Here is a 113,501-nt window from a genome sequence, read left to right as displayed (position 1 = left end):
TCCCCTCCGGCGGAACAGACACGTACGTACTAAGTCGAGCTTAGCTGTACTGGTGGGGTTAAAGCGACGGGTGTGGCTAAACGGACGACTAATCCGCAGCTGCACCCATCGCGGCCGAGCGCGACTTGGCGGCATCCAAGGCATCGAAGAACGCCGTCCGCAGGCCGCCCGCTTCGAGCTGACGCAGTGCCGCAGCCGTCGTTCCGCCCGGTGACGTCACCGCGGCGCGAAGATCCGTCGCGCTGTCGCCGGTGCGATCGAGCATCGCTGCGGAACCGACCATCGTCTGCACCACCAATTCGGTAGCGACCGGGCGCGTCAGGCCGAGACCGACTCCCGCGTCGATCATCGCTTCGGCGACCAGAAAGAAGTAGGCCGGGCCGGAACCGGAGACAGCCGTGACCGCGTCGATCTGCGATTCGGGAACCGTGACCACCTTGCCGACGCTGCCGAGGATGCCGCGTACGAGCTCGAGATGCTCGGCCTTGACGTGCCGTCCGGGCGAGAGCACGCTCACGCCCTCCCCGACCAACATGGGGGTGTTCGGCATGACGCGGATGACCGGGAACCCTGCGGGCAGACGCGTTTCGAAGAATCCCGTGGGGATTCCCGCCGCAAGGGAAACGATCAATTGTTCGAGGTCGCCGTCCAGATCGACCTTCGTCAACGCCGTGAGCGCTGACTCGACGTCGTTCGGCTTCACCGCGATGACGATGACGTCCGCACCCTCGGCGGCATCGGCGACCGTGCTGACGCGGATGGAGTATTCGGCGATCAATTCGTCTGCGCGAGGCTGATATTGCTCGGCGACGACCAGATCCTTGATGGCGTGGCCGGCCTGCAACAGCCCGGAGATCAGCGCCTCGCCGATCTTGCCGCCACCGATAATCGCAATTCTTGTCATGGCGAACAGCCTGCCACGACCGCAGCGATCGACCCTAGCGGGGCATCATCGCCAATTGACGACTCTGGACGACGACTGCGCCCGTCGAATCGAGAACAGCATGATCCTCTTCGAACCACGTGCTGCCCAGAACATCCGAGCTCGCCCGCACGCGAAGCCATCCCGGCGTCGGCAGTCGGCGCAGGTACGTCGTCAACTGCACGGTCGGCGCCCACCCGAACAGGCCGCGGTTCATCGTCACCGGCGCGCTGATGTCACCCGCCATGATCGCGAACAGCACAGCGGTGTCGAGGTCGTTTTCGTCCTCGGGTCGAGGACGGACCCACATCCTGACCTCGGCCTCGCCTTGGCTGCCGGTCAGGAAGTGCGCCGAGGTGGTGTCGATTCGCATGTCGCAACCCTGACCGACATGCACGACCTGCGCCATCGGGTGATCGCCGATGACTGCCACCGCACTCTCCGGCGGTTCCGGTGACATGTCGTCGATCGACGAGGCCGTGACGAAGGTGGGGTCGCCGTCATCGGGGAATCCGAGCGTGACCGCCGCGCGAACAGCGCTGCGACCCGCCTGGCTCAACTCGACGTCGAACAACGCGACCTGGCGTCCCTGCTTTCGGACGATCACCTCCAGTTCGACTTCACCCGGATCTGGGGCCGACAGATAGTTGGCGCTCACCGCGAGTGGCTGCATCTTCAGAAGCGAGTCGTTCTCACCTGCGCCGTCTCGCAGACATCGACGCGCTGCAGCGGCGCACACAGCCATCATGGAGCCGCCGTGCACTTTCGGCCCGATGGTCCAGATCGAATCGATCGTTGCGGTGTATCGCCCGTCGCCGAGCGAGGTGAGGCGATTGAGATCTTGAAAGGGACTGGTGCTCATCGATTTTCCTGTTCGGTGCTTTCTCGGTGTTGCGGGAAATGTCGTGCGGCCAAGTCTTGGTGCGCCAGGCGTCGCAATGCTGTCAGGACGGGTTCGTACATGGCGGTTCCGAGGACCGCATAGCGAATGCCGTCCTCGGTCGAACTGGTAGGCATCAGCTCGATTTCCACTTCGGCAATCCCTCGGATGTGGTCGCCGTAGGCGCGCAGGCGCTCGTCCGAGAGACTCAGTCCTGCATCCTCGAGGCCGATCAGTGCCCGCTCGAGGTGCGCGACCGCCACGTACCTCGGCTCGAAAACCTGACCGAGAAACTCCAGAACCTTGCGAGCTCTGGGGAACTCTGGATCCGGTTCAGGTTCGACGTACGGGGGTAGTTGCGCGATTGCGCGGCCGAAAGTCTCGAATTCGGATCGCTCGTCAGTGTCCACCAGTTCGAGCACCGCGCGAATCCGTGGAATCGCGAGTCCCGCCCCGGCCAGGGCCCTGATCAACGCGAGTCGCCGGACGTGCTGTTCGCCGTACCTCGCTCCCGTTGCGCTGGTCGGCTCACCCGGCATCAGCAGACCTTCACGGAGGTAGTACTTGATAGTGGCCAGTGCAACGCCGGACTGTGCGGCCAGTTCGGAAACCTTCACCGCTCCTCCGTCCAACTCGCTCGACCCATTACTGGATAGTGATGCTATCCAATGGGGGCCGAGCATCGGTAAGGAGGACACGCCTTGCGCTAGGGTTGAACCTTCTTTGCGCACACCACCAGAAATTTCCGAACGGAGCGAACAGGCGGAATGACGGATTTGCAGTCGGAGGCTCAGCCCGACGAACAGTGGCGCATCGTGGAACCACTGACGCTGACTCCCCTGCTCACCGCCGCACTCGAGGTGTTCCACGAACTCGGTTACCACGGAGCGTCGGTTCGTGACATCGCAAAACGTGCCGGTGTCACCGTGCCGACGCTGTATTACCACCACGGCAACAAACAGGGCATCCTCGTCGCGCTGATGGAACCGGGCATCGAGAACGTCACCGCACGCGCGAGCGCTGCGGTCGACGCTGCCGGACCGTCGCCGACGGCACAGTTCGGCAATCTCGTCGAGGCGTGTGTTCTGCACATGACCAGTCGCTCCGACATAGCCTTCCTCGATTCCGAACTGCGATACCTCGAGGACGCGGAACGAAAGAGCTACGCCGCCAAGCGAAAGAAGCTCGAGAACCTACTCGTCGACGTACTGACGGCAGGCGTCGAGAGCGGTGAGTTCACGGTCCCGGACATCACCGGAACGGGCCGTGCGCTACTGGGAATGTGTCAGTCCGTCGTCCTCTGGTATCGACTCGACGGACCGCAGACTCCGCGCGAAGTCAGTGTTCTCTACCGCGAGATAGCCCTGAAAGCCGTCGGCGTCACTTCTTGAGCACTGAACTTCCCGGCATGTCCGATTAGCCCTTAACTGACGAACGTCACACCTGTCGGCTGACACCGAAACCGGGACGCGCCCACGGTCGCGGGTCCACACTTAGAAGCAGAGATGCGCGGGGTGGATCCGCAGACCGAGGGAGTTCTTGACGTATGGCCAACAGCAATCCATTTGTTCCTCCTAGCGCGGTCGACGTCGACCTTTCCGCGGTCGCCTGGGGGGCGAACCGCACGATGTCCGACTTCGAGACTGGAATGTGGCGGATGGAAGAGGCGCAGCCGCAACTGCGCTCACCGATCGTTGCGGTAGAGGTACTCGATCGTGCCCCGGACTGGGATCGACTTCTCGACGCAGTCGAGTGGGCATCGCACGTGGTTCCGCGTATTCGTATGCGAGCAGTGGAACCGGCAATGCAGCTGGGCAACCCGGTGTGGTCCGTCGATCCCGAGTTCGACATCGGCTACCACCTACGACGCGTCCGCTTACCTGCACCGGCGGACTTCGATCACGCACTGCGCATGTGTCGTCACCTTGCGACGGAACCTTTCGACAAGGCTCGACCGCCGTGGAGCGCGCTGCTCATCGAAGGTCTCGACGACGGTCGCGCCGTGTTCGTGGTCAAGACTCACCACTCCATCACCGACGGCATGGGCGGCATCCAGATGATGACGCTCCTGCACAGCAGACGCCCGGACCCCACTCCGAACAAGCCCGACCGCACACCGCCTGCTCCTGAGCATCTGTCGTCGGTGGGCGCCTTCGGCGAGGAGGTGGTCAGCGAGATCCGGCGTGCGCCCTCGCGTATCGCCAAGCTGGTCCGTGGTGCCACCAATGTTGCGACCACGGCGATCTCGAGTCCGATCACGACAGCTTCCGAGGTCCTCGGTTACGCCAATTCACTCCGCAAGATCGTCACTCCCCCAGCTCGTTCCGGTTCCCCTCTGCTCCACGATCGTGGTCTCGGACGATGGTTCGGAACTCTCGAAGTGGGTGTTCCCGAGCTCAAGGCCGGAGCAAAAGCTGCCGGCGGGTCACTCAACGACGCGTACGTCGCCGCTTTGCTCGGCGGCTTCCGTCGCTACCACGAAGCCTTCGGACAGTCCGTCGACAGCATTCCGATGGGTATGCCGATCAGCATGCGTACGGGCGCAGACGCCAACGGCGGCAACAGGTTTGCAGCCGTTCGCTTCAACGGCCCGGTCTCCGAAACCGATCCGGCCAAACGCATCAGGCAGGTGCGAGAGATCGTACTGGGTCTGCGGGAGGAGCCCGCGTTGGACGCTCTCGACGTCGCCGCCCCGATCCTCGCCCGCCTGCCGAATTATCTACTCGCGAACTGGTATCTGTCACAGTCGACGGGTCTGGACCTGCAGGCCAGCAACGTCGCCGGCGTACCGGTACCGGTCTATCTCGCCGGAGCGAAGATCGAGCGGATGTTCCCGTTCGGCCCGGCGCCCGGTTGCGCGGCAATGGCGACACTGGTCTCCCACGTCGGGGTGTGCTGTATCGGAATCAATCTCGACACCGCTGCGATCACAAAACCCGCGCTGCTGATGCAGTGCTTGCAGGAGAGCCTGGACGAGATCGTCGCTCTCGGAGTCACAACGGAAGGTGCGTGAGTCATGAGCGAGAACACGACCAACCCGCGCGTGTACCTCACCGAAACCATGACAGAGGCCGAAGCCGGCGTGCTGCGAAAGTGGCTTGCCGACAAGGCAAGCTCATCCGAAACTCGGCCGGTCACCGTCAACATCACCGACAAGACCCTGGCAGAACTGGCGGCACGGACCGACGACCCGATGCTCGCACCGCTTCGCGTGGTGTGGATTCCGGACACCCATACCAAGCACAACGTCGCGGTGCGACTACGTGATGCGCTGGCACCACGCGATCCTCTCCACCCCGGACGCGGTGCACAACGCAGAACCCTGCGCACCGACCCCTCTCGGTGCCAGGTCATCGAAGGTGAACCCGCACCACTGAGCGATCTCGAGCGTCGCCTCGAAAAGAGCGGTGGCGGTTCGCTACCGGAGTTCATCCGACGGCAGGCCGCTCTGGCACTCGAACGCGCCGAATTGGGCCTACTGGGTGGCCAGTACAAGGTGTCACGGTTCGTCGTCGACGAGATCACCGACACCCGCCGATTCGCCACCGAGGTCATGGCTTTGGCCGACCGGTTGAACATCGCCGTCGCCGAAGTCGATCGCCGCGCACGTGAAGCTCTCGAAGAAATGGTTGCCACCCAGAGTCGCCAAGCCATCGCGGTGTGGGATCGCCTGGGCCGCTACTTCGCTCGCGCCTACAAGCTGGACGTGGACACGAGCCGCTTCGAGGAACTCCGTGAGCTGAACAAGGAACACTCACTGGTCTTCCTCCCCAGTCACCGTTCGTACCTCGATCCCCTCGTCCTGCGTCCGGCGTTGATCGCGAACGGCTTGCCGCTCAATCACGTCATGGGCGGCCTCAACATCAGTTTCTGGCCCATGGGCTCGATCCTCAAGCGCAGCGGCACCGTCTTCATTCGTCGAAGCATCGGCAACGACGAGGTCTACAAGTGGTCGATGCACGAGTACATGCGCTATCTGCTGACCAAGCGCTTCAATCTGGAGTGGTACATCGAAGGTGGACGCGGACGTACCGGGAAACTACGCCCGCCGCGCTTCGGTCTCCTGACCTACCTGACCAAGGCATTTCAGGTCAGCGGAGCGTCCGACGTGTACCTCGTCCCGGTTGCGCTGAGCTACGACCAACTCTACGAGGTCGGGGCCATGGCTGCCGAGGCGCTCGGCGCCGAGAAGACACCGGAAGGCCTGCGCTGGATGGTGGGTTACGTACGCGCCCAGGGAAAACGCAACGGTGTCGCGCACGTGACCATCGGCCGGCCGCTCTCACTCGCGGACGCACTCAGCCAGGAAACCGATCAACGCCTCGCCATTCAGAAGGCCGGCATCGAGGTGTGTCACCGCATCAACGAGGTCACCCCGGTGACCGTGTCTTCACTGGCGATGTTGGCGTTCCTCGGAATCGAAGACCGGGCGTTGACAGTTCGTGAACTCACCGCGATTCTCACGCCGCTGTTCGGCTACATCACCGCGCGAAATCTTCCGATCGCCGGCGACGTCGAACTGTCCGATCCGCGTGTCATCGAGAAGGCATTGCAGACACACGTCGATTCCGGGGTGCTCGAGCGCTTCGATCGGGGCGGCGAGCAGGTCTTCTACCTCGGCAAGGACCAGCATCTTGTCGCTGCCTTCTACCGCAACAACACGATTCACTTTCTTGTCGTGCGTGCCATCACCGAACTCGTACTTCAGGCAGCCGTCGAAGAGCGGTTCGAGGACCCCATCGGGGACGGGTGGGCAGAGGCCAAGCGCATCCGAGATTTGTTGAAATTCGAGTTCTTCTTCAGTGACCGGGACACGTTCGAGCAGGAGATGCGGACCGAGCTGACGCTGATCGACCCCGAGTGGGAAACCGTCATGGCCGACGACAAACGAACCGAGCACATGATCGAGACGGTTCGCCCGTACCTCGCGCACCGCGTGCTCCAACCGTTCCTCGAGGCGTACCAGGTTGTCGCCGATCAGCTTGTGCTCGCGCCGATTTCGACATCGTTCGACGAAAAGTCGTTCATCAGCAACTGCATCGACGTCGCACATCAGCGTCGACTGCGGCAGCAGATCGCCAGCAACGAATCCGTCTCCGGCGAATTATTCGCCACCGCACTGAATTTGGCGCGCAACCGTAACTTGATCGAAGTCGACGACGACGGAGTCCGGGCCCGGCGCCTGGCATTCGCTGCCGAGATCAAGGTTCAGGTCGAGCGCCTGCGTCACCTTCGCGCACTCGCGCATGCACGACTCGATCAGGTGGCGATGCCGGTACCGGACGCCGCTGCGGTAGTGACCATTCCAGAAGCAAACCGAGCGCCCGCCGCGAACGAGGAAGTAGGACTGTGACCGGACTCGAGCGTCTGCACTCCGCCATCGAAGCCGCCCCGCCCGGGCCCGGAACGATCGCCGCCTTCGACCTCGACGGCACCTTGATCAGCGGGTACTCGGCCAGCGTTGTGTACCGAGACCGCCTGCGACGCTTGGATATCAGCGTCGGCGAACTCTTGCGCACCACCGGTGCCGCGATCGACACCCAATTCCGCGGTGCTGACGTCGGAGCACTCATGGACATCGGCGTTCGAGCCTTGGGCGGCCGTACCGTCGAGGAACTGAACGACTGGGGGCGACGGCTGTTCAAGCAGGAAATCGCCGCGATGATCTACCCGGAAGCCCGCGGGCTACTGGCGGCACACCGGCGAGCCGGCCACACGATCGTGATGGCTACGTCGGCGACTCCGTTCCAGGCCAAGTACGTCGCCGAAGATCTCGACATCGAAGACGTGCTGTGCACCGAGCCCGAAGTCGTCGACGGCATGCTCACCGGCGAACTGTCTTCGCCCGCACTGTGGGGGCCGGCCAAGGCCAATGCCCTTGCAGGCTATGCCGAGAAGATGGGCGCCGATCTGAAGAACGCGTTTGCGTACTCCAACGGTGTCGAAGACGTCTTCATGCTCGAGGCCGTCGGGCGACCTGTCGCGTTGAATCCCGATCGTGGTCTGGCCAAGATCGCGTTGCGCAATCACTGGCCTTCGGTCAGCCTGCGTAAACCGCAACGAGGCGCAACACCGATCTCCACGATCCGAACGGCGACGGCCATGGGCGCGCTTGCTGCCACCGCCGCCCTCGGTGCGTCGGCAGGCATTGTCACCGGGAACCGTCAACTGGGTGCGAACCTGGTCGGCACGTACGGCCCCGACATCTCGCTCTCACTGCTGGGCATCGACGTCGAGATCGACGGCGAGCACAACGTGTGGGATCACCGCCCGGCGGTGTTCATGTTCAACCATCAGAGTTCCCTGGACATGTTGGTCCTGGGCACCGTGATCAAGCGTGACGTGACCGGCGTCGCGAAGAAGGAAGCGGCAAGCGATCCGCGGTTCATGCCCGTCGGTGCACTGCTCGACGTCGCCTACATCGACCGCACCGACACCACGAAGGCGAAGGCTGCACTGCAACCGGCAGTCGACAAGCTGAAGAATGGTGTCTCGATAGTCATAGCTCCGGAGGGCACCCGTTCTCCGACGCCACGTCTGGGCCCTTTCAAGAAGGGTGGATTCCACTTGGCGATCCAAGCCGGTGTGCCGATCGTACCCGTGGTGATTCACAACGCGGGTGAACGGATGTGGCGCAATTCGCTTGTCGCCCATCCAGGCCCGGTCTATGTCTCGGTGCTCGATCCCATCTCGACCGAAGGCTGGGAGACCAAAGACCTCGACGCACACGTCGAGAAGGTGCGCGCGCAGTTCGAAGCTGCGCTACTTGCCGGCCACCGCTGAGCGTGCCAGGTGCTCGCGTGCAAACGCGAGCGCCTGCGCCAGCATCGACGACCGCTCCCGCCGGGTGCGCGCGTTCTGCGTGTTGATCTCGATGACTGCCTGGCCGCTGAATTCGCTCGCAGCCAATTGCTGACACAACTCCGCGCACGGCTGTGAGCCATGCCCCGGAATCAGGTGCTCGTCCATCGACGCCCCGCGACCGTCGGCCAGGTGCAGGTGCTCGAGCCCCTTGCCCATACGGGAGGCCAACTCCAGGGCATCCATGCCCGCCGTCGCGGTGTGCGACAGGTCGAGTGTGTAGTGAGCATGATCGGAATCGGTCGGGTCGTACGACGGACTGAACGCGGACAACGCTGCCCCTGGACCGCCACGTTTACGCAGACGCTCCGCGGACTTGTCCTTGCCGCCGAAGAAGCTGTCGGCGCGCATGGGGAACATGTTCTCCACTGCCACAACGACGCTGCTCTTCGATTCGAGTTCGACAACCTGTTCCGCGAAGCCTTCGGCGTACTTGCGCTGCCACCGGAACGGCGGGTGGACGACCACCGTCGTCGCTCCCAAGGTTTCGGCGGTGCGCACCGAACGCTCGAGCTTCTCGACCGGATCGGAACCCCACACGCGCTGCGAAATCAGCAGACACGGCGCATGCACGGCCTGCACCGGAATGGCGTACTTGCGAACGAGGGCGGCAACAGCACCGATGTCCTGACTCACGGATTCGGCCCACACCATCAGTTCGACACCGTCGTATCCGAGATCAGCGGCGTAGCGAAATGCTGCTTCCGTGTTCTCCGGATATACCGAAGCCGTCGACAGGCCGACGGCTATCGGCCGACGAACCATGCGCTGCGATCCCCCGATCATCGTCCGATCAACCCGAGGTCAACAAGAACGCCAGTGGACCGAGCGTCACGATCATGCCGACGACCACCGCGATCACGAAACTCGTGATGTCGTCCGTCTTCCGCAGAACCCGCACGACAGCAACCAGGCCGACGATCACGATCAGCGCGAGCACCAACGCCACCCACGGCAGCATGTCCCACAGCTTCTCGAAGCCCTTGAACATCGCGCCGCCGACGATCAGTGCAACAACCACCTGACCGGCAAGCACTGCCCATTCACGGATCGAGTTACGCTCGCCTGTCTCTTCCGCTGCCGATTCGGCTTCGACATCGGACTCCGCGACGGCACTGGACTTTTTTGCACCGTCATCGACTGCCGGTGCCTTGACCAGATCGACAACAGCGGTGGATTCGGCCTCGCCGACATCCGCGTCTGCGATCTTGTCGATCAGTTCGGTGCTCTCTTCCGGCGCGGCCGGAGCGGGAGCGGTCTGTGCAGGTGCCTTGGCGACGGGAGTGGGGACACGCGGCGGCAGGATCGGCGGACGCAACGACGGCGACTGCGTTGCGGCGCGCTCCTGACGCATCAGGTCGCCCGCCAGGGTCTGACCCGACAGCAGGGCTGGTTCCTGCGTTACCTGCGTCGGTGACGAGGAGTTGAGCGGTGCCCGGCTCACCCACTGCCCGGGCGAGGACTTCGAGGTCTGTCCCGGCGAAGGCGTGGAAGTCGGCTTCGGAGTGGTGACCGGCGGCGCAGCAACCGGCTTCGACTCGCCCTTGGGTGCCTGCGGCTCGTCATCGTCATCGTCGTCGTCGAACGAGACGGCGAAGGCTGCGGTGCGATCGGCGGGAACCTTCGGTGCCGGTTCGACTGACTTGGCGGTTTCCGCGACGGCCTCGGCCGGCGCTGAAGGTGCAGCGGTTTCCGGCGCAGCGGCTTCAGGCTGGGCTGCTGGTTCGCCGGACTCGGACTCGGCGGCCGCGCGCGATCCCGACTGGCGAACGATCGGGATCTCACCCGTCAGTTCGGCGACGGAGATGCCACCGGCTACGCCGCGCCGGCGTCGTCCACCTCGGGATTCGACGCTCTGACCGTTCCGCTTGAGCAGTTCCGCTACGGAAATCTGCTGACTGTCCTCGGTCATCAAGCACTCACCACCAATTCACCGCCCATTTCTGTGTCGAGCTTTCGCAGAATCAGACCCTCACGCAGTGCCCAGGGACAAATTTCCAGTTCGTCCACTCCGAGCGCCCGCATGGTTGCCTCTGCGATGAGCGCGCCGGCCACAATCTGCTGTGACCGATCCGAGCTCACTCCTTCCAATTCTGCACGGTCCGCTGCCGTCATCCTGGATATGAAGGCTATGAGTTGCCTGAGTCCGCTGGAAGTCAGGGTCCGTTTTGCCCGGGGGCCTGCGGCAGAAGGGGCCGCGCCGGTGAGCCGAGCCAACGATCGGAAGGTCTTCGAAGTCCCGACCGTGCGGTCCCAGTCGCCGGCGGCGCGCAGTTCCTTGGCTGGTCCGACCAACTCCGCGTCCAGCCAGTCGCGCAATACAGCGACCCGGCGCTTGCCCGGCGGATCGGCCTGTAGCCAGTCGCGCGTCAACCGTCCGGCACCGAGTTGCAGTGAGAAGGCGACGTCCGGATCCTCGTCACCACCTGCGGTGAGTTCGAGCGAGCCGCCGCCGATGTCCAGGTTCAGGATGCGTCCGGCGCTCCAGCCGTACCAGCGGCGCACTGCCAGAAAGGTCAAGCGGGCTTCGTCGACCCCGGAGAGAACCTCGAGATTGACTCCGGTCTCGGCGCGGACGCGGGCGAGCACGGCTTCGGAATTGTTGGCGTCACGGACGGCGGAAGTGGCAAAAGCCATCATTTCCTCGCACCCTGACGTCTTGGCGATACCGGCGAATTCGGAGACCGTCGACACCAACCGATCGGCTCCTGACGTGGTGATATCGCCGCGGTCGTCGGTGTTCTCTGCCAGCCTCAACGTCGACTTGGTCGAGCTCATGGGTGTTGGGTGGCCGCCCCGATGGGCGTCCACAACCAATAGATGGACGGTATTGCTTCCGACGTCGAGTACCCCTAGTCGCACATCGCCACGTTACTGGGTCTACGGTCGGCCCTTGTGACAGCAGGTAACCCAGACCGGTCCCACAAGATGACTCCGAGCCCCGAGGTCGATCTCGATTTCCCGCGCGAGTGGGTCGAATTTGTCGATCCGGATAACTCCGAACACCTCATTTCCGCTGATATGACGTGGTTGCTCTCGCATTGGACCTGCGTGTTCGGCACGCCGGCGTGTCAGGGCATCATCGGAGACCGCCCGGACGACGGTTGCTGCTCGCACGGCGCTTTCCTCTCCGATCAGGAAGATCAGGACAAGCTCGATGCGTCAGTGAAAATGCTCACAGCCGAAGACTGGCAGTTCATGGAAAAGGGTCTCGGCAAGAAGGGCTACGTCGAAGAAGACGACCTCGAGGACGCGCCCGCGCTGCGCACCCGCCGCTACAAAGGAGCGTGCATCTTCCTCAACCGGCCGGGTTTTGCCGGAGGCGAGGGCTGCGCTCTCCATTCCATGGCGCTCAAGAAGGGCATCGAGCCGCTCGAGGTGAAACCGGACGTGTGCTGGCAGCTACCGATCCGCCGCACCCAGGACTGGGTCGACCGGCCGGACGGCGTCCAGATCCTCAAGACCACGATCACCGAGTACGACCGCCGCGGCTGGGGTGAGGGCGGCGACGACCTCGCCTGGTACTGCTCCGGCTCCCCCGACGCTCATGTCGGGGAGCGGCAGGTCTGGCAGTCCTACGGGCCCGAGTTGACGGAACTTCTCGGAAAGCGCGCGTACGACGAGCTGGCTCGCCTCTGCAGGCGTCGCGCGGGCCTCGGCCTCATCGCAGTCCATCCGGCGACCACGATCGCTCAGAACAAAGCTCAGGGCTGACTCCGCCTGAACAAAAAGAATTCAGCCGCTCACACGATCGTGTGAGCGGCTGAATTCTTCTCGACATTTCTTCTCGACGAGGTTCGATCACGCTTCGAGCTTGTAACCCAATCCACGGACCGTGACCAGATGTTCCGGCTTGGCCGGATCCGATTCGATCTTCGAACGCAACCGCTTCACGTGTACGTCAAGGGTTTTGGTGTCACCGACGTAGTCGGCGCCCCAGACGCGGTCGATCAACTGTCCGCGGGTCAGCACCCGACCGGAGTTGCGGAGCAGGTACTCGAGGAGATCGAACTCCTTGAGCGGCAACGTCACCGGGTTACCCGCGACCTGCACGACGTGGCGCTCGACGTCCATCCGTACCGGTCCGGCCTCGAGCACCCCGTTGTCGGAGGCGAGGTCCGCCTCGTTCTCCACCCCGCGGCGCAGCACCGCACGGATGCGAGCGATCAGCTCACGCGCCGAATACGGTTTGGTCACATAGTCGTCCGCACCGAGTTCCAGTCCGACGACCTTGTCGATCTCACTGTCACGCGCCGTCACCATGATGACGGGGACGCCGGAGCGCGACCGCAGCGCCTTGCAGACGTCCGTGCCACTCATGCCGGGCAGCATGAGGTCGAGCAGGACGATGTCCGCTCCGGAGCGATCGAATTCCGCCAACGCCGACGGTCCGTCGTTGACGATGGTGGTCTCGAAGCCTTCCTTGCGGAGCAGGAACGCCAGCGGGTCCGCCAAGGACTCCTCGTCCTCCACGATCAGCACACTCGTCATCGTTTGGCCTCCATGCCGTTTTCTCTACTGCCTTGTTCTCGTCTGCCGATCCGCGTGGAACCGGCGGTTCCCGCGTCGTCAGAGTCGATGTCGTCGTCCGACTCCACGTGTGCCGGTATCTGCAACGTGAAGGTAGACCCTGTACCCGGTTTGCTCCACAGTTCGATGGAGCCGTTGTGATTGGCCGCGACGTGTTTGACGATCGCCAGCCCCAGACCGGTTCCACCGGTCTGCCGTGACCGCGCCTTGTCCACGCGGAAGAATCTCTCGAACACTCGCTCCTGGTCCGCTTTCGCGATGCCTTCTCCTCGGTCGGTGACTGCGATCGCGACATTGTCGCCGCGCACCGAACGACTGACGGAAACCGGAGAACCCTTGGGCGAGTACGCAATAGCGTTCTCGATGAGGTTGGACAATGCCGTGACGAGGAGAGTCTGATCCCCGAGCACTTCCAGCCCACTCGGATGGTCGGTGGTGACCGTGATCCCGGCGGCCTCGGCCGACAGATTCGACCTCGACAGTGCTTCGGACACCACGGTGTCGACGTCGACCACGTCGAGATCCGGCAGCTTCTCGGCACCTTGCAGACGCGAGAGTGCGATCAACTCGGTGACCATCTTGCCCAGACGAATCGACTCACCGAGCACCCGTTCGCCGAAGTGGCGCACCGATTCCGGGTCGTCAGCGGACTCGAGCAGTGCCTCCGCGAGCAGGCTCATCGCACCGACCGGCGTCTTCAGTTCGTGGCTGACGTTCGCGACGAAATCGCGTCGGGTCGCCTCCATGCGGACCTGCTCGGAATCGTCGTCGGCGAACAGGACCACGAAGTTGCGATCGTCCTTGCTGAGCAACCGGGCCGTGCCACGTACCGCGATCTTGTCGCGGCCGCGCTGAGCGGTCTGCGCCGTCAGATCGACCTCGACGGGTTGACCCGTCCGCAGAACTTCCTGAGCAGCCCGCCAAGCTCGCTCGTCGACCAGACGATTCTTGACGAGACCGAGTTCCTCGGCGCGAGGATTGAAGAGCACGACGTCGTGAAAACCGTCGACGACGGCGATACCGCTTTCCGAAGCCAACACGATGAGGTCGAGAACCTGGGACATCGTGAGCCCGGTCTGTTCGTCCGAGCGCTGACTCTGGCGCGACGACAGCCTGGGTACCAGCACCCCGCCGACGAGGTAGCCGACCAAGCCGGCGACCACGACCAGCAGCACTGCAATCACGACACTCACGGCGCAATCGTACGTTCGCGCGAAGAGTCGGTTACGGCGGGTTCGGACGTTCCCACCCGCGTAATCCGCCAGGTGGACGGCGTTGGTTCGTCGTTCATCTGCTGTTGGCCGAGGCCCCCCGAAATCACTGTTCGGGGGGCCTCGACGCACATCATCGGGTTGCTACTTTCCGCCCTGATTCGCCACCGCGGCGGCGCCGGCAGCTGCGGCCTCCGGATCCAGGTAGGTGCCGCCGGGATTGAGCGGCTTCAGGTTCTCGTCGAGGTCGTAACGCAGCGGGATTCCGGTCGGGATGTTCAGGCCCGCGATGTCCTCGTCCGAGATGCCGTCGAGGTGCTTGACCAACGCACGCAGCGAGTTGCCGTGCGCGGTGACCAGCACGTTCCGACCGGCGAGCAGCTCCTGGGAGATGGTGTCCTCCCAGTACGGGATCAGACGCTTGACGACGTCGAGCAGGCACTCGGTCAAGGGAACCTCGTCGAGGTTCGCGTACCGGGGATCGGTGTCCTGGCTGTACTCGCTGCCGGCTTCGATGGCGGGCGGCGGGGTGTCGTAGCTACGACGCCAGAGCATGAACTGCTCGTTTCCGTACTCTTCCTTGGTCTGCGCCTTGTTCTTGCCCTGCAGAGCGCCGTAGTGGCGCTCGTTGAGACGCCAGTCGCGCACTACCGGGATCCAGTGGCGATCGGCGGCGTCGAGCGCGAGGTTGGCGGTGCTGATCGCGCGGCGCAGCAGAGACGTGTAGAGAACGTCGGGCAACAGGTTGTGCTCGGCGAGCAGTTCGCCGGCGCGCTTGCCCTCGGCCATGCCCTTGTCTGTCAGGTGTACGTCCACCCAGCCGGTGAACAGATTGAGTGCATTCCATTCGCTCTCGCCGTGGCGGAGCAGGACCAGGGTTCCGATACTCATGGCGTTCATCCTGGCACGAGTACCGGAACCCTTCTTGATCAACCCTGTCCGGAAATCAGCTCGGGGCTACTTCCGCAGTTCGCAGATCCTTGCGGAGGATCTTTCCGGCCGCGGATTTCGGCACGGTGCTGATGAACGAAACCTGGCGAACCTTCTTGTGCGGCGAGACGCGCTCGGCGACGAAGGTGATCACGTCGTCTTCGGTCAACTCGGCGCCGTCCTGGAGCACGACGAATGCCTTCGGAACCTCTTCGCCCTCAGCGTCGAGCACACCGATCACTGCGGCGTCGGCGATCTGCGGATGGGTCAGCAGCAAGGCCTCGAGTTCCGCCGGGGGAACCTGGTAGCCCTTGTACTTGATCAGTTCCTTGAGGCGGTCGACGATCTTGACGACGCCGTCGCCGTCGACGGTCGCGATGTCACCGGTGTGCAGGTAACCGTCGTCGTCGAGGGTGTCCTTGGTGGCCTGGTCGTTGCCGAGGTAGCCGAGCATGATGTTCGGGCCCTTGCACCACAGTTCGCCGGGCTCGCTGACGCCGTCCGAGCCGAGAGCCGGGTACGCGACCTCTTCGCCCGTTCCGGGGTCGACGAGCTTGCATTCCATGTTGGCGATGGTCGGACCGCAGGTGTCGAGCGCGATGTCGTCGCGGTCGAACGGAATCGCGTGCGAGACCGGGCTCATCTCGGACATGCCGTAGCCCTGGCGGACGTGGCAGTTCAACCGGTCGGCGACGGCCTTGCCGAGCGCCGCGTCGAGCGGGGCCGCACCGGAGAAGATGGTGTGCACGCTCGAGAGGTCGTACTGATCGACGAGCGGATGCTTGGCCAGCGCGACGGCAACGGGCGGTGCGACGAAGATGTACGTCGACTTCTGCTCGGCGACGATCCGCAGGAACTCGACGAGATCGAACTTCGGCATCGTGATGAGGCTCGCGCGGCGATAGAGCGCAGCGTTGAGCAGGACAGTCATGCCGTAGATGTGGAAGAACGGCAGGACCGCGAGAATCTTGTCGTCGGTCTCGATGCCCATCCGCGGAATGATCTGGCAGACGTTGGCCACGAGGTTCCGATGGGTGAGCATGACCCCCTTGGGTCGGCCGGTGGTGCCCGAGGAGTACGGCAGCACCGCGAGTTGGGTGGCCGGATCGAAGGAGACCTCGGGCGCCGCTGCACCCTCGCCGAGCAGATCACGCAGCGAGAGGTGGCCTTCGGCCCCGTCGAGTACGAACACGTTCTCGGCCGGGATACCGACCAGGTCAGCAGCGGCCTTTGCCTGCGGCAGGAGCGGCGAGACGGTGAAGAGGAACTTGGCCTTGGAATCGGTGAGCTGCTTGGCGATGTCCTCGGCGGTGTAGAGCGCGTTGATCGTGGTCGCGACGCCACCGGCACGAAGGATGCCGTGGAAGACGGAACCGAAGGCCGGGACGTTGGGCGAATGCAGCCCGACCACGTCGCCGACGCTGAGTCCGCGCGCTGCGAGAGCGCCTGCAACGCCGTTGATCTGTGCGATCAGCGAAGCGTATGTGGTGACTGCGCCCGAACTGCCCTCGACGAATGCCGTCTTGTCGAGGTCTGCGGGGTCGGTGTTTCCGAACAGGAAGTCGTAGACGCTGAGGTTGGGGATTTCAACGTCGGGGAACGGACTCTTGAAGCTCACTGTGCTCCTCGAAAAGTTGCGCGGCGGGGTGGTGTGACCAACTTACTGTGACTCACGGGAACAGTATTATTCCGTGACGACAGTCACAAGTAAAGGTCACTTTACGTGACACATCCGCGATGTGTCTCACCCCGCTCGATCAGCTCTGCGCGGGCTCCTCCTCGATGAGGTGCTTGAACGGTTCGAGATTCGCCAGCGACTCGCCTCGCGACACCCGCCACGCCCACTCACGCTTGATGGACGAGGAGAAGCCGAGTTCGAGGATGACGTTGAAATCGCCGTCGGCGGCTTCGAGAACCTGACCGAGCACTCGGTCGAGTTCATCGCCGGTCACGGCATGCTCCGCGATCTTGCCGACCAGGTAGATGTCCCCGACCTTGTCGAGTGTGTACGCCACCCCGTACAGACGGCGGTTGCGCTTGAGCAGGAACTTGTAGACGCCTTCGAAGTTCTCGTCCACCTTGCGGCACACGAAGGCCTCGACCCGCACACCGTGATTGCCAACGGTGAGCAGAGTCGACGTCTTGAGTTTGTGTTCACCGGGAAGTTCGACGATGAAATGCGCGTCGTCTTTTCTGGTGAAGTCGAGTTCACGCTCGGTGAGGGCCTGCTCGATGGTGTCCGAAATGCTGCTCATGTACGCACTCCCCCGGTCCGGCGCAGACGCCACAGACCCCGCGCACGGCGGGGCGAGAAGTCGCTGGGACCGGTTCCGTTGTTGTAGTTGACTGCGGCTTTGCGATAGCTCTCGAGCAAACCGTCCGCGGTGTGTTCCCACGAGAAATTTTCGGCGTGACGCGGTGCCTGCGCGGCGAGTTCGGCCAAGCGCGTCGGTGCTGTCACCAAAGATTCGAGGGCGCCGGCCCAGTCTTCGGTGCGGTGTCCTTGAACCAGCAGGCCTGTCTCCCCGTTGCGTACGGCTACTCCCAGTCCGCCGACGTCGGCGGCGATCACGGGAGTTCCGCAGGCTTGAGCTTCGATGGCGACCAATCCGAAGGACTCCGAATAGCTCGGCACCGCAACCAGATCCGAGGCACGGTAGACATCGGCGAGACGCTCAGGAGCCTGCGGCGGCAAGAACGTCACCTGCGCTGTGATGCCGAGTGAGCGTGCCAGTTCGATCAGCACGTCCGGCCGCGCGAGGCCAGTTCCGGACGGCCCGCCGACGACGAGGATGCGCAACGGCAACTCGGGGCGACGGCTGATCACTTCGGCGGCAGCACGCAGCAGAACGTCCGGCGCTTTCAGAGGTTGGATCCGGCCGACGAAAGTCACGACGACCTCGCCCGGGTCCAACCCCAACGACGCGCGGGCGGAATCGCGATCGCCCGGTCGGTAGCGGGTGAGATCGGCGCCGGGAGCCACGACGTCGATACGCGTGGGATCTGCGCCGTACAACTCGTGCAGCGCCTTGGCTTCGTCGGTGGTGTTGGCGACCAGGCGATCGGACTCGGCGACTACTTGCTGCTCGCCGATCTGACGTGCTGCCGGCTCCGGGGTGTCTCCCTCGGCAAGCGAAAGATTCTTCACCGCCGCGAGGGTGTGGGCGGTGTGTACGAGGGGCACGCCCCAGCGGTCGCGGGCCAGCCAGCCGACCTGACCGGACAACCAGTAGTGCGAGTGAATCAGGCTGTAGTACCCGGGCTCGTGGCGCGCTTCCTCCCGCAGAACTCCTGCGACGAAGGCACACAGTTGAGTCGGCAGATCCGCCTTGTCCAGCCCTTCGAAGGGACCAGCAGCAATGTTCCGAACCCGCACTCCGGGAGCGGCGTCCACCACGGGTGCGTCGGCCGAGGACGTCGCGCGGGTGAATATCTCCACCTCGACGCCACGTTTGGCGAGCTGAATGGCGGATTGCAGAACGTAGACGTTCATCCCACCCGCGTCACCGGTGCCGGGTTGCGCCAATGGCGAGGTGTGGACCGAGAGAACGGCCACCCGGCGAGGGCGCGAAATGTGCATGGGCGTCACGACTCCATACTGCCCCCTCACCGGGCGCGAACTCTAACCGAGGCTCGAGATGAAGGTTCGCACTTCGGACACGAATCGTGTCGGATCCTCCACGAACGGGCCGTGATTGCAGCCTTCCCAGTACGACGCCTGGGACTTGGGAATCAGTTCCTCGGCGTGCTTACCTGCGCTCACGTCGACGACGGAGTCGTCGGTTCCGTGCAGAACGAGGACCGGGATGTCCAGGTTGCGAAGCAACTCGTCGTGACCGACAGCACGGTTGAACAGTGCTGCGCGCACCCGCGGACGCGTCGAGAGGCTGTACCCGAACAAGGCCTGCGACGCTGCACCCTTGCCCTCGGGTGGGCCGGTGAGAGCATTGCCGAAAGCGCCGAGTGCACGGATCGCCTCGCGGGGATCTTCGGACATCGCGCCGGGAACTGCGCTACGCATCGCCGAGCCGACCTTGCCACCTTTTTCGCCGCGCCCGATGCTGGTGATCGCCCCGACCAGAACCGCGCCCGCCACCGCGCCGGTGCCGTGCGCTGCCAGGTAATCGCAGATCACCAGACCGCCGTACGACCAGCCGAGCAGGATCGCGTTCTCGGTGACGCCTTCGGCCGCAAGAACAGCCGCGACGTCGCCGGCCCAGTTCGCGGAATCGTCGTATCCGGATTCGGGCGCATCTGAGTAACCGTGGCCGCGCAGATCGACGGCGATCAGCCGATAGTCCGCGGCCAGGTCCGCGAGGACCTGCTCGCCCCAGCACTGCGAGGACTGAGCCCAGCCGTGCAGCAACACCAGCGGGGTCCCCGCCGAATTTCCGGTTACTCGATAGACGATGGACGTGCCGTCGACGCTGACGGCTTCACGAATAGACATGCCGTCACGATAGAGGCTGCGACTGCGGCGCCGACGGCGAGCATGTAGGCCGACGGGACGCCGTAGCGATCGATCAGCTGTCCGGCCAGCGCAGACCCGAGCGCCACGCCGACGCCGAGGCCGGTAACCGTCAGGGTCATTCCCTCGGTGAGCTTTTCCGGTGGGACGATCTGTTCGACCAGGGCTGTCGCGATGATGAGCGTCGGTGCGATGGTCGCGCCCGCCAGCACGTAGGCACCCGCAAGTGCGGCCACGTTTCCGACCAACAGAAGCGGGACGCTGAGAACGGCGACCGCCGAGGACGCGATCATCAACTGCCCGCGCAGCGATCGCGCCGGGTGCATCGACCCGAAGATCAGTCCCGCGATTCCCGAACCGCCGGCGAACAGCGCGAGGACCAGCGTCGCCGACCCCGGCGAATTCTGTTCCTTGGTGAACGCGATGGCGCCGACGTCGATGACGCCGAAGATCGTTCCGAGCATCACCATGATCACGATGACGATCCACATCACGTGGTTACCGAGAACCGATCGTCCGCGGCCGGGTCGACGCGGATGCACCTTCGGTTCGGTTCCGCGCTGTATGACCAGCAGCAGGGTTCCGGTGACCAGCAGGATCAACCCTGCCAGTGGTCCAGCCTCGGGGAAGAGCCCGATGCTCAGACCTACCGATATGACCGGGCCCGCCACGAAGCAGAGCTCGTCCACCACCGATTCGAAGGCGAAGGCGGTGCGCAGCTGAGGTTTTCCGACATAGATCGCCACCCACCTGGCGCGAATCATCGCGCCGATCGTCGGAGTGGCGCCGCCGGGGACGACCAGAACGAACAGCAGCCAGTCGGGAGCTTCCATCCGGACTGCGAGCAGGAGCGCCCCGATCGCGGTGACGCTCACGGCTGCGGCAATCGGCAGGACCGCTCGCTGTCCGAAGCGGTCGACGGCACGCGAGACCGCGGGCGCGATGATCGCCGACGAGAGCGCAAAAACCGCGGCGAGCGCGCCGGCGAGCGCGTAGTCACCACGAAGTTGCGAGATCATCGTCACGATTCCGATACCGATCATGGCGATCGGCAGCCTTGCGACAAATCCGGCGGCCGAGAAGGCGACCGATCCGGGGGCGGCAAAGATCTCGCGGTAGGCGCTCAGCAGGCCTTTGTTGGTGGATTCGCTCATGTCAGCTTCTCGTGCACTGAACAAGGTTCACAGAGCCGAGGCCGACTCGACAAATCGTTTTCACTGTGCGCTCGGGTTGACCTGTCGGTAACTTGCCTTACGATTGCGCGAATGAGTGTCCTGGTGTGTTTCCACGCCCATCCCGATGACGAAGTTTTCACTACGGGCGGCGTGATGAGAATGGCCGCCGACGCAGGTCACCGCGTCGTAGTCGTCACCGCTACCGACGGTGCTCTCGGTGAATTCCCCGACGGACTGTTGGACGAATACGAGACGTTGGCTCAGCGCCGCAGCCGTGAGCTCGAGGCGTCCACCGACGCGTTGGGTGCCAGTCGCGTCGTGTCCCTGCACTACCCGGATTCGGGGATGGTGGGTACGCCCGAGAACGAGAATCCGGAAGCGTTCTGCAACGTCGACGTCGAGAAGGCCGCCGAGCGTCTGGCCGAGGTTCTTCGTGAAGAGAACGCCGATGTCCTGACCATCTACGACCCCAACGGCGGATACGGCCACCCGGATCACATCCAGGTCCACCACGTCGGCGTTCGTGCTGCAGAACTCGCGGGCACGCCGTTCGTCTACGAGGCGTCCACCAACCGCGATCACATGAAGATGCTGATGCAGGCCAACCCCGAGTGGACCGAGGAGGCGCAGCCGCCGGACATCGAATCGTTCGGGCTTCCGGCTGACCAACTCACCACCGCGGTCGACGTCAGTTCGGTGATCTCGTCCAAGCGCGCGGCCATGTACGCGCACGCAACGCAGGTCGGCGATTTCGGCCCGTTCCTCGAAATGCCGACGGAGCAGCTCGCCGCGGCATTCGGCACCGAGTGGTTCCGTCGTCGCAACGCGCCGGAAGGGCTGTCGGAAACCGCCCTGCCCCTGTGAGTCACCGCCCTCGATAAACCGAAGTCCCGACGGAGGTTTCGGCGGCTCGTTAACATCGGTAGGCATGGACCTCGAACAACTTGTCGCGAGCATGCCTTTTGCAGTTCACACCGGAATTCAGTTGGACAGCGCGGCACCCGAACAGGTTGTCGGCCATCTGGATTGGGACAGCCACCGCACCACCGCCGGCAACGGAATGCACGGCGGCGCCTTGATGACGCTGGCAGACAGCGTCGGCGCCGTCTGTGCATTCCTCAATCTGCCGCCCGGCGCAAGTACGTCCACCACCAGTTCGTCGACCGTCTTCACTCGCGGCGTGCGCAAGGGCACGGTCACCGCCACCGCCCGGCCACTGCACGCGGGGCGCAGCACCGTCGCGGTGGTGACCGAGATCCGCGACGACGAGGGCCGCCTCGTCGCTCAGGTCACCGCATCACAGGCAGTACTGGGATCGTGAAGCTTCCCGCGTACCGCGCCTCGGGTGCCACCCTGCCGTACGGCAATCTGCTTGCCTCCCATGACGTTGCGATGGAGGGTTACTTCTGGCGATTCACGATGCCAGACAGCGGACGGGTGGTGATCGCGCTCGCCGGAATCAACAAGGCCGACGGCGGCAGCTGGTCGACGCTCGGTCTCGCGGCACACCCAGGCGGATTCCTCCGCACTGCTGAGCATCCGAACGGATCGGCCGATCCCCGTATCCTGGGGGCCTACGCCGACAACGCTTTCCGCGGCAATGCCGATCGACTCCAGGTCGATTTCGGCGACAGTCATCTCGACGTACGCATCAGTAATCAGCGATTCTGGCCGCACCGCCGCTTCGGGGGGTCGAGTTACTTCCAATCAGTTCCCGCACTCAATCAGTACTGGCATCCGTGGCTGCTCGGCGGCCGGGTCGAGGGAAGCGCCGTCATCGACGGACAGAGCTGGGATCTCACCGGAGCGCAGGTGTACGGCGAGAAGAACTGGGGAAAGGGAGGATTCCCGGAATCCTGGTGGTGGGGACAGGCACAGGGGTTCACCGATCCTCGAGCCTGCGTGGCGTTTGCCGGCGGACAGGTCAGCGCCGGACCTCTGCGCACCGAAGTCACCGCCGTCGTTGCCGCGCTACCGGACGGAACGGTGTTGCGGCTGGGTAATCCTCTGACGTCACAGGTGGAGACGACGGTGTCCGACGATCGCTGGACTCTTCGCGGCTACAGCCGGAAGTGGAGCGTCGACATCGACGGGACCGCGCCCATCGCCGACGCACATATTCTTCCTGTTCCGATACCTGCCGAGCGTCGAAACGTGCCAGGAGCGCTCGAGCATCTCGGTGGAACCATGTCGGTCATCGTCCGCCGGCGCGGCACCATAGTCTGGAAGGACAGGTCACGGTTGGCCGCTCTCGAGCACGGCGGATTGGATCGGGCGCAGGCCGAACTCACTCGGCGGGAACAGCTCTCGCAAGATCGATGAGAGCAGAGGCCGCCGGATTCTTGCCGCCCGACGAACGCCAGACCAATTCCAGCCGAGATCGTGCTTCCGGTTCGAGATCGATCCGATGCAACTCCCCCACTGTCGACTCCGGAAGCACGGCCATTCCCAGCCCCTGCGCTGCCAATGAAACGATGATGCCGAGGTTGCTTGCCTCGAGCGCAACCGTCGGCTTGGTGCCGGCTGCGGCGCACGCGAAGTCCAGACACGTTCTGATGCCGGTTCCCTCCGGCAGACAGATGACCGATTGCGTCGCGAGTTCGGCAAACGGCAGAGACGACACCTCGGCCAGCGGATGATCCGCCGCCACTCCGGCCACCAGTCGTTCGTCGGTGATCACCCTCGATTCGAGCCCTTCCGGCAGCTTGCCCGCCACCCCGATGACGGCTATGTCGAAGGTTCCGTCCAACACTCCGGCAAGCAAACTGCGCGAATCGTCCTCGGCCAGCGAAATGTCCAGTCCGGGGTGTTTGTTGTGCAACCGACTGAGCAGATCTGTGAGGTCGGCGGAAGCGCAGGCGGTAACCATCCCGACCGAAACGGAACCCCGAACCAGTCCGTTCAAGGCATCGACATCGTCGCGGGTGCTCTGAACGGAAGCGAGTGCAGCGTAGGCGTGCGGGAGGACAGCTCGCCCGGCGTCGGTCAGACAAACGGTTCGACCACTACGATCGAGCAATTCCTGCCCCAACTCACGTTCCAGCCGTTTGACCTGCGCACTCACACCCGGTTGGGCTACGTGAAGCCGCTCGGCGGCGCGAGTGAAGTTGGCTTCCTCCGCTACCGTGACGAAGTATTCCAGCTGCCGAAGTTCCATAACTGTTGATTCTAGCTTTGAGACAAACTAGATCTTGGACTTATCGAAACTGTGCTTGCACGATGGAAGCATGACAACAACACATGAAGTTCAGAAGGCCGCAACCCCCGAAGACATTGCCCGACTCTTCGTCCAGTTCGCGAACGCCGGAAACGCAGACGCTGTCGCCGGACTGTACGAGGAAAACGCTGTGATGGCGTTTCCACCCGGCTCCCTCACGATCGGCCGTCGGGCTATCCGCGAAGTGATCTCTCAGATGCTGGCAGCTGCACCGAGATTCACCGTCGAGGAAGCCCTACCAACGGTGATCAGCGACGACCTCGCCATGACCTCGACCAAACCTTCCGACGGAACCGGCGGACGCACACAGGTGGCGCGCCGCCAGCCCGACGGATCATGGTTGCGAGTCTTGGATCGACCGGAACTCTGACTACCCTCTTCGCAGTCAGACGGCCGACGCACGCCGCATGGCCGCCGCCGGATCGGCGAACAGCGAGCTCAGTGACACGACCGTGGAAGCGTATTCCTGAACCCGATTGCCGAAACCGGTAATTCGAATGTCCTTACGCTCCAAGGAGGATGCCGTCGAGAAGGCCTCGGCGACATGGGGCACCCCGGCCGGATAGTCGGTAAATGCCTGACCACCCAAAATCACCCGATCCGGGTTGAACAGGTCACGCAGCATCGCCACTGTCCGGCCGAGGACGCGTGCTCGATCAACCAGAAGCTCGTGTGCCGGAATGGAACCCGACGACGCTGCCCGGTAGACGTCCGCGATCGTGACACGCTCGCTGCCCTGGATCACGGCGCCCGAAGACAAAGCCTGCGCGACTACGGCGCGGTCACTGATCGTCGCTTCAAGGCAACCCACGGCTCCGCAGGTGCACCGTGCGGACGAACCGGTGGGGAGGTGCGCGATCGAACCGGGTCCGCTGGACGGCGTGTGTACTCGCCCTTCGAAAGTGATTGCGATGCCGGCAGTTTCACGAGCGTAGAAGTACAAGCCGGTAGTGCCCGGCGTCGGGGCTTCGGCACGATCGGTGCTGAGCAGAAGTTCCGACGCAGCCATCGCCTCGACGTGGGCGGCTACCGATACAGGGAGATCCAAGCCGGCTCCGATGATGGACCCGACCTTGGCGCCCTTCCATCCCAGACGCGGGTGATCGACGACTCCGGTCGCTGAATCGACGCGACCGCCGATGGCCACGCCGACGGCGAGCGGACGACGCTTGTGCCACCGCGAGGCAAAGGATTTGGCCGAGCGCGCAATGGTGGCAAGCGCGACAGCAGAATTGGTGGCAGGCGTCGGAATCTCGACGGCGCCGAGCACCTTTCCACGAATGTCGCTGGCAATGATGCTGGTGACGACGGCACCGATGTGGATGCCGACTGTCAGATAAGGCTCGTGGTTGACCTCGAACGGAACTCGCGGACGCCCGATTGCTCCGGAGGCCGTCAGGTCCGCGCGTTCGCGCAGGATCCCGAGGTCCAGCAGGCTCGTGACCTGCCGGTTCACGGTGGCGATGCTCAGTCCTGATGCCTTTGCCGCAGTGTCACGTGAGAGCGGCCCACGGGATCGAGCAATGCGCAACACAGTCGCGGACGGACCGTCGGCGATGCGTAGTTCGGGCGCAACTATCTGGGTACGGGTCCGGGTTCCCGAGAGCGCGGTTCGCGATCGGATGTTCGGAATGGCGGAGATTGTGGGTGTCGACATGGCTGTCCCTTGCAGAAGGAGGAGAAGGCGCATATCTCTGTCGACCGAGAAATCAGCGTTTCCACTGGTCACACGAAGAAATAGACAGAAAAGGCGCAGAAATTAGCTGCAGAAAGAACGGCGGCGACAACACAGCTCTCGCGCCAGAGGCAGACGCGAACCAAGCGCAGCGGTCACATAGGTGACCCGCAAAGCGGCAGGCTGGTCGGTCGACATGGCTCCAAAAGTAGCAGCTTCACCGAGATTCACAAATCAGGTGCGGTAACGATCACACTGAACGCAACCCTGTCGGGGCGAAATCTCGCGTGTTTGGGTGGGCACACTCCCCACGAAAGGTGCACCATGTCTACAGCTTTCGCCAAGCCGACCCTCACGAATTCGGTATCAACGAACGGAGCGGCCGTTGACGCCGCTCGCGGCACTGTCACCACCCTCGGCGCGCATATCGGCGCCCGAATCGACGGAATCACTCTCGGCGGGCATCTCGACCCGGCGACGATTTCCCTCATCCGGCAAGCACTTCTCGAACACAAGGTGATCTTCTTTCGCGGGCAAGACCACCTCGACAACGATTCGCAGTACGAGTTCGCCCATCTGCTGGGTACCCCGACCACTGCCCACCCCACCGTGAAGTCGCACGGCGCAAAAGTTCTGCCCATCGACTCGGACCTGGGCAAGGCCAACAGCTGGCACACCGACGTCACCTTCGTCGACCGCATCCCCAAGGCTTCGATCCTGCGCGCGGTGCAGCTACCCGAATACGGCGGTTCCACGACGTGGGCGTCAGGGGTAGCCGCCTACAACGGACTGCCGGATCCGCTCAAGGCGCTCGCGGAGAACCTCTGGGCTCGCCACACGAACGTCTACGACTATGCGGCAACCAGCGCCGAGCGGCTCACCGAAGATCGCACGGCCGCCTACCGCGAGGAGTTCCAGTCCACGTACTTCGAGACGGAACACCCGGTGGTGCGGGTCCACCCCGAAACCGGAGAACGCACGCTCGTCCTCGGACATTTTGTCAAGAACTTCGTCGGGTTGAGCACCGAACAGTCGAACGGTGTATTCAAGCTCTTGCAGGATCACGCCATCAAGCTCGAGTACACGACGCGGTGGAACTGGGAAGCGGGTGATGTCGCGATCTGGGACAACCGCGCCACCCAGCACTACGCGATCGCCGACTACGACGATCAGTACCGGCGTCTGGAGCGCATCACTCTTGCCGGCGACATCCCGGTCAACATCCACGGGGAACGAAGCCGCAGCATCGCCGGCGACGCTTCCGAATACTCGATCATCGAAGGCGCCTCGACTCTCCCATGACTTCACCGGATTCCGCCCCTCCTCCGCACGCCCGCGGATACGAAGGCTTCGAGGGTCGAATCGGCCGCACCGCAGCCGATTCGACCCCGTCGTGGCCCACCTCCACGACCCCGATTCCCGGATCACCCAACATCGTCGTGGTTCTGATCGACGACATGGGGTACAGCGACATCGGGCCGTTCGGCTCCGAGATCGAGACTCCCACCCTCGACCGCCTTGCCGCGCAGGGCATTCGGATGACCAACTATCACACGACGCCCCTCTGCTCGCCGTCGCGCGCAGCTCTTCTCACCGGCCTGAATCCGCACCGCGCCGGGTACGGTTTTGTCGCCAACGCCGATCCGGGCTACCCCGGACTGCGTCTGGAATTGGCCGACGACGTCCAGACACTCCCCGAAATCCTCCGCGGCGCGGGCTATGCGACCTATGCCGTCGGCAAGTGGCACCTCGTACGCGACGCCAACCTGGCCCCGGGACGAAGTCGTGACTCCTGGCCGACGCAGCGCGGTTTCGATCGCTACTACGGCTCACTCGAAGGCCTCAACTCCTTCTACTATCCCAATCAACTGATCTCCGACAATTCTGTGGTCGACGTGGACGAGTACCCCGAGGGGTACTACCTCACCGACGATCTGACCGACAAAGCGGTCGGGTACATCAAGGACCTCCGCGCCCACGATCAGGACAAGCCGTTCTTCCTCTACTTCGCACACGTCGCCATGCACGGACCGTTGCAGGCCAAGCCTGCCGACCAGGAAAAGTACCGCGGCCGCTACGACGAAGGGTGGGATCGAATCCGCGAGTCGCGGTTCGCCTCTCAGCTCGTGCAAGGCCTCTTTCCGGAAGGTACGCAACAAGCACCGCGAAACTCCGAACCCGGCTTCGACGTCCCCGAATGGGAATCACTCACGCCGGAAGTGCAGTCCAGGTTCGCCCGCTACATGGAGGTGTACGCGGCGATGGTCGACTCGATCGATCAGAGCGTCGGACGCATCGTCGACACCCTCGACGAACTCGGCGAGCTCGACAACACGATCATCGTCTTCACCTCCGACAACGGCGGCACCGCCGAGGGCGGTTCGGACGGGACCCGAAGCTACTTCGCACAGTTCGCGCATATTCAGGATTCGGACTGGGTGGGCGATGTCCCCCACGACGAATCCCTCATCGGCGGACCTGAATTGGGCGTCCACTATCCACGTGGATGGGGACAGACGTCCAACACCCCGTTCCGGTTCTACAAAGGGCAATCCTTTGCCGGCGGGATCCGTGTTCCTTTTCTCCTGTCCTGGCCCGCTGGATTGAAACCCGGAGCAGACGACAACGGGATTCGCGACCAGTTCGCGTACGTCACCGACCTGACCCCCACGCTGCTCGAACTGGCCGGAATCGACGCACCCAGTGTGCGAAACGGGCTCCCGGTGAAAGAGTTCGACGGGGTGTCTTCCGCGTCCGTTCTGCGTTCGTCTGCCGCTCCGAGCACTCACACCGAGCAGTACACCGAGATGACCGGCAACCGTGGCTACTACAAGGACGGCTGGAAACTGCTGGCTCTCACCCCGGCGGACATCGACAAACCGCACTGGCAGTTGTTCGACGTCCGCACCGACCCGACCGAGCTCGACGACCTGGCATCACGGTTTCCCGACAAGGTTCGCGAACTCGCCGAGGCCTGGGACCACTCGGCGTGGGCGAACACCGTGTTTCCTCTACTCGGCAATACCGTCGGCGCGGTTCGCCGTCCGGAGGAAGGAGCACTCTCACGCCCGGTGCGACTACTTGCCGGAACGCCCCCGCTGGAGCGCTACCGCTCATCCAAGCTGATCGGGTTCCGCGACTTCGACATCACGGTCGAACTCGACGGTTACCGCGAAGGTGACGCCGGTGTCCTTGTCGCCCACGGCGATCCGCAGGGTGGGTACCTTCTCTACGTCGAGGACGGGCATCTGCATCTCGGGTACAACGCGTTCGGTTCCTACTCCGTTGTCGACGCCGGACCGCTGGCGCTCGGCACCGAACGCATCGAGCTGTCGGTGACGGTGGTACCGCGGTTGCGTTGGGATCTCCACGTCAGCGTCGACGGCATTCACGCGGGCCAGCTGCTCGGGCAAGTACAACTGGTGGGAATGGCGCCGTGGACCGGTATCTCGGTCGGTGTCGACGCCAGGGGACCTGTGTCGTGGGAGGTACGACGACGCCATGGTCCCTTCCGGTACAGCGGCGCGCTGCGCGCCGTCACCTACACACCCGGTCGGATACAAGTACCGCGTCGTCACATCGAATCCATCGAACGGGAAGCAGAGTATGCCGCCGACTAGCCCTACGATTGCATCATGACCATTTCTTCCGATGCCCGCATCGCCGTAGTCACCGGAGCCAGCTCCGGAATCGGTGAGGCCACCGCCCGCACCCTGGCAGCTCAGGGATTCCACGTCGTGATCGGTGCTCGCCGCGTCGATCGTCTCGAGAAGATCGCCGAGGAAATCGGTGGTACCGCTCTCGAACTCGACGTCACCGACGAGGATTCCGTCGACGCGTTTGCGGCCGTGGTCCCACGTGTCGACGTGTTGGTCAACAACGCGGGTGGTGCAAAGGGTCTGGCAACAGTCCTGGACGCCGATCTGGACGACTGGCGGTGGATGTGGGAGACCAATGTTCTGGGCACGTTGCGTGTGACGAAGGCACTGCTGCCCAAGCTGATCGATTCGGGTGACGGTCTGGTCGTGACCATCACCTCGGTGGCCGCGCTGGAGGCATACGACAACGGCTCGGGCTACACCACCGCCAAGCACGCTCAAGCCGTCCTTCATCGGACATTGCGTGGTGAACTGTTGGGCAAGCCCGTTCGACTGACCGAAATCGCGCCGGGAGCCGTCGAGACGGAGTTCTCACTCGTCCGGTTCGAGGGCGATCAGGACAAGGCCGACAAGGTGTACGAGGGAATCACACCGTTGGTGGCGCAGGACATCGCCGAGATCATCGGTTTTGTCGCGTCGCGGCCGTCACATGTGAACCTCGATCAGATCATCGTCAAGCCGAGGGATCAGGCAAGCCCCGGTCGGTTCCACCGCACCACCAGCTAGTTCGAATCGTTCTGACTAACCAGTGCGAATCACCCGGCGCAGGACGAGGCCGAGATTGCGTGCAATCTCGGCCTCCGTCATTTCCGTGGAAGCGCTACGGGCACTTACGGTTTCATCAGCGGTGACGATGTACCGACCATCTCCGGCATAGTCGTACCAGTGGAACGTTATTCCGTCGTCTGTCGGTCTGCTGTCCACCGCTCCTCCCGGGTATGTGGTGACTTCACCGATCGAGGTCCGCTCTCGGCCGAAGAATCTGCTCACTTCCTCGCTCCCGCGCGCACCGGCAGCACTGCTCAGAAAGCTCGCTCTACCGGAAGTTTTCGGCCTTTCGATGCTCACACCACGCTCCGATCCAGCGGGGCAGGTCGGCAGGTGATCGACGAGCATCCGTGGAATTGCCGATGGGCGTACCACGGTGAAAACCACGTCGGAGCCACAGTCGACAGTTCTGCCGGGCAGTTGAGTCAGGAGCACCCCCAGGTCGCCGGCAACAACGCCGTGCAATCGCGTCACCGTACTCATGTTCTGCCCGTGAAAACCGGAAACCTCAACGCGAGCATCAGGATTCGCAAGAGCACCGAGAACGTGATGCAGCCGATCGTCGAGCAACCAAGCCAGGTGTGCTCCCGCTCGACGTCGCTCTTCTGTCAGCTCGTTCATGGTTTCGGCCGTCGGACGAAACCGCAGCGGGTACGGGAGTCGGTCACGTCCGACCGCTTCCCAGAGAATCTGGAATTCGAGGCCGGTGAACTGCCACTGCATGGTGGTCATTCGCCCAGCACCGCCGGGGAGACCATCGGTAGGTCGCCGACCAGGGCATTGCCGTTCTCGACTGTGACGAGGTAGCCGGGGGTGTCGTGAACGTTGTCTTCGTCTTGCCCTTGCCCTCGTCCCGGTGCCATGCCGCCGACGCCACCCATCGCGCCCCGACCGCTCTGCGCGCCCGTCGCCGAGGTACCGCCAGCTCCGTTGACGCCCCCACGTCCGCCACCGGCGAGGCCGCCCACGCCGCCAGGGCCGAGGGCTCCGACTCCGGTTCCGCCTGGCCCGAAGCCTCCGGTACCGATTCCACCAGCAGGACCACCACCCGAACCGCTACCTACCAGGCCTGACGGCGTTCCGGAACCAAGCTGAGCACCATTCGGAGTTGCACGAGGTAGGCCATCTGGCGCTGCACCGGCGGACAGTGGACCGGCTTGTGCCGCCGTGGTCCGGGCCGGGTCGGAATCGGTTCCGGATCGAACTGCATCGACGTTCGGATTCCCTTGGGCATCAACGCCGCTACGGTTGTCACCATTTCCGGAATCGGTGCCGGATGGATTCTGACCGGAGCCGGAGTTTCCACCGTCCGCTCCCCCACCGACCCCGCCACCCGATGTAGACGGCGCGCCGAGCCCGTTTCCTGGACCCGAAAAGTTCCCGCCGTCGGCACCACCACTACCGAATGCGCCGCCACTTCCAGCCCCTCCACCGCCGGTGACCGGATTGAATGCGGCCGGGAGGATCGGCACCTGATCGTCCGCACGCTTCATGGACGGCAGATACACGTCCTTCATCACCTGGCGCGCTTGACGTTCGGCTTCTTCCGCTTCGCATTGGGCCTGCTTCCATGTAGCCCCGGGAACCATGCTGAGAAACCTCTCGACCGTCGAGGCGCCGTCGGGGGCCGGAATCGAGCGTTTGGCCTCGTCGAGTGCGATCTTCGCCTCCTCGATCTTGTTCGAGATCAGATCGACCCGCACCTTCAGCTCACCCGCATCAGCCGAGTAGGCCAGCACTGCTTCCAGCGCAGCCGAGCCGCCGCGCCCCTGCCAGCCTTCGGTGATCGCACCGTTCACGTCGTTCTGGAACTTCCCGATGCCGGCTTCGACCCGGCCTGCAATGGCCTTCCAAGCCTCACCGATCGCACTCAGGGTTGCCGGATTCATCTCGTTGACGTGGTCGAAGATTTCGGAGTGCGACATCGCATCGAACGGATCGTCGTCCACGATTGCGTGTTCGCTGTACTCGAGCGACGACGTCTGGGCGGTGAGGGCATCGCGCTCACCCCAGGCTCGTGCGCGCTCCACATCGGCGTCGACGGTCGCAGCAGCCATCTCGTCGTCGAACGCGCCGCGGTCGTCGGTTATGGATTGCACCAGAGCAGATGTAGCGATTGCGCTCGCGATGGGAGTGCCGACAACTGGCAATGCCGCCACGCCAGGAGGCACGGCCTGCGTCGCTTCGGAGATTCTTCCCAGCACGTCTTCCAGAAATGGAATGCCCACCGCTGTCCCCCTGAAGTCGAAAACCCCCGTCGGACTCCCCCGAGCCGACAGCACTTACCTGTACAGACGCAAGCAGAGCCCGGACGGTTCCCTCATCCACGGATTTACCGCAGTACAGAGTTACGGCAGTGCCGACATCGACTTCCAGGTCGGCAGATCGATTGCCCAGTCGTAGATGTCGCCGTCCGCAGGAGACAGGTCGATCGACGTGCCGGTCACCTCTACGGGGTCACCGTAGAGGGCGGTTCCGAAGTATTCCTGCGCGTCGGATGTCGACAGGTTGATGCAACCGTTCGTGACGTTCGACGAGCCCTGCACCCCGGTGGTCTCAGGATTGGCGTGGATGAATTCGCCGTTGTTGGAGATGCGCACGGCCCAACGCTCACGCACGTTCTCGTAGAACGGCGGATTGGACATCATGAAGTCTTCGTACTTCTCCGTCACCATGTGAATGCCGCTGCGCGTGACGTTGCGAGGTTCGTTTCCCTCGCCGTAGCTGACGGGAATGTCCATGATCGTCTGACCGTCGCGCACCACCTGCATGCGGTGGCTGGGCGCATTCGCCTTCACGATCTGGCTACGACCGATCGTGAAGTCGAGCGTGAGATCCTGGTCGCCGAAGGCGCCACCGCCGTAGTTCAAGCCGTAGAGCTTGGCGTCCAGATGGACAGTCGTGCCCGGCACCCAGTAATCGGCCGGACGCCAATGGGCCCGCGATCCGCCGTTGTCGTCGGCCAGCCAAGCCCACGATCCGGCGGTGGGCGGCACGGTGGTCACGACAAGCGCCTTCTCGACGGCCGCCTTGTCGACGACGGAGTTGTCGAACTGCAACGTGATCGGTGCCGCGATGCCAACTTCTTGGCCGTCGGCGATGTTGAGGGTGGCGCCGGTGGTCGACTCCGGGGCAACCGTCGTAAAGCTCCCTTGGACTGGCACGGATTTACCGTCGGTTCCGGTTGCCGAGCCCGACCACGAATACGTGGTGCCGTAGCCGAGTGCCTCACTGACGGTGAACGATGTCTTGTCAGGCGACAATTGTCCTGCAACGGCTTTACCGGCTGCGTTGCTGAGGCTGACGTCGGACAGCGTTCCCTGGGTCACGGCTACCGAGACGGGGGCGACCGGGCTGACATCTTTGGTGCCGGGCGCCGGCGTCGACACCACGGTCGCCACCGGTGCTGGTTCGGCGGCCGCCGCGCCGCCCTGTCCGTCCTTGCCGCCGATCGTGCAGCCGACGACGGCCACCATCACAGCGAGCAATACAGCTACCAACGCAACAAGACGCGAACGACTTCTCCTACCACCCAGCTCATGCACTTCAACAGGCTACCTGCGGGCTCTGTCAGGAATCAGACGGTGCAGCCCACAGTTACCGGTTCCGGTTCCAGGTGCACACCGAACGCGGCTTCGACGCCGTCGCGCACTGTCCGCGCGAGCGAGACCACATCCGCGCTCGTTGCCGACCCTCTGTTGGTCAACGCCAAGGTGTGTTTCGTCGACAGCCTGGCCGGTGCATCTTCACCGGGATAACCCTTCGAGAATCCGGCCCGTTCGATCAACCATCCGGCCGAGAGCTTGGTTCCACCACTGCCCGGGAACTGCGGCACGGTGACGTCTCCGAGCTGTTCGGTTATTGCTCCGAGCACAGCGGGCAGCTTGTCGTCCGGCACCACGGGGTTGGTGAAGAAGGAACCCGCGCTCCAAGTGTCGTGGTCGTACGGATCGAGGACCATCGCCTTACCCGTCCGAAGACCCAGAACTGCCTCGCGGACCTGCGACGCAGGTAACCGCTCGCCTTCTTCGGCCCCGAGTGCGGTGAACAGTTCGCGGTACGCGAGCGGGGCACTCAGTCCGTCGGTCGACGCATCGAATTCGACGGCGAGAACCACTGCTGCATCGGAATGCTTGAGGACGCTCGACCGGTAACCCAATTCGAGTTTCGACGGTTCGACCCACGACACTTCGCCACTGCGTCGGTCGAGCAATTGAACCCGCCGGAGCCGCGAGCCCACCTCGACGCCGTACGCGCCGACGTTCTGCACCGGCGTCGCACCGGTCGAGCCCGGAATCCCGGACAGGCACTCGAGGCCACCCAGTTCCGCGGCGACCGATTGACCGACTACTTCGTCCCACACGGCACCCGCTTCGGCGACGACGCGGTCCGTGTCGAGGCTCACGGTGGTGTTGGCCACACGAACGACAACTCCGTCGAATCCCGAGTCGGAGATCACGAGATTGGATCCGCCGGCGAGAATCAGCGTCGGGATCTGCTCGCGATCGAGCAGCGTCACGACGTCGATCAACGACTGCGTCGTCGGACATTCGGCGAGCAGCCGCGCCGGTCCCCCGATTCGGAGCGTCGTCAATCCCGACAAGTCAACGTTCTCGGACACGAAAGCGCCTGATTCCACGACGCGTCTGCCAATGGTTACGTCCCACACATCGATAAACGGTAGCCTCCACAATCGTGAGCCGTCGCATCGAGCATTCGTCGAAGTACACAGTCCCCGCCGAGAAGGTCCATGAGGCGGTGACCTCCGAGCAGTACTGGCGCGACCGAATCGTCGCTGTCGGTGGTCCCGGCGCAACGATCGAAGAGCTGACCGTTCGCGACGAGACCGTCGCGGTCACGATGTCGCAGATCATTGCCGCAGAGCATCTCCCCAGCATGGTGTCGAAAGTCGTCAACGGCGACATCGTCATCAAGCGCAGTGAAACGATGGCGCCTTTCAAGGACGGCAAGGCCACCGGCACCTTCTCCGCCCACGTCGACGGCGTTCCCGCCCGTGTCGAGGGCACGCAGGTGCTGACAGGTGACGAGAACTCCGCCACTCTCGAGATCGACGGTGAGGTCGAGGTCAAGATCCCGTTCCTCGGCGGAAAGATCGAAAGTGCGATTGTCGACGAGGTTGTCCGGCTCATCCAAGCCGAACAGGATTTCACCCGGGAGTGGATCACGAAGTAAAACCCTGCGGGCGGCGGCAGTTGTGGATACAGCCGATTTGGCTTGTCACAGCGTGTAACCGGTATTCTTTCCGATCATGGCTCGCCGCATCGACTACTCCGCCCGCTATCAGCACTCCCCCGAGCAGGTCTATGCGGCGCTGGCGGACCGCTCGTACTGGGAGGCCCGTGTCGAGGAGATGCGCAAGCATTCCGAGAACCATGTGGAACATTTCGAGGTCACCGATTCCGGAATCGATCTCGTGCTCCACCACATTCTTCCGCGCACGGATTTGCCTGACATCGCTCAGACAGTGATGAAGAAGGATCTTGTCATCACTCGTAAGGAGTCGTACGGCGCCTTCGGTGACACCGTGACCGGAACGTACGAAGCGTCCATCCCGGCCGGGCCGGGGAGTTTGTCCGGCACCATGGAGTTGTTCGCGACCGATACCGGGTCCACGCTGCGAACCACGTCCGAGGCCAAGGTCTTCATACCGTTCATCGGCGCGAAGTTGGAGCAACTGATGCTCATCAACCTCGTAGATCTGTTCCGCACCGAAGCCCAGGTCACCGCGACCTGGCTCGCTGCACGCTGAACCCGGCGTGAAGAAAGCTCCACCCCCGAAGATCGAGGGGGTCATCACCCGTGGCACGACGGGAATCAACAGACTGCGACGTAGTGACCGGTGGATCGTGCACAACCGCACTATCGCGCACGCCCTGAACAACGCGACCGATCCGTTGATCGTCGACCTCGGGTACGGGGCGAGGCCGGACACCACCTTCGAGATGGCAAGCCGCCTCACCGCTGTCCGGCGGGATCGACGCGTCATCGGGCTCGAGATCGACCCCGCCCGCGTGGTCGAGAGTCGTGACGGTGTCAGCTTCGCCCGTGGTGGATTCGAACTTGCCGGTCTCACACCCGTCTTCGTACGCGCCTTCAACGTGCTCCGGCAGTACCCGGAGGAGGCTGTGGACTCTGCGTGGTCACACATTCAGTCCGGTCTCGCACCGGGCGGGCTGCTACTCGACGGAACCTGCGACGAACTCGGGAGGCGTTGCGCTTGGGTGCTTCTCGACGCTGATCGTCCATTGACCCTGACACTGGCCTGGGACCCCTTCGACATCGAGCGTCCTTCCGACATCGCGGAACGTCTCCCGAAGGCTCTCATCCACCGCAACGTTCCCGGTGAGCCGATCCACGCGTTGCTCAGCGCGGCCGATCGAGCCTGGGCCACCGCCGCGCCGCACGCCTCGTTCGGACCTCGCCATCGTTGGGCCGCCGCATTGGAAATTCTTCGGGCGCAAGGAATTCCCGTGCAACCCGCGCGGCGACGTCTTCGTGACTGCATCCTGACCGTGCCCTGGCACGTCGTAGCGCCGAATCCCTGAACTCACAGACGGGAAACGCCCCGCCGCGGAGGCGTTCTCCGCGGCGGGGCGTCCGTGTGCAGGCGTCGGGCTAGGACCCGAAGATGTTTTCCAGGCTTCCCAGTGAACCGGTCGAACTGCCGCCGTTGCCGGGATCGCCGCCGTCGGACGCTGCCGTTACCTTGACGGTGACTGCGGCCTGGGTCTCGGAACCGAGATAGCCGTCAGTTCCACTGAACACCGCGGTGATTCGGCGATCTCCGAGTTCAGTGAAGGTGTGCGAGAGCGTGGCCTTACCGTTCACCACCGCAACCGGTCCACCGATCGGGGTGGTTCCGTCCATGAACTGGACCGTTCCTGCGCTGAGCGTAGGTACCACTGCCGCAACAAGATCGACCTTCGCGCCCTTGACCGCTGACGCCGGAGCGCTCACGGTGATGGACGTTTCCTGATCCTCCGCGGCCGGAGCCGTGACCGAAACCGACTGAGCGGCCGAGGTAGAGGTGAGGAATCCTGTTGCACCCGAGTAGACGGCCGTGATGTCGTGCGTGCCGACGCTCGCGAACTCGTGCATGATCGACGCCTTGCCCTCGACGACCGGCACCGGCGAGCCGAGATTGCCCGAGCCGTCCTTCAACTGCACTGTGCCGCCCACCGGCGTCGGCGTGACGGTTACGGACAGACCAACTGCCGTACCGGTTTTTGCATCCGCCGGAACGGTCAAGACCGTCTGGGTCTGCTGGTCGGTGGGAGCCGGCGCCTTGACGTTCACGGTCTGGGCGTTCGATGTCGAACCCAAGTAGTTGCCCGAGCCCGAGAACACTGCGGTGATGCTGTACTCGCCCGCCACGTTGAAGGTCGGCGTGGTTGTTGCCTTACCTGAGGCATCCACGGGAACCGGGGATCCCAGATCCCTGCCACCTTCCTTGAACTGCACGGTTCCGCCTGCAGCACCGGTCGAGACGGAGGCAGTGAACGACAAGGCCTCCCCCGTCGAACCTGTCGACGGGCCGACGAGGGTAGTCGTTGTGTTCTCCTCGACCACCACCGGAGCGACTGTCAGCGCATGTGGCGCCGACGTCGAAGTCTGGTAGACACCGGAACCGGAGTACACCGCCACGATCGAATGCGCTCCGACTACATAGGAATTCGTCAGCGAAGCCTTGCCGTTGGCATCGACGGGAACGGCGCCGCCGAGGTCGGTTGCACCGTCCTTGAACTGCACCGTGCCACCCGCCGGAGTAGGCGACACCGTAGCCTCGACGGTCACGGACTCACCTGCAACTGCACTTGCGGGACCGGTGATCGCGGTTGCAGTGCTCTTGTCCGCTTCGGACACTACGACGTCGACAGCCGACGACGTGGAAGACGCCACCTTTGCATTACCGAGATACTTGGCCGTCACGCTGTGGGTTCGGACGTCAGCCGGTGTCCAGGCAAGCGTTGCAACACCATTGGCGAGCGCGCCCGCACCGATCTTGGTGGCACCGTCGAAGAACTCCACCGAATCACCGTCGGCACCACCGGTCACCGTCGCGCTCAGCGGAACAGCTTGTCCCAACTTCACGCCACTGGTCGGTGACAGCGTCGTCGTCGAAATGTTCTTCGACACCGTCACCGCCGGGCCCTTGTTCTGGAAATCGGAACTCGTCACTGACGCGTTGTAATGCACCGAAGTATCCAACGGCACCTCACGCGCACAATCCGCGCCCACCGTGTACTTGAACTCGAAAGTCTTCGAGTCGTTGTTGTACAGCGGCCACTCTGTCAGTGACCCCTTCACACGAACAAAATCAGCACCCTTGGACTCGACACTCCGCGTCGAACCATTCACCTTCGCTGAACCCTCGACGTACGTCAGACATGTCGGATGAACATCCTTGATCGCATACAGGTAATCCACGACGATGTTCTTCCGCTTGAACACAGTCTTCACGGTGATCGTCTCGCCCTCGGACGGAGTCACATTGCTGATCGTCCGCGTGTATTCGTAGTTGTTCGCATTCCACGTCAACGAACCCGGTGTCTCCGGCGCAGCTCCCGCAACCCCGACACCCGCAACCACCGCGAAACCCGCAGCAACAGCAAACACACTCAGACCTGCAACTGCACGACGTGCAGAACCTACAGACATAGATTTTCCTTCTCGAGAAGTGAGGGATATGGGTGATGCCCCACCACCTGAAGCGGGCGGGGCATCACCGGGTATCGATTGCTAGGAGCCGAAGATGTTGCCGAGGCTGCCGAGCGAACCGGTGCCGTTGCCTGGTTCTTCACCGTCGACGGGTGCGGCGATCTGGACGGAGACCTGATCGGACGATGCCGTCACCGTGCCGGCGCCCGAGTACTCCGCCGCGACAACTCGCTGCCCTTGAGTTGCGGGCTTCCACGAAAGGCTGGCCTTTCCGGATGAATCGACCGTGGCCGTGCCGATGACGGTCTCGCCGTCCTTGAAGGTGACTGTGCCACCCGCATTGGCGGGGCTGATTTGAGCGGAGATCGTCTGGGCAACGCCGACCTGGCCCGCTACTACGCTGAGATCTGTTGTGGAGCTTGTTGTTCCGGCGGGCTGTTCGGCGACTGTCACATTCGCGGTGGTACTCGACCCGGTGACACCGGATCGACCGGCGAATACGGCTTCCACCGTCTGTGCACCGGCGACCGTCGGAACCCAGGCATAGGTCGCTTCACCGTTGCCTGCCACCGGCACCGAAGCGAGCACCGTTCCGCCGACCTTGAACGTGACCGTTCCACCGGTGCCCGACGCGGACACAGTCGCTTTGAGATTGGTCGACTTGCCGACCTGCGCGCCCGAGATCGGCGCCAGAGTCGTGCTGGACTGAGCATCGGCCTGCGAAACGTTCACGATCAGCGCTGCCGAAGCGGAGCCGACGGCACGCGCCGTGTCGGCGAACTTCGCTGTGATCGAGTGGTCTCCACGGGTGGTCGGTGTCCAGGCAAGTGTTGCAACACCATTGGCGAGGGTACCCGCACCAATCTTGGTGGCGGCGTCGAAGAACTCCACCGAATCACCGTCGGCACCACCGGTCACCGTCGCGCTCAGCGTCACCGGTTGCCCCACCTGAGCGCCACCGACGGGCGCAAGTGCTGTCGTCGAGACGTTCTTCTGAATGTTGACCGAAGGACCACGACCATTTGTCGTGTCATTCACCCAAGCCGAACCGTCGAAATGCACTGTGCTTGCCAGATCGGTCCCGCGCTCACATCCTGCGCCGACCCGATACTGAAACTCGAACGACTTCGTATTGTTCTGATACAACGGCCAATCCGTGATGCTCGCGCTCACACGCACAGAATCAGCGCTCACCGGCGTTTCCGGGGAATAGGCCTTCCCGTTCACCTTCGCCGAGCCCTCGACATACGTCATGCACGACGGATGAAAATCCCGAACCGCGTAGAGGTAATTGACCACAAAGTCGGTCCGCTTGAACACTGTCGTAGAGGTGATCACATCACCTTCCGACGGCGTCGCGTTACTGATCGTTCGTGTGATCTTGTAACCACTCGAATTGAACTCCGCCGTCACCGGAGCCGCACCAGCAACCCCGACGCCCGCAACCACCGCGAAGCCCGCAGAAACAGCAAAAACACTCAACCCACCGACAACACGACGAACACCACTCACGGACATCCAGATCCCTCTCGACAACGGGGCAGACAGGCGTCCAGGACAAGCGTCCGTCTGCTTTCGATGCCGTGACGTTATCCCATTGACTGTAAAGTAACTACGCTTTTCGCAGATTTAGTTCATCGGCGACATCGCCGAACTGCAGTAACAGTGCGCTGAACGTCCCGAACCGCACATCTGGATGCGTTCTTACCTGCGCTAAAGACAAACCAGTCGCCCGAAAATAGCGATTTACAAATCTCTGATATCGGCGTCATATTCGATTTCGGGCGTGATGCCAGAAGGTCGCAGGAGCCTCGAAGATCTCTCTCGGCTACAGGCTTGCGGCCAGAGCCAACTCGACCCGAACAGCAACGTCGACGCTCGCGTTCTCACACGAGAGATACAGCTCGTGCGCGTCCAGTCGACCTATCGCGACCGCATCGGCGACTACTTCGTTGAGCAGGACTTGAGAAATTCCACCGGAAGCGAGGTCGTGCACGGTACGCAAAGGCGTGGTGATGCGGATGGGCCCGATCTGTTCACACTCGTCGTCCGCGAGCGGCAGTCGGTGCAGTGCTACCTGGCGGGTCGGCGCCGCGAGAGGGTGCGCAACGGAGAGGTGAATGAAGCGAGGTTGGAGGTGCCCGAGGCCATGCAGATCTGCGGCACTGTAGTGCGAGACGGTGGCGCTACCGGCGAACCACGTGCACCACTTCGCGAACTCGTCCAAGGCGGTATGTCTGACGCGTTCGAGGCGAAAAAGCCCGCGGCACTCACATGTCCATGTTCCGGATTCCGTCATTTCTTCCATCAACGCCAGACCGAAACCCAGTTCGGATGCCTGGAGAGCCGTGACAAATCCGCACTGTCGCAGCGCCAGCAACTCGAGTGATTCGTAGTCCGAAGCCATGACCACCTCCGGTGACCGTCGAAAACGCCGTTTCGAACAGACTACGGGCGAGTGTGTCGCGCATCACAGGAATGAGGAAGTGCGTATTCACAGAGTTCGTTCAGACTCGTCGGGAAGAATCTGGCGAATGACTGTCGCAGCGAACAACCCTCGTCCGCGCAACCGAGTGCTCATCATCCTTCTCGTGGTGATCGCCGTACTCGTCGCGGCGCTCGTCGGTGGAGAACTGTACGTACGCAACCAGGTGAAGACCTGCATGGCCGATCAGTTCCAGAGCGAACTGGGATCCCAGGTCGACGTCGGGTTGAGCTGGAAGCCCGTACTCCTGCAGGCAGTCGACAAGAAGGTGCCGTACATCAGCATCGACAGTGACGACTCTTCGTTCGGCCCCGCAACGGGAATGCAGGTTCACGCGAAGGTGAACGACGTCAACTTGCAGCCCTCGGCGGGCAACAGCGGCACCATCGGCAGCTCCAGCGCCGACGTCACCTGGTCTACCGCAGGCATTCTCGCCACCTTGCAGGAACAGACCTTCGGCGGGCTCGTCTCCGGCGTCACCGCCGACTCGAGCGCCGGAACACTCGCGTTCGACGTCGGTCCGGTCGGGCTCGCGAAGCTCACGGTCAAGCCCACCGTCACCAACGGTGTGGTCGACGTCCAGACCGTCGGCGCCGAGATTCTCGGATTGGGTCTGCCGACCGATCTGGTCGACGGCATCGTCCAGACACTCACCGACAGCCTGCAGACCTACCCGCTGGACATGAAGCCCACGAAGCTGACCGTCACCGACGACGCTATCCAGATCTCGTTGGAGGGCGGCGCTTACGCCATGCCCGTCGCCGACGCGAACAACCAGAACACCTCGGCGGTTCCGGACAGCTGCGGCCTGCTGACCTAGTCGGCCAGACCGTCCAATACTGCTCGACTTCCGGATAGTCCGAGGCGGGTGGCGCCGGCCGCGATCATGTCGAGCGCTGCCTGCGTCGTACGTATTCCGCCACTGGCCTTGACTCCCACGCCCGGGCCAACCGTCTGCGCCATCAGTGCGACGGCCTCGACCGTCGCTCCACCCGCGGGGTGGAAGCCGGTGGAGGTCTTGACGAAGTTCGCCCCGGCACGCACAGCTGCGCGGCAACATTCGACGATGGCCTCGTCGGACAGCGCTGCGGTTTCGAGGATCACTTTGAGGATCGCACTCTCCCCCATCGCCTCGCGGACGGTGAGGATATCGGCCAACACCGCGCTGTAGTCGCCGGCGACCGCCGCTCCTACGTCGATGACCATGTCGATCTCGGCTGCGCCTTGATCGACGGCCAGTCGCGCTTCAGCACCCTTGACCAGCGAATGATGCTTCCCCGACGGGAATCCGACGACGGCCGCCGTCACAAGTCCCTCGGCGCGAATCGGCAACATCGACGGCGAGACACAGACAGCCAGCACACCGAGGCTGCGTGCTTCGTCGATCAGGGCGGTCACATCGGCCGCGGTGGCTTCGGGTTTGAGGAGAGTGTGGTCCACCATCGCGGCAACCTGGGAACGAGTGAGTGCAGCTTCAGACATGTTGGAAAGCTTGGCACACCACCACGCGACCGTCGCTGCAGCCGCACCTGAGAGACTAGGCCGCATGACCGCTGCACCATCGATCGATGATCGTCGCTATGTTCTGTCCCTCGGCTGCCCCGACACCACGGGCATCGTCGCACGCATCTCGACCTTTCTCACCGACGTCGGTGGATGGATCGTGGAGGCTGCATACCACGCCGATGCCGACACCGGATGGTTCTTCACGCGTCAGGCGGTCCGTGCATCGTCGGTGAGCATGAGCATCGACGAGCTTCGTGAACGGTTCAAAGCTGTTGCGGCCGAGATCGGTCCGGAAACCGAGTGGACTCTTCACGACTCCGGCGCACCCAAGAAGATCGTGTTGCTCGTGAGCAAGGAAGGTCACTGCTTGCATGACCTCCTTGGCCGCGCCGCGGGCGGGGAACTCCCCGCAGAAATCAGCGCCGTCATCGGAAACCACGAAGATCTGCGCAGTGTCACCGAGCGCCACGGGATCGACTTCCACCATGTTCCGTTCGCCAAGGACCCGGCAGAACGGGGACCGTCCTTCGAGAAGGTCCGCGCCCTGGTCGACGCTCACAATCCCGACGCCGTGGTTCTTGCCCGATTCATGCAGGTGCTGCCCGAATCACTGTGCGAGCACTGGGCCGGGCGCGCGATCAACATCCACCACAGCTTCTTGCCGTCGTTCATCGGTGCCCGCCCCTATCACCAGGCGTTCGCCCGCGGCGTGAAGTTGATCGGCGCCACCTGCCACTACGTGACCGCCGAACTCGATGCCGGTCCGATCATCGAGCAGGACGTGATCCGTGTGGACCACGCCGACGATGTCGCCGACATGGTCCGCCAGGGTCGAGACATCGAAAAGCTCGTGCTCTCCCGCGGACTGCGCTGGCACCTCGAGGATCGTGTGCTGGTCCACGGGCGCAAGACGGTCGTCTTCAGCTAGAGCTGCGTTGCGCTAGAGATTGCGCAGTCGCACGATTTCCTTGTCGAACTCGTCGATGTTCTCGATCGACGACATGTGACCGACGCCCGGCAACACGATCAACCGTTCGAGGTTGCCGGCGTCGTCGAGGACTTGCGCAAGCTTGCGCGCATGGACCGGCGGAGTGAGCCGATCGAGCGAACCGACGAGCACGGTGGTCGGCACTTCGAGATTGTCGAGTCCCTCGTGAATGTCGAGGGTGCTCAGCGCTGCTCCCCAACCTCCACGGATGCGGGGCTTGCACTCACGAACGATGTTCTCGCAGAACTGAATCTCGGCCTTGGTCGCGTTCGGTGACATCGAGACGTACTGGATCGCCTTCGTCATGGCGCCCGAGGAGACGAACGGAACGGGCGAACTGAGGATGGCGCGGCCCACGGGGACCGGCACGCGAGGGAAACGATTGGGCAGTGGGATGACCGTGGTCTCGGCGATCAACCTTTCGCTCGCGGTGCTCGCGAGCATGACCGCCGACGCGTACTTCTTGACCTCGTCGGGGTGACGACCCGCCCAGGCGATGATACTCATCCCGCCCATGCTGTGACCGACGATGACGGCCTTCTTGTCCTCGCGAACCGTGGCCGCCAGCACTGCAGAGAGATCGTCGGCAAGGACGTCCGGGCCGAGCGGAAGATTGCCGACGGTGCTGCGGCCGTGACCGCGCTGATCGTAGGTGATGACGCGATATTCGCCGGCAAGCGCATTGACCTGCGGGTACCAGAATTCGGTGGAGCACGTCCAGCCGTGACTGAGAACGATCGGATCGCCGTCGACGGGACCGTAAGCCCGGACATTGATGATCGCACCGTCGTCGGTGGTCAGTTCGCTGATGTCAGCTTTGAGAGTCGGAGTCTTCAGGAGTGCATTGGGCTCGACGTCGCTCGAAAGAGTCAACCCACGCGTGGATCGCCGATGACGGATCCCAGCGACGGCCGCGACGAGTGCTCCCACTCCGACGGCGCCTGCCAGTACTCGAAGCTCTGTGGCGCGCGAACGACTGGACATGCATTTACCCCTGACTGCTGCTGACGACAGACGGATGCAATCTATGTGTGACTGCCGTTAACCGACACTATCACTCGAACAACGCCCGTTGTCAGCGTTGGAGAGAAGAGTGGGGCAGCACACCATGAGCCGGGAACCACGGCTCGGAATGAGCGGGAGTGCGGCAAACTACCAGCGAGAACCGCCGTGCTGAATGTCGTCCACCCGCGGGCGAACGTCGACGAGATACACGCACACTGCAACGACCGCGATGATGCCCAGGAGCCCGACAGGGGACGTCGCCAAGAGGATCAACGCCGCGACGATCAGAATTCCCAGCCAGATCGGCTTGGTCAATTTGTTGACCGCGGTGAAAGCGTCAGGACGCTGCCTGACGGCATGAACGATCGCGTAGACAGCACCCACCAATGCGAGCACTTTGAGTGCGAGAAAGATCAGACCGACTAGCCCATCGACTTGAGTCACAACTACATCCTAAGTTCTCATCCGGTTCCCGACGAACACGAAGGCTCCCACACTCGGCTGAGCGCGGGAGCCTTCGTCAGGTGGAGCTGGGCAAATCAGGCCTTCTTGGCCGGAGCAGCCTTCTTGGCCGGAGCCGGTGCGGTGGCCTTGGCCGGAGCAGCCTTGGCGGGTGCAGCCTTGGCCGGAGCGGCCTTCTTCGCGGCGGTGGTCGCGCGCTCCTGGACGTCGGAAGCAGCAGCAGTCACGCGAGCGGCAGCTTCCTTGGAAGCCTCGTCAGCCTGGTCACCGAGGTCGAGGACCTTCAGTGCAGCCTCGTCGCCTGCGTCGGCGATCTTCTCACCGGCGTCAGAGATCTTCTCGCCGACCTCTTCTGCGGTGTCGGAGATGCGTCCGGCAGCGCGGCCGGCCAGCTTGGCAGCCTGCTCGCCTACGGCGCGCGTCTGACGAGCAACGGTTCCGAGTGCGTCTTCGGTCAGCTCGACGGCGTCGCCGAGTGCCGACTCTGCAGCAGCGATGCCTTCTTCGACTGCGGGCTGCTTGCGGATGCGCTCGACTGCGTCTTCGCCACGTTCTGCGAGGGAGTTGTACAGATCTCCGGCAACCTTGAGGTATGCCTCGGCGACCTTGCGGAGTTCCTCGGGTGAGAACTTCTCGCGCAGCTCGGCAAGCTCTTCGGGCAGCTCGGACGGCAGGCCGGCGAGACGCTCGCGCAGCGCATCGACGCTCTCGGCAACGTCACCCTGGACGGAAGCGAGCTTCTCGCGAGCACCGTCGACACGGCCGTTGACATCGCCCTGGGTGTTCTCGGCGCGCTCACGAACCTGAGCAACTACATCGGCCACGGCCTGGACAACCAGGTCGCCTGCGCCGACGGCGGCGTAGAGCGAGGTCTTGACGCTGTCGATGGCGTTCTTGTCAGTCATCTTGTTCTCCTAGTGAAGTCTCGGTGTCTGGAATTGCGGCCGATTCAGCGAAATCGGGCGCTGCGGCTGGTCTTGACGACTCGTTCTCGCGACAGAACGAGTCGTAGATTTCGAGCAGTACTTGCTTCTGCCGTTCGTTGATGGCCGTCTCGGCCAACACCGCGTCCCTGATGGGACTGTGCGGGCGTTGCTCGAGATATCCCGCTTGGACGTACAGCACTTCTGATGAGACTCGAAGGCCCTTGGCGATTTGCGCCAGTACGTCCGCCGACGGTTTGCGCAATCCGCGTTCGATCTGACTCAGATACGGATTGCTGACGCCGGCGAGTTGAGCGAGTTGGCGCATCGAAACTTGGGCGGCTTCCCGCTGTGCACGAATGAACCCCCCGATGTCGTGTGCCGCAGAGCTGACGACGCGAGCTGCCAAGTCGCTTGCTCCGGCTGCGGCACCGGATGATTCACGATCTCCGTCATCGGAGTTCGTCGACTTCGCTGGCATTGCGTCCTCCCTTTCCAGTGGACATTTCCCAGGATAGGAGAGGGTGCTAACTATTGCAAGCACTACTGCTAGCACTCGTGGTGGACGTCACATACCGGACAGCTCAGCCGAAGATGAGCGTCGAAATCGTGTAGATCAGCAGTCCGGCGATCGAGCCCACAACGGTGCCGTTGATACGGATGAACTGAAGATCTCGACCGACCTGCAACTCGATCTTCTGGCTCGCTTCGTCGGCGTCCCACCGCTCGACGGTGTCACTGATGACTCCAGTGATCTCGTCGGTGTAGTTCTCCGCGATGTACTTGGTGCCCTGCACCAGCCAGCCGTCGACCTTCTCACGCATGGACTCGTCGTCACGCAGCCTGACTCCGAAGCCGGCGACGTTCTCGGCGACCTTGGTCCGCAGGGTGCTGTTCGGATCGTCGACGGACTCCATGATGAGCCGCTTGGCAACCTGCCATGTCGACGACGCCAGACCCGTCACTTCCTCGCGACCCATGATCTCGGCCTTGATCCCCTCGGCCTTCTTGATGGTCTCCGGGTCGTTCTGCAGATCATCGGCGAAGTCGATCAGGAAGCGGTTGGCGGCGAGGCGTACCTCGTGTTCGGGGTTGGAACGGACCTTCCAGGTGAACTCGACTAGTTCCTTGTAGATCTTCTCCCCCAGCATGGCGTCGACGAACTTCGGCGACCACGCGGGCGAATCGCGAACGATCACACGATCGATCGTCTCCTGGCTGCCGAGAGCCCACTGATGTGCCCGCTCGGCAAGCAATTCGATGATCGGCAGTTGCTTGTTGTCCTTGAGAAGTTCACCGAGCACTCGGCCGATCGGCGGTCCCCACATGGGCTCGGCCAGACGCTTCACGATCGTGTTGTCGATGATCTGGGCGATGTCCTCGTCGCGAAGAACCTCGACCATGCCGCGCAAGACCGTCGACGTCTCGGCGGCGACGCGAGCGGCGTTGGCAGGTTCGGCCATCCACGTTCCGAGCCGCAGCGGAATCTGCGCCTGCTGCACCTTGGCCGACACAACCTCGGGAGCCAGGAAGTTTTGACCGACGAATGAGCTCAGGCTGGCTCCGAGCTGGTCTTTCTTACGCTTGATGATGGCAGTGTGCGGGATGGGAAGGCCCATCGGATGACGGAAGAGCGCGGTGACGGCAAACCAGTCGGCAAGCGCGCCGACCATGCCCGCCTCGGACGCGGCCCGGACGTACCCGACCCACTCTCCGGCGCCGCGGGATTCCTGCCACCGGCAGAAGATGTAGACCACCGTCGCGAAGCCCAGAAGGCCAGTAGCGAAGACCTTCATCTTGCGAAGGTCCCGACGCTTGGCGGCGTCGTCGAAGGCGGAGAGGCTCAGTTGCTGCACCCTCGCCATTGTGCCGAAAGGTGTGACGCGGCGTAGCGCGAGCGACACGAAGTCCGATTCTGCAGGACCTAATCCCCCGAACTGCGGATGTGAGTGCCCGAGATAAAGGCGCGGACATTAAGCTGGACCGGAAAGTAGACCGATCGGACGTGGCTCGCACCACAGATATGAGATGACTCGTGGCCAAGAATGCCGTGCAGGACAACGAGCAGGTAGACGGCCCAGTCGTTGCTGATGCGAAGCCCGAGAAATCCGACGGTCGTAAGCGTCGTTGGCGTGAGCACAAGATCGCTCGCCGCGAGGAACTCGTCGACGGCACCATCGCCGCCATCCGCGCGCGCGGCCGTGAGATCGGCATGGACGAGATCGCGTCCGAGATCGGTGTCTCCAAGACCGTGCTCTACCGATACTTCGCCGACAAGAGCGACCTCACCACCGCCACGATGATGCGGTACGTCGAGACCATCCTGTCGCCGCGTATCTACGAAGCGATCAGTGGCGATCTCGACGATTTCGAACTCACCCAGGCGAGCATCACCGCATACGTCGAGACGGTGGCATCCGACCCCGACATCTACCTCTACGTCATGGCCAACGGCGCCGGCGCCAACCGCGACGTCGTTGCCGATTCCGAGCGCATGATCGCCGAATTGCTCTCCACGGTGTTGGGCAATCGTCTTCGCGAGATGGAGATGGATTCCGGCGGTTCGCTGCCGTGGGCGTTCGGGATCGTCGGCGGAATTCAGCTCGCGACGCACTGGTGGATCTCCAACAAGTCGATGTCCGCGGAATCGCTGATCGACTACCTCACGATGATGACGTGGGGCGGCATCACCGGCATAGCGGCGGTCAACGGATCACCGGCCAAGTTCAAGTCGGTTCCGCATCCCCTCGTCAAGCCTGCCGAGGACTGACTCGCCCGAGACCGAACTTTCGAGCCGCCGGGCGCGATCCTGTGGCACTCTTTCGGCATGGCACAAGACTCGCTGTGGGAAACACCGGCCGCCAAGACCCTGCGGGCGGAGCCCGGGTTCGAACTCGATCAACTCGATCGCAACAGCACTCCGGGATTCACCGGAAACAAAGCTGACGGCGAACGTCTGCTCGAGGAGCGCGGCGCGGTTCTGTCCGACCTGCAGGAGTTGCTGTACGCCAACGGCCGGTCAGGAAACAGTCGTTCAGTCCTGCTGGTTCTGCAAGGAATGGACACCGCAGGCAAGGGCGGCATGGTCCGACACGTGATCGGTCACGTGGATCCTTCGGGAGTTCAGCACGCGGCCTTCGGCGTCCCGACCGAAGAGGAAAAGCAACATCACTACCTTTGGCGGATCAAGAAGGAACTCCCCCGCGGCGGCTATCTCGGTGTGTTCGATCGCTCCCACTACGAGGACGTCCTGGTAGTGCGCGTCCACGATCTTGTCCCGGAGGATGTCTGGAGCAAGCGCTACGACGAGATCAACCAGTTCGAAAAGGAACTCGTCGACGCCGGAACCACTATCGTGAAAGTCGCGATGTTCGTCTCGCTCGACGAGCAGAAGAAGCGACTCGAAGAACGTCTCGACCGCCCGGACAAGTATTGGAAGTACAACCCCGGCGACGTGACCGAACGCGGTTTGTGGCCTGCATATCAACAGGCGTATCAGGCAATGCTCGACAAGACGTCGACCGAGCACGCGCCGTGGTACGTCGTGCCGTGTGATCGGAAGTGGTACAGCCGCATTGCGGTCACGGAGCTACTGATCGACGCTCTGGAAAAGCTCGATCTCGACTGGCCCCCTGCCGACTTCGACATCGAGGCGGAGAAGGCACGACTCGCACAGTCTTGATCAGAAGCAGGCCCGATCAGAACAGGTGTGGGGATTCGCGGTGCACTTTGTGGTCGTGACGCACAGTACTGGCGTACAGGGCTACCGCGAGGCCGATGCACGCGACGCCGGCGAGGCCGGCGATCAATGCCCAACCACCCTGGCCTGAACCTGCCGCCACCAGAAAACTGCCGAGGCAGACCACTGTGGCCAGCACCAGGAAATACGACGCCCACGCTGCAAAGAGATTGAGCTTCATCGTTCGCTCCTCCGGTCGGATCTCTTTCGTTTCGACCGTACGCCGGAGCATGACGGTCGACAAGACACCGCCGTCGCGAGGTTTCCCGACGTCTACGCCGGGTAGCCGAATTACATGGACATCGGAACTCTTTATCGCGGAATCGAATCCGCTCGCGGACTGGACGGTCCGTCCACTGGCCTCAGGCGCAGAATCCTCGAGATCACGGAGCGATCCGACCGATCGCGCACTGTCGCCGCACTTCTCCGCGGCGCCGCCGTCGGGCATCCCATCCATCCTGCCCTCGTGACCATTCCCGCGGGCGCGTGGACGGCTTCGTTGGTCTTCGATGTTCTAGGCGATCCGCAGACTGCACGACGGCTGATCGGGCTCGGATTGGTTTCGACTCCGCCGGTTCTGCTGACGGGATGGCTGGACTGGTCCGAACGTGGCGACGTCGCACGCCGAGTGGGGCTGGTGCACGCGGCGTCGAATGCAGTGGGGATCTGGTCTTTTGCGGCGTCGTACAGGCTACGCGGAAAGGACTCACTCGCGCTGGCGCGAGTGCTGTCGGTGCTGGGTCTCACCGCGGTCGGTGTCGGTGGCGCGCTCGGTGGTCACATCGTTTTCAAGCTCATGGACGATCCGGCCGTGGAGGCTGCAGCGACTCCGGTTCTCGATCCCATCCTGGATGTAGTCAACTGAGCCGATCGGACCTCGATACTGTTCAGGCGTAAGCACTTCCGGAGTAGCTCCGCAGTTCTCGCGCGGTCTCGTCCGAATCCGCCAATGGTCTGTTCATGACCCAGTGTGGGCTGCGCGTACCCAGTGTCGCGGCAAAATCGGCGACGGCGTCCGGGGTCGGCACTGCGTGTTCGCCCAGATATCCGAGAACGATGAGGTCCTCCCCTGATCTGGTCTCCACGGCCAGGGCCCAACCGCACGTCTCCTCCCACAGCAAAGCCACCTCGCGCCCGGGGAAACGCGGCACAGTTCGGTCCAATGCGATGTAAGCCTCCAGAGGGTGCTCGCGCCTGCAACACCACTGCTCGATGCCGGCCCCCACACCGACCGCCACCCGTTGTACGTACCGCTCGAACCCGAGTCCGACGGTTGCGTCGACCAGCATTTGTTCTGTCATCGAACCTCACTCCTCGCCATCGTGTTTGGAATGTGCCCAGCGCTGACCGCGTCGAAACCCGGTTCAGATCACGGACTCCGGGTATCCCCAGACGAACCGATCAAGTGGAGAGGGGACCCGATGAAGTACTCGCCCGCTATGGCTCCCGGACGAATGCTGAAGATCTCCATGGTGTCGGTGAACGCCGATCCACTCGCACCGGTGGGCTGCTCGGCAGCCGGTGCACAGAACCTGCACGTCGACGAACTGTCTGCCGCCTTGGTTCGTGCCGGACACGACGTCACCGTCTTCACCAGGCGTGCCCACGTCGGTGGGCCGGACCGCGTTCGCGCCCGCGCCGGGTACTCCGTCGACTATCTCGAGGCCGGCCCGACGCAGGCTCTTCCGGATGCCGACATCCTCCCTCACCTGGGAACCTTTGCCAGCATTCTGCGCGCTCAGTGGAGTACCGACCGACCCGATGTGGTGCACTCGCACTTCTGGATGTCCGGTGTGGCAACGGAACTCGCGACCCGATCGCTCGGCATCCCCGTACTTCAGACATTCCATTCCCTGGGATCTGCGGCGCACCGCCACCTCGGAGCAGCCGACGACAGCCCCTCGGAGCGGACTCACCTGGAACCGTTGATCGCCAGGGGCGCAACCCATGTCATCGCGACCAGTTCGGACGAAATCTTCGATCTGGTCCGGCAGGGATCACCGCGATCACGGACCACGATGGTGCCCTCGGGCGTGGACACCGAAGCATTCACCCCGGAGGGACCCGCCGCGAAGAAAACCGCACCGCATCGATTGATCTGCGTCGGAAGACTGGTGGAGCAGAAGGGCTTCGATGTTGCCGTCGCCGCGCTGGCTTCGCTGCCGGATACGGAGTTGGTGGTGATCGGCGGGCCACCCGTCGCGCAACTGAGCACCGACGAAGTGGCGATCCGCTTGGTCAAGCTCGCCGAGCGCCTCGGCGTCGCAGATCGCGTCCAATTATTGGGACGGGTTCCGCACCGCCAACTACCGAAACTGATGCGATCGGCCGACGCCCTCGTGTGCACCCCTCGATACGAACCGTTCGGAATCGCGGCGCTGGAAGCAATGGCGTGCGGAGTTCCCGTAGTCGCGACTCCTGTTGGCGGACTGCGGGATACGGTGATCGACGGACTCACCGGGCGTCGGGTCCCGGTCAACAACCCGGTGGAAACCGCGCGCGCAGTCCGCCATCTTCTCGACGACGAGGACGAAGGCGCGGCGTTTGCACGGCAGAGCCGGGCCCGAGCGTGCGAATCGTATTCGTGGGATCACGTCGCCACCGAAGTGGTCCGCACCTACGGCCGCTGCGTCACAGCACCGCCGAGAGCCCGCCAACACAAGGGCACTCACCGAAGTGAAGTGCACTGACGCTGACGGGCTCTACGAAACTGAATTCACGAAGGTGATTTCACGAAGGTGATTTCACGAAGCTTGGACTGAAACTGCGTGATCAAGCGGGGAAACGTCGGGTCTCTTCGAGTCCGATTGCATGATCGAGCGACTCGTAGCAGGCAAACATCGACTCCTGACCAGCTGCTTTGAGCAACCTTTGCACCGGGCGGGCGCAGACGAGCGCGAGTGTGCCGCCCACGTCGCGTGATCGCGTCGACAGGACCGACAGCACGGACAAGCCGCACGTCCCCATGAATTCGAGTTCGGATAGATCGACGACCAGCGTCCGGTCCGCGGCCACGTGGTACGTCAAGAAGTCACGAAAAGCATTGGCGCTCATCAGATCGATCTCACCACGAACTTTGATCACAGCGGTGTGTGCACTGATGCGGTGCGCGTGAAACGATGCGGTCGCTGTCCCGGTCGCGGGAGGTCCGTATTCTACCGATCCCTTCGCCGCGTTCGTAAAGCCTGAAATAGATGATCCTGGAACAACAGTCATGGTTCTCCCATCCCGCAACGGTTTACACTCTGCAAAAGAGAAGGGACCTCCGAAGGAGACGCACGATGAACGGGTCTCCAGAAATACGGATAAATCCCTCATCGGCTGTGTGCTCAACCTCGGTTTGAAACAGTACGCCAGCATGACGGACGTCACAAGTGCGTTGCGACCATTCGTTTCGGTGTTCCGAACAAAAATGTGGTTTGGTCTGCGGTTCCGCGAGGTAATCCGATGTTGCGATCGCCAACGGTCGTGAGCAGAATCGTGTCGTTTACCCCGGCACCACCATCGACCAAATTTCGTGTTCGGGGGTCACTGTGAAGGTCGGGATGGGTATCGTTCTCGGCACCAGACTTCACCGCGACCCCTGGTACGACGATCCGGAGAACTTATGGCACACCTCAGCGCACTCGAGCCCGATCAGGATCAGACTCAGCCAGTTGTGGAGTTGAGGATTCAAGCGACTCTCGATCAGCTGTCGATTTTGCGTGCACTGGCCGCCACCGTTGCCATTCAGGAAAACTTCGACCTCGACGCCATCGCCGACATCAAACTGGCCATGGACGAAATCTGTACGCATCTGATCGTTCGCGCTGCGCCTGATTCGGTTCTGGTGTGTCGGTTCGTCTTCACGCCCCCGCAATTGCACGTGTCCGTGTCCACGACGACCACGGAGTACGAGGACAGCAGTCAGCGTTCGTTCGGGTGGCACATCCTCACCGAACTCACCGATTCGATTTCGCTCGACCAGGAAGAGAACCTCGGCGGCGTCGGCTACATCACCACCATGAAGTTCACCAAGGCCCTCAGCGGGCGCCTGTGACCGCTTCCGCAGACGGCCCGTCACGCCCGCGTCGGCGGTCCACCGACGAATATCGGGACGTAATACCAGTTTTCGAGGAACTGCGGACCCTCGAGCCCCACAGCCCGGAGTACGAACGAGTGCGCACTGCACTCATCACCAGATGCCTACCGTTGGCCGAGCACATCGCCAGACGATTCGACGGTCGTGGCGAGGCACACGACGATCTGGTTCAGGTGGCGCGTCTCGGTCTGGTCAACGCCGTCGACCGTTTCGATTCCACGCGCGGATCCGATTTCGTCTCGTTCGCAGTTCCCACCGTCATGGGCGAGGTTCGACGACACTTCCGCGACACCGGTTGGGCATTGCGGGTTCCCCGCCGGATGAAGGAGTTGCACTTCCAACTCGGGCAGGCCATCAGCGAGCTGTCACAACAGCTCGGGCACGCGCCGACCGTCGACGAGTTGGCCGAGACGTTGGGGATCGAACGCGAAGAAGTTGCCCAGGCCTTGATCGCCGGCAACGCGTATCAGACGGTCTCAGTCGACGGTGCCGCGTCCAATCACACCGACGATCTCCCGCTCGTGGAGACACTCGGTGACTACGACGCAGCTCTCGAGAACGTCGAGAATCACGAGGCGTTGCGTCCGCTTCTCGACAAGCTGCCCGAGCGAGAGCGGACGGTGTTGATGCTCAGATTCTTCGGAAATCTGACGCAGACACAGATCGCCGAGAAAGTCGGTGTGTCCCAGATGCACGTGTCGAGGTTGCTCGCGAAGACATTGAGTAATCTTCGCGAGCAACTCGACTGAGCTCCGCGAACAATTCGACTGAGCAGGACCGAGCGGGTCAGATTGTTGCGGTGTCGATCACGAATCGGTATCGGACGTCGCTCTTGATCACGCGCTCGTAAGCGTCGTTGATGTCGCTCGCCGGGATCAGTTCGATTTCTGCGCCGATGCCGTGCTCGGCGCAGAAGTCGAGCATCTCCTGTGTCTGCGGAATACCGCCGACCATGGAGCCGGCGAGGCTACGACGGTTTGCGGCGAGCGAGAATGCTCGAACTTCGATCGGCTTCTCGGGCAGGCCGAGTTCGACGAGAGTGCCGTTGATGGCGAGCAAGGACATGTAGGCGTCGATGTCGAGGTTGACCGAGACCGTGTTGAGGATCAGGTCGAACTCGCCACGAAGAGCCTTGAACGTCTCACGGTCGTTGGTCGCGTAGTAGTGATCGGCACCGAGACGAAGGCCGTCTTCCTTCTTGCCGAGCGTCTGGCTCAGGACGGTGACTTCCGCGCCGAGCGCCTTGGCGATCTTCACACCGACGTGACCGAGGCCGCCGAACCCGATGATGGCGACCTTCTTGCCGGGGCCGGCATTCCAGTGCCGCAGCGGTGAGTACAAGGTGATGCCCGCGCACAGGAGCGGCGCTGCAACGTCGAGTTCGATGCCCTCCGGGATCGAGAGCACGAAGTGCTCGGTGACGACGATGTGCGTCGAGTAGCCACCCTGAGTGCGCTCGCCGTCGCGGCCGGTGGCGTTGTACGTACCCGTCACACCCTTGCGGCAGTACTGCTCTTCACCGGCGGTGCAGGCGTCGCACTCCCCGCACGAGTCGACGAAGCAGCCGACGCCCACTCGGTCGCCGACCTTGTGCTTGGTGACATCGGACCCCACGGCGGCGACGACGCCGGCGATTTCGTGTCCGGGGACGATCGGGTACTTCGCTCCGCCCCACTCGTTGCGAGCGGTGTGGATGTCGGAATGGCAGATGCCGGCAAATTTGATGTCGATGAGAATGTCCAGTGGACCGAGCTCGCGGCGTTCGACAGTGGTCTTCTCGAGGGGACCGTCAGCGGACGTCGCGGCATAAGCAGCAGCAGTAACCATGCACACATGCCTACCCGTGCATGGAGGGACCTGCAACTCGCAGGCCCCTCCATGACTTGTTCTTTACGTGACTTACCCGGCGTCGCGCTCGGCTTGCTCGGCCCGACGACGCAGGCGCCTCGCGGCCGCAACCATATTGCGCAGCGAAGGCTCGAGTTGCCACGGATGGCGGGTCTTGAGGCCGCCGTCCGGGTTTGCCCACAAGCGATCGAGAGAGATCGATTCGCTTGCCTCAGTGAGCAATTCGTCGAGTTCGTCGATGTCGGGAATCCGAGCCGAGCGAGATTCGTAGACACCGGGGCCGACGCCGTGCGTGAGCGCGCCTTCCTTGAGTGCTTCGAGAACCCACGTGATGGAGCGGGTCGCGACGATAGCCGTCACATCGGCGTCCAACCGTTCGATGGCGTCGACCACCGACGACCGAGCGGAGTACGTCAAATGTGTGTGGATCTGTGTTTCCGGCTTCGCTCCACCTGTTGCCAGACGGAACGCGTCGACGGCCCACTCCAGGTAGGCCTCCCGGCCGTCCTCACGCAGTGGCAGCAGTTCACGAATTGCCGGTTCGTCCACCTGGATGATGGCGATTCCGGCAGCTTCGAGATCCGCGATTTCGTCTCGAATGACAAGTGCCAGTTGCTCTGCCGTTTCGTAGAGCGGCTGATCCTGGCGAACGAACGAACGGGCGATCATGGTGACCGGACCCGTCAGCATGCCCTTGACCGGCTTGTCGGTCAGCGACTGCGCGTACGCAATCCACTCGACCGTCATCGGCTTCGGACGTGCGATGTCGCCGTAGAGAATCGGCGGACGCGTGCACCGAGATCCGTAGGCCTGAACCCAACCGTTGTGCGTGAAGGCATAGCCCTCGAGCAGTTCGGCGAAGTACTGGACCATGTCGTTGCGCTCGTGCTCGCCGTGCACGAAAACATCGAGACCGATGTCCTCTTGCAGACGGATTGTGCGCTCGATCTCTTCCTGGATGCGCTTGTAGTAGTCGTCCCACTCCAAACGCCCCTGGCCGAGTTCGTAACGAGCCTGGCGAATCGCGTCGGTCTGCGGGAACGAACCCAGTGTCTGGGCCGGCACCAACGGCAGATTCAACCGTTCCTGCTGAGCCTTACGACGCTCCTCGTACGGTGCACGCACACGATCTTCGGGCTTGATCGCGTTCACCCGAGCACGGACAGCGTGCTTGAGCTTGAAGTGCACCTTCGTCGGACGCTTACGCCACTTGTCCGAAGGACCTTCGGTGAGCGCCTTCGCCAGTGAGACGACTTCGCCGACCTTCTGCTTCGCAAAAGCCAGACGGTCTGCGACGTCTCCCGGAATGTCGTACTCGGAGAGCACGTCGTACGGCACGTGCAGCAGCGACGACGACGTGGAGACGACGAGGTCAGGCACAACGTCTTTGAGTTCGTTCAGGTACGTCAAGGTGTTGAACCTGTCGACGCGCCAGACGTTGCGACCGTCGACGACGCCCGCGTAGATGCGCTTGCGCTTGATGTTCGGCACCGCGGCCAGTTCCTCGGCCGTGATCTTGCCGTGCACCAGGTCCAGACCGAAGGCTTCGATCTTGGTGGGCGCCAAGATGTTGAGGGCTTCGCCGAACTTGCCGTACGGACCCGTCACCAACAGGCGCGGGCGCAGCGGGGCCGTCGAAAGCTTCTCGTACGCACGTCCCAGAGCGGCTAGCTCCTCGGGGGTGCGGTCCTCGGTGACCGAAGGCTCGTCCAACTGAACACAGGTCGCACCGGCCTTGGCGAGCTGCTCGAAGAGCTTCTCGTACTCGGGCAGGAGCGCGTCCAACAGGTCGAGCGGGGTGAAGTTCGGATCGGACTTCTCGGTGGCAGGTCCGACCTTCGAAAGCAGAAGCAGCGAGACGGGCCCCATGATGACGGGGCGCAATTCGATGCCGCGCGCCTTCGCACGTTCGAACTCGTCGAGAAGTGCATCCGAGTTGAGCGAGAACACTGTGTTCGCGTCGATCTCGGGCTGACGGTAGTAGTAGTTCGTACCGAAGAAGCGCACCAGCTCGAGAGGCGGGAAGTCCGGGCGGCCGCGGGCCATCGTGAAGTAGAAATCGAGCGGCTCGAGGGCGCCCTCGAGCGGCTTGAACCGCTCCGGCACTGCGCCGAAGAGCAGCGCATTGTCGAGCACGTGATCGTAGAAGGAGAAGGTGTTGCCGGGAACCTGGCTCAATCCCGTCGCAGCCAATTCGCTCCAGGTCGATTCCTGGAGTTCCTTGGCGACCGCGAGAAGTGCGTCCTTGTCCGAAGTGCCGTGCCAGTAGGACTCGAGGGCGCGCTTGAGCTCACGGCGCGGCCCGATGCGCGGATACCCCAGGACGCTGGAGCCGAATGCTGCAGTGCTGCTGGACATGCGGTCGACCTTTCTAACCGAGGGGCGCGAGCGCCCTGTGCGCCTTTGTGGTAGCCGGAACTACCAGAAAGGCGCACAGGGGCGTTGGGCCTTAGCTTGCCTGCTTGGTGGAGCGACCGTTGTCGGCGTATTCGTAGAAGCCCGCGCCGGACTTCTTGCCGGTCAAGCCGGCTTCGACCATACGCAGGAGCAGCGGCGGAGCGGAGTACAGCGGCTCCTTGAACTCTTCGTACATGGAGTCGGCGATGGACTTGACGGTGTCGAGTCCGACCAGGTCCGTCAGAGCCAGCGGACCCATGGGGTGCGCGAGGCCGAGAACCGTTGCCTTGTCGATGTCTTCCTTGGTCGCGAAGCCCGACTCGACCATGCGGATCGCCGAGAGCAGGTACGGCACCAGGAGTGCGTTGACGACGAAGCCGGAGCGGTCGGCACTGCGGACGACCTGCTTGCCGAGGATGTCGCTGGCAAAAGCCTCGGCGCGCTGCGAGACGGAGGCACTGGTCTTGAGCGTCGTCACCAATTCGACGAGCGGCAGAACCGGAACCGGGTTGAAGAAGTGCATGCCGATGACTCGCTCGGGACGCTTGGTCGAGATGCCGAGCTTCATGATCGGGATCGACGACGTGTTGGACGCGAGAACCGCATCCGGGTCCGTCACGACCGCGTCGAGCTCGGCGAAGATTTCGCTCTTGATCTTCTCGTCTTCGACGACGGCCTCCACGACGAGCTGGCGGTCCGCGAAATCTCCCAGATCGGAGGTGAAACGCAGACGCCATGCGGCCTGCTCACGCTCACGTTCTGTGATCTTTCCGCTGCTCACGCCGCGGTCGAGCGAACGCAGGATGCGTGAACGCCCGGCTGCTGCAAGCTCGCGAGTCTGCTCGAAGACCAGAACATCGACATGTGCGCGGGCGCACACCTCGGCGATTCCGGCACCCATGATTCCGGCGCCGATAACGCCGACGCGCTGAATTTTTTCGCTGGTCACGTCAGCTCCTTGTTTGTCTCGTGGAGTTTGTCTGGTGAAGGTGTTGCAAAACAAGCACTTCGAACTGCGTCGACGCTGGTGGCCGACGCAATCGGAACTGCCTTGAAGACGAGAGAAAGTAGTGCGGTGATACAAGCAGGGGAGAGACCCGAAGCCGAGCCTCTCCCCCACCCGAAGTCAGTTCTTAGTGGAACTGTCCCTCTTCGGTGGAGCCCTTGAGAGCTGCCGTCGAGGTGTTGGGGTCAACGGTGGTGGCGATGGTGTCGAAGTAGCCGGCGCCAACCTCACGCTGGTGCTTGATGGCGGTGAAGCCACGCTCTTCGGCAGCCTTGAACTCGCGCTCCTGCAGGTCGACGAATGCCGTCATGCCTTCGCGGGCGTAGCCGTAGGCAAGGTCGAACATGCCGTAGTTGAGCGAGTGGAAGCCGGCCAGCGTGATGAACTGGAACTTGAAGCCCATTGCGCCGAGCTCCTTCTGGAACTTCGCGATGGTCGCGTCGTCCAGGTGCGCCTTCCAGTTGAAGGAAGGGGAGCAGTTGTAGGCCAGGAGCTGGTCCGGGAATTCGCTGCGAACGGACTCGGCGAACTTCTTTGCAACCTCGAGATCCGGCACGCCGGTCTCCATCCAGATGAGGTCTGCGTACGGTGCGTAAGCCTTGGCGCGAGCGATGCAGGGCTCGATGCCGTTCTTGACGCCGTAGAAGCCTTCAGCCGTGCGGGTTCCGTCGAGGAACGGGCGGTCGCGCTCGTCCACGTCGGAGGTGATGAGGGTTGCGGCCTCAGCGTCGGTGCGGGCGATGATGACGGACGGAACGTCCGCAACGTCGGAAGCCAGGCGAGCCGAGGTCAGGGTGCGGATGTGCTGCTGCGTGGGGATGAGCACCTTGCCACCGAGGTGGCCGCACTTCTTCTCCGAAGCGAGCTGATCCTCCCAGTGGACACCGGCAGCGCCGGCGCCGATCATGGCCTTCTGCAGCTCGTAAGCGTTGAGAGCGCCACCGAAGCCGGCTTCGGCGTCGGCAACGATCGGAGCGAGCCAGTTGCTGACGGAGGTGTCACCCTCGGTCTTGGCGATCTCGTCGGCGCGCAGCAGTGCATTGTTGATGCGACGGACGACGGTCGGAACCGAGTTGGCCGGGTAGAGGCTCTGGTCCGGGTACGTGTGGCCCGAGAGGTTCGCATCGCCGGCAACCTGCCAACCGGAGAGGTAGATGGCCTTCAGGCCGGCGCGAACCTGCTGCACAGCCATATTGCCGGTAAGTGCACCGAGGGAGTTGATGTAGTCCTCGTTGTTCACGAGATCCCACAGGATCTCGGATCCGCGACGAGCGAGGGTCTGCTCCTCGACGACGGTGCCCTGGAGCTTGACGACCTGATCGGCCGTGTAGTTACGAGTAACGCCCTTCCAGCGAGGGTTGGTGTCCCAATCCTGCTGGAGCTCAGCTGCGGTCTTCGGGGTGCCGGTGGTCGACATCAAGACTCCATCTCTTTGATCTGCTGGTCCGGCCTGTTGTGAGCAGTACGTGCGTACTACTTCACATACTTGCCAGGCCCTTCTTGTGTACTTACCGAGAATGGCACATCGAAAAAGTGCCGTCTACCTGTCGCTAATGCCAATCTTCGCTACCTTTTCAACACACTTTGCTAAGTCTGTGAAGATTCCTACGCGGCTGGTACTACCCAATCGGACAGGTTCCGTACTGGCGAGTAGGAAAGAAACCGCAGGCTGTGAACGAAATGCACTCAACTCTGCCGCTTGCGAATTCCGGCAGTTCGCACGCCACTCGGAACAGGCCTGTCCGCTACTTCGGAGCCAACTTCACTACCCGCGAGTGACCGCAATCACTCCTCGGCAACAGCCTTCGCTCGGGCGATTCCAGGGATCTACCCGTCAGAAAGCCACAGACAACCCATTCGCCGGCCATATGCTGTCGAACCATGACTTGTCGTTCGACGCCCCCGACCGGGCGATAAAGCGGTGCCGGACAACTATCAGCGGCCACCGAACAACCAGGCATGGTCGCAATCCGGTCCACAGCCGCCGCAGTTGGGCTACCGAGCCGCGCCGCAGTCGTATCCCCCGCCCCAGGGATTCCCGCCTGCACCGCCACGTGGAAATCCGCCGCCGCGTCGGCCCGGCTGGGTGATTCCGGTATCCGTAATCGGAGTCATCACTGTGTTGGCTCTCTTCGGCGGGCTTGCCTGGGTCCTCTGGCCGAAGGACGTCCCCAACTCGGCCGCCGGTGGCGCCGCCCACACCACCATCAGCGCCGCGAACACACCCGGCACCACGACAACCGCTCCCAGCACGACATCCCCGACGACCACACGCGCCGCGAACTTCCCGGCCGGTGCGTCCGCCTGCCCCGGCGGGCAGCCGGCCGGAAGTTACAAGGAGTCCGCGACAAGTGGGGGCAAAACTTCATGTGAGTTTGCCGAGGCGGTTCGGATCGCCTACGGGAACTCCGGTGCAACCGGTGCATCCAGCACCGTGTCCGCACGTAGTCCGGTGACCGGCAAGGAGTACACGATGGCATGCAAGGTGACCTCCGGCATCGTCACCTGTACCGGCGGAGACAACGCGGTTGTGTACTTGCGCTGACGGGCGCAATTGCGGCATCGGCAACCCGGTGCGTGTCGTTCCAGTGTCGCACTTACGGATCCTCCGATAGCGTGACCGCATGCCTCTGTACGAGTTTCGCTGTACCGGCTGCGGCCCGCTCGAGCGGTCGTTCGCGATGGCCGAAGTGCCCCAGTCGATTACTTGCCCCCAGTGCAGTCTCGAGTCCAAGCGGGTGGTCTCGTCTCCCCGGTTGAGTCACGCGTCGTCGGCCGCGATGGGTCTACTGGACAGCACTGCTCGATCGGCTCACGAGCCTGCCGTGGTCAGTGGGTCGCTACCCGGCCGCGGCCGGCAATCTGCGCCGACTACGTCCAATCCGTTGCACCGCAAGCTACCTCGCCCCTGAGCGTCCTCACCGCGCGCCCTCGCCGTGAGTCCCGATCCGACACGAAAGTCCTGCCGCCACGAGTTTTCCGTTTCTTCGAGAATGAGGAGTGCATATGCCTGAACTGCTGTTTCCACTCGATTCCGCCAAGAAATTCACCGACCAGGCAATCGTCGGCCACAATCGGTGGCACCCGGACATCCCAGCGGCGGTGACGGTGAAACCCGGTGATGCGTTTCGTGTCCATTGCCGCGAATGGTTCGACGGCGCAATACACAACGACGACTCGGCCGACGACATTCTCAATGCACCACTGACCACGGTCCACACGCTGTCCGGCCCCTTTGCCGTCGAAGGCGCGAAGCCCGGCGACCTCTTGATCGTCGACATCTTGGATATCGGGCCTATCCCCCAAGAAGATTCGGGTCCGTTGGCCGGCCAAGGCTGGGGGTACACCGGCATCTTCCCTCGGAACAACGGCGGTGGCTTCCTCACCGAACAGTTCCCCGACGCGTACAAGGCCGTCTGGGATTTCTCCGGCCAAACGGCGACGTCGCGTCACATTCCGCACGTCTCGTTCACGGGCATCGTCCACCCGGGACTCATGGGCACGGCTCCGTCGGCAGCCTTGCTCGCCAAGTGGAATGCCCGCGAGGGCGCCCTCATTGCCACCGATCCCAATCGGGTTCCCCCGCTTGCACTTCCGCCCGAGCCCCGCGATGCAGTACTGGGAACCTTGACCGGTGACGAGTACACACGCGTGGCCGGCGAGGCGGCTCGTACCGCTCCCCCGCGTGAGAACGGCGGAAACCAGGACATCAAGAACCTCACCAAGGGCAGCCGAATCTTCTATCCGGTGTTCGTGGACGGTGCGAATCTGTCGGTCGGCGATCTTCACTTCTCCCAGGGCGACGGTGAGATCACTTTCTGCGGTGCCATCGAGATGGGCGGCTTCATCGATCTTCGTGTGGACATCATCAAGGGCGGAATGGATACCTACGGTGTTTCCGAGAACGCCATCTTCATGCCGGGCAACACGGATCCGCAGTATTCCGAGTGGCTTGCGTTCTCGGGCACTTCCGTCACGTTGGACGGCGAACAGAAGTACCTGGATTCACATCTGTCCTACCAGCGTGCGTGCCTGCATGCGATCGAGTATCTGACCAAGTTCGGGTACGCGCCAGAGCAGGCGTACCTGCTACTCGGCGCGGCGCCGATCGAGGGCCGCCTGTCGGGTGTCGTGGATATCCCCAACTCGTGTTCGACGGTCTATCTCCCGACTGCGATCTTCGACTTCCCCCTTGCACCCTCGTCGAGCGGGCCGTTCCAGATCGATCCCGGAATCGGCGCCCCGCGTTCGGAGAACAGGGTCTAGGCCTCCGGCCCCGTGAGTGGTTAGGGAGTGCCGAGGCTCCTCAACCACTCACGGGGGCGGAGCCCCTGTGCGAAGACTGCGAACCCACCTTTGCGAAGCCGGACTGTCACTCGTATCCTGGGAAAATGTCGAAAACCTTTGTCGGTGTCCGGCTCCGCCAACTGCGGACCGAGCGCGGGTTGAGTCAGGCTTCGCTGGCCAAGACGCTCGAGATCTCGGCAAGCTATCTCAATCAGATCGAGCACGACGTCCGGCCACTCACCGTGCCGGTGCTCCTGCGAATCAGTGAAGTCTTCGGTGTCGACACCACCTTCTTCTCCCCGCAGGACGACACACGCCTGATCGCGGAAATGCGTGAAGTTGCCCTCGATCAAGAGATGGGTATCGACGCCGACGCCCACGAAATCGCGGAGATGGTCTCCACCCACCCGGGCCTGGCCAAGGCGATGGTGAACATGCATCGCCGCTTCCGGAACACGACGGCGCAGCTCGCCGCAGCCACGGAGGACCGTTTCTCGGACGGCAGCGGCAGCGGTTCGATCACCATGCCGCACGAGGAAGTGCGCGACTACTTCTATCAGCGACAGAACTACATCCACGATCTCGACACCGCGGCCGAAGAACTCACTGCCCGGATGCGCTTTCACCGTGGCGACGTCGCCGGCGAGATCGCCAGACGCCTCGAGTCCGTCCATGACGTGCAGATCGTTCGACGAGTCGACTTGGGCGAGAACATACTTCATCGCTACGACCCGGACACCAGGGTCCTGGAAATTTCCGCACGACTCTCCGGCGGGCAACAGGTCTTCAAGTTCGCGACAGAACTCGCATACCTCGAGCATGGCGACCTGCTCGACTCGTTGGTGGCCGAGGGCAACTTCACCAGCGAAGCGTCGGTCTCCCTGGCGAAGCTTGGTTTGGCCAACTATTTCGCCGCGGCCACCGTGCTGCCCTACAGCCAGTTTCACGAGGTTGCCGAGGACTTCCGGTACGACATCGAGCGTATGTCTGCCTTCTATTCCGCGAGCTACGAGACGATCTGCCACCGCCTCTCGACCCTGCAGCGCCCCAAACTTCGCGGGGTTCCGTTCATGTTCGTGCGTGTCGATCGTGCCGGAAACATGTCGAAGCGTCAGTCCGCCACCGGATTCCACTTCTCCACCAGCGGCGGTACGTGTCCGCTGTGGAACGTCTACGAGACGTTCTCGTATCCGGGCAAGATCATGCCTCAGATCGCACAGATGCCCGACGGCCGCCGATACCTCTGGGTTGCTCGCACGGTCGAACGTCGAGCGGCTCGATACGGACAGCCCGCAAAGATCTTCGCCATCGGATTGGGATGCGAGATTCGACACGCCCACCGACTCGTCTACAGCGACGGTCTGGATCTGGACGAGTCGAATCCGGGAACGCCGATCGGCTCGGGCTGCCGTGTCTGCGAACGCCTCAATTGTCCGCAGCGTGCCTTCCCTCCGTTGGGTAAAGACCTCGACATCAGCGAGCACCGGAGTTCGATTTCGCCGTACGTGATTCGCTGACCGCGCTAACGCACATGGTCGCGCAGGAACGCGACTGTGCGATCGAACGCGACCATCCCGTCCACGGTGTCGAGGTCGAACTGATATTCGTGGTCGAGTGCAGGCTCGTGATCGTCCGGGTAGAACAGTGCATCGACCTCGACGCCCAGATCGGCGAGCCGTTCTGCCATGGGTTTCGACTGGCTGGCGGTCAGTGGGTCGACATTTCCGCCGGTGATGAACGTCGCTGGAAAGTCCGAGGTCACATGACCCAGTGTCGACATCTGACCCACTGCAGTCGACCCGTCGAAGTCCCTCGTTCCGAGGTACCCCCACAGCGATTGCTTGTCGACGCCCCAACCGAAGTACTTCCCCTGTGACAGCAGCGGTTTCAGATCGAAGACCCCACAGTCGAGGACAACTCCGCGTATCTGCTCGGGACGTAATGCCGGCTCCACACCCATTTCCGACGCGTAGTCAGGGCTGGTCATGACGGTCGCCAACTGACTGGACAACTGCGCGCCTGCCGAATCTCCGGCAAGAAAGAGGTTGTTCGAATCGACATGCAACCTGTCCGCATTGCTCACGATGAATCGATACGCGTCGTTAAGCTGATTCACTGCGGTGGGGTAATACGCGTCCGGCCCCAGTGAATAGTCCACCGAAATCACAGTGAACCCTTGATCGGCCAGTAGTTTGAAGTAACCGTCGGTGTCGGTTTTCGAACCCGCTATCCAGCCGCCGCCGTGCACCCAGACCACCGTCGGTAGCGCCGAAGTGGACTCCGACGGGTAGTAGACGTCGAGTTGTGCATCGTCGTCGCCTTCGCGGTACGACTGATCGAGGACCGAGACGATTCCTGATGGTGCATGTCTGTCGAGTTGTGCGTGTGTCGCTTCGGAGCCACCCGCTGACATCCACCGTACGACGAGAACTCCTGGCCACGGACTGACGAGTGCCGCGGTTACCCCGGACAGCAGAATGACGACGAATACCGCCGCGGTTCCGACAATGCGCCTTCGCCGTCTGTCGGGGGAAGACGCGCGCACAACAACTCCTGGGGTCGGATCGGATTCACCCAGGCTAGACCAAAAGGACTAGTTGAGAATTCCCTGGCAACGCACCCGCGGAGCTTTGTCCAAAATGACCATTTTCGCAGTGGTTCACCACAATCCGACATTTAGCCGGTATGAGCCTCGAGAAACTGAACCGTGCGATCGAGTGCAGTGAGACCGTCGGCATTGTCCAGATCGAACTGATACTCGTGACCGAGCGCCGGAACGTGATCGGCCGGATAGAACAGTGTGTCGACCGCAACTCCCAACCCGGTCAATTTGTCAGCCATCGGTTTCGACTGAGAATCCGTCAACGGATCGGCGTTGCCGCCGCTGATGTAGGCAGGCGGAAATCGATCGGTGACGTGGTTCAAGGTCGACATCTGATCCGCTGCGTCGGTACTCATGAAGTCACGCACGCCGGTATACGCCCAGAGGGACCGATCAACTCCCCAACCGATGATGCCGGGTCCGCCGACCATGTTCCCGACGTCGTAGATTCCACAGTTCAGGATTACTCCACGTAACTGATCCGGCCGCAGCGACGGGACCACGCCCACACGGTTCGCATAGGCGGGATCAGTGATGAGAGTGGCGAGCTGACTCGAGAGTTGCGCTCCCGCAGAATCACCGGCCAGAACGACCGTCGTCGGATCAACATGCAGCCGTTCCGCATTCGCGACGACGTACGCGTGAGCGTCGTTGAGCTGCCGCACTGCCGTCGGATAGTGGTGCTCAGGTCCGAGTGAGTAGTCCAGGGACACAACTGTGTAGCCACGCGAGGCCAGCAACTCGTAGTACGGCGCGTAGTTGGACTTGCTTCCCGAGATCCAGGCACCGCCATGAGTCCAGATCACCGTAGGCAATGCGGTCGTCGTCGCTGCGGGAAAGTAGACATCCAGGTATGCGTCGTCGTCATCGGCGCGGTACTGCTGGTCCTTGATCGAGTCGACGCCTTCGGGCGCGTGCTTCTCGAGCGCCTCGGTGACTTTCACCGCATCACGATCGAAGACCCATCGCACGGTGAGTGCGCCAGGTCTCGGGCTCAGAACGAAGGCCAGAACCACGGCTCCGACCAGAACGAACACAATTGCCAGAGCCCACAGCAAGCGCCTGCGCCACCGATGCGGTGAAGGGTTCGTCATCGGGTTTCCTTCACTCTCGGCACAATGTCCGGATCAGCGTAACGCGAAGCCGGTACCGCCAAGTGCGATCAGCCGAGTTCAGCGATCCGCCTCTGCGCGAGTGCCTTGACTTCACCCTTGGCTACTTTGCCGCCTGCCGCCATCGGCAATTCGGCGACCGTCATCACGTACTCGGGTATGTACTCGCGGGTCACTCCTCGGCTCTGCAGCCAGGCGGTCAGATCCTCCGAACTCAGATCGTCATCGGCGGACACGACGACCGCACAGACCTTCTCACCGAACAGCGGATCGTCGACCCCGACCACGGCGACCAACTCCACCGAAGGGTGCGCGCGCACGTACTCCTCGACTTCGACCGCGGAGATGTTCTTGCCGCCACGAATGATGATGTCGGCTTTGCGCCCGACCACACGCACCCGTCCTGTCTCGTCGATCTCGACGATGTCGCCGAGAAGCATCCAACCGTCATCGGTGTACAACTCGTCGTTCGCATCGGTGTCCCCCCAATAGCCCTGACACATCAGCGGTCCGTTCACCCCAGGCTGACCGCGGCGGACGGAGCCGGTCATTTCCTTTGCCGCATCGTCGAATACACGAACTCGCATGCGATCGATGACGTGGCCGCACGTCTTCAGTCGGGTGTCGGAATCGTCCGAAACCGTCGTCACCGAGACGGCGCCGGTTTCGTTCGATCCGTAGAACTGCAGGACAGCCGCTCCGGTACGTTGTTCGAATGCCAGCGCCTCCGAATAGGGCACGGCTTCACCACCGGTGAACATGAAACGAAGTGACGAGAGATCGGCCGATTCCGCGGCCTCCGAACGCAACAGCATCTTGAATTGTGTACTCACACAATTCAAAGCAGTCACCCGTTCGCGCTCGATCAACTCGATCATCACCGAAACGTCGAAGCGTTCCATGACGACATTGCGAGCACCGAGTAGTGCCGGCAGGAAATGCGAAGTCCAGAGGCCGAATCCGAAAGGTGCTGGAACCGCGCCGAGGAACACCTCATCCGAACCGATCGCCGCCGCCTCGGCGGCAATCTCGGAGAAACCAATCCAACGATCCTCGGTTTGTGTGACCAGTTTGGGTAGGCCCGTTGTGCCGGAGGTCGAGTTCAGCATCGAAACGGCTGACGTGACAAAACACGGACTGGTTGCGGGGAACTGCTTTAGCTCGACCGGCAACGAGGTGAGTTCGCCGTTTGCGCTCACGCGTTCGAAACTCACGTCGGCGCGTTCGTCGGCGAAGACGACGTCCAGTCCGGGATGCTCTGCCCGCAGACTCGCCACGAGTTCGGCGGTATCGACGCCGCGCAGCGTGCGAGTGGTGACGAGTACGGAGGCTTCCGAGCGGGCGATCAGATGAGAGATCTCGCGAATGCCCGAGCGCGAACCGATTCCGACGGCGACGCGGCCGGTACGAAATGCTGCGCAGAGAGCCGCATGGAATACAGCGGTGTCGGGGAGCAACACGGCTACATGTCCGTATCCCTCACCAGCTAGATCCAGCGCCGACGCGATCGCATCGGCAGCCGCGTCGTACTGCTTCCACGACACCCTCGATTCCGGAGTGACAAAGGCGGTTTCGTCCGGGATGGTCTCAGACCAATGCCTGACCATTTCGCTGATGCTGACGCCGGCGAAGCGGTCCGGATTCGTGGCGAATTCACCGACGGTGAAGTCGAGTGTCTTCGTTTCAAGCATGATCGTCGATCATCTCCCGTCGGCGCTGAGGACGCCCATCGATTGTTTGTACGCGTTGTCCAGTGTCGCTGCGGAATCGCATTCGCGGACGAGTTCGCCGCGCTGCATGACATATCCGCGGTCGACAACCGATTTCAGTGCAGTAAGTGCCGGTTCCGTCACGATGACGGTCACACCCTCGGCGGCCAGACCCCCGACCAATGCTCGCAGCTCCGCGACGATTTTCGGTGCCAGTCCTGTCATCATCTCGTCGAGGAGCAACACCTTCGGGGTTTCCAGAAGGGCCCGCCCCAGAACCAACATCTGCTGCTCACCACCGCTGAGGACCCCGGCATAACTCTCCGAGCGTTCACGCAGGATCGGGAACCTCTCGAAAGCTGTTTCCACGGCTTCGGCTTTCAATCCCAGCAGGTCTGCGCCGACGCGTAGGTTCTCGCGAACGGACATTCGCATGAACAGTTGCCTGCCTTGGGGAACGTAGGCAAATCCGCTGCGGACACGATCCAGTGCCGATAATTTCTGGATCTCTCGACCATCGAATTTGATTGTCCCGGTGGCGGGAACCGAGCCGTAGATGGATCCCGCCAAGCTGGTCTTGCCCGCACCGTTCGGCCCGACGATCGCTGTCACTTCACCGGCGGGGGCGACAAGGGAGACTTCCCGGACGGCGACAGCGGATCCGTATCGAACTGTGACTCTGTCGAGTTCGAGCATGTCAGGCGCCTTCCTCGTATTCGGAACCGAAATAGACTTCTCGCATCGCGTCGCTGGCCAAGCACTCCTGCGGTGGTCCGTAGAACGCCACTGATCCGAAATTGAGCAGCACGATCTTGGTTGCGAGCGCCGCGATGAGATCGACGTTGTGATCAACCAGGACTACTCCTTTGCCCTGCGCGGCAATCGATCGCACGGCACCGGAGATGGCAGCGATGCCGTCGTGATCCGCGCCGGCAAACGGTTCGTCCAACAGGAGGACTTCGGGTTCGGTCGCCATCGCCCGCGCCACCTCGACCAGACGCTGCGCCCCCAAACTGAGATCCCCGCAAGCACTCTCGACGTCGGTGACCGAGTATCGCGCAGCAATCTCCCGGGCCCGCTGTGCTGTCCGGTCCCAGTTCTCGAAAGGTCCTTTGATCGCCCACCACAGCGAGTGCAGAGGTGAGGTGATCTTGTGCCCGTACAGTCCCGGGATGATGTTGTCGACGGCGTCGAGTTCCGCCGCGAGCTGCGGATGTTGAAACGTGCGCGAGAGCCCTTGCCGTGCACGGCGCTCCGACGGCCCGGTCAAGGGAGCACCCGCGAGCGCGACGGTTCCGGAGTCTGCTTGCTGAGTGCCGAAGATGCAGTCCACCAGTGTGGTCTTGCCTGCCCCGTTCGGGCCGACCAGTCCGATCACCTCTCCCGGTCCGACGCTGAACGAGACATCGTCGACAGCGCGGACGCCTCCGTAGGACTTGTGGAGCCCGCTCACTTCGAGTAGCCGAGTCATCGATTGCCACGCTCCTTGTACAGACGGTTCATTCGACCCAGAACGTTCTGACTCCACCCGATCACCCCACCAGGCGCGACGATGAGGATCACCAGGACGGCTCCGGCAAGCAGGAGTTCGCCACTTCCCTGGTACCCGGGCATATTCAGCGTCACGATCACCACGATCAATGCACCGAGCGGAGCACCCCACGCCGAACCGCGACCGCCGATGATCGGCATGAAGATTGCGAGGAAAACAATACTGAGAGTGAAGGTTTCAGGAGTGACAGCCTGCACCGACACGGTGAACAGCGATCCGCCGGTCGACGCGATCGCAGCACCGATCGCCAGCGCCACGACGGTCAGGTGCGCAGGATTGACGCCGGAAGACCGTGCGACATTACGATTGTCGCGGGCAGCTTGCAACATCAGCCCCCACACCGATTTCCGGAGTCGATCCACAGCGACCGCGATCAGACACACGAACAAGATCGCGAACACGACCAACACATAGCGCGGTGGCTCCCAGCCGAACATCGTCACAGTCTCGACACCCGAGATCCCGGCCGACCCGCCGGTGAAACTCGGCCCGTCGATCAACCAGTGCTCGAAAGCGATACCGAACAACAAGGTCACCGCGGCAAGGTAGAAGCCGGAGAGTTTCTGTGTTGCCAAGCTGAGGAGTACTGCAACCGCTGCAGCGGCGAGGGCGCCGAGAATCCATCCCCACCACATCGACAACCCGGTCCGAACCGAGATCAGCGCAACGGCATACGCGCCGATCGCCGCATACGCGCTGTACGCCATCGACAGTGATCCCGCGAGCACGAATGGCACGTACATGCCGAGTGCGATCAGCGAATACGTCGCAGCGAGGAACACCAGATCCTGCCGGTACAGACTCGGCCCCATCCACAGCAGCACGGCAGCAACCACGACCACGGTGATCAGCGCTTCTCGTGACAGGGCGAGCATCCTCGTCCGGGAACGGCCGGATGTAGCGGGCGGATTTGACGTCAGCGGACTGGTAGAAAGCGAGGCCATCAGACGCGAACCTTCCTCGAGAGCAAGCCTTCCGGACGGAAAGCGAAGAACACCAGGGCAATCAGCAGAATCGCGGTTTGCGCAGCACTCGCACCGAAGTAGTACGGGGCGAATACCTGGACGACGCCCAACACCATTCCGCCGATCAGCGGAGCCCAACTCCGGCCGGTACCACCGATGACGAGTGCGATGAATGCCGTCAGCGTCCAGGACAGACCGCTCGTGAACTGAACACCGGCCTTGGGAGCGAACAGAAGTCCGGCGACGGCGGCGATCACACCCGCGAGGGTGAACGCGATGAGGCGTACCCGATCCACCGGCAAGCCCAGGACGCGGGCGGCATCCGGACTGTCGCCGACGGCGCGAAGCAGACGGCCCGAGGTGGACCGGTTCAGCCACAGTCCGATACCGACGAAGATCACGGCAGTTCCGACGACGAGTACAACGGTCGAACTGTCGACGGTGACACCGAGCACCGATATCGGATCGAAGTCGAAGATCTTCTGTCCGGGAAGTGGTGTTCGGCCGAAGACCGTGCCGGCGAGCTGCTGGATCCCGAACAGTACTGCGGTCACCGCCACCAACGCCGGTAGTTCCCCACGACCCGAACGCTTCTGAACCTGTTTGACCACAAGCTTTTCCGTCAGGATCGACAGCGCCACCGCTACCGCGATCCCCAGCGGCATGGCAATCCAGAGAGCGAGCCCGTAATTGATCGCGACCCAACTCGACGCCATGGCCGCAGCCATCGCGTACGGGCCCATCGCAAAGTTGAAGAAATCGGCGCCGACCACCACGAGATACATTCCGAGGGCTATCAGTGAGAAGAATGCACCGATCTCGATGGCTGCGAGCCACAGTTGTGCGTCTGTCATGTCAAGGCTCCTCGGTTATCCGCACGGGGGCTGGTAGGAATCCCACGGACGGGCCGGCTTGTTGTCCTCACCGAATTCGACGAGTACCAGGCCGCAGAGGCTGTCCGGAGCCAGGTGATCCTGCGAGGAGAACGACAGTGTCAATCCGTCCTGGCCGAAGCTGGCGGGAAGTGCCGAAACCTGTTGAAGAGCATCACGAACGGCCGTCCGATCTCGGTGGTCGCCGGCAATTTCGATTGCCTCGGCCAACATCATGACGGCGTCGTACGCCTGTGCGTCGTAGGCGGTCAGTTGATAATCAGGCCCCTTCACCGCCTGCACCTTGCGACGCAGTTCGGCGGTTCTCGGGTTGTTCTCACTGAGCGAGCCCATGTACACCATGCCGCTCAACGCCTTCGGGTCCGCCAAAGCCCAAGATGCGGGCTGGTTTCCGATGGAAGCGAGTGAGAAGCGTTGCGTCTGCGGGGTGACCTTCGACAAGGTGTTGTGCGCGAGGATTTCGAAGTGCCCGCCGATACTGGCGACCAGAATCGCGTCCGGTTCGGTTTCCGCGAGACGTGAGACCTGTGCGGTGATGTCCGCGGCATCGACCGGCGCCTTTTCGACGCCCGTCACTCTCGCGCACTTCTCGAGCGCCGGCCGCAGAGTCTTGATGATTCCGTCGATGGACGCACTCGCGTCACCGAGAATTCCCAGGGACTTGTACCCCATCTTCTCAAAAGCCCCGCAGTACACCTGGGCGTACTGCTTCAACGAGTTCGGAATCATGAACGAGAAGTCGTTGTCGGGCGCCGAGGCAAAGGCGTCGCTGAGAACGACCGGAGCTATCGCAGGAATCTTCGACTGCTGGAGAATCGACTTGGCCTGCAGCACCGACCCGCTGCCCGTGGCGAGGATGACCGCACTGGACCCGTGATCGACCAACTTCCGAATGATCGACGGGGTCTTGGTGGGACTGCTCTCGTCGTTCTCGACAACCAATTCGACTTGCTTACCGTTGATTCCGCCCGCCTGGTTGATCAGGTCGACGGTCATCCGCACCGTCTTGCCGGCGATCGTGCTGTACGACGCACCGGGCCCGGTGGAGTCCTCGTCCAAACCGATGACGATGGTGTCTTCGGGAATGACACCGGCAGATGCGCACGCGCTCGCCCCGAGGACCACTGCCGCGCAGACGGCGATCGCCTTTCCGAGTCTCACATCGAACTCCCGTCCAAACTGTGCTTGGTAAATCAAACAAGCGCTTGATTTACGAGTGTGGACAGAAGTATGCACTGGGTCACACTGATAGTCAAAATCCGAACTACACGCGCAGGAACTGCGGTGTTACGGCTTCTGCAGCTGCCTGATCGACGAGCTGAGTTCGCGAATGACGGACTTCAATTCGTCGACATCAGAGCGGAGTTCGGCAAGGTCCGAGTCGGGAGATTCGGTCTGCGCTTCCTTCTTCGCCGTGCGCCGCGCAATGCGTGCCACCGGCTCGCCGTCGACGGAACGTGCGGCAAAGCCGTCCAGGAAAACCGAAATCAGATTGCGCTGCAGATCTTCGGCCAATTCGGAAAGCTGCGGGCGATACTGCGCGACGGTGGACCAGACGGATTCACGCAGGAGACGGTGAAACTGTTCGGGATCGATGTCTTCCCGAAACTCCGCGTCGGCAATTCCGCGAGCGATAGCCGATCGCCAGTAGCTGTGTGCCTTCTGGACCAGGATGGTGATGGGCGCGTCCGCCGGTTGCGACGAAAGTATGGCTTCTCCCTGATAGACCTCCGTGGCATACGGGTGATCCACCGCCGAGGCAAAAGAGACCGACACCATCGTGGCCAGGCGATTTCGAGCCGAACCTTCCGGTTCGATCGAGTCCTCGTACCGGACGTTGAGATCTTCGAGGAACCGGACGACGATCTCGTTGGCTATCGCATCCTTGGAGTCGAAGTAGTGATAGAGGCTGCCGGAGAGGATCCCGACTTCGTCGGCGATGTCTCGCACCGTCGTCGCGGCGATCCCCCGCTCACTGAACAGCTTGGCCGCATGAGCGAGTATTTCGTCCCGTCGGGTCGAGCGCACGAGAAGATCCTTCCGACGTTCCGATCGTCAAGCGAGTGCTTGATCAATTTCTCGTCGATGCTAACACCGCACCCTCGCTGACCTGCGGTGTGAGGTCCTGGACACCCAATCGAAACACCGGACACACACTTGTCACCGACAGTCATTCCACCGCAACAACTTCCACCTACTCTGTGCACTCGACGAATACAGCGTTGTATACGCACTCCGGATACAGATCTGTCAGAGCCATTGTCTGCCAGAGCCATCGACACGAAAGGCCCGTACATGCGAACCTTCTCGAAGCGCACCCTTGCCGCGCCGGCCGCTCTCGCCGCGCTGGGCTTGGTTCTCACCGGCTGCGGAAGCAAGGCAACAGACACCGCATCGGGAGATTCGACGGCTACGTCGTGCGTCGACACCTCGGGGGACACGATCAAGGTCGGTTCCCTGAATTCACTCTCGGGCACCATGGCCATCAGTGAAGTGACGGTCCGCGACTCCATCTCGTTGGCGGTGCAGGAGATCAACGATTCCGGCGGTGTACTGGGTAAGAAGATCCAGATCGTCGCAGAGGACGGCGCGTCGGAGCCGACAGTGTTCGCCGAGAAGGCCGAGAAACTGATCAGCAGCGATTGCGTCGCAGCAGTTTTCGGTGGCTGGACCTCCTCGAGCCGCAAGGCCATGCTGCCCGTGTTCGAGGACAACAACTCTTTGCTCTACTACCCGGTCCAGTACGAGGGACTGGAAGATTCGAAGAACATCTTCTATACGGGCGCAACGACCAACCAGCAGATCATCCCGGCTCTGGATTACCTGAAGGAGAAGGGCGTCAAGTCGCTGTATCTGGTCGGCAGCGACTACGTGTTCCCTCAGACCGCCAACCGCATCATCAAGGCGTACGCGGCAGCGAACGGCATCGAGATCAAGGGCGAGGATTACACGCCTCTGGGTTCGACCGACTTCTCCACCATCGTGAACAAGGTCCGCACAGCCGACGCCGATGCCGTGTTCAACACACTCAACGGCGATTCCAACGTTGCGTTCTTCCGTGAATACTCAAATGTCGGCCTGAAGCCCGCCGACATGCCCGTCGTCTCCGTCTCCATTGCGGAGGAAGAGGTCGGTGGTATCGGAGTCCAGAACGTGGAAGGCCAGCTGACGGCGTGGAACTACTACCAGACCATCGACTCCCCCGAGAACAAGAAGTTCGTCGCGGCGTACAAGGCAAAGTTCGGCCAGGACAAGCCCACGTCCGATCCGATGGAAGCGGCATACACCTCCGTCTATCTCTGGAAGAACACCGTCGAGAAGGCCAACTCGTTTGCGGTCAAGGATATTCAGGACAACGCCGACGGTGTGACCTTCCAGGCGCCCGAAGGACTCGTCACCATCGACGGCGACAACCACCACATCACCAAGACTGCCCGGATCGGCGAAATCCGTTCCGACGGACTGATCTACACGGTCTGGGATTCGGGACAGCCGATCGAGCCGGATCCGTACCTGAAGAACTACCCCTGGGCTGAGGGGCTCGGTAGCTGATCGACAAAAGGCGGAATTGACGGAATCGACGAGTAGAGAGGTGGAGCGTCTGTCATGGATGTTGTGATCGGGCAGTTGTTCACGGGTTTGAGTATCGGATCGATTCTCCTGTTGGCAGCGTTGGGGTTGTCTCTCACGTTCGGGCAGATGGGTGTCATCAACATGGCACACGGCGAGTTCATCATGGCCGGCTCGTACACCGCATACGTAGTGCAGCAGGTGATCTCGAATGCAACGGGATCGTTGATCATTTCTCTGCTCGTCGGTTTCGTCGTCGGCGGACTGATGGGTGTCGTGCTCGAAGTGGTCCTGGTATCGCGGATGTACCACCGACCCCTCGACACGCTGTTGGTGACATTCGGCGTCGGATTGATCCTTCAGCAGTTGGCGCGCGACATCTTCGGCGCGCCGGCAGTCAATGTTTCGGCGCCGAGCTGGCTTTCGGGCGGGGTCGATATTTTCGGCGCCGTGGTGCCGAAAACCCGCATCTTCATTCTGGTGTTGGCGATCGCAGCGGTGATCGCACTTTCGGTCGCACTGAAGCAGTCGTCGATGGGTAGACGCATCCGGGCCGTCGTCCAGAATCGCGATCTGGCCGAGACGAGCGGAATCTCCTCTCGTCGTACGGACATCACGACCTTCTTCCTCGGTTCCGGGCTCGCCGGCGTCGCGGGTGTCGCGTTGACGCTCATCGGTTCCACCAGCCCGACCATCGGCCAGTCCTATCTGATCGACGCCTTCCTGGTTGTTGTCGTCGGCGGTCTCGGTCAGATGAAGGGAGCCGTGATCGCAGCCTTCGCCCTCGGCATCTTGAACTCGTTCATCGAGTACTCGACGACAGCGTCGATCGCGAAGGTGATCGTGTTCGTCATCATCGTCGTCTTCCTTCAAGTTCGGCCGCAGGGCCTGTTCGCAGTCAAGACGAGGAGCCTCGTATGAGCATCCTGAACAATTCCCGAATTCGGGTGTGGGGCGGTTTTGCACTTGCCGCGATCGTGCTGTTCGCCATCGCCCCGGCTGTGCTCTCGGACTTCAGGCTGTCACTGTTGGCCAAATTCCTGTGCTTCGCCATAGTCGCTGTCGGCATCGGCTTGGCTTGGGGCAGAGGCGGAATGCTCACGCTCGGCCAGGGCGTCTTCTTCGGAATCGGCGCATACGTGATGGCGATGCACCTCAAGATCGCCGATGCCGAACTCAAAGGCGACGCGGTCCCGGACTTCATGTCCATCGCCGGCAAGACCGAACTGCCGGGATACTGGCAACCGTTCGCCTCGCCATTCGTGGCGATCTTCGCCATCCTTTTCCTGCCGGCCGCTGTTGCCTTTCTCCTCGGACTCGGTGTGTTCAAGCGGAGAGTCAAGGGCGCGTACTTCGCGATCCTCTCGCAGGCACTCGCCGCGGCTTTCGCGATCCTCTTGATCGGCCAGCAGTCGATCGGTGGCAGCAACGGCCTCAACCGCTTTCGCACGTTCTTCGGTTTCAACCTCAACGATCCGGCGAACAAGCAGATGTTGTTCTTCATCGCCGCCGGAGTTCTTCTCGCATCGGTCGCTCTGATTCGCCAGCTGATGAACTCCCGATACGGCGAACTCCTCGTCGCCGTCCGCGATCAAGAGGAGCGCGTACGTTTCCTCGGATACGATCCGGCGAACATCAAACTGGTCGCCTACGTGACCGCGGCGTTCCTCGCCGGTATCGCCGGTGCGCTGTTCGTTCCGATCGTGGGCATCATCTCCCCCTCCGACGTCGGGATCGTTCCGTCAATCGCCTTTCTCATCGGGGTCGCGATCGGTGGCCGCGCAACGCTTCTGGGTCCGGTACTCGGTGCGATCGGCGTCGCGTGGGCGCAGTCGACATTCTCGGAGAAACTCCCTTCGGGATGGATCTACGCACAAGGGTTGATGTTCATCGTCGTGGTCGGATTCTTCCCGGCAGGTGTGGCCGGATTGTTCGCCCTGATGCGCCACCGCAAGAAGCGTGAGACCCCGGCCGACCCGCCGGTCAAGGTCTCCCAACCCGAACCAGTGGAGGTGTCGTCATGACCAACACAACCGCCACCAGCGAACCCACACCGGCACTGGGTGGCAACGCCGGAATGTCGTCCGAGTACCTCGAAGTACGAAATCTTTCGGTCAGCTTCGACGGTTTCAAGGCCGTCGACGGCGTCGACTTGACCCTCATGCAGGGCGACCTGAGGTTTCTCATCGGCCCGAACGGGGCTGGAAAGACAACGTTGGTCGACGCCATCACCGGACTCGTTCCCGCGACGGGTTCCATCACGAAGTCCGGCGAGCAACTGCTCGGCAAGAAGGTTCACAAGATCGCCCGCCTCGGCGTCGGGCGAACCTTCCAGACGGCAAGCGTCTTCGAAGAGCTCTCGGTGCTGCAGAATCTCGACATCGCGGCCGGAGCCGGCCGATCACCGTGGAACCTGCTCAGAAAACGCAAAGGTGTGCTTCCCGAGATCGAAGAGGCGCTGGAGACAACCGGGTTGGAGCACCTCAGGGACACCGCCGCAGGCATTCTGGCGCACGGACAGAAGCAGTGGCTCGAAATCGGAATGTTGTTGGTACAGAACTGTTCCGTGCTCCTGCTCGACGAGCCCGTCGCAGGCATGAGCCTCGAGGAGCGCGAGGAGACCGGGAACCTTCTGCGGCGCATCGGCGGTGCGCGAACCGTCGTCGTAGTCGAGCACGACATGGACTTCATGCGATCCTTCGCCACGTCCGTCACAGTGCTCGCCGCTGGGAAAGTGCTTGCCGAAGGAACTGTGGCGGAGGTCCAAGCCGACCCCAAGGTGCAAGAGGTCTACCTCGGCACAGCCGCTGCCGGAACCGATCTCGGCGCCGACACCGAACCGACCCCGGAGGACTGAATCATGCTCGAGCTCGTCGACATCCGCGCCGGCTACGGACGCACCGAAGTGATCCACGGCGTATCCCTGCTGGTTCCCAGCGACGGAGTTGCGGCAGTCATGGGTCACAACGGTGCGGGTAAAACCACCTTGCTGCGCGCCGCCGTCGGTCTGATCAAACCTACACGGGGAAAGGTACTTCTGAACGGTGAGGACATCACCGGTCTACGGCCGAGCGCCCGCGTCGCTCGCGGACTTGCCTACGTACCCCAGGGCCAGCAGTCGTTCGGACAACTGACAACTGCCGAGAATCTTCGGGTGGTCGCCGACGGGCGCAAACGCGGAAAGGCACTCATCGCAGAGGCATTGGATCTGTTTCCCGCACTCACCACGCTCCTCGACCGTCGCGCGGGACTTCTCTCCGGTGGGCAGCGACAACAGCTTGCCATCGCTCGCGCCCTGATCACCGAGCCCAAGATCCTCATCCTCGACGAACCGACCGAGGGCATTCAGCCCAACGTGGTCGCCGAAATCGAAAGAACAGTCATGGAACTCACCGAACGCGGCGATCTCGGTGTCCTCCTCGTCGAGCAGCACATCGGTTTCGCGCTCCAATCTGCTCAGCATTACAGCATTCTCGCGGCCGGACATGTGACCTCGACCGGTGAGGGCGGCACCACGTCCACCGAGGCGGTTCGTCGAGCGATGGCAATCTGACATGAGTGTGCGGCCGCCGCTGCGCGAACAGGTTTACCGGTCGATCCGAAACGATCTGATGTCGGGTCAGATCGCGCCATCCGAACGACTCGGCGAAGAACGGTTGGCTCATCTCTACGGTGTCTCGCGAACACCGGTGCGCGAAGCGCTCGCGAAGTTGGAATCCGACGGGCTGGTCGAGCGCGACGAACACGGCCTCTTTCCGTACCGACCGCACCTCGACGAGTTGGGTGGCCTCTACGAGCTGCGCATACTCCTCGAGGTACACGGACTTCGGCGGGTACTCGACGGTGAGGCCCCCGCTCATGATCGAGACGCGCTCGGTTCCGAACTCGACAAGTGGTACGCATTTCTCAAACAGATGCCGGTACCGGACGCCGGTTTCGTGACGCTCGACGAGGAGTTCCACATCGCGCTCCTCGCCTCGTCCGGAAACCATGCGTTGGTCGACGCCTTGCAGGCCGTCAACTCGAAGCTGCGCCCCGTGCGGATGTTCGACTACCTGACTCCCGACCGTATGAAGGCCACCGTGGAGGAACATATCGCCGTCGTCGAGCTGGTTCTGGACGGCAAGATTCCGCAAGCGCACGAGGCACTGGTGTCGCACATCGACATCTCTCGTGCGGTTGTCCTCGACCGTGCTCGTCAGGCCCTCTCGTTGGCCGCCATGGCCAATGCCGTGCGTAACTGATCAGCGTCGTGTCGCTGACTTCAGGGTGACGACTTCGGTGACGTGGTCTCTCGTCAGGGGGACCAGCAGATACTCCCCCGCTACGGTTGGCTGCGGGCCGAGTTCAGAACCGGGGACCGTACCCGTTGTGCCGTCCGAGCATTCGACTGCAACTTCGCTCGTGTAGTCCGCGTCAGGAGCAACCTCGCAGGAGAGCCCGGTATCCGTGGTGAAGGCGGAGATGCTCGAATCGGCAGGGCCGTGGATCGCTGTCCCGATTGGATCTGCCGGAGCCGGTGTGCTCGTAGTTGGTGCGGCTGTCGTTGTCGGGGTTGCTGTCGTTGTCGGGGTTGCTGTCGATGTCGGGGTTGCTGTCGATGTCGGGGTTGCTGTCGGTGTCGGCACAGACGCGGTGGTCGTCATCCCTGCCGTGTTCTCAGCTGCCGTGGTCTCAGCTGCCGTGGTCGAAGAAGTCGTCGATGACGGGGGTTCGCTCACCGAAGTAGACGTCGGGCTGACCGCACGCGCAGCAAATCCGGTTGGGAGGCTCAGCGGCGTGACCGGGTATGTCGCGCTGCCAATTCCGCATTGGGCCGTTACAAGATTGAATGTCACGTTTGTGGTGCCCAGTATCTGCGCCCCCAGAATCGCAAAAGCTGCCATCGAAAGACTCACGCTCAGCGTCGATTGCGCCGTTGTTGCCGTGGACGTTCGCGTGCTCACGAGCTTGATGTTCGTGTATTGAATCGTCGCCAAGCCAGCGGCGTTCACAGTGGCGTCCGCCCCTGTTACCGTCACCGATGCGTTCTCGGCAGGCTGTGGAATCGTGAGGACGCGAGATCCCACCGTCACCTGATTCGTGGGGCTACTCGCCGATACCGATGCCCTGTTCGAGGTATCGCACGCAGCCCCTGCCGTAATCGGCGATGCCACAGTGACTATCGGCGCACTGACCAGATCAACCCCCAGTAGAGACAGCAAGTTCACTGTCACGGTCATCGAGGTGAGTGTCGACGTCGCATCGGTATCCGAAACAATTGCCGACTGGCAGCGGCCGCTCGCTGGCTGCCCGACCGAGTAGGCAGCGCACGACGAGATCGATCCGGTCCGGGACAACGAGTTGACGCCCAGTAGCTTTGCAACCACCAGATTGGTTGTGTCCAGGTCCTTTCCAATCGTGTTCTGTTGTGAGACACCTTCGAACATCGAACTGCCGAAAAAATCTATCACGATTCCGCCACTGGACAACCCGAGCCCGCCGGCGCCTCTGCCGTACCCACTCGTCGTCCATGAACCGGTGGAAATCGGGCCGGTAACGTACTCGGAGTCTGTCCACGCCGCTTCTGTCTCTCCGAGGAGTGGGTGAGACGAGAAACCAGAGCCCAGAACAACCGCAACTGCCAATACGATGACTGAAAACAGGTGGCGACGCTTCATTGTCTACCGCCGTCTGGCGGTAGAAGAACCTGAATGGGTTCGGTTTTCGGGTCGGCCGAGTCGGCATCATCGTCGTCATCGGTATTGCGCGGCCAGAATACCGCGACCACCAAAGCGGCCATGGTCAGCGTGATCGCCCCCAGAACAAGAGGATTCGAGAAGTAGACGATCACCCGCGCCAATCCCGGAACGTGCCAGAGCACCTTTCGGACCGTGGTGACCTCGTATACCGCGGGATCAGCCGAAGCGTTGGCATCACCCTTGAGATCGAGAATCGTGATGCCGTTGTCCTGGGTACGAGCGGAGACGACCCGGTGGGTCACCGGCAGTTCGGACACTCCCCGATCGACGGTGACGACGTCGCCCACCTCGACGGAATCTGCCGGTACTTCCCGCACAACTGCCAGAGATCCGGTTGGAATGGTCGGCGACATCGATCCGGTCTTGAACATGATCAGTGTGATGTCGAAAACGAAGGCACAGATCACCAAAGCGATACAGATGACCCCACCGGCAGCGAGAACCTGAAGGATGCAGTCCCCGATGATCGTGGGGACCGAACGCTTCTTCGTCCGGGCATGTGTTGCCCGGGCATGTGTTGGCATTGCAGCTCCTTCAGGGTGTTGCACTGAACTGCCAAGTGGGAGTTGCCGTTTTACCGGTCAGCGCCGAGTTGCTCCAATTAGCCGAGGTTGCGGGCAGCGAAATCTCGAAGCACAGCGCCACCGCGGCGCCCGGGGACGCTCCACCGGTGGGTAGCGCGATGGCCCCGACTGCGGAACCAGTTGAGAGCGACGGAAACACCGTCGCACTTCCCACCACGAATTGTGGTGTTCCCGTGGAGAAGGCCGACGCATCACAGGTCGTCGACTTGACCACCCGATACCGCAGCGCCGACGCCAGAGTTGAGTCGCCGGCAACCGTGGCCGCCTGCAGAGTGACGGATGCTGCCGGCGAGACCGGCACTGTTCGAAGAGATATCGGGCCATACGAGAACGCACCGGGGCGAATCAGGAGCGCCGAGGGCGTGTACGTGAAAACGCCAGGGGCACTGGATGAATGCGACGACCATCCGCCGCCGACGTTCGACTCGATTCCGAATGTTCCGGTGCGAAACGATGCATCGCCCATCGTGCTGTCCACCCAACTGGCCGCCACGGTGGTTGCACCGATACCCAGGACGAGTCCCGAGGCCGCCAGTGCGTACACCTGACGCATTCGCCGTGTGACCACGCAGGCGTCAGGGGGTGGACTGGCCGGTGAACTGCCAGAGCAAGCGCCCGGTGTTCTTGCCCGACACGATCGAAGGGTCGACTCCGGCAGGCAGCGTGACCGCGAAGCACAGTTCGACCGGCACGCCCGTGCCTAGCAAGGTGACGTCCGAACCCGAACCTGCCGTCAAGGCCACCGGACTGGCTGTCGTGCCTACCCATGCTGTTCCTGCTCCAATTCCCGCTGCCGTGCAGGTCGTGGAGGGGACACCTCGATACACCGAGTACCGCAGGGCGGGTTTGAGGTCGGTATCACCGCCCGTTGCACCGAGTAGTTGTACCGTCGCGCCGGAAGTGCTGGCCGTGGGACCGATCCGAAGCGCTACCGGCGCGTATACCGTCGTTCCGGGTGAGAGTGCGTCGAATCCCGTGCTGAATTGGAAGTGGCCGGCGGAAGCGTCCACTTGATACTCACCCCAGGTCGTCAGTCCGTCGAAGCTGCCCTGGAGATTCCAACTTCCCGTCTTGAACTGCGCGTCGCCGAAAACGTTGTCTGTCCACGCCGCCAAGGTGACAGCGGCGCCGATACCGAGGACAAGTCCTCCGGCAAGTAATGCACGTACTTTGCGCTTGTTTACAGCCTTCCGATCAGTGGCCATGCTGGTCTCGATTCACTTGGAATGCGAAAGAACCTCCGATTCGGGAAATCTAGCCCCCAATTTCATCCGAAATATCCGAAATGACCGAAATCGAGACAAGAACTTCACGCCTTGTCCGCCTCGCCACCATCCGTGGGCGCTGACCAGGCGGAAATAGGAAAGCCGGCCAGATGGTTGCACCTTCCAACGACGTTTGCGTTCTATTCGCTGAGAAAGGCACCACATTCATGGCCGTCCCACTTTCCATCCTCGATCTCGCCCACATCGGCGACAACGAAACCGCCAAAGACAGCTTCGACGCCAGCGTGACCTTGGCGCAGCGTGCCGAGGAGTGGGGTTACAAGCGAATCTGGTATGCCGAGCACCACAACATGGGTTCCATCGCGTCTTCGGCCACCAGCGTTCTGATCAGCCACGTCGCCGCGCACACCAGCAAAATCCGCCTCGGCGCCGGTGGAATCATGCTGCCCAACCACGCGCCGCTGACGATCGCCGAGCAGTTCGGCACCCTCGAGACTCTGCACCCGGGTCGCATCGATCTCGGTCTCGGTCGCGCGCCCGGTAGTGATCAGAAGACCATGCAGGCTTTGCGACGCGACCCGAGTTCTTCGGACAGCTTCCCGCAGGACGTACTCGAGCTTCAGGGCTACCTCGGCGACACTTCGCGCGTCCCCGGAATCAATGCCGTTCCCGGTAAGGGCACTCACGTTCCGCTCTACATTCTCGGATCGTCACTGTTCGGAGCCAAGCTCGCCGCGATGCTCGGCCTGCCGTATGCAGTTGCCTCGCACTTCGCCCCCAACGCCCTGCGCGACGCCGTCGCGATCTATCGACGCGAGTTCAAGCCGTCGGAGCAGTTGGCGGAGCCGTACGTCATCGCGGGCGTCAACGTCATCGCCGCCGACACCCATGAGCAGGCTCAGCAGGACTTCCTCGCGGCCAAGCGTTCGCGCGTCAGCCTTCTTCTCGGACGCGGACGCAAGTTCACGGACGACGAAGCGGACATGCTGCTCGACTCCCCCGCGGGTCAGCAGGTTCTGCAGATGACCAAGTACAGCGCCATCGGCACGCCCACGGAGGTCCGCGCCTACCTCGACGAGTTCACCGAGCATGCACAGGCCGACGAGCTGATCACGGTGTCGACCGGCACCAACCGCGAGGCTTGGTTGCGCACGTTCGAACTCCTCGCCGACGTGAGCGATCTGGTACCCGCCTAAGCTGCCGGTATGGGCGATCCATCCCGTCGCGGGTTCATCTCGGTACTGGCAGTTCTACTTTCGACGGGTTGGGCCGCCAACCACTTTGCTGCGCTCATCCCGGTTCTCCGGGTGGACGAGGGCCTTTCGCATACCGTGCTCGACGGTGTTTTCGGTATCTACGCGCTCGGACTTCTACCCGGCCTGTTGACCGGTGGAGCACTGTCGGATCGCGTCGGCCGAGCTGTAGTCGTCCTGCCCGGAGCGCTCATAGCCTCGCTCGGAACCTTGATTCTTCTTCTCTGGCACGACGCGCCCGGGCTCATGGTCGGGCGCCTCGTTGTCGGTATCGGTGCCGGTCTGGCAATCGGCGCCGGTACCGCGTGGGCGGCTGACCTTCGCGGCAAGTCCGGAACCGTGATGGCGGGCGTAGTACTCACCTCGGGTTTCGCACTGGGACCACTGTTTTCGGGTCTGTTGGCACAATTTGCCGCCTTCCCACTCGCTACGCCCTTTGTCGTCTCGGCCTTCTTGTCGGTGGGTTCGGTTACCGCGGCAGCTGTGTGGAGTCGTACACCTGTTTCCGTAGAAGCCGCGACCATCACACCCGTCCCAGACGGCGCGGAGCGCTCCGTCGCAAATGCGCTGCTCTGGGCACTTCCGTTGGCGCCGTGGGTGTTCGCCAGCGCAACAGTCTCTTTCGTGACCATGACGGCCAGGCTCGGGGACCGCTACTCAGGTCCTCTCCTTCCGGGTTTCGCGGCGGCGCTGACTCTGGGTGCTGGAATCCTGGTTCAAACCGCTGCGCGCCATCGCAATTGGGGTCCTCAGGCCGGCACGGTCGGCGCCGCACTGGCGGCGCTCGGATACTGCCTGGTCGCCGTCGGCGGCGCGCACCCCGCGCTCGGGTTGTTCATCGTCTGCGCGCTCGTCCTCGGTACGGCCTACGGACTGTGTCTACGCGAGGGACTGCTCGACCTCGAGTCGCTGGCTCCCCCCGCCTCGCGGGGCGCCCTGACCGGGATCTTCTACGTCGGCACCTATCTCGGATTCGGACTGCCGGTGCTACTGGTTGTCATCGAACCCACGATGGGTCCGTCGCTGCCGTTGGTGATCCTCGCCGCTGTTGCCGCCGTCGTTGCCGTGGTCCGATTCCGTCGATTGCGGTCGACCCAGGCTTCCTCGTCACATCCGCGTCTCGAAGCCGCATCGGTCTGAACACCCGTTCGGACGGAGTTGGCGGTACTTGCAGTCGCAGCTACCCGGCGGTGTTAGCGTCGGAGGACCAGAAGGTCACTGCGTAGGGACACAGCAATGGGCAAGAGCGAGGCGGGCAAGGCCGAATCGGCCAAGAGTAGTGCGGACGACCTGACGGGTCGGCGCATCCTGATCACCGGCGCTGCCCGCAATATCGGTTCTTCGCTGGCCAGACGCCTGTACGACCGTGGTGCGTCCGTGGGACTGCTCGGCCTCGAGCCGGAACTTCTCGAGCAAGTCGCTACTTCCTGCGGCCGCGCGCCCTGGCAGTTGTGCGATGTCGCCGACCTCGAGCAGGTATCTCGCGGCGTCGACTACATCGCTGAGAAGCTGGGAGGCATCGACGTCGTCGTCGCCAATGCCGGGGTCGAGGCGAACTCGTCGATCCTCGGCGGCGACCCTGCGGACATGCGCCGCGCCGTCGAAGTCAACCTCATGGGCACGTACTACACCCTGCGCGCAGCCGGTCCGCACATCAGTCACGAAAACGGTTACGCCCTGGTGGTCGCCTCGGCTCACGGCGCCGCCAAGCATCCGTTTCGCGGACCGTTCGGTGCTTCGCGCGCCGGCGTCGAAGCCTTGGGTGACGCGTTGCGCTTGGAAATGAAACACCTCGGCACCAAGGTGGGCGTCGCGTATATCGGCGACATCGACACCGATACCACCGCACTGTCGTTCGACGGAGCACGCGGAACCCTCGCCAGCGCCGGCACCACGACCGTCGCTGACGCCGTCGACGCGTTCGAACGCGGTATCGTCGGCCGGAAGTCACGCGTACACGCGCCCCGCCGCAGCGCCGCGGTTCGCCACATCGCGCAACGAGCTATAGACCTCCGTCCCTCTCACATCCGTGGAGTCGCATGAACCCCCGCATCCCGCCCGGCCGATTCAAGGACCTCGGTCCGATCAACTGGGGAATCTGGCGTGTCCTGTCGAAGGCTGCCGGAGCACCCGATGCGCATCTGTTCAGCACCTTGGGGCGCACGGGTGGACTCTTCCGCGGTTGGCTGCACTACTCCGGCTCACTCATGCCCGGCGGCAAGATCTCTCGCCACGACACCGAACTGATCATCCTGCGGGTCGCGCACCTGCGGGACTGCGGTTACGAGATGGATCACCACATCAGGCTCGGCCGCAAAGCCGGAATCGACGCAGAAGAACTGGCCCGAATCATCGAGGGCCCTGGCGCTTCCGAGTTGAGTCCGCGTCACCGTGCGATCTTGACTGCGGTCGACGAGTTGGTCACCACCAAGGACGTCACCGACGACACGTGGGGAACGCTCTCGCAGCATCTCGACGATCGTCGGTTGATCGAATTCACCTTGTTGGTCACTCAGTACGACGGCCTGGCCACCACGATCGGAACCTTGCGGGTTCAGCGCGACTTCTCCTGAAGTTCCGCGGCGGCCGTAACTCAGCTCTAACCCGAAGACATCTGGACGAAACACCTGATCAATAGCGTATACAGGTATGTCGACAGGGATGAATACGGCGCCGGAGCCACTGCGTGAGGTGGTCTACCGGGAACTACGCACCGAACTGGTCAACGGGACTATCGGGTTCGATCAGCGCCTGACGGAACCGAAACTCTCCACGCGTTTCGGCATTTCTCGCACACCAGTACGGGAAGCGTTGACGATGCTGTGCGCCGATGGACTCCTGCGCCGGGAAGAGTACGGGTTCTCCGCCGTGCGCCCGAGTATCCCGCGGATCCGAGATCTGTATGAACTCCGAATCACTCTGGAACTACAAGGAATTACCCGGGCGATCGCAGATCCGACGATCCGGCACGACCGAACAATCCTCGACGACGAATTGGTGCGGTGGCGTGCCCTGGCTCTCGATCCGCCCGCTCAGGAACCGGGGTTCGTCGAACTGGACGAGGAATTCCACGTCGCCGTACTGAGGGCGTCGGGAAACAATGAACTGGTCGCGTCGCTGCTGTCGGTGAATTCCCGTATCCGGCACGTTCGGATGTACGACTTCATGGTCAACGGCCGCATCGACACCTCGATCGCGGAGCACATTCAAATCCTCGAAGAACTACGTGCCGGCAATCTGCCCGAGGCCCGCACGCTTTTGCACCAGCACATCGGCGAGTCTCTCGACGTCGTCCTCGACCGGGTGACCCGCGCGATCACCGCGCTCTCACTCGCCAACATCACGGACTGATCGGAGCAGTACACACCATGACCATCGCAGCAGAAGTTTTCACCCCGACAGCCCGGGTCGAGCAGGCATTCCAGCGGATCGAGGAAGTAGATCGCCCCGAAGTCTGGATCACGTTGCGCCGCAAGGAAGATGTGCTTGCCGATGCCGCTTCGGTCGAAGCCAGAATCGCCACGGGCGAGCATCTTCCTCTGGCTGGGCGTCTGGTCGCCGTCAAGGACAACGTCGACGTCGCCGGTCTGCCGACCACAGCGGCGTGCCCCGAATTCGCGTATTCGCCGGACGAAACCGCCAGTGCCGTTGCGCGGTTGATCGAGCACGGGGCTGTTGTTCTGGGGAAGACCAATCTGGACCAGTTCGCCACCGGACTGGTCGGAACGCGCAGTCCGTACGGAGCCGTTCGCTGCGCCTGGGACGAAGAGTTGATCTCGGGCGGTAGTAGCTCCGGATCCGCCGTCGCTGTCGCGCTGGGAATTGCAGACATCGGAATCGGCACCGACACTGCCGGTTCGGGCCGGGTGCCGGCAGCGTTCCACGGGATCTACGGACTCAAGCTCTCGCTCGGCGTCATCCCCGCCCACGGAGTAGTGCCCGCCTGCGTGGACTACGACGCTCTGACGGTATTTGCCGACGACCTCGAATCGGCAACCGCGGCAGCGGCAATCATGATCGGCCACGAACCTCGGGATCCCCGCAGCCGCGTCTGGCCTTCCGACGTTCGTCTCGCGGCGGCGCCGAATCCCCGCGTCGCCGTCCCCCGAATCGAGGATCTCGCTCAACTGAGCCCGTCGTATACAGCAGCATTTCAGGACACTGTGACAGCTCTGGTAGCCGGCGGCGCCGAGACCGAGACCGTCGACATATCCGGACTGCTCGACGCGGCCCGATTGCTCTACGACGGCGCCGTGGTGGCGCAGCGGTACGCCGCTGCCGGCGAGTTCCTCGAAACTCGTCCTGCCGGAGCAGATCCCGCGGTGTCCGACATCGTGCTCGGTGCGAAGCACCCCACCGGATACCAGCTAGTCGACGATCTCGATGCTCTCACCCGCGCCAAGGCTGCCGCCCGGGAACTCCTCGCCGGGTTCGACGCCCTACTGCTTCCCACCACCACCGAACACCCGACGATTGCCGCCGTGACCGAGGATCCGTTCGGAATCAACCGCCGGATGGGAACTTTCACCAACTTCTGCAACCTGCTCGACATGGCGGCCGTCGCGGCGCCCGGACACCGCACTGCCGAAGATCACCCGTTCGGCGTCATGTTCGTCGTACCCGCTTTCGACGACCAGATCGCCATCGACCTCGCTGCGCGACTCGGCGGTGCGCCTTCACCCACCCTCGTCGATACCGGAATCGACCTAGCAGTATTCGGCGCTCACCTGCGCGGGCAACCCCTCAACACACAGTTGGTCGACCTCGGCGCGCGGTACGTCGAAACCGTCACGACCTCGGATGCCTACCGGCTCTTCGCTCTCGACACGACGCCACCGAAGCCCGGCCTGGTACGCCGTGGCCCTGGACTCGGCGCACCGGTCGTCGGCGAGATCTTCCGAATCTCACCGGCCGGGCTGGGAACGTTCCTCGCCGCCTTGCCTGCACCGATGGCGCTCACGAGCGTCGAGTTATCCGACGGCAGAACGACAGTCGGTTTCAGCTGCACTCATGACGCCGTAAACGGCGCAGCTGACATCACCGACTACGGCGGTTGGGCCGCGTACCTCTCTCGCTGACAGTCACGGCTTGCAGATTCGAGTGACGGCCTCGCGCACCACTTCACGGCGGCGCGCGATCTCGTCGGCGTCGACGTTCTGGTTGTCGGCCACACCGGGGGCCACCACCCAGCCGAACACGAGGCCGAACAGCATCGTGATCAGGTCCTGGGGGTCCCAGTGCTTCGAGATGAGGCCGTCTTCTTGAGCCTTGCGGATCGTGGCCATTCGCGGAACCCAGCTGGAATGTTCCTCGGCCAGCTTCTTCATCCGTGGTGCCTCACCCTGCAATTGACCCCAGATCATCATCCGTTGAATCTGTGGTTTGCCGAGCATTGCGTCGAACAGTTCGACGGCATGCGCGGGCATGTCTTCACCGGTGAACTCGACGGATTCCATCGCCTGCTCGAAGTCGACGTCGAGCACCGCGTGGAACAACGCGACCTTGTCACCGAAATAGGCGTAGAGGCGCTCCTTACTGGCGTTTCCGTTCTTCGCAATCCGATCGATGCGCGCACCGGCAAGCCCGTAGGTGCCGAATTCTTCTTGCGCAGCGTCGAGGATTCGCTGTTTCGTCGCGGTCACGTCAGTGGGAGCCATAGTGATGATAGTAACCGAACGAACTATTTCGTTTGACTCACCCGAGAAGGCTGGAATACCTTTTTCCAATGACCACCACGTCCCACGTCGACGGCGGCACTCTGCCACCGATCCCGGCTGTCTCCGAGAATCCGAATCATCAACGTCGCTGGCTGGTGCTCTGCATCGTCGCGTTCGCTCAACTCATGGTGGTGCTCGACGGCACCATCGTTTCCATCGCCCTACCGGCAGCCCAGGAAGAACTGGGCATCAGCGACCTTGACCGCGCGTGGGTGGTCACGTCGTACGCCTTGGCGTTCGGTGCGCTGCTGCTCCTCGGCGGACGTATCGCCGACTACTGGGGCCGCAAGCGCTCCTTCATCGTCGGCATGGCGGGCTTCGCGGTTGCCTCCGGCATCGGCGGCATCGCGCAGAGCGGTATCGAACTGTTCATCGCTCGCGCCGGCCAGGGCGTCTTCGCAGCACTGCTCGCGCCCGCCGCGCTGTCGATGCTCACCACCACCTTCATCGGAGAGAAGGAGCGCGCCAAGGCTTTTGCCGTCTACGGCGCGATCTCCGGCGGTGGCGCTGCTATCGGCCTTCTCCTCGGTGGAGTGCTGACGCAGTACGTCGACTGGCGCTGGTGCCTGCTCGTCAACATCCCGATCGCGCTGATCGCCATCGCTGCGGCCGTCCCGATCGTCAAGGAAACCAAAGCGCACGGCGACACGAGCTACGACCTTCCCGGCGCTGTCCTCATCGCCCTGGGGCTCGGCTCACTGGTCTACGGATTCACACGCGCCGAGCACGGCTGGGGTCAGGCGGACACTTTGCTGTTCATCGCACTGGGTCTGGTCTTCCTCGCCATCTTCGTGGTCGTCGAGAGCCGCAGCAAGAATCCGCTTCTACCGCTGAGCGTTCCGTGGCATCGCGATCGCGGCGCTGCTCTGATCGGCTCCATGCTGGTGGGCGCCGCCCTGCTCGGCGGCACGTTGTACCTGACGTTCTACCTGCAGATCGTGCTCGGATTCAGCCCGGTCATGGCCGGCGTCGGATCGCTGCCGATGGCGTTCTTCATCGTCTTGGCGTCGACCATCGCAGCGCAGTTGTCCACCAAGATCGGCCCCAAGCCGCTCATGGTCGCCGGCCCGCTGGTGGCAGCAGTAGGACTGCTCATGCTGACCCAGATCGAGGTACACAGCTCCTACTGGACGCACGTGTTCCCCGGCCTCGCGATCTTCGGCTTCGGACTGGGTCTGCTGATGGTGCCGATGCAGAACCTCGCACTGATCGGTGTCCCCGACCACGACGCCGGCGCTGCCAGTGCCCTGGTCAACGCCACCCTGCAGATCGGCGGCGCACTCGGAACCGCACTGTTCACCACGATCTACGCTTCGGCAAAGTCTGCCTTCACCGCCGACAACGCGGCGCCGATCCCGCCGGAAGGCATTCCTGTCGACATGTCGAACGCGACCATCCCGACTGGTGACCAATTGGCGCTACTCCCCCAGCCGGTGCAGGACTTCGTCGCCTCGATGACGGACTACTTCTTCGGCGCCGAGGTATCCGGATACTCGGCCGCATTCGGTTGGGCGGCAATCCTGTTGGCGATCATCGCACCGGTAGTGCTGGTTCTGGTCCGCGCCAAGAAGGGTGATCTGCCCGCGGAGGGTGCAGTCCACATGGGGTAGCCCCCTGTGCGCCTTTATTAACCGCCCGCGGTTAATAAAGGCGCACAGCAGGTCAGGCCTTCCTCAACACCTCAGCCACCGGAGTGCTGCTGCGGCCGATCAACTTCTGCAGGTCACCCGACTCGGTGTCCAACGCCCCCTTGGCAATTGCAGCATCGGAATCCGCGAGAATCTCTGCGACCGGGGCAGGCAGGCCGACGCTCTCGAGAATCCCCTTGTATGCGTCCTCGCTCACGAACTGGTACGCGACAGGCTTGCCGGCAAATTCGCTGATCTTCTCGGCCAATTCGGCATAGGTGAGCCTCTCGTCACCGCCCAACTCGTACACTGCACCTTCGTGGCCATCGGTGGTCGCGACTACTGCTGCGGCGTCGGCGTAATCCGCACGCGCCGCAGCCGCGATCTTGCCTTCCGCTCCCGCACCGACCAGTGCGCCGCGTTCGATCACACCGGCAAGGTCGTTGGTGAAGTTCTCCCAGTACCAACCGTTGCGCAACAGCGCGAACGGAATACCGCTCCGAGTGAGCACGTCCTCGGTCGCCTTGTGCTCGGCAGCAAGCTTCATCGGCGTGTCCTGAGCATTCAAGATGCTCGTGTAGACGATGAATCCGACGCCGGCAGCCTTCGCCGCGTCGATGATGTTGGTGTGTTGCGCGAGCCGTGACCCCACTTCACTTCCCGAGATCAGCACCAGCTTGTCGACGCCTGCCAATGCGGTTTCCAACGCCGAGGCATCGGCGTAGTCCGCTTGGCGTAAAACTACTCCGCGGGCGGCGAGGCTTTCCGCCTTCTGTGGATTGCGGACCACTGCGACGATGTCGGACGCGGCGGTTCCCCGCTCGATCAACGACTCGACTACCAGTTGTCCGAGGTTTCCGGTTGCGCCGGTGACTGCAATGCTCATGCGAACTCCCGATCCAGGTTGAAGAGTAAATGCGTTCTGCAACCATCATGCACTTATTTTTCGTAAGTGCAACACGTCGAGTTAGCGCTATGGGATCGTGCAGTAGTAGCCTGGGTTCATGACCAGCACCGACTCACCTTCACGTGCTGCCCAGACCCCTGATCCGAATGCCGACGTCGTGGACCCAACGCTCGAGGCTGACGTCTTCGCTCGCGGGTGCAACTCTCGGGCGGCATTGCAGAATGCAACCGGACGCTGGGGCGCACTCGCGCTGGCGGCATTGAACGAGGGCCCGTACCGGTTCAGTGCCCTGCGCCGACGCGTCGACGGAGTCAGCGAGCGCATGCTCTCGCAGACCCTGCAAACACTCGAGCGGGATGGCCTCGTGCACCGTGAGGTACTCGAAACCATCCCGCCCAAAGTGGAATACAGCCTGACCGAACTCGGCGCCGACGTCGCCGCAAAGATCACGGCCCTGATCGAACTACTCGAATCGCAGGTGCCGAAAATCGTTGCGTCACAAGCGTCGTACGACGCCCGGAATCAGCTCAACTTGTCCGAGAGCTGAGCGATGAACTCGTCGAATGCGTAGGGAACGCTCAGCACCGTCGGAGCGGACGTAGCCATCGCGTAGTCCATTCCGACCAGACGAACCAGACGGCCGTTCGACACCGAGGTCATGTTCGCGAACGGACCGAAGGACATCAGCTTGTCCAGGTTGGTGCCGTCGGCGTCGACGAGAATGAAGACGTCGGCGTCGAGTGTGTCGATGGATTCCATGCCCACGGACACCGAACTGTCGCCGGAAGTGCACACTGCGTCGACACCGGGCGAGGTCTTCACCCCGAGCTGGCCGAGAAGACGGATCCGCGGGTCGGTGCCGCAGAAGACGATCAGGCCCTCGTCGGTGCGCATTGCATACGTTGCGGTTTTGCCCTGGAACTGTGGGTGATCAGCGGCCTGCTTCTCGAAGTACGCCCCGGTCTCGTCGATCAGCGTCTGAGCCTGCTCCGGCTGTCCGAGCGCTGCACCGATCATGCTCATCTGCTTGTCCCACGCCGTATCCCACGGCTGGTCGGGGAACGCGACGGTCGGCGCGATGTCACTGAGACGCTTGTACTCGCCCTCGTCGATGCCGGAGTAGACGGCGAGGATCACGTCGGGATCGAGCCCGAGGATCTGCTCGAACGGGATATCGGGATTGGTCGTCATGAGAACGGGCTTGGCACCGTTCAGACGCGAAGCGTCCCAGGGCAGGATGTTGTTCTCGATGCCGTCGCCGGAGAAGCTCTCCATGGCGACCGGAACCTTGTTCAGCGCGATCACCGCATCCTGGCCACTCCATCCGATGGTCACGATGCGCATAGGCTCCGCGTCGATCGTCGTCGAACCGTAGGCGTGGTCGACGGTCACGGGGAACGCCCCCGCCTCGGCGGCACCCGAATCTTCGGCGTCCGATCCGGAGTCACCTGAGGTTCCACAGGCGGAGAGCGTCAGCGCGACGCAAGCCGCGAGCAGTACGGAACGAGTTTTCATGAGTGGTCCTTCGAAAGCCGAATGGTCGACTCGGGACGCTAATGCGTTGCGCGCCTACACCCCGACTTGAAGGCCTCAGATGGCGGTTTCGCAACACAACTCGACACAAAAGACGAAAAACCCCGTGTGCCTTTCCGGTAGTGCGAACTACCGAAAAGGCGCACGGGGCCGAAGGCCCTGCCGTCAGAAGTTGATCATGTGGCCGGCGAGGCCGTGGATCGCTTCCTGCAGTGCCTCACTGAGCGTGGGGTGGGTGTGGACGTTGCGTGCCAACTCGTTGACCGTGAGGTCCCACTTCTGGGCCAAGGTCAGCTCGGGCAGCAGTTCCGAAACGTCCGGTCCGATGAGGTGCCCGCCGAGCAGTTCGCCGTACTTCTTGTCGGCGATCAGCTTGACGAAACCGGTCGGGTCACCGAGACCGTGTGCCTTGCCGTTGGCAGCGAACGGGAAGTTCGCGACCTTGACGTCGTAGCCCTCGGCCTTGGCCTGCTCCTCGGTCAAACCGAACGAGGCGACCTGCGGCTGGCAGAACGTCGCACGCGGCATCATCCGGTAGTCACCGAGTGTCTGCGTCTCCGCGCCGCCGATGGTCTCGGCAGCGACGACAGCCTGAGCTTCTGCGACGTGCGCGAGCTGCAGTTTGGCGGTGACGTCACCGATGGCGAAGATGTGCGGGACGTTGGTGCGCATGTAGTCGTCGATCGCGATGGCGCCGCGATCGGTCAACGCGACACCGGTGTTCTCGAGACCGAAGCCCTCCACGCGCGGTGCGAAGCCGACGGACTGCAGAACCTTGTCGACGACCACGGTCTCGATCTCGCCGGACTTGTTGTCCTTGATCGAGACGGTGACCTTGCTGCCGTCGTCGCTGATGGACTGCACAGCGGCACCGGTCTTGATGGTGACGCCGAGCTTCTTGTACTGCTTGGCGATTTCCTTCGAGACGTCGGCGTCCTCGTTGGGCAGTGCCCGATCGAGGAACTCGACGATCGTGACGTCGACGCCGTAGTTCTTGAGGACGTAACCGAACTCCATGCCGATCGCGCCGGCACCGACGATCAGGATCGAACCCGGAAGGTCACGGGTGAGGATCTGCTCTTCGTAGGTCACGACGTTCTCGCTCAGCGAGGTGCCGGGCAGCAACTTGGTGTACGAACCGGTCGCGATGATCGCGTTGTCGAACGTGATCGTCTCGGTGCCACCCTTGCTCAGCTCCACGCTGATGGTGTTGGCGTCGACGAACGTGCCCTTGCCGTCGTACTCCGGGATCTTGTTCTTCTTCATCAAGAAGTGAATGCCCTTGACTCGCCCGTCCGCGACCTTGCGGCTGCGATCGAAAGCGGAGCCGAAATCGAAGGACACGTCTCCGGACATGCCGAACGTCTTCGCTTCTTTCGTGAAGATGTGCGCGAGTTCGGCGTTACGGAGAAGCGCCTTGGACGGAATGCAGCCGACATTCAGGCATACACCGCCCCAGTACTTCTGCTCGATGATGGCGGTGCTCAGGCCCAGTTGTGCCGCGCGGATAGCAGCGACGTACCCACCGGGGCCGGCTCCGAGGACAACGACGTCATAGTGTGAGGTCACGATTCACCAGGGTAGTCCTGCATCGTTTCGCTGTCCCCAGATGGTCGTATTACCCGTCGGTAGCCCACACTTCTCGGGCAACTCGGGCGAAATTTCCGCCGTACACGGCCTCGATCGACGGCTCGTCGAAGCCCCGCTCACGCAATACCTGATCAAGTGTCAGCACCTCCTCCGGAGGAGTCCACTGCAGTGGCCCCCACGCGGTGTACGCCTCGGAGAACGACGACGGGTTCTGCTCGATCTCTTCGCGGAAGTCGTCGGCGTCGAAGGAGAAGTCGGAGCCGATCCCGACATGATCGATGCCGACGAGTCCCACAGCCTCTTCGATGTGGTCGGCCATCGCGGACAGCCGAGCCTGGTCGTCATCCGGTCCGTTGACGCCGAGGAATATGCCGACGCCGTTGATCCCGATGACGCCGCCAGTCTCCGCACACGCCCTGGCCTGATCGTCGGTGATGTTGCGCGGATGCTCCCACAACCTTCGGAGATTCGAGTGGCTGTAGATCATTGCTCGCTGGGTGATAGCTGAGATGTCCAACCCCGTCTGTACCGAACAATGTGAGCCGTCGACCGTCATTCCGACGCGATTCATCTCGGCAACCAGGTCACGGCCGTATCCACTCAACCCCGTGTCCGCCAGGTCCAAGCAGCCACAGCCGGCAGCGTTCATGTAGTTATACGTCGGCAACATCGAGCGGATTCCGAGGTCGCAGAAGTACGCGACGTTGGCCAGGTCTCCCTCCAGCGGATTCGAGTCTTCCAGGTCGAAGGCCAGGGCGATTCCGCCGGAGTCCTGAATCTCCACGACGCCGTCGACGCTGAAGACAGGGGTGATCTCCGGGAACTCGACCCGCGCCTGCCACGCGAAACTCTTGGCGATTGCCGTCGAGTCCGCGCGAGTCTGCGGCGAGTAACCGACGTTCACCGAAACGTAACTCCCCGCTGGGCGCTGATATCGGAGAAGATCTTCGACAGACGCGTTCGACTGCAGAGGTAGGCAACAATGTTGTTCCCATAGTGGATATGTCCGGTTCACTCACTAATCCCGTCGATGATCAGGGAAATTCACCTGAAACTGGTCGTACGTTCAGCAAATCTCTGGTTCACTGGCGGATAACGCACCGATGCGGTAGAACTTACAAGACTCACACGCCCTGTACCTATCGACAGAGCATGTACCCAGCATGAATTCCCGTACGGGAACAGCAACAAAGGACCGTTCACTCCTGGGCGGATTCGAAGGAATTTTAGGTGGAGGTTTCTGAACGTATGCGTGCTCGCACTTTCAAGCGTGGCCGTCTGGTCGCCGCTGTAGCCGCAGTATCCGTGCTGCCGATGCTGATCAGCCCTGCAGTGTCGTCCGCAGGCGGAGATCCGTCGACCACCACGGCAACTGTTGCCAAGGCAAACACAACGGGTTCCAAGCTCTCGAGCCGCACGGACAACGGGCGCATCGCCACCATCAAGGTGTACTCCCCTTCCATGGAACGCGATATTCCGCTCGAGGTCATCCTCCCGGCAGACGGCAGCGAACCCCGCCCGACCCTCTACCTGCTCAACGGTGCAGGCGGCGGCGAAGACCGGGCGACGTGGCAGCGCCAGACCGACGTCAACGAGTTCTTCGCTGACAAGAACGTCAACGTCGTCACCCCGCTCGAAGGTGCATTCAGCTACTACACCGACTGGGTGAACGACGACCCGTCCCTCGGCCGTCAGAAGTGGCAGACGTTCCTGACCCAGGAACTCCCGCCCGTCATCGACGCCGAGTTCAACACCAACGGCGTCCAGTCGATCTCCGCGATCTCGATGACCGCGACCTCGGTCCTCAACCTCGCCATCGCAGCTCCGGGCCTCTACAAGGGCGTCGGTGCATACAGCGGATGCGCCGAGACCAGCACACCGGTCGGCCAGTCCTCCATCGAACTGGTTGTGGGCATGCGCGGCGACGCTGACGTGACCAACATGTGGGGCCCCCTCGACGGCCAGGGCTGGATCGACAACGACCCCGTCGTCAACGCCGAGAAGCTCCGCGGCACCGAGCTCTTCATCTCCACCGGCTCCGGACTCCCCGGCCCGCACGACACCCTGAACAACGAGGCGATCAACGGACAGGTCGGCACACTCGCCAACCAGGTGATCGTCGGCGGCGTCATCGAGGCAGCAGTCAACTACTGCACCCACAACCTCGCCTACCGCCTCAACGATCTCAAGATCCCGGCCACCTTCGACTTCAAGCCGACCGGCACCCACTCGTGGGGCTACTGGGAAGACGATCTCCACAACTCCTGGCCGATGCTCGCTCGTTCGATGGGCATCTGACCGAAATCGTTCCGACTCGACCCCGCTCCCTGCACTTCCGGGAGCGGGGTCGAGTGCTTGTCTGGGCCGATTCGGGGGTTAATTCGGGGGTTAATTCCGGGGCCAATTCAATTGTCAGGCAATCGAATCGCGTCACTTTCTGCGCCCGCTCTGCTTTACTGACACATAACAAAAAGTGAACCTGTTCCGGTAAGGGCTCACAGGCACTTCGATCCGTTCCGGATCCGAAGACATTCAGGTGGAGGATCCGAACGTATGCGTGCTCGAATTTTCAAGCGTGGCAGTGTGATCGCAGCTCTCGCAGTGGCCACGGTGCTGCCGATGCTGATCAGTCCGGCGACAGCTTCTGCGGGCGGTGACACGTCCGGATCCCACGTCGTGAGCAACACCAAGACCGGCGACCGCAAGGTCACCATCTCGGTCTTCTCCCCGGCGATGGATCGCAACATCCCGCTCGAGGTCATCCTCCCCGCAGATGGCAGCGAACCCCGCCCGACGCTCTACCTGCTCAACGGTGCAGGCGGCGGCGAAGACTCGGCGACCTGGCAACGCAAGACCGACGTCATGAACTTCTTCCAGGACAAGAACGTCAACGTCGTCACTCCACTCGAAGGCGCGTTCAGCTATTACACCGACTGGGTGAACGACGATCCGGTTCTCGGTCGCCAGAAGTGGCAGACGTTCCTGACCAAGGAACTCCCGCCCGTCATCGACGCCGAGTTCAACACCAACAAGGTCCAGTCGATCTCCGCGATCTCCATGACCGCGACCTCGGTCCTCAACCTCGCCATCGCGGCTCCCGGCCTCTACAAGGGCGTCGGGGCGTACAGCGGATGCGCTGAGACCAGCACCCCCGTCGGTCAGAGTGCGATCGAACTTGTCACAGGTACCCGCGGCGGAGCTGACATCACCAACATGTGGGGCCCGCTCGACGGTCAGGGCTGGAAGGACAACGATCCGGTCCTCAACGCCGAGAAGCTCCGCGGCACCGAACTCTACGTCTCCACCGGCTCCGGACTCCCCGGCCCACACGACACTCTCGCCAATCCCGCGATCAACGGTCAGGTCGGTGCGCTCGCCAACCAGGCGATCGTCGGCGGCGTCATCGAGGCAGCGGTCAACTACTGCACCCACAACCTCGCCTACCGCCTGAGCGATCTGAAGATCCCGGCCACCTTCGACTTCAAGCCGACCGGCACCCACTCGTGGGGCTACTGGCAGGACGATCTCCACAACTCCTGGCCGATGCTCGCTCACTCCCTGGGCGTCTGACCCGATTCGTTCTCACTCGACCCCGCTCCAGTGTTTCGGGAGCGGGGTCGAGTGCTGTCGGGAGCGAGCAGTAAGAATGGACGTATGACTTCCGATCAGCAGCCCACCACCGGCGACGACCCCTACCTCTGGCTCGAAGACGTGACCGGTGAGTCTGCACTCGATTGGGTCCGTCAGCACAATGCCGTGACCGAGGAGCAGCTCACCGACAACGAGCGCTTCGATCGACTACAGAGCGACGTCCGCGAGATCCTCGATACCGACGCGCGAATCCCCTACGTCCGCCGTCGAGGTGAGTTCCTCTACAACTTCTGGCGCGACAGCACCCACGTTCGCGGATTGTGGCGACGCACGACGTTCGATCAGTACGTCACCGACGACCCGGAATGGGACGTCCTGGTCGACCTCGACGCCCTGGCCGAGGCCGAGGGCGAGAACTGGGTCTGGAAGGGCACGCAACTTCTACGGCCACACCGCAACCGTGCATTGATCAGCCTCTCCCGCGGCGGGGCAGACGCGGCGGTCGTTCGCGAGTTCGACATCGACAAGCGCGAGTTCCTCGCTCCCGAGGGCGAGAATCCCGGCTTCTACCTTCCCGAGGCCAAGACCGACATCGACTGGATCGACATCGATACCGTCTACGTCGGAACGGATATCGGACCGGGGTCGCTCACCGATTCCGGATATCCCCGTCTGGCCCAGCGGTGGAAGCGCGGCACTCCCCTCTCCAGCGCCGAGACCGTCTACGAGGGCCAGGCCACGGACGTGGCCATCTCGGCTTCGCACGATCCGACGCCCGGGTTCGAACGGGACTTCGTCACTCGCTCGGTCGATTTCTACAACTCTCAGCATTTCGAAGTTCGCCCCGACGGTGAACTGGTGCTCGTGGACGTCCCCGAGGACGCCGGGATCTCGATTCACCACGAGTGGTTGTTGATCCGCACCAAGTCCGTGTGGGCCGTCGAGGACACCGAATATCCGACCGGCGCACTGCTTGCCATCCGTTACGACGATTTCCTTGCCGGCTCACGAGCACTGACATCGATCTTCGAACCCGACGCACATTCCTCGCTCGAGCACTACACCTGGACACGCGATCATCTGATTCTGGTGGTCCTGACCGACGTGCGCACGACGCTGCGAATCCTGACGCCGGGCGAAAACGGCTGGGAGGATCGACCTTTCGAAGGGCTTCCAGAACTGACCAGTATCGAAATTCTCGACACCGACCCTGATGTCAGCAACGAGTACTTCGTCAATTCGAGTGGATACACCTCCCCTGCAACTCTTTTGCACGGCGTGATCGGCGAAACCGAACCCACTGCCCTCAAGCAGGCTCCCGCGTTCTTCGACGCCGAGGGCATCACCACGGAGCAGTTCTTCGCCACCTCTGCCGACGGCACCCAAGTTCCGTACTTCGTGGTGCGCAGTCCGCGTAGCGAGCCCGGCCCTACCCTGCTCTACGGGTACGGCGGATTCGAGATCTCGCTGACACCGTCGTACAGCGGTTCTCTGGGCCGTGCCTGGCTGACGCAGGGCGGAACCTATGTGGTTGCGAACATTCGTGGTGGCGGCGAGTACGGACCCGGTTGGCACACACAGGTTCTCAAGGCCGGGCGCCACAAGGTGCACGAAGACTTCGCTGCCGTCGCGAGAGACCTCGTCGATCGCGGAATCACGACCCCGGATCTTCTGGCAGCTCAGGGCGGTAGCAACGGCGGCCTGCTGATGGGCATCATGCTGACCAAGTACCCCGAACTCTTCGGCGCCATCGTCTGCCAGGTCCCGCTGCTGGACATGCGCCGATTCCATCTCCTGCTGGCCGGCGCGTCCTGGATGGCCGAATACGGTGACCCCGATGTCCCGGAGGAGTGGGCATTCATCTCGGAGTACTCGCCGTATCAGAACATCGACGCCGCCGCGTCGTACCCACCGATCCTGATCGCGACGTCCACCCGCGACGACCGCGTCCACCCCGCGCATGCCCGCAAGATGGCCGCACGGCTGGAAGAGCTGGGCAAGCCGGTGCTGTATTTCGAGAACATCGAGGGTGGCCACGGCGGCGCCGCGGACAATGCTCAGCTGGCCTTCAAGACTGCGCTGACCTACGAGTTCCTCTGGCAGAAACTCGCCTGATCTTTCAGCGGTCGCGCAACCACGCGACGACGCGCTCGCTCACAGCGGTGGGATTGCGTATCCAACCGTTGTGACCGAGTGGTTCGTCGATGTGCGTCATCGTCACTTGGGCCCCGGAGAGCTTGTCCACCAGGTTCTTTGCCGACCGGCGTGGAGCGAGATCGTCCCCTTCGATCGTGATCGACAGAACCGGCAAGGTCAGGCGGGCGATCCGCTCCTCGTAGTCGATATCCGCACCGATGGGTTCCATGCGACCGGTCCTGGCGAACCGGGCCCAATCGGTGATCAGTACTTTCGACTGTCGACCGAAGCCGCCGACGTTGACCCGGTCTCCCGGCCAGAAGCCGGCGATGTTGGCTGTCACCGACATCGCGGACGAACCCAGATAGAGTCCGGGCGCACGGATTCCGGGGAATCCGCGGTGATACGGCGATCCGGAGGCAACCAGGATCAGTCCGCCGAGCCGGCCCCGAATCCTCGACGCGTACATCACCCCGATCTGGCCGCCCATGCTGTGCCCCATCAGAAAAGGTGTGCTGGCCGGGAACCGCTCGCTCACTACCTCGAATGTCGCCGGACAATCGATCGAGACCAGTTCCTGATATCCGAAAGCACTCGACGCGCTCGGGCGCGGTTTGCTGTCACCTTGGCCACGCAGTTCACCGATGGCCGCGTTGAAGCCGGCTTCGACCAGGGCCTGCGCCACCGGATCGTAGAACCCGGCGGGAACTCCGAGCCCGGGCAACATCACCACCACGGGTGCGTCGTCGTTCGGTCCGGGAAACAGACGGATCGGGGTCACGGTGCCGTCGGGGAGTTGGATCGGTACGGTCTCCATTCAACTCACACTAACCACCCACGCCGCGGATGGGCAGAGCCCACGCGCCGACTATTCGAGGCTTCCCACGATCAGCGGATCCGGAGTACCCACGATCTCGTAATCCTTGTTGTCGTAATCGAACTGACTGAGCACGTGACGCATCGCGTTTATCCGTGCGCGTTTCTTGTCGTTGCTCTTGATGACGGTCCACGGAGCGGTGTCGGTATCGGTGAACCGGATCATCTCTTCCTTCGCCGCCGTGTACGCATCCCACTTGTCCAGAGAAGCGATGTCCATCGGCGAAAGCTTCCACTGCCGCACGGGATCGACCTGTCTGATCGCGAACCGCGTGCGCTGCTCCAGCGGGGAAACCGAGAACCAGAACTTGATCAAGCTGATGCCGTCGTCGACGAGCATCTGCTCGAACAACGGCACCTGGCGCAGAAAACGCTCGTGCTCCTCGTCGGTGCAGAAGCCCATGACCCGCTCGACCCCGGCCCGGTTGTACCAAGACCGATCGAACATCACCAGTTCCCCGGCAGCCGGAAGGTGCTGCACGTAGCGCTGGAAGTACCACTGCGTCGACTCGCGGGCCGACGGCTTCTCCAGCGCCACGACGCGAGCGCCGCGAGGATTGAGGTGCTCCATGAATCGTTTGATCGTTCCGCCCTTGCCGGCAGCGTCGCGTCCTTCGAACACGATGGCGTGCCGTGCGCCGGTTTCCTTCGACCAGTTCTGCAGCTTGAGGAGTTCGATCTGCAGCAGACGCTTGGACATTTCGTACTCGTCCCGAGGCATCCGTGCCTCGTACGGGTAGCCCTCCCGCCAAGTGTCGACCTCGAAACCGTCCGGCGACGTCAGCAGCACCGGATCGTCGTCGTCATTGTCGTCGACGGTGAAGGCGGCGGTGTCGGCCAGATCGACGGCGGTCGAAAGATCCGCGAAGGCGCTGAGGAACGGTCGGCGTTCTGCTAAATCGGTCACCGCCGACAAGTTAGTCTCCCGCAGCAACCGTTCGGTGAAGCTGGGATGAACTACCGGGGTATGACACGGCGGACTCAAAAGATCAGGGTGCAAATGGGGGTCGTCCCCGATGGTGCGCGGCGCCATCTCGCTTCAGAATTGAAGCATGACATTCGAAAGCAACATACCTCGCCCCTTCACCCGTTCCAACGACAAGAAAATGTTCGCCGGAGTGTGCGGCGGAATTGCAGATTACTTCGGCGCCGACGTCAATCTTGTCCGTCTACTCGCGGTTATCGCCGCTATTTGCACGGGTGGAACCGCGGCTTTGGTATATCTCGCCGCCTGGATGCTCATGCCGTTAGGTTGAGAATTCCGGCACTTGGCATGGCGAGAATTACGCGCCGACAAAAGGTATTTCGGGGCCTACGCGCCAACACGAGCAGGCCCCGAAATCAACAATCTACTTGGCGGCCTTCAACTCTCCACCGCTGAGCGCAGCGAGGGCCTCGAGACCCTTGACGGCCAGGCCACTGACGCTGCCCAACCAAGATGTTCAGTGGTTCACTTGGGACGAGCAAATGACGCCGATCAGAAAACTCAGGGAACGACAGGCGGCGTAAAGCTGAGGTGTCGAGAGATTATCGTTCGACCAACTCACGATTTTGGTCGGAAACTGCCTGCAGAAGCGCCGTGAACCCCACCCGCAATAATTCGATGTAGTGCTCGATATCTGGCATCGTCTCTCGCGAGACAATGACATTGAGCGTCAGAGAACCTCCACGCGCAGCAATGAGGAAGTGGCGCAGAATGTCTCCGTCGACCGGCGCCTGCCCGCCGAGAACTGCCACCGCCGGCGCACCTTCGAAGACATTGCCGTCGACCGATACCGGGACATTGCTGATCGTCGTGTTCTGAATGACCTTGTGCGAAGGGTCAAGCTTGTTGATCCGACGCGAGAGACCGGTGAGTCTGAGCAGAGCCGCGGGCGACGTTTCGATGCGTGTGCCGTATCGACGGACGGCTGGGTGCAAACTCCGCCCCTTTGCCATCAGCGCCGAATCCCTGATTCGTGTCAGCCGCTCGACCGGATCTTCGACGTCCGTGTGCAGATCGACCGTCAACAGCGCCAGTTGGTTGGCCGATTCCCATTCGGCGATCTGCCGCATCGATCGGGGAACCATCGCCGCCAACCCACTGCCTGATTTCTCGCCCTTCTCCGACAGGTATGCGTCGAGAGCGCCGGCGACGACGGTCAGGAAGATGTCGTTGACCGTCACGTCCGGAACGGCCGCTCGGATCGCTTTGATGTCTGCGCCGTCCAGCGTCAGGAAATCGATCGTGATGTCTCCGCCCAGCATGCCGTTGAATCGGGTCGGCAGGCGGTCGGCCGAGTACGTAGGCAGCTCTCCGGCCTCTTCCGCCTCCCGAACCGTCTCGGCCGCAACCTTTGTCACGGACAGACCCCGGCCGAAACGGATCGCCTGGCCGGGCAAACCCACGACCGTGCGCCCGATCAAATTCAGCGACGAAAGCCCCGAACCGGCACGCTTCGTCTCCGGCTTCGGCGGACCGGAGAACAGAAGGTTGGTCAGATCGCGGATCGCCAGACCGTCACCGGCCCCGTGGTGGGTCTTGAGCATGATCAGCGTCAGATTGCCCGGTAGCTCGTCGATCCCGTGCACTCCGGTCATGACGTGCAACTCCCAGGGCGGCCGGGACAAGTCCATCGGCTCACCGAGCGAGCGCCCGAGCAATTCACGAACCGGCGCCCACCCGGCAACCGGGGCACGATGGACGTGCACGTGATCACCGACGTCGAAATCGGCCGGGACCCAATAGGGATAGTCCAGATCCAGCGGAACTCGCTGGAGTCGACTCGTGAACAGTGGCCAGTATCCGAATCTTTCGGTGATCCACCGAACCGCGTCGTCGTGCGTCATCTCTGCGAGCGGATGGCCCGTCGTGTCGAAGAAGTAGGCGCAGACCATGTGGCTCAGATGTCCGCCGGACTCGTTGTAGACGAACTCCGCGTCTCGCGGCCCCATCTGAGATACCGCGGCTGGCAACGAGTTCCGAAAGATCATGCATGCCCCTCAATTCCGACGCTGAACGAATGTCCGAATTGTAGCGAGCTGACATGCCGATCCTCTGGGTTCTGCTCGGAATCGTTGGGTATCACCGGATCCAGCAATCGGAAAAGGTGCCTGTGATTCCGATCGATCAGGAGGCAACCTCTTGGTTAGGTGAATCCGCAATCTGCATCGCGGCTGCCGCTGCCAAGTCATCGAAACTTGCCTCCCCCGCACGAGCAAAAGCCCGGCCCACCGAATGGTGGGCCGGGCTCTAGGAGCTAGGTGGAGATGGACTCAGAAGTCCATGCCGCCCATGCCGCCGGTCGGATCGCCTGCAGGCGCTCCGGCCTTCTCGGGCTTGTCAGCGACAACGGCTTCGGTCGTCAGGAACAGAGCCGCGATGGACGCTGCGTTCTGCAGTGCCGAGCGGGTGACCTTGACCGGGTCGTTGATGCCTGCAGCGAGCAGGTCGCCGTACTCGTTGGTCGCAGCGTTGAGGCCGTGACCTGCGGGCAGGTTGGAGACCTTGTCCGCAACAACGCCGGGCTCGAGGCCTGCGTTGAATGCGATCTGCTTGAGCGGAGCGGACAGTGCAACGCGAACGATGTTCGCGCCGGTTGCCTCGTCACCTTCGAGCTTGAGGTCGTCCAGTGCGGGAGCTGCCTGGAGAAGTGCAACGCCACCACCGGCGACGATGCCCTCTTCGACGGCTGCCTTTGCGTTACGCACTGCATCTTCGATGCGGTGCTTGCGCTCCTTGAGCTCGACCTCGGTAGCAGCGCCGGCCTTGATGACTGCAACGCCGCCGGCCAGCTTGGCCAGACGTTCCTGCAGCTTCTCACGGTCGTAATCCGAGTCGCTGTTCTCGATCTCGGCGCGGATCTGGCTGACACGACCGGCGATTGCGTCGGCGTCGCCGGCACCCTCGACGATGGTGGTCTCGTCCTTGGTGATGACGACCTTGCGTGCCTGGCCGAGGAGCTCGAGGCCTGCGGTCTCCAAGGAGAGTCCGACCTCTTCGCTGATGACCTCGCCACCGGTGAGGATGGCGATGTCGGCGAGCTGAGCCTTACGACGGTCACCGAAGCCGGGAGCCTTGACGGCAACAGACTTGAAGGTGCCACGGATCTTGTTGACCACGAGGGTGGAGAGAGCTTCGCCCTCGACGTCCTCGGCGATGATCAGGAGCGGCTTGCCGGACTGGATGACCTTCTCCAGCAGGGGCAGCAGGTCCTTGACCGTGGAGATCTTGGAGCTGACGAGCAGGATGTACGCGTCTTCGAGGACGGCTTCCTGACGCTCTGCATCGGTGGCGAAGTACGCCGAGATGTAGCCCTTGTCGAAGCGCATGCCCTCGGTGAGCTCGAGCTGCAGGCCGAAGGTGTTGGACTCCTCGACCGTGATGACGCCTTCCTTGCCGACCTTGTCCATAGCCTCGGCGATGAGCTCACCGATGGACGGGTCGCCGGCGGAAATACCGGCGGTAGCAGCGATCTGCTCCTTGGTGTCGATCTCCTTGGCGGTCTCGAGCAGGCGAGCTGTGACAGCCTCGACAGCCTTCTCGATGCCGCGCTTGAGGCCGAGCGGGTTCGCGCCGGCTGCGACGTTGCGCAGACCTTCACGGACCAGTGCCTGTGCGAGAACGGTAGCGGTGGTGGTGCCGTCGCCAGCGACGTCGTCAGTCTTCTTGGCGACCTCCTTGACGAGCTCGGCGCCGATCTTCTCGTACGGGTCGTCGAGTTCGATCTCCTTGGCGATGGAAACACCATCGTTGGTGATCGTGGGGGCGCCCCACTTCTTTTCGAGAACGACGTTGCGACCCTTGGGGCCCAACGTCACCTTGACAGCGTCGGCGAGGGCGTTGAGGCCTCGCTCGAGGCCACGACGTGCCTCTTCGTCGAACGCGATGATCTTTGCCATTGCGAAGTGATCCTCCGGATAGGGGGTGACACACAAGGTGACCGCTCGTCGGGTCACCTCATCGGCACAAGGCGACCGTTTGACCGGTCACCTCATTACACGGGCGACCGATTTGCCTGGTCACCCATCTACGCCTGTGGTCTAGTCAGTGCCCGCGACGGACGACCGGGGGTGTCTATGGTTCCCGGTCTCACTGCCTCGACCTGGCACTCACGGTTCGCGAGTGCCAACTGCATTTTTAGCACTCGAGCGTGCCGAGTGCAAGGTTGAGCCTCAGCCCGCGATGCAGAACTGTCCGTTACTCAAATTGACCGCGAACGAGAGCACTCCGACGCAGTCGACGCCATTGGCATCGGCTGTAGCGCCCGCCCCGTAACCGGCGATGGCGAAGGTGACATTTCCGTCAGCCGCCCCGGCCCGCGCGATACCGCCGCCGAGCGCGAATGCCTGCGCCTGACCGTTACCGCGAGACGCCCCCAGCGCGGTTCCGAAGCCGTTGGCATATGAATTGGAGTAGCCGTTGTCGGCGGCGACGCTCACTGCCGTACCGCTCTCGGCGGCACCGGCCTGCGCGCGGCCGGCTCCGACGGACTGCGCGCCGCAGCTCGCGGTCTCGGAGACCTGGATGTCATTTGCCGACGGCGGCGAGACACACGCGACGGGCGCCGCGGAAGCAGCTCCCGCACCGGTCAGCGCCAGCCCGGCGGCGAGCCCCATACCTACAGTCATCACAGCCCCTGTTCTCGCCAGGCGGCCCCCCAACCGACTACTGGAAATTCCGCTGACTCGAGAGTATGAGCGACGGAACCAGACTGACGAGATCAAGGGCATAGAAACTCCTTCGTGGAACAAGTTCATTGGATTCGGGCGCGAGAGTACCCGCTCGAGTGAAGTCCGTCACCCCCGCCTGGTCAAGCCTCGAGGACGACCCCGAGAAGGGCCGGGAGATCCGCGACCGAATCGATGACATGATCGGGCTTCTGAACCGAGAGGTCGAGCACTGTTTGCCGAAACTTGCCTGTGCGCACCAGAACTCCGGTCAGGCCGACCCGCTGCGAGGAGAGGACGTCCCCGATCAGATCGTCGCCGACCATCACCGTCGCCTCAGGTTCGACATGCATCAACTCCGTGGCTGTCAGGAACCCCGTGAGAGACGGTTTACCCACTGCGGCGATGTTTACACCCGCCACTTCCTCGAAGCCGGGCAAGTACGTTCCGGTGTCGATCCGAAGGCCGTCTACGGTCTCCCACATCATCCCGCGGTGCATCGCGACGACGGGCACTCCGGCGAGCAATAGTTCGAGCACTCGGCTCAGCGCCTCGTGGGTGAACTCCGGGCCGGCGCCGCCGAGAATCACGACCTCGGGATCGGCGTCGTCGAACTCGATTCCCTCGAGATCGGCGGACACGTCACCGTGATTGAGTACCCACGCCCTCGCGTCCGGGTACGTCGCCCGCACGTACTCCCCCGTGAGCCTGGCGGCAGTAACTATCTGGCTCGCCTCCACCTCGATACCGGCGTCGCACAACCCCTGCGCGATGAGTGTCGAACTGCGCGAGGTGGTGTTGGTCAGAAACCCACAGGCCAATCCGCGCCGCCGAACTTCGCGTACTGCTTCCCCTGCTCCCTCGATCGGCTGCCAGGACGTGAGCAGGACTCCGTCGATATCGAACAGAACACCTTCGATGTCGGCCATTGCACCAGCCTATATTCGCCATCGAGGTCCTGCCGAGGCGTCGAAACCCGAAATCCGTCCATCGCTCAGTAGGCTCCCACCCATGGACCTGCGCGACGACGACCTCTTCTCCGTTGCCGGTTCTCTGGCCGAATTGCTCGGCGCTCCCGTCACGATCGAGGACGAGAACTCGACGGTTCTCGCGTACTCCGGCGGCGAGCAGGCCGTAGACGAAGCTCGCATCGGCACGATCCTCGGTCGGCAGGTACCCAGCCGATTCCGCCAATTACTCTCCGATGCAGGAGTATTCGATCGGCTTCACCGAGAGAGCGATCCCATCTACGTCGACCTCGAAGACCCCGCGATCACGCCGCGACTGGTTATCGCAGTTCGCGAGAACGATCACCCCGTCGGCTCGATCTGGGTCGCACTGGCCGGAACACCGACGCCCACACAGGAATCGATACTTCGTTCCGCGGTATCTGTCGTGGCCGAGAGAATCGCCTCGGAGCGTGACCGGGTCGACAGCACACGTCGTCGCCAATCCCAGCGCGTCCAAGCACTGATCGGCGGTGGCGAACCCGCATTCCGCGCCGCCGACGACTTGCGGTTGGCAGGTCCGCTCACGGTGGTCGCGGTCGGAACCGTCACGGGACCACTGCCGGCGGGGTTGGTCGCCTCCTTGAGCTTGTACCTGGACACTCTGGCCGTCGACGCCGTGATCGCACAGTTGATCGACTCGACGTACCTTGTTGTCGGCGCTGACGAAGCGAACGCCCGCCGACTGTTGGAGGACTTCCTCAGCCGCGCCCGCACACGAGCACAACTTGCCGTTGCGGTGGGCCGCACCGTGAAATCAGCCAGCGAATGCCATTTGTCACGCGCCGACGCCGACCATGTTCTGGGCGCGCTGCGACACAACCGGTCCGGCGGGATTGTCGCGGGTATGAACGACACCTTGGCGTCGGTACTGGCCTTACATGTTGCCGACATATTCGACGGACTGAGCACCGCCACACCTATGCACGCCCTGGAAGGGTACGACCGTCGACATGGAAGCGAACTCGTCGCAACGGCCCACACCTTCCTCGACAAGGGCGGTGATGTCGCGAGTTCCTCCGCAGCATTGCATGTTCACCCCAACACTCTCCGCAATCGATTACGCCGCTGCAAGGAGATGTGCGGGGTTGACCTGAGCGACGCGGACACTCGACTGATCCTGATGCTTCAGTTCAAACTACGAAGTTCCTGAGCCGGCGAAGAAGGTATCGGAGCATCTCCCGTGCCGCTCCACTTTGGGGGGTATTCGACAAAATATCACCCAAAAGTATTAACGACCAGTCCGCCAAAAGTCATAATTACCGGCCACGATTCCCAAAACCCAGCAATTCGGCAATCATCAATCTTGCAATCTGGTTAGCGTTCCGCAAGATCTTCCTCTCACGGCCCAAATAGGCCATTTTGGTTGCCTGACCAGCACAAATGAAACACGTTTCAGTTTGGTTCTACAAATTCCTAGTCAAAGTGGACTTGCTCGAGCTAACCTCATTCCCGTCACGCCACATAAGACCCCGAACGCCACACGGATCTCTTAGCAGAACGATCGCAAGGGTCCGTGCACTAGTCGAACCTGCTCTTTGTGGAATGCAACAAGCATGCGCCGATGTACAAAAAGTCTTCCAGATCTATCGAAAGGATGGAACTTCATATGATCGCAATGTTCCTTCAAGCAACGGCTGCGTTGTTCACCGGATTACTGGACAATGTATGGAGCGGATCCCTAGTGCCCGGCATCGAGGGCGCCACCGGCTCGCTAGCCGGATTAATCGAGACCGGCTCATCGCAACCCTGATCCATTTCAGAACATCACCCAACGACAGGAGTAAACGATGGATCTAGGATCGATGGTGCCTTACCTCAAGGAACCGATAATTTTGCAGATCATTTCATTGCTCGTATACAGAGGCTCCATGGCGTCAGTCGACTTCGACTGGCAACCCCCACTCGGCTGACTTCAACAGAATTTCCTACCGTGATAAAAATCTACCGCAAGGAGCGTTAGCATAGTGGATACAGCAAGTATAATCGACGCAGTCACGAGCATTGATTCGCAATCATTGCTACCCCCGTTCGTTTATGTGCAGGCAATAGTCGACGGCATCTTCAAGTCTATCTCCGCAGCCATCAACCTAATGGCTAGCGGTTCTGCAGGTATTGGTGGAAGCATTCAGACCGCCCTCGGCTCGACCGTTGCCCCGTAGTCGGGAGAGGAGACAATAATGTTCGATCTTTCAATGAGCTATCTGTCGGATCTGGTGGGATTTGGCTCAATCGACCTAGTAGGTACGTTCGCGAAGTATCTCAACACCCTGTCCGCGTACACGCCGACGCCGCTCTAAGGAAAGGTGATTTACAATGCTGCAAAGATATATCACCAGTTTGATCGCCTGGGCTACTGGGACCATAGAGTTGACCGGCCTGGGAAGTACCATTCTGCAGAAGTAAATTCTCTGGTGCAACTTCTCTACTCTGAACTTCGATGATCCCCGAGGCTCCAATTCGCCTCGGGGGTCATTTCGCGTTCCAAGCACGAGAGTTTTCCAGGCACGAGAGTTCCGGGCCACGAGAGTTCCGGGGCACGGACACTTTGATCCGGCACCCGCCACGTGAGGAGTTCGACATGAGACTGCCCAACCTGCTGGATGCGGCTGTCACACAGGTGAATCCGCGAGACGCGGACTTCGTCTACAACGAGTCCGCCGGCCACCTGAAGCATCTGGTCGGCGTGTACTTCTTCGAAACATCTCAGCACCCAGCCGCAGAATTCACGCAGGCGCAAGCCGTCGATTGGGTCACCGCCAGGCTCGGACACAATCGCATGTTCACCCACCGAATCCAGCACACGCCACTGGGACTCGGCCATCCGTACTGGGTTCCAGACCCCAACCTGGATGTGGGCGACCACGTGCGGGTCAACGCGATTTCCGAGCCGGGTTGGGCACCATTTCAAGAAATGCTCAGCGCCCTGCTGACCTCGAGAATGGATCTCAGCCGCCCACCCTGGGAACTGCACTTTTTCACGGGGATCGAGGGGCTTGACGCTCTACCCGGCAGGCTGACGGCGGTTGTGCTCAAGTCTCATCACAGCGCGGCCGACGGAATCGCGATCCGAATGCTGGGTGAAGCCATATTTTCGGATGCGCAACGGCCGAGGAAATCAGCACCTGCAATACGGTTCCTACGGGGACGTCTCTTCACGCGATCAGTGCTGAGTTTCCCCGGCCAACTTATCCAGTTCGCCAAGAGCATTCCGGGCAATCGGGCTGCTGCCCGTGCGGTAGTCGAGGCGAAGAGTGCTGGAGAATGGGACGAGTGCATCTACGAAAGTACTAGCACCCGCTTCAACTGCAAGGTAAGCGGGTCGGCATTGGTGGAGCCGATCATCCTCGCAGGCAACGAGGTTCGGCATGTGAAGAACGCAGTCCCCGGAGCGACTGTCAACGACGTCCTTCTGGCTGTGGTCGGTTGCGCGATGGCGCGATACCTTACCGAGAAGAGCGAAGCGCCTCGAGGTTCTCTGTTCGCGATGGTTCCGCGGTCCATGCGCAAGCAAGAGGAGTGGGAGTCCGCAAACCAATTGGTGAATCTGTCCGTGAACATGCACACCACGATCACGGATCCGCTGAAGAGACTCGCTCTCATCGCAGAGTCTGCACGCTCGGAGAAGGCCCGTACGTCCCACACAGCGGTCCGGCGGATGAGCACAGTGTTGGAGACCCTACCCGCTCCGATAGCGCGGTTGATGGCATATTCACGTCACCATGACGACTACAAGCCGGATGGGCCGCGGTATCAGCACACGATGGTGAGTAACATTCCGCTCTCGGTCAACGGACTGACCCTGAACGGGGCATCTGGCACTGCCGTACTCGCTAATCAAGCACCGGTCGACGGTGACGGGCTGCGGCACTTCATGGTAGCTGTCAACGTCGGATGAAAAGTGATCGGTGATCGTCGGACGAAAATTCACCACCCGGCTTGGATTTAGTCCCTGCTG

The 113,501-nt window shown here is 62.5% G+C and carries 108 protein-coding genes; 49 read left to right on the top strand and 59 right to left on the bottom strand.

Annotated elements, in window-relative coordinates; all coding sequences use genetic code 11:
• Positions 1 to 88: 88 nt before the first annotated feature.
• From proC to AC1Q61_RS18260, 3 genes are read right to left on the bottom strand one after another with little or no spacing between them, the layout of a single operon-like run.
• The gene (gene proC, locus AC1Q61_RS18270) at positions 89 to 904 is read right to left on the bottom strand and encodes a pyrroline-5-carboxylate reductase (protein ID WP_003941923.1); all 816 of its coding nucleotides are present in this window, start codon (positions 902 to 904) and stop codon (positions 89 to 91) included.
• Positions 905 to 938: 34 nt separating this feature from the next.
• Complete coding sequence (locus AC1Q61_RS18265) at positions 939 to 1,784, bottom strand: thioesterase family protein (protein WP_042923249.1); 846 nt, start codon at positions 1,782 to 1,784, stop codon at positions 939 to 941.
• Entirely contained in the window at positions 1,781 to 2,419 is a 639-nt protein-coding gene (locus AC1Q61_RS18260) for a MerR family transcriptional regulator (protein WP_042453006.1), read from the bottom strand. The genes AC1Q61_RS18265 and AC1Q61_RS18260 overlap by 4 nt, the downstream gene beginning before the upstream one ends.
• 150 nt (positions 2,420 to 2,569) lie before the next feature.
• Between AC1Q61_RS18260 and AC1Q61_RS18255 the strand changes: the two genes are divergently transcribed.
• The 4 genes from AC1Q61_RS18255 (at position 2,570) to AC1Q61_RS18240 (ending at position 8,585) form a co-directional block, all read left to right on the top strand.
• Positions 2,570 to 3,193: a TetR/AcrR family transcriptional regulator gene (locus AC1Q61_RS18255; protein ID WP_003942051.1), complete on the top strand. Its 624-nt coding sequence runs from the start codon at positions 2,570 to 2,572 to the stop codon at positions 3,191 to 3,193.
• A gap of 155 nt (positions 3,194 to 3,348) precedes the next feature.
• Positions 3,349 to 4,815, top strand: a complete 1,467-nt coding sequence (locus tag AC1Q61_RS18250; protein WP_007735322.1) for a wax ester/triacylglycerol synthase domain-containing protein — start codon at positions 3,349 to 3,351, stop codon at positions 4,813 to 4,815.
• Positions 4,816 to 4,818: 3 nt separating this feature from the next.
• On the top strand, positions 4,819 to 7,155 hold the full coding sequence (locus tag AC1Q61_RS18245; RefSeq protein ID WP_007735324.1) for a glycerol-3-phosphate 1-O-acyltransferase: 2,337 nt from the start codon (positions 4,819 to 4,821) through the stop codon (positions 7,153 to 7,155).
• The gene (locus AC1Q61_RS18240) at positions 7,152 to 8,585 is read left to right on the top strand and encodes an HAD-IB family hydrolase (RefSeq protein WP_003941905.1); all 1,434 of its coding nucleotides are present in this window, start codon (positions 7,152 to 7,154) and stop codon (positions 8,583 to 8,585) included. The genes AC1Q61_RS18245 and AC1Q61_RS18240 overlap by 4 nt, the downstream gene beginning before the upstream one ends.
• Here the strand turns inward: AC1Q61_RS18240 and AC1Q61_RS18235 are convergent.
• From AC1Q61_RS18235 to AC1Q61_RS18225, 3 genes are read right to left on the bottom strand one after another with little or no spacing between them, the layout of a single operon-like run.
• The gene (locus tag AC1Q61_RS18235; protein ID WP_042923251.1) at positions 8,565 to 9,449 is read right to left on the bottom strand and encodes a sugar phosphate isomerase/epimerase family protein; all 885 of its coding nucleotides are present in this window, start codon (positions 9,447 to 9,449) and stop codon (positions 8,565 to 8,567) included. The two genes, AC1Q61_RS18240 and AC1Q61_RS18235, sit on opposite strands and share 21 nt — an antisense overlap.
• Positions 9,450 to 9,456: 7 nt before the next feature.
• Entirely contained in the window at positions 9,457 to 10,575 is a 1,119-nt protein-coding gene (locus AC1Q61_RS18230; RefSeq protein WP_215515738.1) for an Rv0497 family membrane protein, read from the bottom strand.
• Positions 10,575 to 11,525 carry a Ppx/GppA family phosphatase gene (locus AC1Q61_RS18225; protein WP_003941975.1) on the bottom strand — a complete coding sequence of 317 codons (951 nt, stop codon included), beginning with the start codon at positions 11,523 to 11,525 and terminating at the stop codon, positions 10,575 to 10,577. Before AC1Q61_RS18225 ends, AC1Q61_RS18230 begins: the two co-directional genes overlap by 1 nt.
• Positions 11,526 to 11,591: 66 nt before the next feature.
• On the opposite strand from AC1Q61_RS18225, the gene AC1Q61_RS18220 reads away from it, so the two are divergent.
• Positions 11,592 to 12,377, top strand: coding sequence for a DUF3109 family protein (locus AC1Q61_RS18220; RefSeq protein ID WP_215515737.1), 786 nt, complete (start codon positions 11,592 to 11,594; stop codon positions 12,375 to 12,377).
• A gap of 87 nt (positions 12,378 to 12,464) precedes the next feature.
• On the opposite strand, the gene AC1Q61_RS18215 is transcribed toward AC1Q61_RS18220, so the two are convergent.
• From AC1Q61_RS18215 to AC1Q61_RS18180, 8 genes are all read right to left on the bottom strand, one after another.
• Positions 12,465 to 13,154 carry a winged helix-turn-helix domain-containing protein gene (locus AC1Q61_RS18215; RefSeq protein WP_003942020.1) on the bottom strand — a complete coding sequence of 230 codons (690 nt, stop codon included), beginning with the start codon at positions 13,152 to 13,154 and terminating at the stop codon, positions 12,465 to 12,467.
• On the bottom strand, positions 13,151 to 14,386 hold the full coding sequence (locus AC1Q61_RS18210; protein WP_003941938.1) for a sensor histidine kinase: 1,236 nt from the start codon (positions 14,384 to 14,386) through the stop codon (positions 13,151 to 13,153). The genes AC1Q61_RS18215 and AC1Q61_RS18210 overlap by 4 nt, the downstream gene beginning before the upstream one ends.
• 162 nt (positions 14,387 to 14,548) lie before the next feature.
• Complete coding sequence (locus tag AC1Q61_RS18205; protein WP_003941992.1) at positions 14,549 to 15,304, bottom strand: phosphoglyceromutase; 756 nt, start codon at positions 15,302 to 15,304, stop codon at positions 14,549 to 14,551.
• Positions 15,305 to 15,350: 46 nt separating this feature from the next.
• The gene (locus AC1Q61_RS18200; protein ID WP_042923257.1) at positions 15,351 to 16,952 is read right to left on the bottom strand and encodes an AMP-binding protein; all 1,602 of its coding nucleotides are present in this window, start codon (positions 16,950 to 16,952) and stop codon (positions 15,351 to 15,353) included.
• A gap of 139 nt (positions 16,953 to 17,091) precedes the next feature.
• On the bottom strand, positions 17,092 to 17,589 hold the full coding sequence (locus tag AC1Q61_RS18195) for a type III secretion system chaperone family protein (RefSeq protein WP_047268888.1): 498 nt from the start codon (positions 17,587 to 17,589) through the stop codon (positions 17,092 to 17,094).
• Entirely contained in the window at positions 17,586 to 18,914 is a 1,329-nt protein-coding gene (gene mshA / locus AC1Q61_RS18190) for a D-inositol-3-phosphate glycosyltransferase (RefSeq protein ID WP_003941843.1), read from the bottom strand. Before mshA ends, AC1Q61_RS18195 begins: the two co-directional genes overlap by 4 nt.
• A gap of 42 nt (positions 18,915 to 18,956) precedes the next feature.
• Positions 18,957 to 19,784, bottom strand: a complete 828-nt coding sequence (locus AC1Q61_RS18185; RefSeq protein ID WP_042452989.1) for an alpha/beta fold hydrolase — start codon at positions 19,782 to 19,784, stop codon at positions 18,957 to 18,959.
• Complete coding sequence (locus AC1Q61_RS18180; protein ID WP_003942019.1) at positions 19,730 to 20,956, bottom strand: MFS transporter; 1,227 nt, start codon at positions 20,954 to 20,956, stop codon at positions 19,730 to 19,732. The genes AC1Q61_RS18185 and AC1Q61_RS18180 overlap by 55 nt, the downstream gene beginning before the upstream one ends.
• Positions 20,957 to 21,067: 111 nt before the next feature.
• Between AC1Q61_RS18180 and AC1Q61_RS18175 the strand changes: the two genes are divergently transcribed.
• The 3 genes from AC1Q61_RS18175 to AC1Q61_RS18165 all read left to right on the top strand — a co-directional run bounded on the left by AC1Q61_RS18175 (position 21,068) and on the right by AC1Q61_RS18165 (position 23,299).
• Positions 21,068 to 21,841, top strand: a complete 774-nt coding sequence (locus AC1Q61_RS18175) for a PIG-L family deacetylase (protein ID WP_003942001.1) — start codon at positions 21,068 to 21,070, stop codon at positions 21,839 to 21,841.
• Between the two features lie 64 nt (positions 21,842 to 21,905).
• A complete protein-coding gene (locus tag AC1Q61_RS18170) occupies positions 21,906 to 22,298 on the top strand; it encodes a PaaI family thioesterase (protein WP_058227471.1) in 393 nt (130 codons plus the stop codon).
• Entirely contained in the window at positions 22,295 to 23,299 is a 1,005-nt protein-coding gene (locus tag AC1Q61_RS18165; RefSeq protein WP_007735336.1) for a tocopherol cyclase family protein, read from the top strand. Before AC1Q61_RS18170 ends, AC1Q61_RS18165 begins: the two co-directional genes overlap by 4 nt.
• On the opposite strand, the gene AC1Q61_RS18160 is transcribed toward AC1Q61_RS18165, so the two are convergent.
• Positions 23,265 to 24,134, bottom strand: a complete 870-nt coding sequence (locus tag AC1Q61_RS18160) for a LysR family transcriptional regulator (protein ID WP_042923265.1) — start codon at positions 24,132 to 24,134, stop codon at positions 23,265 to 23,267. The genes AC1Q61_RS18165 and AC1Q61_RS18160 overlap by 35 nt on opposite strands.
• 70 nt (positions 24,135 to 24,204) lie before the next feature.
• Here AC1Q61_RS18160 and AC1Q61_RS18155 point away from each other — a divergent pair, with 70 nt between their 5' ends.
• Positions 24,205 to 24,564 (top strand): YybH family protein, encoded by a 360-nt coding sequence (locus tag AC1Q61_RS18155; RefSeq protein ID WP_003941935.1) that lies wholly within the window; start codon positions 24,205 to 24,207, stop codon positions 24,562 to 24,564.
• A gap of 15 nt (positions 24,565 to 24,579) precedes the next feature.
• On the opposite strand, the gene AC1Q61_RS18150 is transcribed toward AC1Q61_RS18155, so the two are convergent.
• Positions 24,580 to 25,851, bottom strand: coding sequence for an ROK family transcriptional regulator (locus AC1Q61_RS18150; RefSeq protein WP_074447122.1), 1,272 nt, complete (start codon positions 25,849 to 25,851; stop codon positions 24,580 to 24,582).
• Between the two features lie 342 nt (positions 25,852 to 26,193).
• Here AC1Q61_RS18150 and AC1Q61_RS18145 point away from each other — a divergent pair, with 342 nt between their 5' ends.
• The 3 genes from AC1Q61_RS18145 to AC1Q61_RS18135 are packed head-to-tail and all read left to right on the top strand — an operon-like array spanning position 26,194 to position 30,254.
• Positions 26,194 to 27,171, top strand: a complete 978-nt coding sequence (locus AC1Q61_RS18145) for a TauD/TfdA dioxygenase family protein (protein ID WP_003942011.1) — start codon at positions 26,194 to 26,196, stop codon at positions 27,169 to 27,171.
• Complete coding sequence (locus AC1Q61_RS18140) at positions 27,168 to 29,489, top strand: arylsulfatase (protein ID WP_215515736.1); 2,322 nt, start codon at positions 27,168 to 27,170, stop codon at positions 29,487 to 29,489. Before AC1Q61_RS18145 ends, AC1Q61_RS18140 begins: the two co-directional genes overlap by 4 nt.
• A 15-nt stretch (positions 29,490 to 29,504) precedes the next feature.
• Complete coding sequence (locus AC1Q61_RS18135; RefSeq protein WP_003942076.1) at positions 29,505 to 30,254, top strand: SDR family NAD(P)-dependent oxidoreductase; 750 nt, start codon at positions 29,505 to 29,507, stop codon at positions 30,252 to 30,254.
• Between the two features lie 15 nt (positions 30,255 to 30,269).
• Here AC1Q61_RS18135 and AC1Q61_RS18130 read toward each other — a convergent pair whose 3' ends face one another.
• The 4 genes from AC1Q61_RS18130 to AC1Q61_RS18115 all read right to left on the bottom strand — a co-directional run bounded on the left by AC1Q61_RS18130 (position 30,270) and on the right by AC1Q61_RS18115 (position 34,917).
• Positions 30,270 to 31,028, bottom strand: coding sequence for an ESX secretion-associated protein EspG (locus AC1Q61_RS18130; protein ID WP_215515735.1), 759 nt, complete (start codon positions 31,026 to 31,028; stop codon positions 30,270 to 30,272).
• Complete coding sequence (locus AC1Q61_RS18125) at positions 31,025 to 32,524, bottom strand: hypothetical protein (RefSeq protein ID WP_492651033.1); 1,500 nt, start codon at positions 32,522 to 32,524, stop codon at positions 31,025 to 31,027. The genes AC1Q61_RS18130 and AC1Q61_RS18125 overlap by 4 nt, the downstream gene beginning before the upstream one ends.
• A 120-nt stretch (positions 32,525 to 32,644) precedes the next feature.
• Positions 32,645 to 33,841 carry a L,D-transpeptidase gene (locus AC1Q61_RS18120; protein WP_042452959.1) on the bottom strand — a complete coding sequence of 399 codons (1,197 nt, stop codon included), beginning with the start codon at positions 33,839 to 33,841 and terminating at the stop codon, positions 32,645 to 32,647.
• A gap of 32 nt (positions 33,842 to 33,873) precedes the next feature.
• Positions 33,874 to 34,917, bottom strand: coding sequence for a UDP-N-acetylmuramate dehydrogenase (locus AC1Q61_RS18115; protein WP_051649640.1), 1,044 nt, complete (start codon positions 34,915 to 34,917; stop codon positions 33,874 to 33,876).
• Between the two features lie 74 nt (positions 34,918 to 34,991).
• On the opposite strand from AC1Q61_RS18115, the gene AC1Q61_RS18110 reads away from it, so the two are divergent.
• The 3 genes from AC1Q61_RS18110 to AC1Q61_RS18100 all read left to right on the top strand — a co-directional run bounded on the left by AC1Q61_RS18110 (position 34,992) and on the right by AC1Q61_RS18100 (position 36,862).
• Entirely contained in the window at positions 34,992 to 35,489 is a 498-nt protein-coding gene (locus tag AC1Q61_RS18110; protein ID WP_042452956.1) for a DUF2505 domain-containing protein, read from the top strand.
• Between the two features lie 76 nt (positions 35,490 to 35,565).
• Positions 35,566 to 36,066, top strand: a complete 501-nt coding sequence (locus AC1Q61_RS18105) for a DUF2505 domain-containing protein (RefSeq protein WP_007735352.1) — start codon at positions 35,566 to 35,568, stop codon at positions 36,064 to 36,066.
• 7 nt (positions 36,067 to 36,073) lie between these two features.
• Positions 36,074 to 36,862, top strand: a complete 789-nt coding sequence (locus tag AC1Q61_RS18100; protein ID WP_003941937.1) for a hypothetical protein — start codon at positions 36,074 to 36,076, stop codon at positions 36,860 to 36,862.
• 70 nt (positions 36,863 to 36,932) lie between these two features.
• Here AC1Q61_RS18100 and AC1Q61_RS18095 read toward each other — a convergent pair whose 3' ends face one another.
• From AC1Q61_RS18095 to AC1Q61_RS18085, 3 genes are all read right to left on the bottom strand, one after another.
• Complete coding sequence (locus AC1Q61_RS18095; RefSeq protein WP_042923271.1) at positions 36,933 to 38,975, bottom strand: Ig-like domain-containing protein; 2,043 nt, start codon at positions 38,973 to 38,975, stop codon at positions 36,933 to 36,935.
• A gap of 81 nt (positions 38,976 to 39,056) precedes the next feature.
• Complete coding sequence (locus tag AC1Q61_RS18090; protein ID WP_042923274.1) at positions 39,057 to 40,493, bottom strand: Ig-like domain-containing protein; 1,437 nt, start codon at positions 40,491 to 40,493, stop codon at positions 39,057 to 39,059.
• Between the two features lie 310 nt (positions 40,494 to 40,803).
• Positions 40,804 to 41,382: a type IV toxin-antitoxin system AbiEi family antitoxin domain-containing protein gene (locus tag AC1Q61_RS18085; RefSeq protein ID WP_003941523.1), complete on the bottom strand. Its 579-nt coding sequence runs from the start codon at positions 41,380 to 41,382 to the stop codon at positions 40,804 to 40,806.
• A 127-nt stretch (positions 41,383 to 41,509) separates the two neighbouring features.
• On the opposite strand from AC1Q61_RS18085, the gene AC1Q61_RS18080 reads away from it, so the two are divergent.
• Positions 41,510 to 42,280 (top strand): LmeA family phospholipid-binding protein, encoded by a 771-nt coding sequence (locus AC1Q61_RS18080; protein WP_215515733.1) that lies wholly within the window; start codon positions 41,510 to 41,512, stop codon positions 42,278 to 42,280.
• On the opposite strand, the gene deoC is transcribed toward AC1Q61_RS18080, so the two are convergent.
• Entirely contained in the window at positions 42,277 to 42,942 is a 666-nt protein-coding gene (gene deoC, locus AC1Q61_RS18075; protein WP_047268935.1) for a deoxyribose-phosphate aldolase, read from the bottom strand. The genes AC1Q61_RS18080 and deoC overlap by 4 nt on opposite strands.
• A gap of 64 nt (positions 42,943 to 43,006) precedes the next feature.
• Between deoC and purU the strand changes: the two genes are divergently transcribed.
• The gene (gene purU, locus AC1Q61_RS18070; RefSeq protein ID WP_003941509.1) at positions 43,007 to 43,894 is read left to right on the top strand and encodes a formyltetrahydrofolate deformylase; all 888 of its coding nucleotides are present in this window, start codon (positions 43,007 to 43,009) and stop codon (positions 43,892 to 43,894) included.
• Positions 43,895 to 43,906: 12 nt separating this feature from the next.
• On the opposite strand, the gene AC1Q61_RS18065 is transcribed toward purU, so the two are convergent.
• The 5 genes from AC1Q61_RS18065 to AC1Q61_RS18045 form a co-directional block, all read right to left on the bottom strand.
• Complete coding sequence (locus AC1Q61_RS18065) at positions 43,907 to 44,938, bottom strand: alpha/beta fold hydrolase (protein WP_042923276.1); 1,032 nt, start codon at positions 44,936 to 44,938, stop codon at positions 43,907 to 43,909.
• A 168-nt stretch (positions 44,939 to 45,106) separates the two neighbouring features.
• On the bottom strand, positions 45,107 to 45,403 hold the full coding sequence (locus tag AC1Q61_RS18060) for a DUF2516 family protein (RefSeq protein ID WP_003941505.1): 297 nt from the start codon (positions 45,401 to 45,403) through the stop codon (positions 45,107 to 45,109).
• A 95-nt stretch (positions 45,404 to 45,498) separates the two neighbouring features.
• Positions 45,499 to 46,326, bottom strand: a complete 828-nt coding sequence (locus AC1Q61_RS18055) for a heparin-binding hemagglutinin (protein ID WP_003941552.1) — start codon at positions 46,324 to 46,326, stop codon at positions 45,499 to 45,501.
• Positions 46,319 to 46,825: a helix-turn-helix domain-containing protein gene (locus AC1Q61_RS18050; protein WP_003941483.1), complete on the bottom strand. Its 507-nt coding sequence runs from the start codon at positions 46,823 to 46,825 to the stop codon at positions 46,319 to 46,321. The genes AC1Q61_RS18055 and AC1Q61_RS18050 overlap by 8 nt, the downstream gene beginning before the upstream one ends.
• Before the next feature lie 103 nt (positions 46,826 to 46,928).
• A complete protein-coding gene (locus AC1Q61_RS18045; RefSeq protein WP_020968906.1) occupies positions 46,929 to 48,209 on the bottom strand; it encodes a DUF445 domain-containing protein in 1,281 nt (426 codons plus the stop codon).
• A 170-nt stretch (positions 48,210 to 48,379) separates the two neighbouring features.
• Here AC1Q61_RS18045 and AC1Q61_RS18040 point away from each other — a divergent pair, with 170 nt between their 5' ends.
• Entirely contained in the window at positions 48,380 to 49,114 is a 735-nt protein-coding gene (locus tag AC1Q61_RS18040; RefSeq protein ID WP_003941527.1) for a TetR/AcrR family transcriptional regulator, read from the top strand.
• 57 nt (positions 49,115 to 49,171) lie between these two features.
• On the top strand, positions 49,172 to 50,026 hold the full coding sequence (locus AC1Q61_RS18035; protein ID WP_042923278.1) for a polyphosphate kinase 2 family protein: 855 nt from the start codon (positions 49,172 to 49,174) through the stop codon (positions 50,024 to 50,026).
• A 16-nt stretch (positions 50,027 to 50,042) separates the two neighbouring features.
• On the opposite strand, the gene AC1Q61_RS18030 is transcribed toward AC1Q61_RS18035, so the two are convergent.
• Positions 50,043 to 50,264: a hypothetical protein gene (locus AC1Q61_RS18030; RefSeq protein ID WP_039973486.1), complete on the bottom strand. Its 222-nt coding sequence runs from the start codon at positions 50,262 to 50,264 to the stop codon at positions 50,043 to 50,045.
• Positions 50,265 to 50,378: 114 nt separating this feature from the next.
• On the opposite strand from AC1Q61_RS18030, the gene AC1Q61_RS18025 reads away from it, so the two are divergent.
• A complete protein-coding gene (locus AC1Q61_RS18025; RefSeq protein ID WP_042923281.1) occupies positions 50,379 to 50,948 on the top strand; it encodes a DUF2231 domain-containing protein in 570 nt (189 codons plus the stop codon).
• Between the two features lie 22 nt (positions 50,949 to 50,970).
• Here the strand turns inward: AC1Q61_RS18025 and AC1Q61_RS18020 are convergent, their stop codons facing one another.
• Positions 50,971 to 51,384, bottom strand: a complete 414-nt coding sequence (locus tag AC1Q61_RS18020; protein WP_003941464.1) for a DUF6292 family protein — start codon at positions 51,382 to 51,384, stop codon at positions 50,971 to 50,973.
• 120 nt (positions 51,385 to 51,504) lie between these two features.
• Between AC1Q61_RS18020 and AC1Q61_RS18015 the strand changes: the two genes are divergently transcribed.
• On the top strand, positions 51,505 to 52,773 hold the full coding sequence (locus AC1Q61_RS18015) for a glycosyltransferase (RefSeq protein ID WP_003941555.1): 1,269 nt from the start codon (positions 51,505 to 51,507) through the stop codon (positions 52,771 to 52,773).
• A gap of 82 nt (positions 52,774 to 52,855) precedes the next feature.
• Here AC1Q61_RS18015 and AC1Q61_RS18010 read toward each other — a convergent pair whose 3' ends face one another.
• A complete protein-coding gene (locus tag AC1Q61_RS18010; protein ID WP_492651032.1) occupies positions 52,856 to 53,299 on the bottom strand; it encodes an STAS domain-containing protein in 444 nt (147 codons plus the stop codon).
• 391 nt (positions 53,300 to 53,690) lie between these two features.
• Between AC1Q61_RS18010 and AC1Q61_RS18005 the strand changes: the two genes are divergently transcribed.
• Together AC1Q61_RS18005 and AC1Q61_RS18000 are read left to right on the top strand one after the other, a co-directional pair.
• Complete coding sequence (locus AC1Q61_RS18005) at positions 53,691 to 54,122, top strand: ATP-binding protein (RefSeq protein WP_003941553.1); 432 nt, start codon at positions 53,691 to 53,693, stop codon at positions 54,120 to 54,122.
• Positions 54,119 to 54,913: an RNA polymerase sigma factor SigF gene (locus tag AC1Q61_RS18000; RefSeq protein ID WP_003941515.1), complete on the top strand. Its 795-nt coding sequence runs from the start codon at positions 54,119 to 54,121 to the stop codon at positions 54,911 to 54,913. The genes AC1Q61_RS18005 and AC1Q61_RS18000 overlap by 4 nt, the downstream gene beginning before the upstream one ends.
• 37 nt (positions 54,914 to 54,950) lie before the next feature.
• Here the strand turns inward: AC1Q61_RS18000 and AC1Q61_RS17995 are convergent, their stop codons facing one another.
• The 4 genes from AC1Q61_RS17995 to aceA all read right to left on the bottom strand — a co-directional run bounded on the left by AC1Q61_RS17995 (position 54,951) and on the right by aceA (position 60,832).
• Positions 54,951 to 55,991 (bottom strand): NAD(P)-dependent alcohol dehydrogenase, encoded by a 1,041-nt coding sequence (locus AC1Q61_RS17995; protein WP_042452947.1) that lies wholly within the window; start codon positions 55,989 to 55,991, stop codon positions 54,951 to 54,953.
• A gap of 72 nt (positions 55,992 to 56,063) precedes the next feature.
• Positions 56,064 to 58,370 carry a 5-methyltetrahydropteroyltriglutamate--homocysteine S-methyltransferase gene (gene metE / locus AC1Q61_RS17990; RefSeq protein ID WP_003941510.1) on the bottom strand — a complete coding sequence of 769 codons (2,307 nt, stop codon included), beginning with the start codon at positions 58,368 to 58,370 and terminating at the stop codon, positions 56,064 to 56,066.
• Positions 58,371 to 58,461: 91 nt separating this feature from the next.
• Positions 58,462 to 59,358, bottom strand: coding sequence for a 3-hydroxybutyryl-CoA dehydrogenase (locus AC1Q61_RS17985; protein WP_003941541.1), 897 nt, complete (start codon positions 59,356 to 59,358; stop codon positions 58,462 to 58,464).
• Between the two features lie 184 nt (positions 59,359 to 59,542).
• Positions 59,543 to 60,832, bottom strand: coding sequence for an isocitrate lyase (gene aceA, locus AC1Q61_RS17980; protein ID WP_003941533.1), 1,290 nt, complete (start codon positions 60,830 to 60,832; stop codon positions 59,543 to 59,545).
• Between the two features lie 504 nt (positions 60,833 to 61,336).
• On the opposite strand from aceA, the gene AC1Q61_RS17975 reads away from it, so the two are divergent.
• From AC1Q61_RS17975 to ramB, 4 genes are all read left to right on the top strand, one after another.
• Complete coding sequence (locus tag AC1Q61_RS17975; protein ID WP_223304378.1) at positions 61,337 to 61,960, top strand: serine/threonine protein kinase; 624 nt, start codon at positions 61,337 to 61,339, stop codon at positions 61,958 to 61,960.
• Positions 61,961 to 62,039: 79 nt separating this feature from the next.
• Complete coding sequence (locus AC1Q61_RS17970; RefSeq protein WP_037129638.1) at positions 62,040 to 62,327, top strand: FmdB family zinc ribbon protein; 288 nt, start codon at positions 62,040 to 62,042, stop codon at positions 62,325 to 62,327.
• 94 nt (positions 62,328 to 62,421) lie between these two features.
• Positions 62,422 to 63,681 carry a formamidase gene (fmdA, locus tag AC1Q61_RS17965; protein WP_042923284.1) on the top strand — a complete coding sequence of 420 codons (1,260 nt, stop codon included), beginning with the start codon at positions 62,422 to 62,424 and terminating at the stop codon, positions 63,679 to 63,681.
• A gap of 125 nt (positions 63,682 to 63,806) precedes the next feature.
• On the top strand, positions 63,807 to 65,219 hold the full coding sequence (gene ramB, locus AC1Q61_RS17960) for an acetate metabolism transcriptional regulator RamB (protein WP_003941547.1): 1,413 nt from the start codon (positions 63,807 to 63,809) through the stop codon (positions 65,217 to 65,219).
• A 5-nt stretch (positions 65,220 to 65,224) separates the two neighbouring features.
• Here the strand turns inward: ramB and AC1Q61_RS17955 are convergent, their stop codons facing one another.
• The 9 genes from AC1Q61_RS17955 to AC1Q61_RS17915 form a co-directional block, all read right to left on the bottom strand.
• On the bottom strand, positions 65,225 to 66,247 hold the full coding sequence (locus tag AC1Q61_RS17955) for an alpha/beta hydrolase (RefSeq protein ID WP_042923292.1): 1,023 nt from the start codon (positions 66,245 to 66,247) through the stop codon (positions 65,225 to 65,227).
• 131 nt (positions 66,248 to 66,378) lie between these two features.
• Positions 66,379 to 67,398, bottom strand: coding sequence for an alpha/beta hydrolase (locus AC1Q61_RS17950; RefSeq protein ID WP_042923295.1), 1,020 nt, complete (start codon positions 67,396 to 67,398; stop codon positions 66,379 to 66,381).
• A gap of 68 nt (positions 67,399 to 67,466) precedes the next feature.
• Positions 67,467 to 69,107 (bottom strand): class I adenylate-forming enzyme family protein, encoded by a 1,641-nt coding sequence (locus AC1Q61_RS17945; protein ID WP_042923297.1) that lies wholly within the window; start codon positions 69,105 to 69,107, stop codon positions 67,467 to 67,469.
• Positions 69,108 to 69,116: 9 nt separating this feature from the next.
• Positions 69,117 to 69,821 carry an ABC transporter ATP-binding protein gene (locus tag AC1Q61_RS17940; RefSeq protein WP_020906733.1) on the bottom strand — a complete coding sequence of 235 codons (705 nt, stop codon included), beginning with the start codon at positions 69,819 to 69,821 and terminating at the stop codon, positions 69,117 to 69,119.
• Between the two features lies 1 nt (position 69,822).
• The gene (locus AC1Q61_RS17935; RefSeq protein ID WP_007735383.1) at positions 69,823 to 70,596 is read right to left on the bottom strand and encodes an ABC transporter ATP-binding protein; all 774 of its coding nucleotides are present in this window, start codon (positions 70,594 to 70,596) and stop codon (positions 69,823 to 69,825) included.
• The gene (locus AC1Q61_RS17930; protein ID WP_042923299.1) at positions 70,593 to 71,621 is read right to left on the bottom strand and encodes a branched-chain amino acid ABC transporter permease; all 1,029 of its coding nucleotides are present in this window, start codon (positions 71,619 to 71,621) and stop codon (positions 70,593 to 70,595) included. Before AC1Q61_RS17930 ends, AC1Q61_RS17935 begins: the two co-directional genes overlap by 4 nt.
• Positions 71,621 to 72,496, bottom strand: a complete 876-nt coding sequence (locus AC1Q61_RS17925; protein ID WP_042923303.1) for a branched-chain amino acid ABC transporter permease — start codon at positions 72,494 to 72,496, stop codon at positions 71,621 to 71,623. The genes AC1Q61_RS17930 and AC1Q61_RS17925 overlap by 1 nt, the downstream gene beginning before the upstream one ends.
• 15 nt (positions 72,497 to 72,511) lie before the next feature.
• On the bottom strand, positions 72,512 to 73,696 hold the full coding sequence (locus AC1Q61_RS17920) for an ABC transporter substrate-binding protein (RefSeq protein ID WP_064074216.1): 1,185 nt from the start codon (positions 73,694 to 73,696) through the stop codon (positions 72,512 to 72,514).
• Between the two features lie 126 nt (positions 73,697 to 73,822).
• The gene (locus AC1Q61_RS17915; protein WP_003941474.1) at positions 73,823 to 74,563 is read right to left on the bottom strand and encodes a TetR/AcrR family transcriptional regulator; all 741 of its coding nucleotides are present in this window, start codon (positions 74,561 to 74,563) and stop codon (positions 73,823 to 73,825) included.
• A 267-nt stretch (positions 74,564 to 74,830) separates the two neighbouring features.
• On the opposite strand from AC1Q61_RS17915, the gene urtA reads away from it, so the two are divergent.
• The 8 genes from urtA (at position 74,831) to AC1Q61_RS17875 (ending at position 81,409) form a co-directional block, all read left to right on the top strand.
• Positions 74,831 to 76,087: an urea ABC transporter substrate-binding protein gene (gene urtA / locus AC1Q61_RS17910; RefSeq protein WP_007735391.1), complete on the top strand. Its 1,257-nt coding sequence runs from the start codon at positions 74,831 to 74,833 to the stop codon at positions 76,085 to 76,087.
• 54 nt (positions 76,088 to 76,141) lie between these two features.
• On the top strand, positions 76,142 to 77,026 hold the full coding sequence (urtB, locus tag AC1Q61_RS17905) for an urea ABC transporter permease subunit UrtB (protein ID WP_003941514.1): 885 nt from the start codon (positions 76,142 to 76,144) through the stop codon (positions 77,024 to 77,026).
• Entirely contained in the window at positions 77,023 to 78,129 is a 1,107-nt protein-coding gene (urtC, locus tag AC1Q61_RS17900) for an urea ABC transporter permease subunit UrtC (protein ID WP_042923307.1), read from the top strand. The genes urtB and urtC overlap by 4 nt, the downstream gene beginning before the upstream one ends.
• On the top strand, positions 78,126 to 78,962 hold the full coding sequence (urtD, locus tag AC1Q61_RS17895; RefSeq protein WP_003941545.1) for an urea ABC transporter ATP-binding protein UrtD: 837 nt from the start codon (positions 78,126 to 78,128) through the stop codon (positions 78,960 to 78,962). Before urtC ends, urtD begins: the two co-directional genes overlap by 4 nt.
• A gap of 3 nt (positions 78,963 to 78,965) precedes the next feature.
• Positions 78,966 to 79,658, top strand: coding sequence for an urea ABC transporter ATP-binding subunit UrtE (gene urtE, locus AC1Q61_RS17890; RefSeq protein ID WP_003941544.1), 693 nt, complete (start codon positions 78,966 to 78,968; stop codon positions 79,656 to 79,658).
• A 1-nt stretch (position 79,659) separates the two neighbouring features.
• A complete protein-coding gene (locus AC1Q61_RS17885; RefSeq protein ID WP_042923309.1) occupies positions 79,660 to 80,349 on the top strand; it encodes a GntR family transcriptional regulator in 690 nt (229 codons plus the stop codon).
• A 205-nt stretch (positions 80,350 to 80,554) separates the two neighbouring features.
• Positions 80,555 to 81,073, top strand: coding sequence for a hypothetical protein (locus AC1Q61_RS17880; protein ID WP_058227459.1), 519 nt, complete (start codon positions 80,555 to 80,557; stop codon positions 81,071 to 81,073).
• Between the two features lie 114 nt (positions 81,074 to 81,187).
• Positions 81,188 to 81,409, top strand: coding sequence for a hypothetical protein (locus AC1Q61_RS17875; protein WP_042923314.1), 222 nt, complete (start codon positions 81,188 to 81,190; stop codon positions 81,407 to 81,409).
• Between the two features lie 352 nt (positions 81,410 to 81,761).
• Here the strand turns inward: AC1Q61_RS17875 and AC1Q61_RS17870 are convergent, their stop codons facing one another.
• Genes AC1Q61_RS17870 through AC1Q61_RS17860 form a run of 3 tightly spaced genes read right to left on the bottom strand, consistent with a single transcriptional unit; the run spans position 81,762 to position 83,635 of the window.
• Positions 81,762 to 82,370 (bottom strand): signal peptidase I, encoded by a 609-nt coding sequence (locus AC1Q61_RS17870; RefSeq protein WP_042923316.1) that lies wholly within the window; start codon positions 82,368 to 82,370, stop codon positions 81,762 to 81,764.
• 10 nt (positions 82,371 to 82,380) lie between these two features.
• Positions 82,381 to 82,998 (bottom strand): hypothetical protein, encoded by a 618-nt coding sequence (locus AC1Q61_RS17865; protein ID WP_230359616.1) that lies wholly within the window; start codon positions 82,996 to 82,998, stop codon positions 82,381 to 82,383.
• A 7-nt stretch (positions 82,999 to 83,005) separates the two neighbouring features.
• Positions 83,006 to 83,635 carry a SipW-dependent-type signal peptide-containing protein gene (locus AC1Q61_RS17860; protein ID WP_007735401.1) on the bottom strand — a complete coding sequence of 210 codons (630 nt, stop codon included), beginning with the start codon at positions 83,633 to 83,635 and terminating at the stop codon, positions 83,006 to 83,008.
• A 227-nt stretch (positions 83,636 to 83,862) separates the two neighbouring features.
• On the opposite strand from AC1Q61_RS17860, the gene AC1Q61_RS17855 reads away from it, so the two are divergent.
• From AC1Q61_RS17855 to atzF, 6 genes are all read left to right on the top strand, one after another.
• Positions 83,863 to 84,852: an LLM class flavin-dependent oxidoreductase gene (locus AC1Q61_RS17855; RefSeq protein WP_215515728.1), complete on the top strand. Its 990-nt coding sequence runs from the start codon at positions 83,863 to 83,865 to the stop codon at positions 84,850 to 84,852.
• Positions 84,853 to 84,861: 9 nt separating this feature from the next.
• Positions 84,862 to 86,049 carry an MFS transporter gene (locus tag AC1Q61_RS17850; RefSeq protein WP_042923318.1) on the top strand — a complete coding sequence of 396 codons (1,188 nt, stop codon included), beginning with the start codon at positions 84,862 to 84,864 and terminating at the stop codon, positions 86,047 to 86,049.
• A gap of 96 nt (positions 86,050 to 86,145) precedes the next feature.
• Positions 86,146 to 86,952, top strand: a complete 807-nt coding sequence (locus AC1Q61_RS17845; RefSeq protein ID WP_042923321.1) for an SDR family NAD(P)-dependent oxidoreductase — start codon at positions 86,146 to 86,148, stop codon at positions 86,950 to 86,952.
• Positions 86,949 to 87,482: a carboxymuconolactone decarboxylase family protein gene (locus tag AC1Q61_RS17840; RefSeq protein WP_003941526.1), complete on the top strand. Its 534-nt coding sequence runs from the start codon at positions 86,949 to 86,951 to the stop codon at positions 87,480 to 87,482. The genes AC1Q61_RS17845 and AC1Q61_RS17840 overlap by 4 nt, the downstream gene beginning before the upstream one ends.
• A gap of 76 nt (positions 87,483 to 87,558) precedes the next feature.
• Positions 87,559 to 88,260 carry a GntR family transcriptional regulator gene (locus AC1Q61_RS17835; protein WP_051649638.1) on the top strand — a complete coding sequence of 234 codons (702 nt, stop codon included), beginning with the start codon at positions 87,559 to 87,561 and terminating at the stop codon, positions 88,258 to 88,260.
• Between the two features lie 17 nt (positions 88,261 to 88,277).
• The gene (gene atzF, locus AC1Q61_RS17830; RefSeq protein ID WP_230359614.1) at positions 88,278 to 89,987 is read left to right on the top strand and encodes an allophanate hydrolase; all 1,710 of its coding nucleotides are present in this window, start codon (positions 88,278 to 88,280) and stop codon (positions 89,985 to 89,987) included.
• Positions 89,988 to 89,990: 3 nt separating this feature from the next.
• Here atzF and AC1Q61_RS17825 read toward each other — a convergent pair whose 3' ends face one another.
• Positions 89,991 to 90,566 (bottom strand): TetR family transcriptional regulator, encoded by a 576-nt coding sequence (locus AC1Q61_RS17825; protein WP_003941498.1) that lies wholly within the window; start codon positions 90,564 to 90,566, stop codon positions 89,991 to 89,993.
• Between the two features lie 68 nt (positions 90,567 to 90,634).
• Between AC1Q61_RS17825 and AC1Q61_RS17820 the strand changes: the two genes are divergently transcribed.
• Entirely contained in the window at positions 90,635 to 92,236 is a 1,602-nt protein-coding gene (locus tag AC1Q61_RS17820) for an MFS transporter (RefSeq protein WP_003941517.1), read from the top strand.
• Positions 92,237 to 92,288: 52 nt separating this feature from the next.
• On the opposite strand, the gene AC1Q61_RS17815 is transcribed toward AC1Q61_RS17820, so the two are convergent.
• Positions 92,289 to 93,140, bottom strand: a complete 852-nt coding sequence (locus AC1Q61_RS17815) for an SDR family oxidoreductase (protein ID WP_042923327.1) — start codon at positions 93,138 to 93,140, stop codon at positions 92,289 to 92,291.
• Positions 93,141 to 93,258: 118 nt separating this feature from the next.
• Here AC1Q61_RS17815 and AC1Q61_RS17810 point away from each other — a divergent pair, with 118 nt between their 5' ends.
• Positions 93,259 to 93,708, top strand: coding sequence for a winged helix-turn-helix transcriptional regulator (locus AC1Q61_RS17810; RefSeq protein WP_007735410.1), 450 nt, complete (start codon positions 93,259 to 93,261; stop codon positions 93,706 to 93,708).
• Here the strand turns inward: AC1Q61_RS17810 and AC1Q61_RS17805 are convergent.
• The 3 genes from AC1Q61_RS17805 to AC1Q61_RS17795 all read right to left on the bottom strand — a co-directional run bounded on the left by AC1Q61_RS17805 (position 93,684) and on the right by AC1Q61_RS17795 (position 97,188).
• Positions 93,684 to 94,676, bottom strand: a complete 993-nt coding sequence (locus tag AC1Q61_RS17805; RefSeq protein WP_042923329.1) for an iron-siderophore ABC transporter substrate-binding protein — start codon at positions 94,674 to 94,676, stop codon at positions 93,684 to 93,686. The genes AC1Q61_RS17810 and AC1Q61_RS17805 overlap by 25 nt on opposite strands.
• Positions 94,677 to 94,859: 183 nt before the next feature.
• Positions 94,860 to 96,263 (bottom strand): dihydrolipoyl dehydrogenase, encoded by a 1,404-nt coding sequence (lpdA, locus tag AC1Q61_RS17800; protein ID WP_003941477.1) that lies wholly within the window; start codon positions 96,261 to 96,263, stop codon positions 94,860 to 94,862.
• A gap of 49 nt (positions 96,264 to 96,312) precedes the next feature.
• On the bottom strand, positions 96,313 to 97,188 hold the full coding sequence (locus AC1Q61_RS17795) for a dipeptidase (RefSeq protein ID WP_492651031.1): 876 nt from the start codon (positions 97,186 to 97,188) through the stop codon (positions 96,313 to 96,315).
• A gap of 344 nt (positions 97,189 to 97,532) precedes the next feature.
• On the opposite strand from AC1Q61_RS17795, the gene AC1Q61_RS17790 reads away from it, so the two are divergent.
• From AC1Q61_RS17790 to AC1Q61_RS17780, 3 genes are all read left to right on the top strand, one after another.
• Positions 97,533 to 98,582 (top strand): alpha/beta hydrolase, encoded by a 1,050-nt coding sequence (locus AC1Q61_RS17790; protein WP_007733735.1) that lies wholly within the window; start codon positions 97,533 to 97,535, stop codon positions 98,580 to 98,582.
• 255 nt (positions 98,583 to 98,837) lie between these two features.
• Entirely contained in the window at positions 98,838 to 99,854 is a 1,017-nt protein-coding gene (locus AC1Q61_RS17785; RefSeq protein WP_003941485.1) for an alpha/beta hydrolase, read from the top strand.
• Between the two features lie 84 nt (positions 99,855 to 99,938).
• Complete coding sequence (locus AC1Q61_RS17780; protein ID WP_075832594.1) at positions 99,939 to 101,990, top strand: prolyl oligopeptidase family serine peptidase; 2,052 nt, start codon at positions 99,939 to 99,941, stop codon at positions 101,988 to 101,990.
• A 4-nt stretch (positions 101,991 to 101,994) separates the two neighbouring features.
• Here AC1Q61_RS17780 and AC1Q61_RS17775 read toward each other — a convergent pair whose 3' ends face one another.
• On the bottom strand, positions 101,995 to 102,828 hold the full coding sequence (locus tag AC1Q61_RS17775) for an alpha/beta hydrolase family protein (RefSeq protein WP_042923332.1): 834 nt from the start codon (positions 102,826 to 102,828) through the stop codon (positions 101,995 to 101,997).
• A gap of 51 nt (positions 102,829 to 102,879) precedes the next feature.
• The gene (gene ppk2, locus AC1Q61_RS17770) at positions 102,880 to 103,794 is read right to left on the bottom strand and encodes a polyphosphate kinase 2 (protein ID WP_037129644.1); all 915 of its coding nucleotides are present in this window, start codon (positions 103,792 to 103,794) and stop codon (positions 102,880 to 102,882) included.
• A 145-nt stretch (positions 103,795 to 103,939) separates the two neighbouring features.
• Between ppk2 and AC1Q61_RS17765 the strand changes: the two genes are divergently transcribed.
• Positions 103,940 to 104,143: a PspC domain-containing protein gene (locus AC1Q61_RS17765; RefSeq protein ID WP_042923334.1), complete on the top strand. Its 204-nt coding sequence runs from the start codon at positions 103,940 to 103,942 to the stop codon at positions 104,141 to 104,143.
• A 271-nt stretch (positions 104,144 to 104,414) separates the two neighbouring features.
• Here AC1Q61_RS17765 and AC1Q61_RS17760 read toward each other — a convergent pair whose 3' ends face one another.
• From AC1Q61_RS17760 to AC1Q61_RS17745, 4 genes are all read right to left on the bottom strand, one after another.
• Complete coding sequence (locus AC1Q61_RS17760) at positions 104,415 to 105,860, bottom strand: wax ester/triacylglycerol synthase domain-containing protein (RefSeq protein WP_007733729.1); 1,446 nt, start codon at positions 105,858 to 105,860, stop codon at positions 104,415 to 104,417.
• Between the two features lie 282 nt (positions 105,861 to 106,142).
• Positions 106,143 to 107,768, bottom strand: coding sequence for a chaperonin GroEL (groL, locus tag AC1Q61_RS17755; RefSeq protein WP_003941476.1), 1,626 nt, complete (start codon positions 107,766 to 107,768; stop codon positions 106,143 to 106,145).
• Positions 107,769 to 108,041: 273 nt separating this feature from the next.
• The gene (locus tag AC1Q61_RS17750) at positions 108,042 to 108,599 is read right to left on the bottom strand and encodes a DUF6764 family protein (protein ID WP_039973364.1); all 558 of its coding nucleotides are present in this window, start codon (positions 108,597 to 108,599) and stop codon (positions 108,042 to 108,044) included.
• Positions 108,600 to 108,679: 80 nt separating this feature from the next.
• The gene (locus AC1Q61_RS17745) at positions 108,680 to 109,465 is read right to left on the bottom strand and encodes an HAD-IIA family hydrolase (RefSeq protein ID WP_003941506.1); all 786 of its coding nucleotides are present in this window, start codon (positions 109,463 to 109,465) and stop codon (positions 108,680 to 108,682) included.
• 82 nt (positions 109,466 to 109,547) lie between these two features.
• Between AC1Q61_RS17745 and AC1Q61_RS17740 the strand changes: the two genes are divergently transcribed.
• Positions 109,548 to 110,696: a PucR family transcriptional regulator gene (locus AC1Q61_RS17740; protein ID WP_007733721.1), complete on the top strand. Its 1,149-nt coding sequence runs from the start codon at positions 109,548 to 109,550 to the stop codon at positions 110,694 to 110,696.
• A gap of 1,428 nt (positions 110,697 to 112,124) precedes the next feature.
• Positions 112,125 to 113,441: a wax ester/triacylglycerol synthase domain-containing protein gene (locus tag AC1Q61_RS17735; RefSeq protein WP_492651030.1), complete on the top strand. Its 1,317-nt coding sequence runs from the start codon at positions 112,125 to 112,127 to the stop codon at positions 113,439 to 113,441.
• The last annotated feature ends 60 nt before the right edge of the window (positions 113,442 to 113,501 follow it).

The sequence above is a fragment of the Rhodococcus sp. MPR-R1B genome, from assembly GCF_058793255.1.
The sequence above is the reverse complement of the archived record's forward strand: the minus strand, read 5'-3'. Positions and strand labels throughout refer to the sequence as shown.

Coding starts and splice junctions, on each gene's coding strand:
- AC1Q61_RS18135 (WP_003942076.1), top strand. CDS start 29,505: ATGACCATTTCTTCCGATGCCCGCATCGCCGTAGTCACCGGAGCCAGC.
- AC1Q61_RS18030 (WP_039973486.1), bottom strand. CDS start 50,264: ATGAAGCTCAATCTCTTTGCAGCGTGGGCGTCGTATTTCCTGGTGCTG.
- mshA (WP_003941843.1), bottom strand. CDS start 18,914: ATGCACATTTCGCGCCCTCGCCGGGTGGCCGTTCTCTCGGTCCACACC.
- AC1Q61_RS18140 (WP_215515736.1), top strand. CDS start 27,168: ATGACTTCACCGGATTCCGCCCCTCCTCCGCACGCCCGCGGATACGAA.
- AC1Q61_RS18150 (WP_074447122.1), bottom strand. CDS start 25,851: ATGTCGACACCCACAATCTCCGCCATTCCGAACATCCGATCGCGAACC.
- AC1Q61_RS18025 (WP_042923281.1), top strand. CDS start 50,379: ATGGACATCGGAACTCTTTATCGCGGAATCGAATCCGCTCGCGGACTG.
- AC1Q61_RS17785 (WP_003941485.1), top strand. CDS start 98,838: ATGCGTGCTCGAATTTTCAAGCGTGGCAGTGTGATCGCAGCTCTCGCA.
- proC (WP_003941923.1), bottom strand. CDS start 904: ATGACAAGAATTGCGATTATCGGTGGCGGCAAGATCGGCGAGGCGCTG.
- AC1Q61_RS17940 (WP_020906733.1), bottom strand. CDS start 69,821: ATGCTCGAACTCGACAGAGTCACAGTTCGATACGGATCCGCTGTCGCC.
- AC1Q61_RS17775 (WP_042923332.1), bottom strand. CDS start 102,828: ATGGAGACCGTACCGATCCAACTCCCCGACGGCACCGTGACCCCGATC.
- AC1Q61_RS17820 (WP_003941517.1), top strand. CDS start 90,635: ATGACCACCACGTCCCACGTCGACGGCGGCACTCTGCCACCGATCCCG.
- AC1Q61_RS17995 (WP_042452947.1), bottom strand. CDS start 55,991: ATGGTTACTGCTGCTGCTTATGCCGCGACGTCCGCTGACGGTCCCCTC.
- AC1Q61_RS17790 (WP_007733735.1), top strand. CDS start 97,533: ATGCGTGCTCGCACTTTCAAGCGTGGCCGTCTGGTCGCCGCTGTAGCC.
- purU (WP_003941509.1), top strand. CDS start 43,007: ATGACCGCTGCACCATCGATCGATGATCGTCGCTATGTTCTGTCCCTC.
- AC1Q61_RS18175 (WP_003942001.1), top strand. CDS start 21,068: ATGAGTGTCCTGGTGTGTTTCCACGCCCATCCCGATGACGAAGTTTTC.
- urtB (WP_003941514.1), top strand. CDS start 76,142: ATGGATGTTGTGATCGGGCAGTTGTTCACGGGTTTGAGTATCGGATCG.
- AC1Q61_RS17760 (WP_007733729.1), bottom strand. CDS start 105,860: ATGATCTTTCGGAACTCGTTGCCAGCCGCGGTATCTCAGATGGGGCCG.
- AC1Q61_RS18220 (WP_215515737.1), top strand. CDS start 11,592: ATGACTCCGAGCCCCGAGGTCGATCTCGATTTCCCGCGCGAGTGGGTC.
- urtC (WP_042923307.1), top strand. CDS start 77,023: ATGAGCATCCTGAACAATTCCCGAATTCGGGTGTGGGGCGGTTTTGCA.
- AC1Q61_RS18205 (WP_003941992.1), bottom strand. CDS start 15,304: ATGAACGCCATGAGTATCGGAACCCTGGTCCTGCTCCGCCACGGCGAG.
- AC1Q61_RS17815 (WP_042923327.1), bottom strand. CDS start 93,140: ATGAGCATTGCAGTCACCGGCGCAACCGGAAACCTCGGACAACTGGTA.
- AC1Q61_RS17765 (WP_042923334.1), top strand. CDS start 103,940: ATGACATTCGAAAGCAACATACCTCGCCCCTTCACCCGTTCCAACGAC.
- AC1Q61_RS18035 (WP_042923278.1), top strand. CDS start 49,172: ATGGCACAAGACTCGCTGTGGGAAACACCGGCCGCCAAGACCCTGCGG.
- AC1Q61_RS17805 (WP_042923329.1), bottom strand. CDS start 94,676: ATGAAAACTCGTTCCGTACTGCTCGCGGCTTGCGTCGCGCTGACGCTC.
- AC1Q61_RS17745 (WP_003941506.1), bottom strand. CDS start 109,465: ATGGCCGACATCGAAGGTGTTCTGTTCGATATCGACGGAGTCCTGCTC.
- urtD (WP_003941545.1), top strand. CDS start 78,126: ATGACCAACACAACCGCCACCAGCGAACCCACACCGGCACTGGGTGGC.
- urtA (WP_007735391.1), top strand. CDS start 74,831: ATGCGAACCTTCTCGAAGCGCACCCTTGCCGCGCCGGCCGCTCTCGCC.
- AC1Q61_RS18250 (WP_007735322.1), top strand. CDS start 3,349: ATGGCCAACAGCAATCCATTTGTTCCTCCTAGCGCGGTCGACGTCGAC.
- AC1Q61_RS18265 (WP_042923249.1), bottom strand. CDS start 1,784: ATGAGCACCAGTCCCTTTCAAGATCTCAATCGCCTCACCTCGCTCGGC.
- AC1Q61_RS18255 (WP_003942051.1), top strand. CDS start 2,570: ATGACGGATTTGCAGTCGGAGGCTCAGCCCGACGAACAGTGGCGCATC.
- AC1Q61_RS18130 (WP_215515735.1), bottom strand. CDS start 31,028: ATGACCACCATGCAGTGGCAGTTCACCGGCCTCGAATTCCAGATTCTC.
- AC1Q61_RS17970 (WP_037129638.1), top strand. CDS start 62,040: ATGCCTCTGTACGAGTTTCGCTGTACCGGCTGCGGCCCGCTCGAGCGG.
- metE (WP_003941510.1), bottom strand. CDS start 58,370: ATGTCCAGCAGCACTGCAGCATTCGGCTCCAGCGTCCTGGGGTATCCG.
- AC1Q61_RS18015 (WP_003941555.1), top strand. CDS start 51,505: ATGAAGTACTCGCCCGCTATGGCTCCCGGACGAATGCTGAAGATCTCC.
- AC1Q61_RS18145 (WP_003942011.1), top strand. CDS start 26,194: ATGTCTACAGCTTTCGCCAAGCCGACCCTCACGAATTCGGTATCAACG.
- ramB (WP_003941547.1), top strand. CDS start 63,807: ATGTCGAAAACCTTTGTCGGTGTCCGGCTCCGCCAACTGCGGACCGAG.
- AC1Q61_RS18010 (WP_492651032.1), bottom strand. CDS start 53,299: ATGACTGTTGTTCCAGGATCATCTATTTCAGGCTTTACGAACGCGGCG.
- AC1Q61_RS17825 (WP_003941498.1), bottom strand. CDS start 90,566: ATGGCTCCCACTGACGTGACCGCGACGAAACAGCGAATCCTCGACGCT.
- AC1Q61_RS18235 (WP_042923251.1), bottom strand. CDS start 9,449: ATGATCGGGGGATCGCAGCGCATGGTTCGTCGGCCGATAGCCGTCGGC.
- AC1Q61_RS18160 (WP_042923265.1), bottom strand. CDS start 24,134: ATGGAACTTCGGCAGCTGGAATACTTCGTCACGGTAGCGGAGGAAGCC.
- AC1Q61_RS18230 (WP_215515738.1), bottom strand. CDS start 10,575: ATGACCGAGGACAGTCAGCAGATTTCCGTAGCGGAACTGCTCAAGCGG.
- AC1Q61_RS17850 (WP_042923318.1), top strand. CDS start 84,862: ATGGGCGATCCATCCCGTCGCGGGTTCATCTCGGTACTGGCAGTTCTA.
- AC1Q61_RS17945 (WP_042923297.1), bottom strand. CDS start 69,107: ATGCTTGAAACGAAGACACTCGACTTCACCGTCGGTGAATTCGCCACG.
- AC1Q61_RS17925 (WP_042923303.1), bottom strand. CDS start 72,496: ATGACAGACGCACAACTGTGGCTCGCAGCCATCGAGATCGGTGCATTC.
- AC1Q61_RS18065 (WP_042923276.1), bottom strand. CDS start 44,938: ATGTCCAGTCGTTCGCGCGCCACAGAGCTTCGAGTACTGGCAGGCGCC.
- AC1Q61_RS17870 (WP_042923316.1), bottom strand. CDS start 82,370: ATGCCAACACATGCCCGGGCAACACATGCCCGGACGAAGAAGCGTTCG.
- AC1Q61_RS18245 (WP_007735324.1), top strand. CDS start 4,819: ATGAGCGAGAACACGACCAACCCGCGCGTGTACCTCACCGAAACCATG.
- AC1Q61_RS18055 (WP_003941552.1), bottom strand. CDS start 46,326: ATGACTGACAAGAACGCCATCGACAGCGTCAAGACCTCGCTCTACGCC.
- AC1Q61_RS17810 (WP_007735410.1), top strand. CDS start 93,259: ATGACCAGCACCGACTCACCTTCACGTGCTGCCCAGACCCCTGATCCG.
- atzF (WP_230359614.1), top strand. CDS start 88,278: ATGACCATCGCAGCAGAAGTTTTCACCCCGACAGCCCGGGTCGAGCAG.
- AC1Q61_RS18215 (WP_003942020.1), bottom strand. CDS start 13,154: ATGACGAGTGTGCTGATCGTGGAGGACGAGGAGTCCTTGGCGGACCCG.
- AC1Q61_RS18050 (WP_003941483.1), bottom strand. CDS start 46,825: ATGCCAGCGAAGTCGACGAACTCCGATGACGGAGATCGTGAATCATCC.
- AC1Q61_RS17845 (WP_042923321.1), top strand. CDS start 86,146: ATGGGCAAGAGCGAGGCGGGCAAGGCCGAATCGGCCAAGAGTAGTGCG.
- AC1Q61_RS17935 (WP_007735383.1), bottom strand. CDS start 70,596: ATGACTCGGCTACTCGAAGTGAGCGGGCTCCACAAGTCCTACGGAGGC.
- AC1Q61_RS17750 (WP_039973364.1), bottom strand. CDS start 108,599: ATGCCCTTGATCTCGTCAGTCTGGTTCCGTCGCTCATACTCTCGAGTC.
- AC1Q61_RS18020 (WP_003941464.1), bottom strand. CDS start 51,384: ATGACAGAACAAATGCTGGTCGACGCAACCGTCGGACTCGGGTTCGAG.
- fmdA (WP_042923284.1), top strand. CDS start 62,422: ATGCCTGAACTGCTGTTTCCACTCGATTCCGCCAAGAAATTCACCGAC.
- AC1Q61_RS18170 (WP_058227471.1), top strand. CDS start 21,906: ATGGACCTCGAACAACTTGTCGCGAGCATGCCTTTTGCAGTTCACACC.
- urtE (WP_003941544.1), top strand. CDS start 78,966: ATGCTCGAGCTCGTCGACATCCGCGCCGGCTACGGACGCACCGAAGTG.
- AC1Q61_RS18180 (WP_003942019.1), bottom strand. CDS start 20,956: ATGAGCGAATCCACCAACAAAGGCCTGCTGAGCGCCTACCGCGAGATC.
- AC1Q61_RS17855 (WP_215515728.1), top strand. CDS start 83,863: ATGGCCGTCCCACTTTCCATCCTCGATCTCGCCCACATCGGCGACAAC.
- AC1Q61_RS17885 (WP_042923309.1), top strand. CDS start 79,660: ATGAGTGTGCGGCCGCCGCTGCGCGAACAGGTTTACCGGTCGATCCGA.
- AC1Q61_RS18005 (WP_003941553.1), top strand. CDS start 53,691: ATGGCACACCTCAGCGCACTCGAGCCCGATCAGGATCAGACTCAGCCA.
- AC1Q61_RS18095 (WP_042923271.1), bottom strand. CDS start 38,975: ATGTCTGTAGGTTCTGCACGTCGTGCAGTTGCAGGTCTGAGTGTGTTT.
- AC1Q61_RS18090 (WP_042923274.1), bottom strand. CDS start 40,493: ATGTCCGTGAGTGGTGTTCGTCGTGTTGTCGGTGGGTTGAGTGTTTTT.
- AC1Q61_RS18195 (WP_047268888.1), bottom strand. CDS start 17,589: ATGAGCAGCATTTCGGACACCATCGAGCAGGCCCTCACCGAGCGTGAA.
- AC1Q61_RS17860 (WP_007735401.1), bottom strand. CDS start 83,635: ATGGCCACTGATCGGAAGGCTGTAAACAAGCGCAAAGTACGTGCATTA.
- AC1Q61_RS17735 (WP_492651030.1), top strand. CDS start 112,125: ATGAGACTGCCCAACCTGCTGGATGCGGCTGTCACACAGGTGAATCCG.
- groL (WP_003941476.1), bottom strand. CDS start 107,768: ATGGCAAAGATCATCGCGTTCGACGAAGAGGCACGTCGTGGCCTCGAG.
- aceA (WP_003941533.1), bottom strand. CDS start 60,832: ATGTCGACCACCGGCACCCCGAAGACCGCAGCTGAGCTCCAGCAGGAT.
- AC1Q61_RS17840 (WP_003941526.1), top strand. CDS start 86,949: ATGAACCCCCGCATCCCGCCCGGCCGATTCAAGGACCTCGGTCCGATC.
- AC1Q61_RS17835 (WP_051649638.1), top strand. CDS start 87,559: ATGTCGACAGGGATGAATACGGCGCCGGAGCCACTGCGTGAGGTGGTC.
- AC1Q61_RS18045 (WP_020968906.1), bottom strand. CDS start 48,209: ATGGCGAGGGTGCAGCAACTGAGCCTCTCCGCCTTCGACGACGCCGCC.
- AC1Q61_RS18105 (WP_007735352.1), top strand. CDS start 35,566: ATGGCTCGCCGCATCGACTACTCCGCCCGCTATCAGCACTCCCCCGAG.
- AC1Q61_RS17740 (WP_007733721.1), top strand. CDS start 109,548: ATGGACCTGCGCGACGACGACCTCTTCTCCGTTGCCGGTTCTCTGGCC.
- AC1Q61_RS17950 (WP_042923295.1), bottom strand. CDS start 67,398: ATGACGAACCCTTCACCGCATCGGTGGCGCAGGCGCTTGCTGTGGGCT.
- AC1Q61_RS17930 (WP_042923299.1), bottom strand. CDS start 71,621: ATGGCCTCGCTTTCTACCAGTCCGCTGACGTCAAATCCGCCCGCTACA.
- AC1Q61_RS17780 (WP_075832594.1), top strand. CDS start 99,939: ATGACTTCCGATCAGCAGCCCACCACCGGCGACGACCCCTACCTCTGG.
- AC1Q61_RS18080 (WP_215515733.1), top strand. CDS start 41,510: ATGACTGTCGCAGCGAACAACCCTCGTCCGCGCAACCGAGTGCTCATC.
- deoC (WP_047268935.1), bottom strand. CDS start 42,942: ATGTCTGAAGCTGCACTCACTCGTTCCCAGGTTGCCGCGATGGTGGAC.
- AC1Q61_RS18085 (WP_003941523.1), bottom strand. CDS start 41,382: ATGGCTTCGGACTACGAATCACTCGAGTTGCTGGCGCTGCGACAGTGC.
- AC1Q61_RS18155 (WP_003941935.1), top strand. CDS start 24,205: ATGACAACAACACATGAAGTTCAGAAGGCCGCAACCCCCGAAGACATT.
- AC1Q61_RS18185 (WP_042452989.1), bottom strand. CDS start 19,784: ATGTCTATTCGTGAAGCCGTCAGCGTCGACGGCACGTCCATCGTCTAT.